General features: G+C 31.9%; 109 protein-coding genes, 1 tRNA gene and 1 other RNA gene (1 of these 111 running past the window's edge). 31 read left to right on the top strand and 80 right to left on the bottom strand.

Features of this window, described 5'->3' with window-relative positions; translation table 11 throughout:
• The 9 genes from recN to WNY78_RS15045 form a co-directional block, all read left to right on the top strand.
• Positions 1–55: the 3' end of a DNA repair protein RecN gene (gene recN, locus WNY78_RS15085; protein ID WP_342874048.1), read on the top strand. 1,598 nt of this gene lie to the left of the window's left edge; 55 of the gene's 1,653 nt are visible here — the last part of the coding sequence; the start codon falls outside the window, past its left edge; its stop codon occupies positions 53–55.
• A 165-nt stretch (positions 56–220) separates the two neighbouring features.
• On the top strand, positions 221–1,033 hold the full coding sequence (locus WNY78_RS15080; protein ID WP_342874047.1) for an SDR family oxidoreductase: 813 nt from the start codon (positions 221–223) through the stop codon (positions 1,031–1,033).
• Positions 1,034–1,420: 387 nt separating this feature from the next.
• Positions 1,421–4,138 (top strand): T9SS type A sorting domain-containing protein, encoded by a 2,718-nt coding sequence (locus WNY78_RS15075; RefSeq protein WP_342874046.1) that lies wholly within the window; start codon positions 1,421–1,423, stop codon positions 4,136–4,138.
• A 227-nt stretch (positions 4,139–4,365) separates the two neighbouring features.
• On the top strand, positions 4,366–6,555 hold the full coding sequence (locus tag WNY78_RS15070) for a T9SS type A sorting domain-containing protein (RefSeq protein WP_342874045.1): 2,190 nt from the start codon (positions 4,366–4,368) through the stop codon (positions 6,553–6,555).
• Between the two features lie 74 nt (positions 6,556–6,629).
• A complete protein-coding gene (locus WNY78_RS15065; RefSeq protein WP_342874044.1) occupies positions 6,630–7,643 on the top strand; it encodes a glycosyltransferase in 1,014 nt (337 codons plus the stop codon).
• Positions 7,633–8,598, top strand: a complete 966-nt coding sequence (locus tag WNY78_RS15060) for a CdaR family protein (RefSeq protein ID WP_342874043.1) — start codon at positions 7,633–7,635, stop codon at positions 8,596–8,598. The genes WNY78_RS15065 and WNY78_RS15060 overlap by 11 nt, the downstream gene beginning before the upstream one ends.
• Positions 8,595–9,194, top strand: a complete 600-nt coding sequence (gene coaE / locus WNY78_RS15055) for a dephospho-CoA kinase (protein ID WP_342874042.1) — start codon at positions 8,595–8,597, stop codon at positions 9,192–9,194. The genes WNY78_RS15060 and coaE overlap by 4 nt, the downstream gene beginning before the upstream one ends.
• Before the next feature lie 99 nt (positions 9,195–9,293).
• Positions 9,294–10,838, top strand: a complete 1,545-nt coding sequence (locus WNY78_RS15050; protein WP_342874041.1) for a HAMP domain-containing sensor histidine kinase — start codon at positions 9,294–9,296, stop codon at positions 10,836–10,838.
• Positions 10,839–10,841: 3 nt separating this feature from the next.
• Entirely contained in the window at positions 10,842–11,552 is a 711-nt protein-coding gene (locus tag WNY78_RS15045) for a response regulator transcription factor (RefSeq protein WP_342874040.1), read from the top strand.
• Positions 11,553–11,644: 92 nt separating this feature from the next.
• Here the strand turns inward: WNY78_RS15045 and WNY78_RS15040 are convergent, their stop codons facing one another.
• From WNY78_RS15040 to WNY78_RS14995, 10 genes are all read right to left on the bottom strand, one after another.
• The gene (locus WNY78_RS15040; RefSeq protein WP_342874039.1) at positions 11,645–11,836 is read right to left on the bottom strand and encodes a cold shock domain-containing protein; all 192 of its coding nucleotides are present in this window, start codon (positions 11,834–11,836) and stop codon (positions 11,645–11,647) included.
• A 91-nt stretch (positions 11,837–11,927) separates the two neighbouring features.
• Positions 11,928–12,839, bottom strand: coding sequence for a tRNA (adenosine(37)-N6)-dimethylallyltransferase MiaA (gene miaA, locus WNY78_RS15035; protein WP_342874038.1), 912 nt, complete (start codon positions 12,837–12,839; stop codon positions 11,928–11,930).
• A complete protein-coding gene (locus WNY78_RS15030; RefSeq protein ID WP_342874037.1) occupies positions 12,832–13,707 on the bottom strand; it encodes an ion transporter in 876 nt (291 codons plus the stop codon). The genes miaA and WNY78_RS15030 overlap by 8 nt, the downstream gene beginning before the upstream one ends.
• Before the next feature lie 21 nt (positions 13,708–13,728).
• A complete protein-coding gene (locus WNY78_RS15025) occupies positions 13,729–15,690 on the bottom strand; it encodes a DUF3857 domain-containing protein (RefSeq protein WP_342874036.1) in 1,962 nt (653 codons plus the stop codon).
• Between the two features lie 5 nt (positions 15,691–15,695).
• On the bottom strand, positions 15,696–17,057 hold the full coding sequence (locus WNY78_RS15020; protein WP_342874095.1) for an exonuclease domain-containing protein: 1,362 nt from the start codon (positions 17,055–17,057) through the stop codon (positions 15,696–15,698).
• Positions 17,058–17,113: 56 nt separating this feature from the next.
• Positions 17,114–17,785, bottom strand: a complete 672-nt coding sequence (locus WNY78_RS15015) for a YggS family pyridoxal phosphate-dependent enzyme (RefSeq protein ID WP_342874035.1) — start codon at positions 17,783–17,785, stop codon at positions 17,114–17,116.
• A 16-nt stretch (positions 17,786–17,801) separates the two neighbouring features.
• Complete coding sequence (locus WNY78_RS15010; RefSeq protein WP_342874034.1) at positions 17,802–18,320, bottom strand: hypothetical protein; 519 nt, start codon at positions 18,318–18,320, stop codon at positions 17,802–17,804.
• A gap of 54 nt (positions 18,321–18,374) precedes the next feature.
• Positions 18,375–19,613, bottom strand: coding sequence for a DUF1015 domain-containing protein (locus WNY78_RS15005; RefSeq protein WP_342874033.1), 1,239 nt, complete (start codon positions 19,611–19,613; stop codon positions 18,375–18,377).
• Between the two features lie 187 nt (positions 19,614–19,800).
• Positions 19,801–20,691 carry a 3-hydroxybutyryl-CoA dehydrogenase gene (locus tag WNY78_RS15000; RefSeq protein WP_342874032.1) on the bottom strand — a complete coding sequence of 297 codons (891 nt, stop codon included), beginning with the start codon at positions 20,689–20,691 and terminating at the stop codon, positions 19,801–19,803.
• Between the two features lie 87 nt (positions 20,692–20,778).
• Entirely contained in the window at positions 20,779–21,738 is a 960-nt protein-coding gene (locus WNY78_RS14995; protein ID WP_342874031.1) for a Gfo/Idh/MocA family oxidoreductase, read from the bottom strand.
• A gap of 161 nt (positions 21,739–21,899) precedes the next feature.
• Here WNY78_RS14995 and WNY78_RS14990 point away from each other — a divergent pair, with 161 nt between their 5' ends.
• Positions 21,900–22,541: a protein-L-isoaspartate(D-aspartate) O-methyltransferase gene (locus tag WNY78_RS14990; RefSeq protein ID WP_342874030.1), complete on the top strand. Its 642-nt coding sequence runs from the start codon at positions 21,900–21,902 to the stop codon at positions 22,539–22,541.
• 130 nt (positions 22,542–22,671) lie between these two features.
• On the opposite strand, the gene WNY78_RS14985 is transcribed toward WNY78_RS14990, so the two are convergent.
• The 3 genes from WNY78_RS14985 to smpB all read right to left on the bottom strand — a co-directional run bounded on the left by WNY78_RS14985 (position 22,672) and on the right by smpB (position 26,218).
• Positions 22,672–23,115, bottom strand: a complete 444-nt coding sequence (locus WNY78_RS14985; RefSeq protein ID WP_342874029.1) for a cytochrome c oxidase assembly factor Coa1 family protein — start codon at positions 23,113–23,115, stop codon at positions 22,672–22,674.
• 4 nt (positions 23,116–23,119) lie between these two features.
• Positions 23,120–25,579 carry a DUF5686 and carboxypeptidase regulatory-like domain-containing protein gene (locus WNY78_RS14980; RefSeq protein ID WP_342874028.1) on the bottom strand — a complete coding sequence of 820 codons (2,460 nt, stop codon included), beginning with the start codon at positions 25,577–25,579 and terminating at the stop codon, positions 23,120–23,122.
• Between the two features lie 180 nt (positions 25,580–25,759).
• Positions 25,760–26,218: an SsrA-binding protein SmpB gene (gene smpB / locus WNY78_RS14975; protein ID WP_342874027.1), complete on the bottom strand. Its 459-nt coding sequence runs from the start codon at positions 26,216–26,218 to the stop codon at positions 25,760–25,762.
• Positions 26,219–26,300: 82 nt separating this feature from the next.
• On the opposite strand from smpB, the gene WNY78_RS14970 reads away from it, so the two are divergent.
• Entirely contained in the window at positions 26,301–27,092 is a 792-nt protein-coding gene (locus WNY78_RS14970) for a DUF6503 family protein (RefSeq protein WP_342874026.1), read from the top strand.
• Here the strand turns inward: WNY78_RS14970 and WNY78_RS14965 are convergent.
• The 3 genes from WNY78_RS14965 to WNY78_RS14955 all read right to left on the bottom strand — a co-directional run bounded on the left by WNY78_RS14965 (position 27,085) and on the right by WNY78_RS14955 (position 29,425).
• Positions 27,085–27,609 carry a phosphoglycerate mutase family protein gene (locus WNY78_RS14965; RefSeq protein ID WP_342874025.1) on the bottom strand — a complete coding sequence of 175 codons (525 nt, stop codon included), beginning with the start codon at positions 27,607–27,609 and terminating at the stop codon, positions 27,085–27,087. The genes WNY78_RS14970 and WNY78_RS14965 overlap by 8 nt on opposite strands.
• A 68-nt stretch (positions 27,610–27,677) precedes the next feature.
• Positions 27,678–28,340: a deoxyribose-phosphate aldolase gene (gene deoC / locus WNY78_RS14960; RefSeq protein ID WP_342874024.1), complete on the bottom strand. Its 663-nt coding sequence runs from the start codon at positions 28,338–28,340 to the stop codon at positions 27,678–27,680.
• Between the two features lie 224 nt (positions 28,341–28,564).
• The gene (locus WNY78_RS14955) at positions 28,565–29,425 is read right to left on the bottom strand and encodes a TraB/GumN family protein (protein WP_342874023.1); all 861 of its coding nucleotides are present in this window, start codon (positions 29,423–29,425) and stop codon (positions 28,565–28,567) included.
• Between the two features lie 79 nt (positions 29,426–29,504).
• Between WNY78_RS14955 and mqo the strand changes: the two genes are divergently transcribed.
• Positions 29,505–30,995 carry a malate dehydrogenase (quinone) gene (mqo, locus tag WNY78_RS14950; protein WP_342874022.1) on the top strand — a complete coding sequence of 497 codons (1,491 nt, stop codon included), beginning with the start codon at positions 29,505–29,507 and terminating at the stop codon, positions 30,993–30,995.
• Between the two features lie 7 nt (positions 30,996–31,002).
• Here the strand turns inward: mqo and WNY78_RS14945 are convergent, their stop codons facing one another.
• Together WNY78_RS14945 and clpB are read right to left on the bottom strand one after the other, a co-directional pair.
• The gene (locus WNY78_RS14945; RefSeq protein ID WP_342874021.1) at positions 31,003–31,404 is read right to left on the bottom strand and encodes a hypothetical protein; all 402 of its coding nucleotides are present in this window, start codon (positions 31,402–31,404) and stop codon (positions 31,003–31,005) included.
• A 161-nt stretch (positions 31,405–31,565) separates the two neighbouring features.
• Positions 31,566–34,175: an ATP-dependent chaperone ClpB gene (gene clpB, locus WNY78_RS14940; RefSeq protein ID WP_342874020.1), complete on the bottom strand. Its 2,610-nt coding sequence runs from the start codon at positions 34,173–34,175 to the stop codon at positions 31,566–31,568.
• A 285-nt stretch (positions 34,176–34,460) separates the two neighbouring features.
• Here clpB and ytxJ point away from each other — a divergent pair, with 285 nt between their 5' ends.
• A complete protein-coding gene (gene ytxJ, locus WNY78_RS14935) occupies positions 34,461–34,844 on the top strand; it encodes a bacillithiol system redox-active protein YtxJ (RefSeq protein ID WP_342874019.1) in 384 nt (127 codons plus the stop codon).
• A gap of 88 nt (positions 34,845–34,932) precedes the next feature.
• Here ytxJ and WNY78_RS14930 read toward each other — a convergent pair whose 3' ends face one another.
• The 11 genes from WNY78_RS14930 to fahA form a co-directional block, all read right to left on the bottom strand.
• The gene (locus tag WNY78_RS14930) at positions 34,933–36,117 is read right to left on the bottom strand and encodes a hypothetical protein (RefSeq protein WP_342874018.1); all 1,185 of its coding nucleotides are present in this window, start codon (positions 36,115–36,117) and stop codon (positions 34,933–34,935) included.
• Between the two features lie 243 nt (positions 36,118–36,360).
• Positions 36,361–37,944 carry an ELWxxDGT repeat protein gene (locus WNY78_RS14925; RefSeq protein WP_342874017.1) on the bottom strand — a complete coding sequence of 528 codons (1,584 nt, stop codon included), beginning with the start codon at positions 37,942–37,944 and terminating at the stop codon, positions 36,361–36,363.
• A 111-nt stretch (positions 37,945–38,055) separates the two neighbouring features.
• Complete coding sequence (locus tag WNY78_RS14920; protein WP_342874016.1) at positions 38,056–38,544, bottom strand: hypothetical protein; 489 nt, start codon at positions 38,542–38,544, stop codon at positions 38,056–38,058.
• Positions 38,544–38,969, bottom strand: coding sequence for a hypothetical protein (locus WNY78_RS14915; RefSeq protein ID WP_342874015.1), 426 nt, complete (start codon positions 38,967–38,969; stop codon positions 38,544–38,546). Before WNY78_RS14915 ends, WNY78_RS14920 begins: the two co-directional genes overlap by 1 nt.
• A gap of 6 nt (positions 38,970–38,975) precedes the next feature.
• Positions 38,976–41,006, bottom strand: a complete 2,031-nt coding sequence (locus tag WNY78_RS14910; protein WP_342874014.1) for a hypothetical protein — start codon at positions 41,004–41,006, stop codon at positions 38,976–38,978.
• Between the two features lie 7 nt (positions 41,007–41,013).
• Positions 41,014–41,475 (bottom strand): hypothetical protein, encoded by a 462-nt coding sequence (locus tag WNY78_RS14905; protein WP_342874013.1) that lies wholly within the window; start codon positions 41,473–41,475, stop codon positions 41,014–41,016.
• Positions 41,476–41,605: 130 nt separating this feature from the next.
• Positions 41,606–41,947 carry a hypothetical protein gene (locus WNY78_RS14900; RefSeq protein WP_342874012.1) on the bottom strand — a complete coding sequence of 114 codons (342 nt, stop codon included), beginning with the start codon at positions 41,945–41,947 and terminating at the stop codon, positions 41,606–41,608.
• Between the two features lie 91 nt (positions 41,948–42,038).
• The gene (locus WNY78_RS14895) at positions 42,039–43,472 is read right to left on the bottom strand and encodes a hypothetical protein (protein ID WP_342874011.1); all 1,434 of its coding nucleotides are present in this window, start codon (positions 43,470–43,472) and stop codon (positions 42,039–42,041) included.
• Between the two features lie 132 nt (positions 43,473–43,604).
• Positions 43,605–44,228 carry a response regulator transcription factor gene (locus WNY78_RS14890; RefSeq protein WP_342874010.1) on the bottom strand — a complete coding sequence of 208 codons (624 nt, stop codon included), beginning with the start codon at positions 44,226–44,228 and terminating at the stop codon, positions 43,605–43,607.
• 4 nt (positions 44,229–44,232) lie between these two features.
• Positions 44,233–46,173 carry an ATP-binding protein gene (locus WNY78_RS14885; RefSeq protein WP_342874009.1) on the bottom strand — a complete coding sequence of 647 codons (1,941 nt, stop codon included), beginning with the start codon at positions 46,171–46,173 and terminating at the stop codon, positions 44,233–44,235.
• 98 nt (positions 46,174–46,271) lie between these two features.
• Positions 46,272–47,564 carry a fumarylacetoacetase gene (gene fahA, locus WNY78_RS14880; protein WP_342874008.1) on the bottom strand — a complete coding sequence of 431 codons (1,293 nt, stop codon included), beginning with the start codon at positions 47,562–47,564 and terminating at the stop codon, positions 46,272–46,274.
• Between the two features lie 363 nt (positions 47,565–47,927).
• Here fahA and glyA point away from each other — a divergent pair, with 363 nt between their 5' ends.
• A complete protein-coding gene (glyA, locus tag WNY78_RS14875) occupies positions 47,928–49,199 on the top strand; it encodes a serine hydroxymethyltransferase (protein WP_342874007.1) in 1,272 nt (423 codons plus the stop codon).
• A gap of 242 nt (positions 49,200–49,441) precedes the next feature.
• On the opposite strand, the gene WNY78_RS14870 is transcribed toward glyA, so the two are convergent.
• The 6 genes from WNY78_RS14870 to WNY78_RS14845 form a co-directional block, all read right to left on the bottom strand.
• On the bottom strand, positions 49,442–51,001 hold the full coding sequence (locus WNY78_RS14870; protein WP_342874006.1) for a hypothetical protein: 1,560 nt from the start codon (positions 50,999–51,001) through the stop codon (positions 49,442–49,444).
• Between the two features lie 109 nt (positions 51,002–51,110).
• Positions 51,111–51,848 carry a hypothetical protein gene (locus tag WNY78_RS14865; protein ID WP_342874005.1) on the bottom strand — a complete coding sequence of 246 codons (738 nt, stop codon included), beginning with the start codon at positions 51,846–51,848 and terminating at the stop codon, positions 51,111–51,113.
• Between the two features lie 92 nt (positions 51,849–51,940).
• Complete coding sequence (locus WNY78_RS14860; RefSeq protein WP_342874004.1) at positions 51,941–52,330, bottom strand: thioesterase family protein; 390 nt, start codon at positions 52,328–52,330, stop codon at positions 51,941–51,943.
• A gap of 37 nt (positions 52,331–52,367) precedes the next feature.
• Complete coding sequence (locus WNY78_RS14855; protein ID WP_342874003.1) at positions 52,368–53,180, bottom strand: carboxypeptidase-like regulatory domain-containing protein; 813 nt, start codon at positions 53,178–53,180, stop codon at positions 52,368–52,370.
• A 4-nt stretch (positions 53,181–53,184) separates the two neighbouring features.
• Complete coding sequence (locus WNY78_RS14850) at positions 53,185–54,012, bottom strand: carboxypeptidase-like regulatory domain-containing protein (protein ID WP_342874002.1); 828 nt, start codon at positions 54,010–54,012, stop codon at positions 53,185–53,187.
• A 277-nt stretch (positions 54,013–54,289) separates the two neighbouring features.
• Positions 54,290–55,321, bottom strand: coding sequence for a glutaminyl-peptide cyclotransferase (locus WNY78_RS14845; protein WP_342874001.1), 1,032 nt, complete (start codon positions 55,319–55,321; stop codon positions 54,290–54,292).
• 98 nt (positions 55,322–55,419) lie between these two features.
• Here WNY78_RS14845 and ffs point away from each other — a divergent pair.
• From ffs to fsa, 3 genes are all read left to right on the top strand, one after another.
• Positions 55,420–55,518: signal recognition particle sRNA small type (gene ffs / locus WNY78_RS14840), an RNA gene on the top strand.
• 175 nt (positions 55,519–55,693) lie between these two features.
• Entirely contained in the window at positions 55,694–56,497 is an 804-nt protein-coding gene (locus WNY78_RS14835) for an SDR family oxidoreductase (RefSeq protein ID WP_342874000.1), read from the top strand.
• 187 nt (positions 56,498–56,684) lie between these two features.
• Positions 56,685–57,338 carry a fructose-6-phosphate aldolase gene (gene fsa / locus WNY78_RS14830; protein WP_342873999.1) on the top strand — a complete coding sequence of 218 codons (654 nt, stop codon included), beginning with the start codon at positions 56,685–56,687 and terminating at the stop codon, positions 57,336–57,338.
• Positions 57,339–57,411: 73 nt separating this feature from the next.
• Here fsa and WNY78_RS14825 read toward each other — a convergent pair whose 3' ends face one another.
• Positions 57,412–58,830, bottom strand: a complete 1,419-nt coding sequence (locus WNY78_RS14825) for a hypothetical protein (protein ID WP_342873998.1) — start codon at positions 58,828–58,830, stop codon at positions 57,412–57,414.
• 243 nt (positions 58,831–59,073) lie between these two features.
• Between WNY78_RS14825 and WNY78_RS14820 the strand changes: the two genes are divergently transcribed.
• Positions 59,074–60,699 (top strand): ABC-F family ATP-binding cassette domain-containing protein, encoded by a 1,626-nt coding sequence (locus tag WNY78_RS14820; RefSeq protein ID WP_342873997.1) that lies wholly within the window; start codon positions 59,074–59,076, stop codon positions 60,697–60,699.
• 115 nt (positions 60,700–60,814) lie between these two features.
• On the opposite strand, the gene WNY78_RS14815 is transcribed toward WNY78_RS14820, so the two are convergent.
• Positions 60,815–61,051 carry a DUF2007 domain-containing protein gene (locus WNY78_RS14815; protein ID WP_342873996.1) on the bottom strand — a complete coding sequence of 79 codons (237 nt, stop codon included), beginning with the start codon at positions 61,049–61,051 and terminating at the stop codon, positions 60,815–60,817.
• A 387-nt stretch (positions 61,052–61,438) separates the two neighbouring features.
• On the opposite strand from WNY78_RS14815, the gene katG reads away from it, so the two are divergent.
• Both katG and WNY78_RS14805 read left to right on the top strand, forming a co-directional pair.
• Positions 61,439–63,667, top strand: a complete 2,229-nt coding sequence (gene katG, locus WNY78_RS14810; protein ID WP_342873995.1) for a catalase/peroxidase HPI — start codon at positions 61,439–61,441, stop codon at positions 63,665–63,667.
• Positions 63,668–63,734: 67 nt separating this feature from the next.
• The gene (locus WNY78_RS14805; RefSeq protein ID WP_342873994.1) at positions 63,735–64,205 is read left to right on the top strand and encodes an ankyrin repeat domain-containing protein; all 471 of its coding nucleotides are present in this window, start codon (positions 63,735–63,737) and stop codon (positions 64,203–64,205) included.
• Between the two features lie 140 nt (positions 64,206–64,345).
• Here the strand turns inward: WNY78_RS14805 and WNY78_RS14800 are convergent, their stop codons facing one another.
• The 17 genes from WNY78_RS14800 to WNY78_RS14720 all read right to left on the bottom strand — a co-directional run bounded on the left by WNY78_RS14800 (position 64,346) and on the right by WNY78_RS14720 (position 76,715).
• Entirely contained in the window at positions 64,346–64,705 is a 360-nt protein-coding gene (locus tag WNY78_RS14800) for a SnoaL-like domain-containing protein (protein WP_342873993.1), read from the bottom strand.
• A gap of 72 nt (positions 64,706–64,777) precedes the next feature.
• Positions 64,778–66,082 (bottom strand): deoxyribodipyrimidine photo-lyase, encoded by a 1,305-nt coding sequence (locus WNY78_RS14795; RefSeq protein ID WP_342873992.1) that lies wholly within the window; start codon positions 66,080–66,082, stop codon positions 64,778–64,780.
• Positions 66,083–66,084: 2 nt separating this feature from the next.
• Positions 66,085–66,552, bottom strand: coding sequence for an SRPBCC family protein (locus tag WNY78_RS14790; protein WP_342873991.1), 468 nt, complete (start codon positions 66,550–66,552; stop codon positions 66,085–66,087).
• 9 nt (positions 66,553–66,561) lie between these two features.
• Positions 66,562–67,023, bottom strand: a complete 462-nt coding sequence (locus WNY78_RS14785; RefSeq protein WP_342873990.1) for a TspO/MBR family protein — start codon at positions 67,021–67,023, stop codon at positions 66,562–66,564.
• Positions 67,024–67,025: 2 nt separating this feature from the next.
• Positions 67,026–67,196 (bottom strand): Lacal_2735 family protein, encoded by a 171-nt coding sequence (locus WNY78_RS14780; RefSeq protein ID WP_342873989.1) that lies wholly within the window; start codon positions 67,194–67,196, stop codon positions 67,026–67,028.
• Between the two features lie 6 nt (positions 67,197–67,202).
• Entirely contained in the window at positions 67,203–67,721 is a 519-nt protein-coding gene (locus WNY78_RS14775; RefSeq protein ID WP_342873988.1) for a glutathione peroxidase, read from the bottom strand.
• Positions 67,722–67,764: 43 nt separating this feature from the next.
• The gene (locus tag WNY78_RS14770) at positions 67,765–68,448 is read right to left on the bottom strand and encodes an SDR family oxidoreductase (RefSeq protein ID WP_342873987.1); all 684 of its coding nucleotides are present in this window, start codon (positions 68,446–68,448) and stop codon (positions 67,765–67,767) included.
• A gap of 87 nt (positions 68,449–68,535) precedes the next feature.
• The gene (locus WNY78_RS14765; RefSeq protein ID WP_342873986.1) at positions 68,536–68,760 is read right to left on the bottom strand and encodes a hypothetical protein; all 225 of its coding nucleotides are present in this window, start codon (positions 68,758–68,760) and stop codon (positions 68,536–68,538) included.
• 60 nt (positions 68,761–68,820) lie between these two features.
• Complete coding sequence (locus WNY78_RS14760) at positions 68,821–69,093, bottom strand: TIGR03643 family protein (protein ID WP_342873985.1); 273 nt, start codon at positions 69,091–69,093, stop codon at positions 68,821–68,823.
• A 4-nt stretch (positions 69,094–69,097) separates the two neighbouring features.
• A complete protein-coding gene (locus tag WNY78_RS14755) occupies positions 69,098–69,445 on the bottom strand; it encodes a hypothetical protein (protein ID WP_342873984.1) in 348 nt (115 codons plus the stop codon).
• Positions 69,446–69,735: 290 nt separating this feature from the next.
• The gene (locus tag WNY78_RS14750; RefSeq protein WP_342873983.1) at positions 69,736–71,268 is read right to left on the bottom strand and encodes a cryptochrome/photolyase family protein; all 1,533 of its coding nucleotides are present in this window, start codon (positions 71,266–71,268) and stop codon (positions 69,736–69,738) included.
• A complete protein-coding gene (locus WNY78_RS14745) occupies positions 71,269–72,579 on the bottom strand; it encodes a DASH family cryptochrome (protein WP_342873982.1) in 1,311 nt (436 codons plus the stop codon). It abuts the gene before it with no gap.
• The gene (locus tag WNY78_RS14740; RefSeq protein WP_342873981.1) at positions 72,555–72,698 is read right to left on the bottom strand and encodes a DUF2256 domain-containing protein; all 144 of its coding nucleotides are present in this window, start codon (positions 72,696–72,698) and stop codon (positions 72,555–72,557) included. Before WNY78_RS14740 ends, WNY78_RS14745 begins: the two co-directional genes overlap by 25 nt.
• Positions 72,691–74,115: an SDR family oxidoreductase gene (locus WNY78_RS14735; RefSeq protein ID WP_342873980.1), complete on the bottom strand. Its 1,425-nt coding sequence runs from the start codon at positions 74,113–74,115 to the stop codon at positions 72,691–72,693. The genes WNY78_RS14740 and WNY78_RS14735 overlap by 8 nt, the downstream gene beginning before the upstream one ends.
• Before the next feature lie 8 nt (positions 74,116–74,123).
• Positions 74,124–74,738 (bottom strand): flavin reductase, encoded by a 615-nt coding sequence (locus WNY78_RS14730; protein ID WP_342873979.1) that lies wholly within the window; start codon positions 74,736–74,738, stop codon positions 74,124–74,126.
• Positions 74,738–76,048: an AarF/UbiB family protein gene (locus tag WNY78_RS14725; protein WP_342873978.1), complete on the bottom strand. Its 1,311-nt coding sequence runs from the start codon at positions 76,046–76,048 to the stop codon at positions 74,738–74,740. Before WNY78_RS14725 ends, WNY78_RS14730 begins: the two co-directional genes overlap by 1 nt.
• 10 nt (positions 76,049–76,058) lie before the next feature.
• Entirely contained in the window at positions 76,059–76,715 is a 657-nt protein-coding gene (locus WNY78_RS14720) for a TetR family transcriptional regulator C-terminal domain-containing protein (RefSeq protein ID WP_342873977.1), read from the bottom strand.
• Positions 76,716–77,024: 309 nt separating this feature from the next.
• Here WNY78_RS14720 and WNY78_RS14715 point away from each other — a divergent pair, with 309 nt between their 5' ends.
• Complete coding sequence (locus tag WNY78_RS14715) at positions 77,025–77,873, top strand: DUF2911 domain-containing protein (RefSeq protein ID WP_342873976.1); 849 nt, start codon at positions 77,025–77,027, stop codon at positions 77,871–77,873.
• A gap of 82 nt (positions 77,874–77,955) precedes the next feature.
• Here WNY78_RS14715 and WNY78_RS14710 read toward each other — a convergent pair whose 3' ends face one another.
• The 10 genes from WNY78_RS14710 to WNY78_RS14665 all read right to left on the bottom strand — a co-directional run bounded on the left by WNY78_RS14710 (position 77,956) and on the right by WNY78_RS14665 (position 88,354).
• Entirely contained in the window at positions 77,956–78,942 is a 987-nt protein-coding gene (locus tag WNY78_RS14710) for a Gfo/Idh/MocA family oxidoreductase (RefSeq protein WP_342873975.1), read from the bottom strand.
• On the bottom strand, positions 78,923–80,626 hold the full coding sequence (locus WNY78_RS14705; RefSeq protein ID WP_342873974.1) for a sodium:solute symporter: 1,704 nt from the start codon (positions 80,624–80,626) through the stop codon (positions 78,923–78,925). The genes WNY78_RS14710 and WNY78_RS14705 overlap by 20 nt, the downstream gene beginning before the upstream one ends.
• Before the next feature lie 103 nt (positions 80,627–80,729).
• Complete coding sequence (locus WNY78_RS14700; RefSeq protein WP_342873973.1) at positions 80,730–83,252, bottom strand: PIG-L family deacetylase; 2,523 nt, start codon at positions 83,250–83,252, stop codon at positions 80,730–80,732.
• A gap of 95 nt (positions 83,253–83,347) precedes the next feature.
• Positions 83,348–83,695: a VOC family protein gene (locus tag WNY78_RS14695; RefSeq protein ID WP_342873972.1), complete on the bottom strand. Its 348-nt coding sequence runs from the start codon at positions 83,693–83,695 to the stop codon at positions 83,348–83,350.
• A 30-nt stretch (positions 83,696–83,725) separates the two neighbouring features.
• Positions 83,726–84,268 (bottom strand): mechanosensitive ion channel domain-containing protein, encoded by a 543-nt coding sequence (locus WNY78_RS14690; RefSeq protein ID WP_342873971.1) that lies wholly within the window; start codon positions 84,266–84,268, stop codon positions 83,726–83,728.
• 50 nt (positions 84,269–84,318) lie between these two features.
• Positions 84,319–85,257, bottom strand: a complete 939-nt coding sequence (locus tag WNY78_RS14685; protein WP_342873970.1) for a septum formation inhibitor Maf — start codon at positions 85,255–85,257, stop codon at positions 84,319–84,321.
• A gap of 35 nt (positions 85,258–85,292) precedes the next feature.
• A complete protein-coding gene (locus WNY78_RS14680) occupies positions 85,293–85,880 on the bottom strand; it encodes a Maf-like protein (protein ID WP_342873969.1) in 588 nt (195 codons plus the stop codon).
• 1 nt (position 85,881) lies between these two features.
• On the bottom strand, positions 85,882–86,799 hold the full coding sequence (locus tag WNY78_RS14675; protein WP_342873968.1) for a geranylgeranylglycerol-phosphate geranylgeranyltransferase: 918 nt from the start codon (positions 86,797–86,799) through the stop codon (positions 85,882–85,884).
• 155 nt (positions 86,800–86,954) lie between these two features.
• A complete protein-coding gene (locus tag WNY78_RS14670) occupies positions 86,955–87,485 on the bottom strand; it encodes an HAD hydrolase family protein (protein WP_342873967.1) in 531 nt (176 codons plus the stop codon).
• Positions 87,486–87,568: 83 nt separating this feature from the next.
• Positions 87,569–88,354 (bottom strand): DUF2520 domain-containing protein, encoded by a 786-nt coding sequence (locus WNY78_RS14665; RefSeq protein WP_342873966.1) that lies wholly within the window; start codon positions 88,352–88,354, stop codon positions 87,569–87,571.
• 76 nt (positions 88,355–88,430) lie between these two features.
• On the opposite strand from WNY78_RS14665, the gene WNY78_RS14660 reads away from it, so the two are divergent.
• Together WNY78_RS14660 and ccsA are read left to right on the top strand one after the other, a co-directional pair.
• Positions 88,431–88,835 (top strand): group III truncated hemoglobin, encoded by a 405-nt coding sequence (locus tag WNY78_RS14660; protein WP_342873965.1) that lies wholly within the window; start codon positions 88,431–88,433, stop codon positions 88,833–88,835.
• A gap of 486 nt (positions 88,836–89,321) precedes the next feature.
• Positions 89,322–92,669 (top strand): cytochrome c biogenesis protein CcsA, encoded by a 3,348-nt coding sequence (ccsA, locus tag WNY78_RS14655; protein WP_342873964.1) that lies wholly within the window; start codon positions 89,322–89,324, stop codon positions 92,667–92,669.
• A gap of 106 nt (positions 92,670–92,775) precedes the next feature.
• On the opposite strand, the gene WNY78_RS14650 is transcribed toward ccsA, so the two are convergent.
• Both WNY78_RS14650 and WNY78_RS14645 read right to left on the bottom strand, forming a co-directional pair.
• Complete coding sequence (locus WNY78_RS14650; protein ID WP_342873963.1) at positions 92,776–93,495, bottom strand: DUF3307 domain-containing protein; 720 nt, start codon at positions 93,493–93,495, stop codon at positions 92,776–92,778.
• Complete coding sequence (locus WNY78_RS14645; protein ID WP_342873962.1) at positions 93,489–94,091, bottom strand: SatD family protein; 603 nt, start codon at positions 94,089–94,091, stop codon at positions 93,489–93,491. Before WNY78_RS14645 ends, WNY78_RS14650 begins: the two co-directional genes overlap by 7 nt.
• 247 nt (positions 94,092–94,338) lie before the next feature.
• Here WNY78_RS14645 and mscL point away from each other — a divergent pair, with 247 nt between their 5' ends.
• Entirely contained in the window at positions 94,339–94,782 is a 444-nt protein-coding gene (mscL, locus tag WNY78_RS14640) for a large conductance mechanosensitive channel protein MscL (protein ID WP_342873961.1), read from the top strand.
• 117 nt (positions 94,783–94,899) lie between these two features.
• Here mscL and WNY78_RS14635 read toward each other — a convergent pair whose 3' ends face one another.
• Positions 94,900–95,331, bottom strand: coding sequence for a DUF2452 domain-containing protein (locus WNY78_RS14635; RefSeq protein ID WP_342873960.1), 432 nt, complete (start codon positions 95,329–95,331; stop codon positions 94,900–94,902).
• Between the two features lie 346 nt (positions 95,332–95,677).
• Between WNY78_RS14635 and WNY78_RS14630 the strand changes: the two genes are divergently transcribed.
• Together WNY78_RS14630 and WNY78_RS14625 are read left to right on the top strand one after the other, a co-directional pair.
• Complete coding sequence (locus tag WNY78_RS14630) at positions 95,678–95,863, top strand: hypothetical protein (RefSeq protein ID WP_342873959.1); 186 nt, start codon at positions 95,678–95,680, stop codon at positions 95,861–95,863.
• 157 nt (positions 95,864–96,020) lie between these two features.
• On the top strand, positions 96,021–96,545 hold the full coding sequence (locus WNY78_RS14625) for a Pvc16 family protein (protein ID WP_342873958.1): 525 nt from the start codon (positions 96,021–96,023) through the stop codon (positions 96,543–96,545).
• Positions 96,546–96,595: 50 nt separating this feature from the next.
• Here the strand turns inward: WNY78_RS14625 and WNY78_RS14620 are convergent, their stop codons facing one another.
• Positions 96,596–96,742, bottom strand: coding sequence for a hypothetical protein (locus WNY78_RS14620; RefSeq protein ID WP_342873957.1), 147 nt, complete (start codon positions 96,740–96,742; stop codon positions 96,596–96,598).
• 32 nt (positions 96,743–96,774) lie between these two features.
• Positions 96,775–97,440, bottom strand: coding sequence for an HAD family phosphatase (locus WNY78_RS14615; RefSeq protein WP_342873956.1), 666 nt, complete (start codon positions 97,438–97,440; stop codon positions 96,775–96,777).
• 261 nt (positions 97,441–97,701) lie between these two features.
• Between WNY78_RS14615 and WNY78_RS14610 the strand changes: the two genes are divergently transcribed.
• The 3 genes from WNY78_RS14610 to rlmF all read left to right on the top strand — a co-directional run bounded on the left by WNY78_RS14610 (position 97,702) and on the right by rlmF (position 100,645).
• The gene (locus tag WNY78_RS14610) at positions 97,702–98,520 is read left to right on the top strand and encodes a T9SS type A sorting domain-containing protein (RefSeq protein WP_342873955.1); all 819 of its coding nucleotides are present in this window, start codon (positions 97,702–97,704) and stop codon (positions 98,518–98,520) included.
• Positions 98,521–98,589: 69 nt separating this feature from the next.
• Complete coding sequence (locus WNY78_RS14605) at positions 98,590–99,756, top strand: PLP-dependent aspartate aminotransferase family protein (protein WP_342873954.1); 1,167 nt, start codon at positions 98,590–98,592, stop codon at positions 99,754–99,756.
• The gene (rlmF, locus tag WNY78_RS14600; RefSeq protein ID WP_342873953.1) at positions 99,749–100,645 is read left to right on the top strand and encodes a 23S rRNA (adenine(1618)-N(6))-methyltransferase RlmF; all 897 of its coding nucleotides are present in this window, start codon (positions 99,749–99,751) and stop codon (positions 100,643–100,645) included. Before WNY78_RS14605 ends, rlmF begins: the two co-directional genes overlap by 8 nt.
• Before the next feature lie 14 nt (positions 100,646–100,659).
• On the opposite strand, the gene WNY78_RS14595 is transcribed toward rlmF, so the two are convergent.
• The 3 genes from WNY78_RS14595 to WNY78_RS14585 form a co-directional block, all read right to left on the bottom strand.
• A complete protein-coding gene (locus WNY78_RS14595) occupies positions 100,660–101,334 on the bottom strand; it encodes a DUF2490 domain-containing protein (protein WP_342873952.1) in 675 nt (224 codons plus the stop codon).
• Positions 101,335–101,441: 107 nt separating this feature from the next.
• Complete coding sequence (gene pckA / locus WNY78_RS14590) at positions 101,442–103,073, bottom strand: phosphoenolpyruvate carboxykinase (ATP) (protein WP_342873951.1); 1,632 nt, start codon at positions 103,071–103,073, stop codon at positions 101,442–101,444.
• A 28-nt stretch (positions 103,074–103,101) separates the two neighbouring features.
• Positions 103,102–104,940: an SLC13 family permease gene (locus WNY78_RS14585; RefSeq protein WP_342873950.1), complete on the bottom strand. Its 1,839-nt coding sequence runs from the start codon at positions 104,938–104,940 to the stop codon at positions 103,102–103,104.
• A gap of 289 nt (positions 104,941–105,229) precedes the next feature.
• Between WNY78_RS14585 and bshB1 the strand changes: the two genes are divergently transcribed.
• Positions 105,230–105,946, top strand: coding sequence for a bacillithiol biosynthesis deacetylase BshB1 (gene bshB1 / locus WNY78_RS14580; RefSeq protein ID WP_342873949.1), 717 nt, complete (start codon positions 105,230–105,232; stop codon positions 105,944–105,946).
• Between the two features lie 178 nt (positions 105,947–106,124).
• Positions 106,125–106,200, top strand: a tRNA-His gene (locus tag WNY78_RS14575).
• A 176-nt stretch (positions 106,201–106,376) separates the two neighbouring features.
• Here the strand turns inward: WNY78_RS14575 and WNY78_RS14570 are convergent.
• The 8 genes from WNY78_RS14570 to WNY78_RS14535 all read right to left on the bottom strand — a co-directional run bounded on the left by WNY78_RS14570 (position 106,377) and on the right by WNY78_RS14535 (position 114,736).
• Entirely contained in the window at positions 106,377–107,099 is a 723-nt protein-coding gene (locus tag WNY78_RS14570) for a DUF6090 family protein (RefSeq protein WP_342873948.1), read from the bottom strand.
• Positions 107,100–107,354: 255 nt separating this feature from the next.
• On the bottom strand, positions 107,355–108,077 hold the full coding sequence (locus tag WNY78_RS14565; RefSeq protein ID WP_342873947.1) for a DUF6090 family protein: 723 nt from the start codon (positions 108,075–108,077) through the stop codon (positions 107,355–107,357).
• Positions 108,078–108,334: 257 nt separating this feature from the next.
• Positions 108,335–109,381 carry a DUF4932 domain-containing protein gene (locus WNY78_RS14560; protein ID WP_342873946.1) on the bottom strand — a complete coding sequence of 349 codons (1,047 nt, stop codon included), beginning with the start codon at positions 109,379–109,381 and terminating at the stop codon, positions 108,335–108,337.
• 137 nt (positions 109,382–109,518) lie between these two features.
• Complete coding sequence (locus WNY78_RS14555; protein ID WP_342873945.1) at positions 109,519–110,652, bottom strand: sterol desaturase family protein; 1,134 nt, start codon at positions 110,650–110,652, stop codon at positions 109,519–109,521.
• A gap of 184 nt (positions 110,653–110,836) precedes the next feature.
• Positions 110,837–112,399, bottom strand: coding sequence for a M28 family peptidase (locus WNY78_RS14550; RefSeq protein ID WP_342873944.1), 1,563 nt, complete (start codon positions 112,397–112,399; stop codon positions 110,837–110,839).
• A gap of 97 nt (positions 112,400–112,496) precedes the next feature.
• On the bottom strand, positions 112,497–113,531 hold the full coding sequence (locus tag WNY78_RS14545; protein WP_342873943.1) for a M28 family metallopeptidase: 1,035 nt from the start codon (positions 113,529–113,531) through the stop codon (positions 112,497–112,499).
• A gap of 79 nt (positions 113,532–113,610) precedes the next feature.
• Entirely contained in the window at positions 113,611–113,952 is a 342-nt protein-coding gene (locus tag WNY78_RS14540) for an FUSC family protein (RefSeq protein ID WP_342873942.1), read from the bottom strand.
• A 4-nt stretch (positions 113,953–113,956) separates the two neighbouring features.
• Positions 113,957–114,736 carry a DUF3108 domain-containing protein gene (locus WNY78_RS14535; RefSeq protein WP_342873941.1) on the bottom strand — a complete coding sequence of 260 codons (780 nt, stop codon included), beginning with the start codon at positions 114,734–114,736 and terminating at the stop codon, positions 113,957–113,959.
• Between the last annotated feature and the right edge of the window lie 607 nt (positions 114,737–115,343).

The raw sequence follows: 115,343 nt of genomic DNA, 5'->3' as shown, positions 1-115,343 counted from the left end.
AGGTGCTAATGTTTCTAATTCGGCATTAGAACATGCAAAGCAATTACTCAATTAAAATCTAAAAGATTAAAGTGTACAATTTAAAGTTTTAGTAACTTTGAAATTATAAATGTTAAAGAAGCATTCTTTTTCTACGGAAAATTAACCAACAAGAAAGTTAGAATTAGTATTAACGGTTAGCAACTAAACAACAAACAACCAAAAAACTAACATAAAAATTATGTCATACAATTTATTAAAAGGAAAACGAGGAATTATCTTTGGAGCACTAGACGAAAACTCAATTGCTTGGAAAACAGCAGTGCGTGTGCATGAAGAAGGTGGTACGTTTGTATTAACTAATGCGCCTGTTGCCATGAGAATGGGACAAATTAATGAGTTGGCAGAACAAACAGGTTCTCAAATTATTCCTGCTGATGCAACATCTGAAGAAGATTTGAAAAATCTCGTAGAACAATCAATGGAAATCCTTGGTGGTAAAATTGATTTTGTTTTACATTCTATTGGGATGTCTATAAATGTTAGAAAAGGTAAACATTATACAGATCAAAATTATGCATGGACGCAAAAAGGTACAGATGTATCTGCAATGTCTTTTCATAAAACAATGCAAACTTTATATAAAGCAGATGCAATGAATGAATGGGGAAGTATTGTAGCTTTAACTTATATGGCTGCACAACGTGTTTTTCCAGATTACAATGATATGGCAGATAATAAAGCATATTTAGAAAGTATTGCTCGTAGTTTTGGTTATTTCTTCGGAAGAGATAAAAAAGTACGTGTAAATACTATTTCACAATCTCCAACTCCAACAACAGCTGGTAGTGGAGTAAAAGGCTTTGATGGTTTTATATCTTATGCTGAAAAAATGTCTCCTTTAGGAAATGCTACAGCTTTAGATTGTGCAAATTATACGATAACATTATTTAGTGATTTAACAAAGCGCGTAACTTTACAAAACCTTTATAATGATGGAGGTTTTAGTAATATGGGAGTTAGTGACGCTGTGATGGATAAATTTGTTGAGTAGAAAAATAAAAGAATAAATTGAATTTAAAACCGATGCAATTGCATCGGTTTTTTTGTTTTTACAAGTTTTAGATTTATCGTTAAGAGGGTTTTTTAAATGAATTTAGGTAGTATTAAAAGGTCGATGAGTAGTTAAAATACATTTTTATCCGACGTATATAATGTGTGAAATTGATTTCGATTTAGTAGAATAGATAAAATATTATCATTTATCTATTTTTTTAACCAAGTTTTTGATAAATGATTAATACAATTAGTCTTTTTATCGATATTTATTGTGATTCATCGAATTGTTAACATCTTGTTAAGTCATTTTTAGTTATAAGGCTTTAATTATGAATAATTTACTAGCTGAAAATTAATTCATTAACTTAAAAACCAACAAAAAATGAAAAAAATTACAATTATTTTTATGGCTTTGTTAGCGTTCTGCTGGCAAAGTAATGCGCAAGACGATTGTGCAACAGCAACAGCTGTAACACCTGGTACAATTACTGGCACAGTAATTACTGAAGGAACTGCAAGTGGCGAAATGGGAGGCGGTATTGACTCAGCCTGGTTTGTTTATACAGCAACTGCAGATGGAACTATAACTGTTAGTTCATGTTTAGGTGGAGCTGATACAGACTTAAGTATTGGAACAGGTACATGTGGTGCTTTAACAGGTACTATTAACAATGATGATTTCTGTGATTTAGGGGATGGAGATGAATATGCTTCTGAAATTTCTGGTTACTCAGTAGTAGCTGGCACAGATTACTACATTGAGTGGTCAAATGAATGGAGTGTAGGACCTTTTGACTGGTCTCTAACATTTACACCAGCTCCAGAATGTACTACAGCAGAGTTAGATGTTCTAGAAGCACTAGCAGATTGCGATAATGATCAATACAGTATTCTTGTACCTTTTATTTCTGAAGGTGATGCTACAGGTGTTTTTGATGGAACAACTACTTATCCTATTATTGATGGTGGTGCTGTTGCAGGACCATTTGCTAGTGGAGAAACTGTTAATTTAGTCGTTGTACATTCTGATACTGCTTGTAATATTGATTTAGGTGCTTTAGTATATAATTGTCCTGCAAATCAAGATACATGTGCTACTGCAGATGCAATTGTTCCTGGTACATATACCACTACAATTAATGCAGGCAGTGGTAGTCCTGAAATGGGAACAGGAGCAGATTCTGCCTTTTTTGCATACACACCTACTATAGATGGAACAATCTATGTGAATTCATGTGAAGGTGGAGCAGATACATATTTAAACATTGGTTCTGGAGCATGTGGAGCTTTAGTTGTAGAAGGCTTTGATGATGATTCTTGTGCTTCAGGTTTAGGTAATAATTTTGCCTCAGAAGTTACAATTCCTGTAATAGCAGGAACAACATATTATATAGAATGGGATAATAGGTATGCTAGTGGAGCAAATGAATTTGTTTGGTCATTAGAGTTTATTGCACCACCAACATGTACTCCAGCAGTAATAGATAGTGCAGTAGAAGTTGAGACTTGTAATCCTGATGGAACAGGAACATTTACAGTAGATATCGTAGTATCTGATGCAGGAGACGCAGGAAGCGTTTTTGATGATGGTACAAATACATTTCCTGTAGTTGCAGGAACAGTATCAGCAGGACCATATAACAGTGGAGATTCAGTTACTATTGAATTAGTAGCTTTAGATGCAGATTGTAGTTCTACAGTTGGAACATATACTTTTACATGTCCTCAACCAGCTCCAGATAACGACTTATGTGCTGATGCTGAAGCAGTAGTTTGTGGTGATACTGTAAGCGGAACTAACGTATTAGCTACGGATGGCGACGGAGTTGCTGGTGATGGATGTGGTACATCAGCTACAGCAGTAGGTGTATGGTATGTATATGCTGGAACTGGAGACACTGTTACTGCCTCAACTTGTTCTCAAGCAGATTTTGACACTGAGATTACAGTGTATACAGGAGTATGTGGAGATTTTACTTGCTTAGCTAATAATGATGATAATAGCGCAGCAGGTTGTACAGGAAACACATCATTATTAGAGTTTGAGACTGTTATTGGTACAGATTATTATATTTATGTAAGTGGATTTGGTGCAGAAACAGGTAACTTTGACTTAAGCATAACTTGTGTGGCTCCACCAACATGTACTCCAGCAGTAATAGACAGTTCTTCAATTGTTGAAGCTTGTGATCCAGATGGAACAGGAACTTTTACAGTAGAACATGTAGTTTCTAATGCAGGAGATGAAGGTACCTTATTAAGTGATGGTACTAATACTTATGCTGTTGTTGATGGAACAGTAGTAACTGGACCTTATAATAGTGGAGATACTGTGACGATTGATGTTGTTGCTCTTGATTCAGACTGTAATTATTCTCTTGGTGATTTTGGATTTACATGTCCAGAACCAGCACCAGAAAATGATGATGTTGCAGGAGCTATTAATTTGACAGTTGGAGACACAGTATGTGAAACACCTGTGCTAGGCACAAATGCAGGAGCTACAGATTCAATAGAAAATGATAATACTGCAGATTGTACCTTTGCTGGAGGTGTTCCTCTTGGAGATGTTTGGTTTAAAGTTATTGTGCCAAGTACTGGAGAACTTACTATTGAAACTAGTGATTCTGGTGAAATTTCAGATACTGTAATGACAGTTTATCTTGGAACATCTGGAAGTTTAGTACAAGTAGGTTGTAGTGATGATGAAGGTGATGGAGCTTTTTCTTTAGTGGAGTTGACTGGTGCTGACGGAATTTCTCCAGGAGATGTACTTCTAGTAAGAGTTTGGGAATATGGTGATAACGTAAAAGGAACATTCAATATCTGTGCATGGTCACCATCCACTTTAGGTTTAGATGATAACACATTTAACGGGTTTACGTATTATCCTAACCCAGTTAAAGATGTATTAACTTTAGAATCTCCAAATACTATTGATAAGATAGAGGTATTTAATATTTTAGGACAACGTATTGTGGCTATTGATAGTCAAAATACAATCCAAAATATTGATATGTCTAATGTTCAAGCTGGAGCTTACTTTGTGAAAGTTTCAATTGGTAATCAAATAAAAACACTTAGAGTTATTAAAGACTAATTCTAAAACATATTTATAATATTAAAAGACCTTGTTTTTAACAAGGTCTTTTTTTTGATTAAATAACATAAATTCATTCAAATAAATAAAACTGATTAGAATCTTGATATTTATATGGTTACGTGTTTTTTATCGGTAATTATGACTTTTTGTCGATTATACAGTTATGATTGTAAAATATAGAAGATTTGTCATATTTTTAAGACTTAATTATAAAATCAACTAATATGAAAAAAATTACTTTATTACTTTCATTAGCTTTTTGTTTCAGCTTAAATGCTCAGGTACTAACAGAAGGATTTGAAGGAGGGATTCCAGCTACATGGACTCAAACCCAGATTACTGGAACGACAAACTGGATAGCAGATGTCGATAACCAAAACGGTACAGTTTTTCCCAGAACAGGAGCCCAAATGGCTTATTTTTATGTAGGTAACTATGTCAATAGAACTCGCTTAGAAACACCGGCTTTAGATTTAACAACATTAACAACACCTGTACTTACATTTTATTATACAAATGCAACTTGGGGTGGAGATACAGAAGAATTAAGAGTTTTTGTGAAAAGTTCTGCTGGAGGTACTTGGTCTCAAGTTGCTGAATATATTGCAAATGCTGAAGATTGGACTGAGGTAAATATTGTATTACCTGATCCTAGTAATGATTACTATATTGCTTTTGAGGCTAAAGCAAACTGGGGAAGAGGAGCAACACTTGATGACATCTTAGTTGATGAATTATCTGGTTGTTTACCTCCAGGAAGCTTAAGCGCTACTGCAACTTCAACAACTGATACAGATTTATCTTGGGTAGCTTCAGGTGGAGAAGGAGATTGGACTTACGAATATGGTCTTGCTGGATATGTACAAGGTGTAGGTCAAATTGGTGGAGGTTCTGTAACTTCTGAAACAGCATCAATATCAGGATTAACTTCTGGAACTGATTATGATTTTTATGTACAAGCAAATTGTGGAGGAACTGATGGAGATAGTACTTATACTGGTCCATTAACATGGACTCAACCTGATATAGGTCAATCTTGTGGTACTGCAATAGATGCTACTGTTGATCCAGATTGTACAACACCACTTAGTTTAGATTTTAGTACTGGTGTTAGTGGAGGAGCAAGTTGTGATACTTTTGATAATACTGTACTTTGGGTTAAAACTACAGCACCTGCAAGTGGAGGTATAGAAATTAGTATGTCTGCTGCTGGTGATGCGGCTATATTTGATGCCTGTAATGGTACAGAGATTGATTGTGGACCAATGCCTTTATCTATTGGTGGCCTAACAGTAGGTGCAGAATATTTTATTGCTGTATGGAAAGATGCTGCAAATTCTACTGCAGTAGATGATTTATGTATTGTATCATATACTCCTGCTATCGCTCCTGATTGTGCTGAAGCGCCAATTACTCCTACAGATGCTCAGTTAGGTGTATTAATTCCAAATGGAGAATTGACATTGAATTGGACGGCTCCTTCTGCAGGACCTGCTCCTACAGATTATGAGATTTTCTTTGGTGAAACTTCAGGAGCACTTGCTTCTTTAGGATTTTTGGGATCAACAGATACATCTATAGATTTAATTAATTTGGATTTTGGGACTACTTACTATTGGAGCGTTGTTCCTGTTAATGGTGGTACATCAGCTGTAGGACCATGTGCAGAGTGGAGTTTTACAACAGAAGATGCACCACCACCACCAGCAAATGATGATGCTTGTAATGCTATTATGTTAAATATTGGAGATATATCAACTACTGCAGCATACACTAATGCTCTAGCAACTCTTGAGACAGGTGAAGTACCTGGTGATTGTTATTTCCTTGCAGGTCCTGCTAGTGAATCAGTTTGGTTCTCTTTCATGGCTCCAGCTTCTGGAGAAGTGTTAATTGCAACAGAAGATACTGGTGCAGGCGCTACTTTAGATGATACTCAAATTACATTGTTCACAGTTGCAAACTGTGCAGATTTAACAACTGGAGTTGTTCAAATTGGATGTGATGAGGATGATGATGCTGACGTTGTTGGAGATGGTAGTGGACTTCAAGCTAATTTATTAGCTACAGGATTAACTCCTGGTGCTCTATACTATTTTGTAGTAGACGGCTATCAAACAGATACTGGTACTTTTGATGTGTCTTTAACAGATGCAACATTATCTGTAGATTCATTTGACAATGAAAATGCGTTTACGTATTTCCCTAACCCAGTGAAAAATGAGTTAACTTTAAGTGCTCAAAAAGATATTCAAAATGTATCTGTATATAACATGTTAGGTCAAGAAGTTCTTAGAACTGCTCCTAATTCTGTTGACAGTACTATTAGTATGAGTGAATTAAGCCAAGGTGCTTACTTTGTAAAAGTTACTATTGGTAATGTTACAGAAACTATAAGAATTATTAAGCAATAAACTTATTTTACATAGTTTTTCAAAAGCCACCTTTACGGTGGCTTTTGTATTTTCTTTACTTACCTTTGTATGGTATGAATCCACTATATTTTTCATTTATAATTCCTGTTTTTAACAGGCCAGATGAAGTAGAAGAGCTTTTAAATAGTTTTAAAAACTTAGAAGGTAATTTTACTTTCGAAATCGTTATTATAGAAGATGGATCAACTGTAGATTGTAAATCTGTAGTTGATAAATTCTCTACTAAATTAGATATTTCATACTATTTTAAAACAAATTCAGGACCTGGAGATTCTAGAAATTTTGGCATGTCTAAAGCCAAAGGGAATTACTTTATTATTTTAGATTCTGATTGTCTATTACCAACACAGTATATAACAATAGTTAATTCATACTTGTCTTCTAATTACGTAGACTGTTTTGGAGGACCAGATGCAGCTCATTATTCTTTTTCAGATCTTCAAAAGGCAATTAATTTTGCAATGACATCATTTATTACTACTGGTGGAATTAGAGGTGGAAAAATATCTGGTGATAAATTTCAACCTAGGAGTTTTAATATGGGCTTGTCTAAGAAAGGTTTTGAAGCCTCTGGAGGTTTTGGTTTAATTCATCCAGGTGAAGATCCAGATTTATCTATTAGATTAAATGATTTAGGGTTTGAGACCGTCTTAATCAAAGAGGCCTTTGTGTATCATAAGCGTCGTATTTCATGGCGAAAATTTTACCAACAAGTACATAAATTTGGAATGGTAAGACCAATATTAAATACATGGCATCCTAGGACAAAACGATTAACATATTGGTTTCCAACGGTTTTTTCTGTAGGTTTTATTATGTCAATTGTGCTGTTTCTATTTGGTTTTGAAATACCTTTATTTTTCTACGGAATTTATTTACTCTTGGCTTTCATTTTATCACTGGTTGCTAATAAGAGTGTTATTATTGCTATTCAATCTGTATTAGCTATTTTTATACAGTTTTTTGGATATGGCTATGGGTTTATTAAATCGACAGTTACTGTTGGTATTTTAAATAAAAATCCAGAAAAGCAGTATCCAAATTTATTCTTTAAAAATGTTAAATAGTTTACAAACTAAATTAGGTCAATCAGTAAAAAGCAAAAAGCTTAATGTTTTTGGGCTTTTCTTCTTATTGGCTTTTTTAATTTTAGTGATTACGAAACTATCAGACACTTATGTAGAAACCATCCCGTTTAAGATACAATACAAAAACCTTCCAGATAAAAACATTATAACATTAGACAGTATCCCAAGTGTAAATGTCACTGTATCTACTCACGGATTTAAACTACTGTCCTATTATTTTCAGAATAAAAACTATCAATTAGATTTTGAGAAAAATACATTTATTAAGGATAATAATTACGTGTGGATAGCAGACCAAGGAATTTATGATATAAAACAACATTTAGGTAACAATGTAGATGTAATTTCGGTGAAACCAGATACTCTAATTTTTCCTTTTGGAACATTGAGTGTTAAAAAGGTACCCATAATATTAAAATCAGAAATTAATTTTGCTTTAGGTTATGACACTTTGAATGGTTTTGAAATTACTCCCGATTCAGTAAATATCATTGGCGCGCAAAAAGAGATTGATACTATTAATTACGTAGAAACAAAACCTTTTAATTTAGAGAATGTTAAAACTAATATTAATTCAAATTTAGGTTTAGAGTTTTCAAATTCTTCGGATAAGTTAAAACTTTCAGAATCTAGTATACATATAATTGCTCAAGTAGAGAAGTTTACAGAAGGGACGTTTGATGTGCCAATTTCTATATTAAATTTGCCAAATACTATTGAGCTTAATTATTTTCCGAAGCAAATAAAAGTATCCTATTATGTAAGTCTCAATAACTATAAAGATGTAAAACCAACAGATTTTATAATAGAATGTGATTATAGTGATGTATTAAAATCTGGTCAATCATTTTTTAAACCTAAACTAATTGTAAATTCAACTCAAGTGAAATCGGCTAGGATGAAACAAAATAAAGTAGAATATATTATAAAATGATAGTTGTAGGACTCACAGGTGGAATTGGTAGTGGAAAAACTACAGTGGCTAACTTTTTTAAAGAACTTGGTGTTCCAGTTTATATTGCAGATGATGAAGCTAAGCAGTTAATGGTAAAATCTAAAGTTATTAGAAGGAAACTGATTGCATTATTTGGGGATGATGCATACATTGGAAAAGAGCTTAATAAACCAGTAATCGCTTCAAAGATTTTTAGTGATAAAGCGTATTTGCAGCAAATGAATGCTATTGTACATCCAAAAGTTGCGTCTCATTTTAAACGATGGCTCAAAAAACAAGACTCACCTTACGTTATCAAAGAAGCAGCAATTATTTTTGAGCATAATAATGAAGCTCTTTATGACGTTATAATTGCCGTAACTGCAAATTTAGATGAACGTATTAACCGAGTAATTAAAAGGGATAACTCTAGTAAATCTAAAATAAAAGCCATTATTAAAAATCAAATGAGTGATGAAGATAAAATTAAAAAATCTCATTTTGTAATCTATAATGATAACTTAGAGGATACTAAAAATCAAGTTAAAAAAACACATTTATCCATTCTAAAACACATCAAAAAACTCAAAATTTAACAGTTGTGTTAATGTAAGGTTAAACAGCAATCATTCTAAATGTTAAAATATTAAATTTGAATGATGGGCAAAAAGCTATTCGTTTTATTGGTAGTGCTAATGAGTTTATCACTCATTGGTATTATTTTCGTTCAAGCATTTTTTATTAATAATGCATTAGAAAATGAAGAAAAACAATTCACTTCAGATGTGTTTCGTTCTCTTAGTTTAGTTTCTAAAGCTATTGAGGATAAAGAGCTTCTTAGTTATGATAAGCTATACAAAGAAGTTACAAAAAATGGAAGAACACCAGATAGTAGTGAGATAAGAAGGTTATTGATTTATGAATCATTTAATGAAGAGACAAATCAATCAACATTATTTAAAAGTACTATAACAGAAGAAAGCTTTAAAGCACCATCATTGTTCTTTGACATTGGTATTGGTACAGACAGTATAGATTTTAAAAGGTTTACCAGACAAAATGAGACTAATATAATTGATCATAGTCTTATTGATGGTCAAAAAAACTTGCAACCTATCCAAACATTTAAAGATTATAGTTCGATGGATGAATTGGGACAACTTTTTTATAAAAAAGAGTATAGAGCTTTATATAAAAATTACCCAGTTTATAAACGAATTTCTAACGAAGAAGTTTTAGAGTTATTGCAATCACAGTTTTCTATAAGTGGTATTAAAACTACTTTTGAGTATGCTATTTATGATAAAGATTTATCAACAAAAATACGATCAGATAATTTTGAGCGTACTCCTGGAACTACTATAGGAGTTCCTATTTTTTTAGATAATGAGAGCAAAAGTAACTTTCGTTTATATGTTGATTTTCCTGAACGTAAAAAGTATTTGTTATCATCGGTTTTAAGTATGATTTTATTATCAATACTATTTACATCTATTATAATTTTAGCATATTCAAGCGCAATTTATCAATTGATAAAACAACGTCAAATCTCACAGATTAAGACAGATTTTATTAATAATATGACACATGAATTTAAAACGCCTATTGCAACTATTAATTTGGCTATAGATTCTATTAGAAACCCTAAAATAATAGGAGATCAAGAAAAGGTGATGCGTTATTTAAAAATGATCAAAGATGAGAATAAGCGTATGCATGCTCAGGTTGAAAATGTATTACGTATTTCTAAACTAGAAAAGAATGAGCTTAATATAAGTAAGGAAAGAGTAGAGCTTAACGACTTAATCGATGATGCTATAACTCATGTTGAATTATTAGTAGAAGATCGTAATGGTTATGTTAAAACACATTTAAAGGCAGATAAGTCTTCTGTACTAGCTAATGAAACCCACTTTACTAATGTAATTGTAAATATTTTAGATAATGCAATTAAGTATAGTGAAGGAGAACCTAAAATAGATGTTTACACAGAAAATGTGGGAAATAATATCTTGATAAAAATTTCAGATCAAGGTAACGGAATGTCTAAACAAGTTCAAAAACGAGTGTTCGAGAAATTTTATCGAGAACATACAGGAAATGTACACAATGTTAAAGGTCACGGTTTAGGTTTGGCTTATGTTAAACGAATTGTTGACGACCATCAAGGTCATATATCAGTAGAAAGTGAAAAAGGAAAAGGTAGTGTATTTACAATAAAACTGCCATTAATATCATAAATTATGGAAGAGCAAAATAAGAAAATACTTTTAGTTGAAGACGATCCAAATTTTGGAACCGTATTAAAAGACTATTTAAACATGAACGATTACGATGTTGTTCATGCAAAAAACGGAATGGAAGGTTTCGAAAAATTCAAAAAAGACGATTATGACCTATGTATTTTAGATGTCATGATGCCTTATAAGGATGGATTTACACTCGCTAAAGAAATTAGAGAGAAAAATACTGACGTTCCTATTATTTTCTTAACGGCTAAGGCTATGAAAGAGGATGTGCTTAAAGGCTATAAAGTTGGTGCAGATGATTATTTAAATAAACCATTTGATAGCGAAGTGCTTTTAATGAAAATTAAAGCAATTATCCAACGCAAAGCAACAGATACTATCGCAGATAGCAAACAATTTGAATTTAAAATTGGAAGATTTGACTTAAACTCAAAACTACGTTTTTTAAAGTGCGACGGTAAAGATCCTATCAAATTATCACCTAAGGAAAATGAATTGTTACGTATGCTAGCTCTTCATGAAAATGATTTAATGCCAAGAGAATTAGCATTGACAAAAATTTGGAGAGATGATAATTATTTTACATCTAGAAGTATGGATGTATATATTGCAAAACTGAGAAAATATCTAAAACTAGATCCTAAAGTTGAAATATTAAATATTCACGGAGAAGGATTTAGATTAGTTGTCAATCAAGAACATTAATCTAAATATAAACCTGAGTTCAAACTCAGAGTCTTAGACATAAAAAAAGCCAATCATTAAGATTGGCTTTTTTATTAAAAAATATCGAAATATTAGATAACTTTTACGTTTACTGCGTTCAATCCTTTTTTTCCTTCTGTTAAATCGAATTCTACTGCATCACCTTCTCTAATCTCATCGACTAAACCTGAAATGTGTACAAAGTGTTCTTTGTCATTTCCTTCTTCTGTAATAAATCCAAATCCTTTAGAATCGTTGAAGAATTTTACTGTACCTCTACTCATAATATAATAATTAATTTAATTAAGTTGCAAAGGTAGCTTAATTTATGAGATAACAATAGTATTTAAGTTTTATTTGAAAAAACTTTGAAAATCAAAGTGTATTAATTTTATTATTTATGGTATTGATAATCAATTCAATATCAGTTTCGTAATCAAACCAAATTGTTTCTTCATTCTTTTTAAACCAGGTCAATTGTCGCTTTGCAAAACGTCTAGAATTTTTCTTTATTTCTTGTATTGCAAACTCTAAATCCCATTGATTTTCCAGAACATTAAATAGCTCTTTATAGCCAACCGTTTTTAATGCGTTTAAACTTTTCTTCGGAAGTAATCCTTCAACTTCTTCCATTAATCCATCATCCATCATGAGGTCGACACGTCTATTAATTCGGTCGTAGATGATTGGTCTATCTGCTGTTAACCCTACAGTTATGGTTTTAAAATTTCTTTTTTTGTCTTCCGAAGTTAAAAAAGAAGTGTAAGGCTTTCCGCTGGATAAACAAACTTCTAATGCTCTTATCACTCGTTGCGGATTATCAATTGCAATCGTATTGTAAGCTTTTAGGTCTAATTCTTTTAGCTGAAATTGTAAAGCTTCAAGACCGTCTTTTTGTAACCTATCATTTAAAGTTTCTCTTATTTCATGATCCACTTTTGGAAGTTCATCCAGTCCTTTGGTTACAGCATTAACATATAATCCTGAACCACCAACCATAATTACGACATCATGTTTTTTATAAAGTTCTTGAAGTAAAGAGATCGCATCTTTTTCAAAATCACCAACATTATAGTAGTTATCAACCGAAATGTGTTTAATGAAATGGTGAGTCGCTGCAGCAAGTTCAGTTGGAGTAGGAGCCGCAGTACCTATTTGCATTTCTTGATAAAACTGTCTAGAATCTGCCGAAATAATTTCAGTATTAAAAAAATTTGCCAATTTAATGCTAAGTGCTGTTTTTCCTATAGCTGTAGGACCAACAATAGAGATGAGAATTTTAGTCATGATGTAATTCGAAACCGCATTTATAGCAATATTGTGCACCATCTTGATGCGATTCGGCAAGACAATTTGCACAGCTTTGCGTGTTGAGATTAAGATCTTTTATATGCTTATGCTCTTCGTCTGAAAATTTTTTGTCACCATCATCACTAGCTTTAGTGTATTCTGCAGATACAATACCTGTAGGAACAGCTATAATACCATAACCTAATATCATGATTATTGTAGCAATGAGTTGACCTAATGGCGTTTGAGGAGCAATATCACCAAATCCAACAGTTGTAAGTGTTACGATACACCAATACACACTTTTTGGGATATTAGTAAAACCGTTTGCTTCACCTTCCACTAAATACATTATGGTTCCAAAAATTACAGCAGCAATTAGTACAGCAAAGAGAAAAACAGCAATCTTAGCTCTACTAGCCTTTATAGCACTTGCGAGCTGATTTGAAGCTCCTAAATAACGTGCTAATTTTAAAATTCTGAACACACGTAATAAACGTAAAGCTCTTAAAGCAACAAGTGCATGAGAACCAGCTAGAATAAAAGAAAGATACATTGGGATTGTAGATAGGAAGTCAATTATTCCGTAAAAACTAAAAATATATTTCCAAGGTTTACGAACCGTAATAATTCTAGCAATATATTCTAGAGAGAATAAAATGGTGACAACCCATTCTCCATAATATAGGATATTATGATATCTAGCGTCAATTGTTTTGACACTTTCTAGCATTACTAATACAATACTAGCAATAATAAAAATAAGTAAAACAACATCAAACAATTTTCCAGCAGGAGTATCTGCTTCATAAATTATTTCATGAAGTTTATCTTTCCAATTACTAGTTGTGTTGTTGGTAGTCATTAAATCAAATGTACTAAAACTTTATTGTTTTTTCTCTAAGACAATTAGAGAGTTGTTTTGAGTATTAATAACTTGTTCAAGTAGTTTTTTTAATCCATCATAAAAAGCAGGCTCATATTTAGCCTCTTTAAATGAAAGTTTAAAATATAATATTACAGAATTTCCTTCCTGTTTAGCTGAGAAAATAAATGAGCCTTTGTTGTTTGGAAGTGCTAAGTTTGTTGACTCAGGTAAAGATTTTATGACGAAAGTATCATCAATATTAATTTTTATACCATAAGTATAGGTATCCTTATAACCAAAATCTATAGGATAACTACGCTCTTGTAGTTGAAACGGGTTTTTATCAAAATACTTTATTACAAAAGGATTAATATAAATAGTGTTACCTACTTCATCTGGTGAATGTTCAATTTGAAAACTTAAATTAAAGTCTGCACTCGTTTTTTTAGTGTCAATAATATCAAATTCTGAAATTTCTAAAGAATTGTATTTATTAATAAAATCATTTTTAAAAGTTTCAATATTTGTAAAATAACGTTCTCTATCATGAAGAGAGTGATAGCCTTTAGATAAATAATTAACTTCTCCTTTTAAGATTTTATTCTCATCAAAATCTAAATCATATCTAAATATCTTAGCACTATAATCTTTGATATGTATAGAATACCATTCACTTTTTGAATCAAAGTCTAACAAACGACCATAGGAGTTAAGACATCTAAATGGAATTTGACCAAAAGTTAAATAGTCACCTGTAGCATCAAGTAAATAGGTTTCACCATTGATATTGACTTTAATTATCAAATAGTTGAAATCAGATAAAACAGGATAAACTTGTGTTATAAATCCGTTATTTCGTGTAGACAAGAGTATGGGCTTTGCGTCAATATCATTTGTAATTAATAGATTGTAAAGTAGGGCATTGATTTCTCCAACATTTCCAGATTTTTCAGAGATAAGATCTTTTAAAGATACATTTTGAAGTACATTAAAACTTTCGTTCCAAACATATTCATTTTGAACATATTCTAAAATCTGTTTTGCCTTTGTGAGTTCATCAGTTTCTGTAGTAAAAGTTTCATCTAAAAGGTTTTTAACAATACTTGTTCTTCTTAGTTGCTTGCCTAAATCTGTATCTTTTTCAATTTCCTTATCGGTAGATTTCCAAGTTTTAGTGATGTTCTCAATAGTACCATCAAAACCTCTAAAGACTTTTAATTCATATTCAATACGAGATAAATAATTTAGTCTAGTTGTCATGAAGTCCTCATTAACAAAGGCAGGAACATCTTTCATCACATATTTATAAATACCACAACTAGAATTCGCTCCATTGGAGATTTGTAAACAGTTTTTTTCGATAGTAGAATATTTTGTGGTCAATTTATTGACTCCTACAAGTTTTATATTGTACTCCCAATTCCCAGGAATACTTGCATTGTACTCACTATGAAGTTTTGGAATGTCATCTTGAAAATACCAACTTCTATAGTTATGCATAAAAGGTGTTTCTACAGTATAGCTGTAAGTAATCACAGAACCGACTTGTATATTTGGTAATGCAAATTTGACAATATTATAATTCTCATTATAGTTTTCCTCAAATATGGAAGACTTCTCAAGTTTAGTATTAACTATTTTTCCGTTTTCTAGATTGTAAACAGTAGCATATATGTCTTCTACTTTTTCCTTTTTGCCTTTATTGTTATCATAAAGATAAATTGAAACCGTACCTTGATTAAAGCCATTACGATTCAGAATTTTTAATTTACGTTTTACAGTCGTTTTTAATCTATAACTATGTTTGTCAACATAACTATCACCAACTTCATATATTATTAACGCATTTGCTGTTGAGTCTTTTGCAAATTCGTTTATCTCAATATCTGGTTTGGTAACTTCAAAACCTTCAGAATAAAAATCATTTTGAGCATTTAGTGAACTAAAAGCTAAACATATAAATAGGGCAAAATATTTCATATAGATTATAAAGAGATTGTTTTAACTTTTTTATTACGTCTCAAATAACTTTGGATGATATGCTGTGTATCTCTGTTGTTTTCCATAGGCGTAATAATAGATTCTAAAACATCAATGTTATTAATTTGATGATTCAGTTCATAAAAGCCCAAACCTCTAAACACTCCATTTTCTATAAAAATCACACTTTTCTCATCGATGACTCTACCTTGGTCTAGTATAAGCATGTTCTTGTTGTCATAGCTGTTTTTAGTAATGAGTTCTTCAACACGTTTGTTATAATCTTCTGGAGACTCTTCATTAATACATGCACCATTGCAATTTTTAATGGTATAATTGAAGCAACTCGTTTTTGAAGGGTAGAGTCCTGTTAATTTTTGACAAAGCGAATATTGCTCAACAACTTTAAACATAAAACTTTTAGCACTTTGCATATTGCTAAAAGTAGTAATGTGTTTTTCATTGACATTTGTCTTGTCAATTTTTAAATTGATATAGCCATTATTATCTATAAAACTAAAAAGGGCATGAGTAAATGTAGTTCGTCTCAAAGCACGATTATAAATAGGCTTATTACGTTTTATTTCTTCGCTTTCTTTCAATAAGGCTACAAGTTCACTTCCCGTAGCTTCATATGTAACAGATTTTGCATGTAACTGAAGCTTCTTAGATTTTGAACTCGTATTTGTAAAATGTTGATTGATGCGTTGCTTTATATTTTTACTTTTTCCGATGTAAATAATATCACCATTTTCTGCATGAATGTAGTACACACCAGTTACAGATGGTAATTTATCTATAATAGTTTTATGTGTGTCTTTTATACGTTTAGAAATATCCTGTTTAACATTATCTTTTATAATGTTTTTCTCTACATCTTTGGCTAATAATAGTTTAAACAATTTTACAGTTGCCATTGCGTCTCCATTAGCACGATGTCTATCGCTAACAGGAATTCCTAAAGCACGAGTTAATTTCCCTAAACTATAAGAGGCTTGATCTGGTATTAATTGTTTTGAAAGTTCTACTGTACACAATGATCTTCGTTTAAAAACAAAACCTAATCTCTTAAACTCAGTACGTAAAATTCTGTAATCAAACTGAGAATTGTGTGCAACGATGATGCAGTCTTCTGTAATCTCAACAATGCGCTTAGCTACTTCATAAAACTTTGGAGCGCTTTTAAGCATATTGCTATTTATACCTGTTAAATTAACTACAAAAGGTTGAATTTCGCGCTCAGGATTTACAAGACTTATAAATTTATCGACCACTTCATGACCATCAAATTTATAAATGGCTATTTCTGTGATGCCTTCTTCATTATACTTTCCGCCTGTGGTTTCTATATCTAGTATTGCGTAAATAGCGTTTGATTTATTTTGATTAATGTTTTGATGTTTACTGAAACTGCGACTGAAAACTAATTTGTGTAATTTCGTACTCCAAATATACTACTTCCTACACGAATCATGTTACTTCCACATTCTATTGCTAATTTATAATCACCACTCATTCCCATAGAAATAATTTCCAGGTTACAGTTCTCAGACTTTAGCCATTTTAAATCATCAAAAGTAGTTTTAAGTCTTTTAAATTCTTGTTTAACTTGGGTGTCATCATCAGTAAATGTTGCCATTCCCATGAGTCCTGCTATAGTAACGTTTTTTAAATTTTTAAATTCTTCGGAAATCAACATTTCTTGAGCATCTTTAGCAGACATACCAAATTTACTATCCTCTTCAGCAATTTTAATCTGAATTAAGCAATTGATAATACGATCATATTTTAGAGCTTGTTTATTAATTTCTTTAAATAATTTAAAGCTATCCACACCGTGAATTAAGCTCACAAATTCAGCCATGTATTTAACTTTGTTGCGTTGTACATGACCTATCATATGCCATTCAATATCTTTTGGCATTTCTTCATACTTATCTGCCATTTCTTGGATTTTGTTTTCTCCAAAAATTCGCTGACCAGCATCATAAGCTTCCATTAAATCACTAATTGGTTTTGTTTTAGAAACTGCAACTAGTGTGACTTGGTTTGGGAGTTGCGATTTTATGTCGTTTAGGTTTTGTTTTATGCTCATTAATGATAGTCTTGAATTAGTTAATTAAATAGTACTTAACATCGAGAAGTTGTATAGAGTTCACAGCACCTAAGTCTAGTGAGTCTTCAGCTTCAAAAGTTAAAATACAGCTAGAATTAGCATCAATACCATAACAAGGTATGGATGCATTATTTGAGTAACTACCAGAAAATGATAAATCATCAGACATCATAGTTAATATAGGTACACCTTCTACAGAAAAATTATTATTGTTGTTCAGTTTAATCTCAAATTCCAATCTAGATGTATTATTACCAGTATCTGGAGTGTATGTGAAAAACAAAATTTCATAGGTGAAATTTTCTAATGCTGGAGGCTCAACTACAACAGAGTCTTCAGGTTCAGGAAAATCACAAGCTACTTCTTGAGTTATATCGTAAGAGTAAGATTGGTTGCCAACAAAATAAATTTGAGGGATTGTTATCGTTTTAGTGCAGTTTGAATCATCTGATGAGCCACAACTAAAAACAATAGTGATAACAATAATTATGATTAATCTAAATATGTTTTTCATAACATTATTTTAAAGGATAAGATTATTAAATAGGTTTCAAAAAAAGTGAATTAATTAAAACTCATAAATAGTTACACCACTTCTTAACTTAGGTTCAATAAACGTGCTCTTTGGAGGCATTTTAAGTCCGTCGTCTGCAATATGTTTCATTTCGTTAATGTCAACAGGAACCATGCCAAAACCAACCGCATATTCACCAGAATCAATAGCGCTTTTAACATTGATGACGTCTTTTTTTCCGTTGATATAACTAATTCTATTATCGTTACGTAAATCTTCAATACCAAGAATAGGCTGTAAAATAGTATTGTATAAAATTTGAGGATCTAAAGCATCAAGTGATGTTTTAAAATCATAACCTGTTTTCCGAAGATATAAAGAGTAGAACTCACCATCTAAATACATACTAAAATGATGTTTTTTTGATGGTTTATAAGGCATGATGCCTCTATTCTCAATTCTGAAAATGGTATCTAACTGAATCAAAAATTCCTCTTTAGTCAATCCGTTTAAATCTTTAACCAGTCTGTTAAACTCATGAATGCGTAGTTCCGATTCTGGAATTAAAAAGGTCATAAATTGATTATAAGATTCCTGTCCAGTATGATTAGGATTCTGAGATTTTTCATCTTTATAGAGTAAATAGGATGATGCAGAACGATGATGACCATCTGCAATATAAATGGTTGACATCTGTTCAAATTGGTTTTTGATGGTAGCGATTATATTGGAGTCTTCCAATTTCCAAAGGTAATGAGTATCACGATATGTAGTTGTAAATTCAAACTCTGCACGTTCTTTTTGTGTGTCTTTAATAATGTTTGAAATAATATCGTTGTCAGGATAGGTGAGGAGTACAGGCTCTGCATTAAAGCCAACGGTTTTTAAATAATCTTTAAAAATACGCTCGCGATACTCAATCGTGTTTTCATGTTTTTTTATAACGCCATTTTCATAATCTTCTGCACTTGCAGCTGCTACGATACCATTAAAAATTTGTTTGTCTCTGTCTACAATTTTATAAATATAATAGCTTGGCGATTCATCATGCACAAATACATTATCTTCTTTAAATTCTAAATAACGATTTCTCACTAATTGATAGCGCTCTTTACCAGTAATTTCTCTAGCGTATTTATAACCAGGATTTACAATGTGTAAAAACGAAAACGGATTATAATCTAATCGAGCCTCACGCTCAGCTTGAGTATAAGTTTGGTACGATCGAGAAGCCACCAAGCTTACTTTATCTCGTGTTGGTCGTACTGCTTTAAATGGAAGAATTTTTGCCAAAATTTTTGTGTTCAGTATTCAGTATTGAGTGTTCGGTGTTCAGAGTATTTAATTAATTAGAACCGAATTTCTTAGGGTTTAATATCATATAATTAATAAGTTTTCCAACTTCTAAACTCTCATTAGTGAGTTCATTGAATTGATTTTCAGAAATATAGTTGCAAGACCACAGACCACAAACCACTGCTTACTTAGCAAACTGTCCAAAAACCTTTTCAGCCTTTCTACTTTCAGAATAATCATAAAAACCTTCACCAGATTTTACACCTAGTTTTCCAGCTCTTACCATATTTACTAACAGTGGACAAGGTGCATATTTTGGGTTTTTGAATCCGTCGTACATTACATTTAGTATAGACAAACAAACATCAAGACCAATAAAATCTGCTAACTGTAAAGGTCCCATTGGATGTGCCATTCCTAATTTCATAACCGTGTCAATTTCTTCAACACCAGCAACACCATTGTATAGCGTTTCAATAGATTCGTTAAGCATAGGCATTAAAATGCGGTTAGCCACAAAACCTGGATAATCGTTAACCTCTGTTGGCACTTTGCCTAACGTTTTAGATAAGTCCATTATGGTTTTTGTCACGTCGTCACTTGTGTTATAACCACGAATAATCTCTACCAATTTCATAATTGGTACAGGATTCATAAAGTGCATCCCAATCACCATCTCTGGTCTAGAAGTTACAGCTCCAATTTGCGTAATTGAAATAGACGATGTATTTGATGCTAAAATGGTGTCTGCACCACATGCTTCATCTAATTGTTTAAATATCTTGAGCTTTAAATCAATGTTTTCTGTTGCAGCTTCAACAACTAAATTTGCGTTTTTAACACCAGCTGTAATATCTGTGTATGTTGTAATATTATCAAGAGTCGCTTTTTTATCATCTTCGGAAATTTTCTCTTTAGACACCATGCGATCTAAATTTTTAGCAATAGTATCCATGCCTCGTTTAAGAGACGCTTCACTAATATCTATTAATTGTACTTTAAATCCTGATTGAGCGAAAGTGTGGGCAATTCCGTTTCCCATGGTTCCTGCTCCTATAACTGCTATGTTTTTCATGAAATTGTTATTATAGATAGTGACTTTTAACTAAATCGTCACCTGTTTTATTTGAATTTTTACTTTACCGAAGAAAAAAATAGGGTATTAAAATTGATCAATAATCATTTTTGCTACACGTAAAGCTTCAGTTCCATCATGTAATGTTACAATTGGAGTTGTATTATTATTGATGGCATCTGCAAAGGTTTCTAATTCGTCTAGAATAGCATTATTATTGGCTACTTCTGGATTGTCAAAATAGATCTGTTTTTTGACACCTTCGGCATTTTGAAGAATCATATCAAAATCTCCAGGCGTTTTTGGTGCATCTTTCATTTTAACGACCTCACATTTTTTCTCTAGAAAATCTACAGAGATGTAAGCATCCTTTTGAAAGAAACGTGTTTTTCTCATGTTTTTTAGTGAAATACGACTCGCAGTAAGATTGGCAACACAACCGTTTTCAAATTCTATACGAGCATTCGCAATATCTGGAGTATCACTAATTACCGAAACTCCACTTGCATTCACCTTTTTTACTTTAGACTTCACGACACTTAAAATAATATCTATATCGTGAATCATTAAATCTAAAACCACAGGAACATCTGTTCCACGAGGATTAAATTCTGCCAAACGATGCGTTTCAATAAACATCGGGTTTTTGATCTGTTCTCTCACTGCTATAAAGGCAGGATTAAAACGTTCTACGTGTCCTACTTGTCCGCGAATATCATGTTCAGCCAATAATTGTCTAATATGTTCAGCTTCTTCAACTGTATTGGTAATAGGTTTTTCTATAAAAATATGCTTGCCAAAAGAAATGGCTTTTTTAGCACAATCGTAATGTGATAATGTAGGTGTTACAATATCAACCATGTCTACAGCTTCAATGAGCGCTTCCATGGTTTTGAAGTATTTGTATCCAAATTCTTCTTCCACTTTTTTACCATTAACTTCATCTGCATCATAGAAACCTATAAGCTCATATTTATCAGATTGATTAAGAAGTCTTAAATGAATTTTACCTAGATGACCAGCACCAAGTACTCCAGCTTTTAGCATTGTTTTTCGATTTTTATCAAAAATAAGATTTTTAGACGTTTATTTATGTGAATTTGATAATAAATCTATAGCTATTTCACGTCGTTGATAATTCGATTACATTTAACTTTCAGTATAAAAATGTTTCAGTTATTTTTACAAAGCAAACCTAACAAACGACTTTGAAAGACACATTTAAACATCAAGGCTTACGACAGAAATTAGTTGACATCTTAAAAACCAAAGGAATAACCAATGCGAAAGTACTTGACGCTATTGGTAAAATCCCGAGACATTTATTTATGGACTCTGGTTTTTTGGACCATGCATACCAAGATAAGGCCTTCCCAATAGGAGCAGATCAAACGATTTCACAACCTTATACAGTTGCTTTTCAAACCGAATTAATGCAAGTAAAACCAGGAGATACTGTTTTAGAAATTGGAACAGGAAGTGGTTACCAAACTGCTGTGTTATGTTTGTTAGGAGCCAAGGTATTTAGCATAGAACGTCAAAACGAACTCTATAAAAAAACGAGTAAGTTTTTACCTAAATTGGGTTATCGTGCAAAGAAACTCATTTTTGGTGATGGTTACATTGGATTAGAAGCCGAAGCGCCTTTTGACAGTATTATCGTTACTGCTGGAGCACCATTTGTGCCTAAACCTTTACTGAGCCAGTTAAAAATTGGAGGACGTCTAGTGATTCCTGTTGGAGATGAGGTGCAAGTAATGACTTTGTTCATTAGAAAAGGTCCAAAAGATTTTGAGCAGCATGAGTTTGGGGAATTTCGATTTGTGCCTTTGTTGGAGGATAAGAATTAGGTGATCTCGCAAAGTTGGTTGTGATTACTCTTATTTTAAATAAATTATGATTACGGTTTTAAAACAAATACATAATCGAGATTAGTCGGCTGAGTAAGTCTTTGCGACTCTATGCCTTTGCGAGAGAAAATCATTCCAATTTCAATACCACAATAGTCTGTCTTTGATCTTTAGGTTGCTTCACTCGAACTTTAATCAGTTTATACACCCAAACGTCATCTACCTTATCTGCAATAATATCTAATTTGCCACTTGCTTTTGATCCTACAATTCGAGTAGATGACTTAAATGTTTTGTTTTTATTGGAGTAATGTACAGAGCCTTCTAAAATAGCTAAGTTATCAATGGGTTGTAGCTCTCCTAAAACTTCAGAAGCTTTGTTGTTTGTTTTCACTTTTTTAAATGCATTGTTGTAGACATCCTTTTCTGCATACGCTTTAGAAATATCTGTGGCAGCACCACCTAGTCCATAAAAGAAGAATACAAATAATCCAAACATAATTACAGTACTTGGGATTATCCATTTCCAGTTGCGTTGCCACCAATTTTTATTTTGTATGATCGTATTGTCCATTACTTTAGAAAAACTTCAAACCAAATAAAATAGCATCGCTTTGAAATCCGCTTTGATACGAGCGCACATAATCTAATCTTAAGAATCTAAATTTTCCCCAACCAATGTTATCTAATCCAATGGTATATTCTTGATATGGTTTGTTGTCTGGAGTTGCTAGTGCATGTGCTCCAACTACCAAATTAAAGTTGAGCTTTTTTAATAATGGTACTTTTCCGAGGAGAAAACCATTAAAATCATGTTCGGCATGCATCTCTAAATAAGAATCGTTTGTACTCGCTGCATAATAAGGCAAATTATTAAATACATTGAGGTATGAGCCTGCACCAATTTGTGTTTGATTACCATTGAAATGTTGATAGTCTACAAAAGCAATATCGTCTCCATTAAAGAATTTACCTGCTTTTATGTTGTAATCAAAACGACCTTTATCTGCAATATTCAATCCTTGCGACACACGAATTTTTACTTGATCAAAATTATAATCATCAATAGTTGAAGCGAATCCTTTTTCATATCCAATATTAAGCGTTGGATATTTTCTACTTGGGATATTATATTTTCCATCAGGATAACTCAAATAATTTTGAGCAAAGTTAATACGTGCATCCACAGCGAATTTTACTATGTTATGCGTTGCAAAAGGCGCAATACCATAAGCAGTATCATCTATAGGATTGTTACTTGTGTATTCTCTATCATCTTGTGGATACCATGCTTGATCAGTGGTGTTAAATAATGCTTGTCTTTTTTGATACCCTAGACTTGTATTAATTCTAAAGCCATTAAAAAGTTCATTTGAGTAGGATACTTGTGCAAAACTGTTTTCATAGATTTTCATGAAGTTTTGTTCAGAAAACATAGAAAACGCAGTATTCATTAATTTTGAAATAGGCTGACTAGAATTAAATTGCTGTGTTGTCACACCTCCAGAAACCGTTAAATAAGGTCTGCTTTTATTGTTGAATTTATACGTTGCGTAAAGCGTTCCTCTTAAACGATCATCACTAAATCCGTAGTTGATATTTCCGCCTATAGATAAATAGCGCTCATAATCGTTAAAGCCTTTTGTGTAAAAAGCACCTATGTTACCATTCCAACCTTGTACAGTATTAAAGCTAATGGCTTCAATAGGAGAGGTGATTCCTGCTCTCCAGTTTTCGTGAGTATTATTAAAAGTGTATCCTCCAATAATATCACCTAACTTAAATTTATTTCTAACCGTATCTACAGAATCTTTATACACTTTAGAATCTTTTACGAGTTGAATACTGTCTTTTTTGATATAATCTGTAAATTCTTCTGTGGTTAATGGGACAGGTCTGGTCAAGTTCCAAAACGTAGAATCTTTTTTATTAGCCTCAGCTGCAAAAGAGACTATTTCTCTAGAAAAATCATTTCTAGTTAATCCTGGATTAAATTCGTAATTGCTAAATACAGCAGTAAAACGACCATCGCCTTTTATTCCGAAGAGACCATATTTAAAATCGATATTTTGAGAAATTTTAGCCCATATTTGATCGTTTTCTGAGAACGAATAATTTTGAGTAATAGTGATTTTGTCAACGCCTAGAAGTTTTGCTTTTGTTCCTGTGATGTCTAATTCTGCTGCATAAATCGTCCATTGATCTTCAACAATATATATGTAACCTTCAAAAACAGGATCGTTTTCTCGTTTTGGTGTTGCTTTAATTTTATTGATGAGGTTACCTCTGTCATCATAAAACACACCTTCTAATTTATAGCGATAATATCCAAATGCATTGTTGGCAATAGGTGAGATGATTTGATTACCAAGTTCAATAGTGTTTTCGTATAAATCAAATTCTACATCTATGGCATTATTAAAGCTAAAACCTTTGCTGTCTCCACTTACTTTTGAGGCTAAGATTTTTTCTTTTAGCTTATTTGGTCTTAGAAATTCTAATTTAGAAACCGTTTCTGATAGATAAATGACACCACTTCTTGTTGAATCTAGTCCGTCAATTTCTATCTCTTCACCTAAAATCTTTTTTGGTGCATCTTTGATTCTAATTAATCCTCGTGAGTAAAAATCGGCTTTGTAACTATTGATTTTCTCAAGGTTTTCTTTTCGTTTTGCGATTGCTGCACGAATAATTATGTTTGCTGGATTTTCTTCGGAATTAATCACAACCTCATTAAGTGATACTTGTTCTTCGGTAAGAACCGCATCTAATGTAAACGGAAACGATTGGATGTCTACAGCTTTTTTAACCGTTTTATAGCCTAAATACTGAAATACAACTGTATAACTTTTTTCTTCGGAAATATTAAGCTCGTAGTTTCCGTCTTCGTTACTGGTTGTGCCAGTATAGGTATTTTCTAGATAGATATTTACAAATGGTAAAGGTTGATTTTTGTCATCTGTAACGGTTCCTTTAATTTGTGCAAATGAAACGATTACGCATAAAAGTGTAAGCGTTGAGAGTAGTTTTGTTTTCATGTGTTAGAGTTGATTGATGGTTTTATTATATAGACGCACATTTTTGTAAAAAGGTTGCCTGATAATAATTTCAATGTCAAACTTAGACATTTAATTAAATGTCTTTTGTTAAACAATCATAAATAAAACGAATAGTTTTGTTAAATATTTTCTTACAAGATTAAGTATGTAAGAGGAAAGTTACTTGTAGATTTTTTTAATACGATCTAGATTTTTCTTGTTATCACGATCTTTGATGACCTCACGTTTATCATAGAGTTTCTTACCTTTGCCTAGAGCGATATCGAGTTTTGCTAACCCTTTTTCGTTGACAAATAAACGCAGTGGAATTATTGCATTTCCTTTAACATTTACTTCCTTTTCTAATTTTTTAAGTTCTCTTTTGTTGAGTAATAATTTACGTTCTGCCTTTGGTTTATGATTGTAGTAATTTCCAAAAACATATTCTTGGATGGTCATATTGATGACAAAAAGTTCTCCACGATCATTGAATTCACAAAAACCTTCAGCAATAGATGCTTTACTATCTCTAATAGATTTTATTTCGGTTCCAGTAAGCACAATGCCAGCTGTGTAAGTATCGAGAATCTCGTACTCAAACTTTGCTTTCTTGTTCTTTATGTTTACCGATTTTTGCATAGAAAACAAAGGTAAATAAATTTAATATTTTTGCATGTTATTAATCAACTTGTTTTACGACTTACATTAAAATATTCATTTCATGAAATACACAATACTCGTATTATTTTCTATTATTCTTTTCAATTGCAAAAATGTGAAGCAAGACATTTCCGTAGAAAAACAAATAGAAAAACAAACGGCACAATCTGTTATTGATACTTCGATTGAAGTTGCTGGAGTAAATAAGTTAAATAATTCTACAATTGAATTTGATTTTAGAGACAAACATTATTTAGCAACTAGAAATAATGGAAGTTATAATTTAGAACGTCAATTTATAGATCAAACAGTAATGTATTTTGATACCATTACTAACATTAGAGATGTTGTAAATAATAAAGGGTTTCAACGTTTTGTGAATGATTTTCCAATGGCAGTACAAGATTCTATTGCTGTGAAATATGCGGCTTCTTTGAATTCTGTGCACTATTTCTCGGTATTGCCTTTTGGACTAAATGATAAGGCAGTTAATAAGGTCTTATTGGAAGATGTTTCAGTAAAAAACAACATGTATAGAACTGTAAAAGTAACGTTTAGTCAAGATGGAGGAGGAGAAGATTTTGAAGATGAATTTATCTATTGGATAAACCAAGAGACTAAAAAAGTTGATTATTTAGCCTATTCTTATAATGAAGATGACGGTAAAGGAATTCGTTTTAGAGAGGCTTATAATGAACGTTATGTTGAAGGTGTTCGGTTTGTAGATTACAATAATTACAAACCAGAAGATGCTTCTATTGCATTAACAGACTTGCCTCAATTATTTGAAAGCGATAATTTAAACTTACTTTCTAAAATAGAGTTGGAGAATATTAAAGTAAAACTTAATTAATAGAAAGGGCTTCGTCTGTGATTTTTTCTCCGGAAATTTTTACAATAAACATTTGTCCGTTATCATTATCATCAATATCCTCGTGTTTCTTTTCACCCAAAACCATATTAACAAATGCTGGAGTTGTGTTGCTATGACCAACAACTAGAACTGTTTTTCCTTTGGTTGCTTTTGCAAAATCGTCAGTATATAAAGCACTTGGGTCATAATCCAAAATCTCTAAATTTTTATCTTTAGCAGTGGGTTGAGCAGTTTGTTGTGTACGGTTATAATTGGTAGAATATATAGCGTCTAGTTTGATGTTTTTGAAATAGTCAGCCCATCTATCTGCACGTTTTAGTCCTAATTCATTTAAATCTGGATTTCTATTTGTAGCATCTGTTCTATCCTTTTCAGCATGGCGAATAAAATAATAAGTCGTCGTGTCTGTTTCCTTGTTGTCTTTATTGTTTTTACCTTCATTACAAGAAAGTAAAGTAAATGAGATAACAAAAAGTAATGTGAATAGTGATTTCATGATTTGAAAATTAGATGTTTCTCAAATATAAAAACTCTTTACTAAAATACTATTAAATGATGCTAAAATTAGTAATCTGCACTAGATAGTTCTCCATTAGAAATCGCAACACCTTTTGAAGTGCCAATACGTTCTACACCAATATCGATGTACTTTTTAGCAGTTTCATAATCACCAATACCACCAGAAACTTTTATTTTACATTTGTCTCTAACGGTTTTTCTTATGATTTTTGCCGCAGTAAGAGTTGCACCACTTTTAGTAAATCCAGTAGATGTTTTAACAAAATCAACTTTAGCGTCAACACAAATTTCAGATGCTTTTACGATTCCGTTTTTTGAAAGTTCGCTAATTTCTATGATGACTTTTAAAGGTATTTTGCCAATGGCAGTTTTTACTTCTTTAATGTCTTTAAAAACTTCAACATAGTTTTTACTTTTAAACATACCAAGATTCATAACCATATCAATCTCATGTGCACCATCATTAATGGCTTGTTTGGCTTCGAAAACTTTAGCAGCAGTAGATGAAGCTCCAAGTGGAAACCCAACAACTGTGCATATTTTTATGTTAGAGTTTTTAAGTAATTGTTTTGCTAAAGGTACGTAGCAACTATTAATGCAGACCGAATAAAACCGATGCTTCTTTGCTTGATTGCAATGGTCAATAATATCACGTTCAGTGGCAGTTGCACTTAAAAGTGTATGGTCAATATATGAGTTTATGTTCATATTTTAAGTAGGTAAATTAATGCTAATTCTTGATTTGAAGAAGAATCAACAGTTTTTTGAAAAAATGTAAATTTGGGAATTAATAGCAGTTCAAAGTTAATAATTATATCTTATAATCATAACCTTAATGACTAAAGTTTTATTGTATGCTTAACGAGTTTTTAACATGTTTTCAACAAAAAAACCTCTTTATGAGAGGCTTATGTGCTTTTTTTGAGTGAATTTTAATTTGACGCTTTAACCGTATAACCAGCTTCTCTAAGGAGTTTTATGATACCATTATCTCCAGCAAGGTGTGCTGCACCAACACCAAAAAAGGTAGGTTGCTTATTGGCATGATCACTAATTTTAGAAATCCAGTTTTTATTTCTATTGTCTAACATTTTATCTTTATGCTTTGTTGTGCTAAGATTTTTATCTTCATCCATCATTAATATCATCCCTTCTATATCTTCATTATCATATAGTTCCATCAATTTTTGAAAAGATGCTTTATCAGTTGCTAAATTGTCTTTTGCAGAGCGTAATAAATCGGTAGCTTGATCTTCGTAAGGTATCTCGTCAAATACGTTAAGCTGCTCTTCAACAGTTTCTAAGCCTAAAACTTCCTCTTCTTGCTCATGAGCTATCTTCATTAGTTCTTCTTCAAACGATTGCACAGGACAACCTAATAATTTAGGATAAAACATGGCAGTTATAAAAAAGGGTTTGATGTTACCCATTGCATCAAGAGGCATTCCCATTTGTTCTTTCACAAACTTTGAAATTGTAAGATACTCCTCTTCAGTAACAAGGTCTTTAATGGTTTTACCTTCTTTCATATAAATCCCTTTCATCATACTCATTTGCATTGAAGGATCATCCATATCTATTTCTAAAACAAGCAGTTTAGTGTCATCTAAGGCCTTTAAAACATCTTCGTCTAAAGTCGCATCACAAGTCATGTGGATCGTACCATATACATAGGACGACTCTGTTAACCCGTTTCCAGAGATTTCCCAAAGGAGCGATTTTTCAAGTTCTTGAGCATTTAAATTGAATACGCTAATTATTGTAAATGCAAATAATAAAAGTTGTTTTGTCATGATATGAATTTTCAATATTTGTATAACTTCTTGACTAATTGTTACAAAAAACTTGATTAAATTCGTTCAAAATTTTTTTATGGCTAAAGATATTCACATAGATAAAGACTATGATTTAATTTGTGTTGGAGCAGGTATCATGAGTGCTACTTTGGCACTTATGGCTAAATTATTTGATCCAGATATGAGTATTCTTATTTTAGAGCGTTTAGATGATGTTGCTTTAGAGAGTTCTGCTGCTTGGAACAACGCAGGAACTGGTCACTCTGCATTATGTGAGTTAAATTATTGTCCGCAAGAAAATGGAGGAGTTTCAATTAAAAAAGCAATCGATATTTGTAATCAATTTGAAGTGTCAAAGCAATTCTGGTCTTATTTGGTCGAAAAAAGAATGCTCGAAAACCCTTCAGAATTTATAAAAAATGTACCACACCACAGTTGGGTTTATGGTGAAGATAACGTTAACTATTTAAAGAAACGTTATAAAGAAATGAAAGCACATTTCATGTTTGATACAATAGAATATACTGAGAGTATTGACAAAATGAAAGACTGGTTTCCGTTGATTGCTGAAGGTAGAACTTCCGAAGAAAAAATAGCAGCAAGCCGAATAAATCGTGGGACCGAAGTTAACTACGGAAACTTAACAAGACAGCTTTTTAAAATCTTAGAAACCGAATTTGATACCAAAGTCCAATGCCATCATGATGTATTGGATATTGATCCAGATGTTGATGTTGAGTGGTCTGTTGAGATTAAAGATTTAGATTCTGACCAAAAGAAGTACTATGATGCTAAGCATGTGTTTATTGGAGCAGGAGGAGGAAGTTTGTTGCTTTTACAAAAGGTAGAAATTGATGAAAAGGAAGGTTATGGCGGATTCCCGGTGAGTGGAGAATGGCTTGTTTGTAAAAATCCAGAGATTATCAAGCAGCACAATGCTAAGGTATATAGCAAAGCAGGACCACACGATCCTCCAATGTCTACACCTCATTTAGATACACGTTATATTGATGGTAAAAAGGAGTTATTATTTGGCCCATTTGCAGGATTTAGTCCTAAATTTCTAAAAGAAGGGTCTTATTTAGACTTATTTAAATCTATTAAATTAGATAATATCACTCCAATGTTGGGCGCTTTTTGGCAAAACCTTCCCTTAACCAAATATTTAATTGAACAATTAGCAATGTCTCATGAGGATCGCATGAATGATCTTCGGAAATTTTACAAAAACGCTAAAAGTGATGAATGGGAATTATTAGTCGCAGGACAACGCGTTCAGATTATTAAAAAGAATGAATTTGAAAAGGGAGAACTACAATTTGGTACTGAGGTCGTTAGTAGTAAAGACGGAAGCATCACTTGTTTACTTGGTGCTTCTCCTGGAGCTTCAACCGCAACTCACGTCATGTTACAAGTTTTAGATAAAGCATTTCCTGAGATTTTAAATTCTGAAAAAGGCAAGCGTTTAAAAGCAGATATAGTTCCGAGTTGGAATACAGAAGTCGATGAAACGCTATTTAAAACGCAACTTAAAATTTCCGAAGAACGTTTGAAACTTAAAACATAACATAATGTCAAGTTTCTATTGACTGTTCTTCATTTTCTTTTTCTATTATTTTATGAACCCAAGCAATAGCATCACTTAAATTATCAAAAATATCAAAAGGGCCTTCAAAAAATTGACTTTCATATATAGCACTTGCTCGAATTTTTTCTGATAAAGTTATGACTGCAATGGCAACCATATTGGGAATACTTTCTGCTTTTTTATAAATTAAAGGGTTTATAGAGAATGAGGTTACTCTATTAGAAATATAAGCCATGTTTTTACCATTAAAATGTTTTTTAACAATGGCTATAAACTCGTCAGCTTCTTTAATGTCTATAACTTCACCTTCTTTAACTTGTTTGATAAGAAAATCGTCAAATATAAATACTTCAGCATGACCAATATCGTAATAGCGAATCATTCCCATAAATTTATATTTAGGTTATACTACTAATGTACAAAATCTAACATCTATAAAAAAGAAAAGCAACGCTCATTTTATTTCTAAAATTCACATTGCTTTTCAACTAACCAACCACTTAAAAGACTGTAACAACAAGATTTTGTTACAGTGTTACTTAATTATTTTTAAATTTCTTCATCAACTAAACTCGCTTCATTTCTAAAAACCAATTTATCATCAAAAGCATCAAGTAAAATAATACTATCTGTAGTTACTTTTCCAGATAAAATTTCTTTACTCAACTCATTGAGCACTTCTTTTTGAATCACTCGCTTAACAGGTCTCGCACCATATTCTGGATTATAGCCTTTTTCAGCTAAATACGTGATAGCCTCTGGAGTTGCATCAAACGTAATCCCTTGTTTTGCAATCATTTTTTGAACACTTTTTAATTGTAAGCCAACAATTTCTTTGATGTTGTCTTTACTTAAAGGTGTAAACATAATGGTGTCATCAATTCTGTTTAAAAATTCTGGACGAACACTTTGTTTTAATAAGGCTAAAACATCAATTTTTGCAGCTTCCATAGCAGAGTCTATATCTTTTGTAGCTGCGAAACGCTCTTGTATAATATGACTTCCAATATTTGAGGTCATAATAATTATAGTGTTTCTGAAATCTGCCACACGTCCTTTATTGTCTGTTAATCGACCTTCGTCTAACACTTGTAATAAGATATTAAACGTATCAGGATGCGCTTTTTCAATTTCATCTAGTAACACTACTGAATAAGGTTTACGTCTAACCGCTTCAGTTAATTGTCCGCCTTCATCATAACCAACATACCCTGGAGGTGCTCCTACCAATCTGCTCACACTGTGGCTTTCTTGATATTCACTCATATCTATTCTTGTCATAGCATTTTCATCATCAAATAGATATTCTGCCAATGCTTTAGCAAGTTCGGTTTTACCAACACCTGTAGTTCCTAAGAACAAAAATGTTCCTACTGGTTTTGATGGATTTTGTAAACCTGCTCTAGAACGTCTTACAGCATCACTTACTGCTGTAATAGCTTCTTCTTGACCAACCACACGTTTGTGTAATTCGTTTTCTAATTTTAGAAGTTTCTCACGATCACTTTGTAGCATTTTGGACAAAGGGATTCCAGTCCATTTTGCGACAACCTCTGCAATATCTTCATACGTAACTTCTTCTTTGATAAGAGAACTTTCGCTTTGATTTTCTTTTAGTTCATCTTGGAATTTCTCTAAAGCTTCTTGTGCTTCTTTAATTTTTCCGTAGCGAATTTCAGCAACCTTTCCGTAGTCACCATCACGTTCAGCACGTTCAGCTTCTAATTTGTACTCTTCGATATTAGATTTAGTTGTTTGAATGTTATCAACTACTTCTTTTTCGCTTTTCCATTTTGCATTAATCTCGTTACGCTCTTCTTTAAGGTTAGCTAAATCGGCACGTAAAGATTTTAACTTTGTTTCATCTTTTTCACGTTTAATTGCTTCAATCTCAATTTCGAGTTGCATGACTTTACGATCCAATACATCTAATTCTTCTGGTTTAGAATTAATTTCCATACGTAATTTTGAAGCTGCTTCATCCATTAGGTCAATGGCTTTATCTGGAAGAAAACGGTTTGTAATATATCTTTCAGATAATTCTACAGCACCAATAATTGCTTCATCTTTAATACGAACTTTGTGGTGCGTTTCATACTTTTCTTTAATGCCACGAAGGATAGAAATCGCACTTTCAGTATCTGGTTCATTAACCATTACTTTTTGGAAACGACGCTCTAAGGCTTTGTCTTTTTCAAAATATTTTTGGTATTCGTCTAAAGTTGTTGCACCAATTGCACGCAATTCTCCACGAGCTAATGCTGGCTTTAAAATATTTGCTGCATCCATGGCTCCTTGTCCACCACCTGCACCAACAAGTGTATGGATTTCATCAATAAATAAAACGATGTCTCCATCACTATCTGTGACTTCTTTGATAACTGCTTTGAGTCGCTCTTCAAATTCTCCCTTAAATTTTGCACCAGCAATTAATGCTCCCATATCGAGTGCATAGATTTGTTTATCGATTAGATTTTCTGGAATATCTCCATCAACAATTCTATGTGCTAAACCTTCAGCAATTGCAGTTTTACCAGTTCCTGGTTCACCAACTAAAATTGGGTTGTTTTTGGTACGACGAGATAAAATTTGAAGTATTCTTCTAATCTCTTCATCACGACCAATCACAGGATCTAACTTTCCGTCTTTTGCTAATTGATTTAAATTTTTCGCATATTTATTGAGCGAATTGTATGTTTCTTCTTGGCTTTGAGACGTTACTCTGTCTCCTTTTCGTAGTTCGTCAATGGCTGCGTTTAGGCCTTTTTCAGTAACACCTTGATCTTTTAGCATTTGAGCAATCTTACTCTTCGACTTAAAAATCGCCAATATTAAATGTTCTACAGAGACATAATCATCATTCATTTTTTTAGCAATGATAGATGCTTCGTTAAGTGTTTTACTTGCGTCTCTAGAAATTGATAATTCGCCTCCTGTAACCTTTGAAAAACTTTCTAACTGCTTATCTAAAGCTAATTTTAAAATGTCTATGTTGACATTCAGTTTTTTAAGAATGAATGGCAATACATTATCATCAACTTCAAAAATGGCTTTTATGATGTGCTCATTTTCTATTTGTTGATGACCCAAACTTTGTGCAAGCTGTTGCGCTTGCTGAATCGCTTCTTGGGATTTAATGGTATAATTGTTAAAGTTCATGTTGTATATTGTATTTAATGATTGTCATTTCTAATGAATTTAAGTATCTAAAATAAGACTCTTGTGAATCATTCGTAATGATATAAATCAGTTGTTTAACCTATTTTCAAAATCTATTAGTCAATAACCTTACCAATAAGAATAAGTAAGAATTAAACGACAAAATGACCGATTTGTTTTGTGTTAGCGTGACTTTTCGTCAGTTTGTAAGTTTTAAATAATGATTCGACTTATAACTTTCAATGTATAAGTTTCCTATTTTTATAGGATCTAAAAAAAACAGAAATGGGATTATTTAATAATATATTTGGTTCATCAGAACCTAAAGAAGAAAAGGTTTTGCCTTGGCAAGCTTTGACAGATGTGTCACAATTAAGTGCCATTGAAAAACGCTCTAAAAGCAAAACGCAAGTGATATTTAAACATTCTACACGTTGCGGAATAAGTAGTATGGTTATGAAACAATTTGTGAGTATGTATGATTTAGAAGCAAATTTAGACTTATACTATTTAGATTTATTGAGTTATAGAGATGTGTCTAATGAAGTAGGTTATAAATTTCAAGTAATGCATCAATCGCCTCAACTACTCATTATTAAAAATGGGATAACGGTTGATCATGCAAGTCATAGTGGTATCAATGAATTGGATTTGGAGAGGTTTGTTTAATTTATATGTAAATTTTTAATATAAAAAACTCCCACATTTAGGCAAGTTTAATGTCCATGTGGGAGTTTTTAAAATGTTAAGTAATAATTTAACTTCTTCTCATTCTATATGAGCTAATAATATCTTTCAATTTTAACTTTAAATCTTCTCCAGTATCATACACCATTTGTGCATCGGTAGGGAAGTGGAGTCTTCTATTTCTAGTCAACTCATATTCTTGTCTGTTTAAAGCTCTTTGGTCGCCTCTAACTGTTGCGTAGAAATGTTCAAATACAAACTCGCTATCTATAGCAAAAGCATCTAAGGTTTGGTTTGTTCTTAAATCTGTATACACAACATCAGCAATAACTTGGGTAGATTTAAACTGATTTGTTTCAAAGTAACGTGCTTTCACATTGACTATTTTATCAATCTTAATTTTGTTACCTAAACTATCAACCATCACATTACCATTGCTATCGGTTTGATATTCCCAACCTTCTATAATATTTTTTTGTTTCAATTCTTGTTTAGAGTTGACTTGCTCTGGCGAAATATTAATTTGTTTTAATTGCAATTGCATCGCGTAATCATAGTTGACTTCGGAAATTGGATTTGCATGATAAACCGTCCAAAATTGGTTTAATCCATACGTGTCAAAGTTTAATAAATCGGCTTCTAATTGTTGTGGAATGATTTGTCTAGTCTGGTTTTCAATAGTAACCATTACATAATCTGTTCCTTTATTATGAGCTTCAGTCATAAGACTTCTAGTCTCTTCAAAATTTGGATTGATGCTTTCTATATAACTAAAGATATCATAAGCTTCTCGAGCGTTATACTTATCTTCAGAGTCTAAAAGTGTAATACCTTGATCAATTAAATAATCAGACGTTTTGTATCTATAGTCGACGATTTCCGAAGAATAATCATTGAATTTTAAATTGAGATTTTTACCATTTATCTGCAAAGGCATAACTCGTTTAATTGCGTTTTGTCTTGCGTCAAGATCTAAATAGATTTCGTAGATCGCTCTATATTGCTCAGAATTTCCATCCTTTTTTAAATGTTCAACATCTTGTAAATCTTCCTCCAAAACTTTGTAGTAAGCATCTTCAAGCATCACAATATAATCTTGCTTACGCTTTTTGTCTTTGTTGTTTTCGAGTTTTTGTAATGCGTCATTGATAGCTTGGTCATAATTTCCATGACTAATTGCTTTTTCAATTTGTTTTCTTCCGCTACATGATGTTAGTACCAGAAGAAGTACTGTTGTGAGTAGTAATTGCTTCATAATTCTGGATTTTAGTGAAACGCTGTTTTATTAATTTTTTAGAGTAAAACAGAAGTTTCATGATTATTTTCTATTGTAAATCCAAATAGCGTGCCATACTAGAAAAAGCACTCTTTTTAGGAGTGCCTTTTTCTATTTAAATAATTAGTATTTAATTAAAAACTAACCAAATTATAAGTGATATACTAGAGTAGAAGCTAATTAGAAATAACTCTAATTTGTGTTGTTCTATTTTTTTCATAGTTACTTTTTTATCAGTTTTTTTGAAATAGTACTATTACTAGTCTGAATATTTACAAAATATAGACCAGCTTCTATATCATTAATAGAATAGTTGTCCTGCTGATTAACAAAAGTTTTTACAAATTGTCCTTGTATATCATAAATGGTTACCTCTTTAATTTGATGATTTGTTTCTATTGAGAAATTGTTTGTTGTTGGATTTGGATATAGTAAAATGGATTTTTTTAATTCTAAATTATCAACAGATAAACTAGGATCTATATACTTAAATAACTCTTTTCCAGTAGAAGGTGTCGTAGCAGAAAAGTATAAATTGTCTCCAGCAACAGTTAAGGCTTCTGGATTACTATCTCCAGATAAATTGATATCGCTTACTAAGACAGTTCCAGCAGTTGTACCATCAGTTTTCCATAATTCTCTTCCATTAGTATCATTATTTGCACTAAAGAAAAGTTCGCCATAATATGGTGTAAAACCATTAGGGTTACTATCTGGAGTTGCGGGTGAAGTGTTTATATCTTTGAGCATGCTTGTTGTTGATGGAAACCCTGTAGAAGTCCATATCTCACGTCCATTAATTAGGTCGTCTGCTGAAAAATAAAGTTTATTATTGAACACAAATAAATCTGATGGAGAGCTACTAGCTCCTCCATTGGCTATATTATTAAGAAGTGTAATGTTTTCAGTTGTATTCATTTTGAATATTTCTGTACCTAAAGTTGGGTGTGTTGCTGTAAAATATAAAGCGTTGTTATATACCGTTAAATTTTCTGGATTACTTCCTGTAGCTCCAGTATTTAGGTCTAAAATCATTTGTGTACCAGCAATTGTTCTATCTGAAACCCAAAGCTCTCTTCCATTTGTACCATTATCTGCTGAGAAATAGACCTTGTTATTAAATGTTACAAAATCTTTCGGGTTACTATCTCCTGTTGGATTAATAGTGATTTCTGTATTTGAGTTATTGACACTTAAATGCATAAATAATTCTCTACCACTAGTAGAATTAGCAATTGCAGAATAAAATAATCTACTATCATTAACTATAGACGTAAGTTCTTCGGGTGAACTACTACCAATATTATTCAAATTATAAACTGCTCCTGGTGTACTAGCATCTGTATAATGTAACTCATATCCAAAGCTTGTATTACCTTGATAATAGACTTTGTTTTGATATTCTGTTATATATTTTATTTCTTTTATTGATGTAGAAGGTACTTCAAATGTTGAACCTGTGATGCCAATATACTGCCATAAAGATGACTTACCTGCAGTATCACTCTGCCCAGTAAAATAAACTCTATTATTTGACATTGAATATGTAAAATATTGTGGTGTAATAGTAGAGTCAGTGAAATTCTCCAGTAAAACTGGTAATGTTGATGAGCCATTAATAATCCACACACCATGATTTATACCATTATAGGTAGCAAAAATTAGATTCCCATTAAAGCTAAGCCTGTTAGAATCAAAAGTTGGCATACCATCACCAACTCCTAGATTGAAATCTTGTACCAAACTCACTTGAGCTTGCGTAAATGTAATAGCCATAACAGCTATAATAAGTAATAATTTTTTCATAATAAATAGGTTTATAGTTAAGTTGTAAATGTAGATTCTAGAATAGGAGACTGTACTACCCAAAAGGGTAGAATCAACATATATTGTTTTAATACTTATGAAAGGTATGAGCTATTCGAGTTCTCTAAGTAATCGTCCTTCTTCAGGTTTATCTTTAAAATAGACAAGGGTTACAATTTCGCCATGATGAAGGTTTTCATAACTGGTGCCATTAATATATTTTAATTTTATAGGAGTGTTGAGGGGTTCTGTTTTAATTCGAACTTTATTTTTAAAAGATTTTGAAAGGATCTCATTACTCATTTTTTCAGCATAATTCATACCAATAGTGTCTTTTGATTTGTAATAAGGAATGGTGTCTATCACTTTAAACCAATCTACAGTAAGGTAATAGTGTTCATTTGAATATTTACCGTTGCTACCAGATTGATGTTTTTGAACTACCATTACTTTTTCTCTAATACCATTTTTAAGCAAATCATCTTCTTGGTAGTTGAGAATGTTATTGAATACAGCAAATACAATTAGTAATACAGCAAATGAGAAATATGTTATTCTGTTGATACGTTTTATTTTTTCTATTGAAAATTGTTTTACCATTATCGCCTAAAACCTAGTATAAAACCATCTGAATTTCCTGAAGTCTCTCCATTTTGATCAATAATTAATTCATTATTTTGTATGAAGTAGGATCCAAAACTATCGTTATTTATCTCAAGAAGTAAAATGTCATCAAACTCGACTATACTAAAATTGTACTCGCCAGTTTCTAATCCATCAGAGGCTATATCTTCTAAGTTATTATTAACTACATTAAGTAAATTAGTTTCAAGATTAAAATTCCATGTTATTTCGCCAACGTCAAATTGATAATTTACATCAGCAAATCCACCTTCAATAGATGTTAGGTTCCATAAGCCATTTAAGGTCTGTGAAGATGTAGTTGCGTTTAAATCATCATTTCCACATGAAAGATTTACTGCTAAAGCTAAAACAGCTATAAGTGTTATAAATATTTTATTCATAATTATTTAATTTATATTGTCACATGAGATATAGACGTTTTGTCCTGCTCCAGCAAACTCTAGATTGTTATTGTATTTACCATCTCCTTGTGCTTGTTGCTTAAAGTTTAGATATTGGTACATGCACTTTCCGTCGTGTTCTTTTGAAACTAATGCAATAATTAAAGAGCGAGATACTATTGCATCATTCCAGTTTTTGTCATAATTCCAGTTAGGAGAAGTGATAATGGCTTTTGAATATGTTTTTGAGCTTCCACTTTTTTTACGCATGATACTTAGTGCTTGACTTTCTAAATTAGAATTAGACATTTCTGCATTTGGTAATTTTGCATCTTTTAATCGGTCATTTTCTTCACGAGATACAATGTCTATTAAATGGTTTGTGCCACCAGATTGATCTATCGTAAAACTTCCTTTTATGTTAGAATTTGTACCTCTAAAAATAACTCTAACTTCTACTGTAACATTAGAGTACGCTCCAGCTTTTAGCAATTGTTCTGCAATAGCTTCGTGAGTTCTTAACTTATTTTCTACGTAAAAATTACCATGTTTTTGTTTCCAAGCTATACTTGGTAATATTGCAAATTGCAAGTAATTTTTTTCTTGCATAGGTGTAGTTATCCAAATAGCTGTATGGGATGATTCGGCAACTGGCATACCGTTTATTTTTACTTCCATATTATTGGCAGCATATGAATCTGTAAGCTGTCTTAGTGTTGAAGGTAAATAAAGCGTTGCATAAATATAATCTCCAGATTTAAATGTTTTTGAGAAATCGCTTTCGGTTTCGTTACCAATAGAAATTTCTTTAGTTGAAAACAGCATTTTATTTAAATGCGTTTTGTGCATTTGGCTGGCAAAAATAATGCCTGAACTTTTTTTGCTAATTTCGGCTTCAACTTGATTTAACCATTGTGTTGCTTTAGGATTGTTGGGAGCAAATTTCAGTAACAGTTCGCAGAATATTTTTGTTGCTTCTAATTCTTCAAGTTCTTTTGTGGGATCACCTTTTATGCCAATCACATTCAAATTATCAAGATATCCATGAAAAGAACTACTACTTTTATTTATAAAATTTGAATAATCATTTAAGGCTTCAACTACTTTTTCAATATAAAATTGTGCGCTTGTAAAAGTGCCATTAGACTTTGCATCTTCTACAGCCTGTAGATAATCAGTTTTGCTAAAATCTTTGAACAATTCTTGTGCTTTTAGCAATTTTTTATGTGATGGTGTAAACTGAAGTCCTTGCTTTGCATCTGCTCCATGACTAGTTTCGCTATAAACATAATTTAGATTCATATGTATATCTCTAAAGTAATTAGCTGTATTTTCTTTGCTTAATTTAGATGAGATTTCTGCACCAGATTCTGAATTTAAAAGAACTTCTAGTCGGCTCATTTCAGAATTTATTAAAGAAAAATCTAAATCATTATGATTTGATGCTATAGTTGTAAATTGATCCTTTGCATCTTTGAGTCTTTTAAAACTTTCCGCAGGTTTGTTGTGTCTATAATATTCAAAAGCTTTAATTAGAAAATTAGATTTTGCCTTAGAAAAGTCGTTATATGCAGGATGTAAATCTGTTACTAAATTATCAATAGCTTTATCATAATAGCCTTTTCTTATATTGGCTTCTCTTGCTTCATCTGAACCACCAACCTCATTTAAATCTAACTTAAAATTGTTTAGTTGGCTCTCCTCTGCGGACATATCTAAATCTGGACATTTAGATTTAATACTTTCCAAATTGCGTTCTGCGGAACCTATATAAGTTTTAAAAGAGCCACTAAAAACTTCATTGGCTGCTTTTTTATCATCTAATTTTTTTAAATATTTGGTTAACGATTTATAAGCTGATTCGCAAGCACCTTTTGACATATCCTTAGTTTGATTAAACGTCTCGTTTTTAGTATTGTTTGTAGATATAATTTCTTTTTCAATTTTAGTCTTCGCTTTTTTTAATTTTTTCAAGTTAATTTGAGAATAGCCAAAGCAACCTATAATTAGAAATATGAATAGTATTGTTTTCTTCATGAGAGATTTAGTTTATTATAATATCAACAGTGAGTGTTTGTGTTTCTAAAAGTTTTGGCATTAAGACATGATATGCTAAATTTGGAGCTACATCAGTTTCATTTTGAATAAATGTGATGGTTAGTTCTAAATTTGAAGTTTTACAGTCCAGTATCAGATCATAACTAATAGTTTCATTTCCATTAGTTAGTTGTTGCTTACCAACAACTAGATCATAAGTTGTAAAATCTATCATAGGTTGGCAATCTCCTGAAACTATGCTTACAAATTCCTCTTGAGAGGTTATAAGCTCAAAATTATCTACTAAATCTATGTTGAGTTGATATCTTGTGTCGAGACAATCATATTCACTTTCTAAACTTGTTATACTGATATTTAAATCTTCACAATCATTTGTTTGATTATCTTCACTACATAATTGAAGTAGAAGTAGTGGTAATAATATTAAAAATGTTTTTAATTGTATCATAACTTTTTTGTTTAAAATTACTTGCGAAAACATTATTATGTACTACCCAAAAGGGTAGATTATTAAAAACAAAAGTGTTGAGTTTTATACTCAACACTTTCTCTATTAATTAAAATCAACCTACTAAAACTTATTCTTCTTCCTCTAAATCTATAATGATGAAATTTCCTTGAGTTACACCATCTGAATTAGTTACTGTATATGATATTGAAACTCTTTTTTCATTATAGTTTCCACATAAACCTTCAACTTTACCATGACGTCGTGATAGTTCGCCTGTGTCAGGATTTACTTCCAATATAGAACAAGGTTCTTGTCTATTAATTTGAAAATGAATGGGTTCATCGCAGTTTGTAGGTAGATAACCTACGCTCTCATTATTTAAATTATTTGAAGTTGTATTAGGTGTCGTAAAAGCAAGACATAAGGCTCCAAAAAGTAACAAAACAGGTAGTAAAACTAATTTTCTCATAATATTTATTTTGATTATTATGAAATAAAATTAGGAACTATATCAAAGTGTGGTTACACCCATAAGGGTAGTTTTAGCTTAAATTTTTAGATTATTTTATTTTGTAATTCATTCCATTTTCTAAATAAGTAATATTAAATAACACTTTGTAAGCGTCATTTAATTTAGCTAAATCATCTATGTTTATTATTATCAAAGTACTACTCGTTTTTTCATCTTTTAAAATATCAATAGAATTTAAAGGCGTTTGTATTTTAAGATGAGGGAAATGCTCTTGTAAACCTTTAACCGTATTAGCGTTGTCTAAATCAATGACAAATAACTTGGTTGTTTCCTTTTTGTCGAATTTTTTTTTAGAATTATCAGATAGGATAGGTGTTGAAAGCCACATAGACCGAATATTGAAATAATTGTAAATAGTATCTAATATATCATCTATTTCAGTTTCTTTTTCAGAATTTGCGTAAATCACCAAGCTATTCATTAAAATGGCTGTTTCTACAGTGGCTTTTGGGAATTTCTTTTCAAATAACTCAATAGATGTGTTTACAAAATATTGGTCTATGTTTTTTCCACTATTTACATATTGTTCCACAATTGGGTATAGGGCATGTGCAAAGCCGTCAATATGCTTATTGTTATACCATTCTTTTGGATCTAAACTCTTGTGAATTTGCTTATAAGCCCATCCATTTCCTAATGCAGAAGCTAAAGCTTCATCAAAGAAAGTATAGGCAAGTGGAGCATATGGTGAGGTGGAGTTTGTGAACCATTGCTCTATTTTATGTTGAAATTCAGCGCTTTGTTCTCTATACAAAAGATGGCACATTTCATGAATGATAATTCCAAGTTGCGCTTTATATTCATTTTCATTATGAGACATAAAACCACATATAAGTGCATTTCCTTTTTGGTATGCTGTAGTGTTGCCTGCTGTTAGTGGGATTGGATAAAGCATTATCTTAAATGGAATATCAGTATTCCATGGAGTGTTATAGAATTTACTTATTTTGAGATACGTTTCACTAATTTGTTCCTTATAATTACTTAATTGATTTTGTATTCTAGCAATATTATCCTGTTCTTTTTTCCATATCAGATCATTATAGTAAGGTTCTGCAACTTTTAATGCTTTTACAAGTTGAATATGTGTTTTATGTGGTAATGTTCCTATTATTCGCTGACTAAAATCATCAATGCTATTTGCATTTGAAGCAGCAATCCATAGTAAATTTTTAATCGGAATTGAAGCTGTTCTTTTATCAGGAAATTCTTGTTGTTCAATAGAATAATGTAATCTAAGTTTAGAATAAGAATCAATAAGCATATTAAACTCTTTATCATGTGAAAGTGAATCAGAGATATACTTTTGAAATGATTTAGATGTTCCCACGTGTCCAGAGCTAGTTTCTAAAAAATTAAATAAGTCTAGAGTTTTGTTGCTTTCTATTTGTATAAAACTGTTTTGTCCATAGCTTTGAAAAGTAATTACAAAAGCTACAACTGTTGTGAGTATTAATTTCATAAAATGATTATTTATATTAAAGACGGGTAAAATTATTTAATGTTACGTTTTTCTCAATTACATCATAACTGAGGTTGCAAGAAATAAAAATAGTGATAGAATTGAGTATTTGTAATACCCAAAAGGGTAGTTTTAAAGTAAGTTTTCCTTGTTTGCTTTTTGTACCGCTTCAATGTTAGAATTAACCTGTAGTTTAATGTAGATGTTTTTTAAATGGAATTTTATGGTGTTTTTGCTAATGAATAAATTATCGGCAATACTATCGTAGCTATTACCTTCAGAGAGTTGCATCAAAACATCTTTTTCTCGGTTTGACAGTTCTATTTTACTTGGTTTTTTCTGAAATGAGCCAACTACCATTTTTGCGATTTTAATACTCATTGGTGCTCCACCAGAAACACATTCTTTTAATGCATCTATCAACTCTTCGGATTTCAGATTCTTTGTTAAATATCCAGAAGCACCAGCACATAATGCATCAAAAACAACATCTGAATTTTCAAAAACCGTAACCATTATTATATTGGCATTTGGGAACACTTTTTTGATTTGTTTGGTGCCTTCAACACCATTAATACCAGGAAGATCAATGTCCATTAAGAAGGTTTTAGCACCATCTTTTCTTAGATTTTTTATGGCATCTTCACAATTGTCGTAAATGGCAACAACTTCAAAATCGCTAGTTTGATTTATAATTTCAGCAAAACCCTCACTTAAAGGGATATTATCTTCTACTATGACGACTTTATGTTTCATTTTTTTAATTTATTTTTCCTATAAAAGTTATAGTTGTGCCTTTATTTAATACAGAATCAATTGTCAATTGACCACCTATCTTTTGTGCTCGATTTTTCATATTTGATAATCCGTTTGAGGATTTTAAATCAGTTTCTGAAATGCCTATTCCATCATCAATACAGGATATCTTGAGTGTGTTATTTTTTAAGACAAATGATAATTTAATTTCTTGGCATTTAGAATGTTTTAATGCGTTGGTTAAAGCTTCTTTAAAAATAAACACAAGTTGCTTGTTCCAATAATGTGGTAGTTTTTTATTTGAATCAATATTCTTTTCAACAATGAATTTAACTTTAGTTTTTCCGAAGAAATCCTCACCAAAATCTGAAAGGTAAGTAGCAACTACTTCTATATAATCGCTATTTGATTTTAAAGAAAACACAAAATCCCTTGTCCCTTTATAAAGACCATTGGCATCTTCAGTAATTTGTTTGAGTTTAGATTTTACTTTTGGGTCATCTATAGAAGCTTCACCACTTACTAAGTTAGATAATAATGAAATTCTAGCTAATTTATTTCCGAGATCATCATGGAAATCCTGTGCAATCTCATCCCTAACATCAGAGAGTTCTTTTTCAAGTTGTATTTGTCTTTCAAGAGCTATTTTAAGCTCTTTGTTTCTTTGACGTGTTTTTTTTAGTTGAATCATTTTTGTAATAAAAAGTAGTAATATTAATAACAAGGCTATAAGCACAAACCAAAATGTAAGCCTCTTGATTTTGGCTTTTTTGTTGGTGAGTTCAAGGTCGGCTATAATTTGTTGTTGGCTAAGGCTTTTAATTTCTGAATCTTTAAGTTCCGTTTTGTACTTAGTCTCTAACTCGTTTACAATTTCTATTCGTTTTTGTTTTAGTAAGCTATCTTTTAACTTGTTATAATTTTTGTAAGTTGATAAGGCTTTCTTAGTTTCTCCAATACCTTCATAAATTTCAGAAGCAGAAATTTGCATAGCCATACGTCCTCCAATATCAGTTTTAAGATCATATTTTTTATCATAATAAATAGCAGTATCTGTCCATTTTTCTGCAGCTTTCAATTGCCCTAAATCCCAATGGTCATATGCTTTTGCTATGTAGTAAGGACCTATGCTTTTAATGCCTTTTATTTTTTTTGCATAATAAATTCCAGAATCAATATATTTTAGACCGTTTATAATATCTCCTCTGTGATATGATATAGCTTCTTGAGCACGATAGAGTAAAGCTAATTCATAATTTATGTTATGTTTTAATGCTTCTTTCTTAGAAATATTGATAAATAATTCAGTTGAATCTAATAGAGTTTTACGTTCTGTTCTAGTATATTCATGTTCATAAACGAGTGCTAGCCATCTGTAATTTTTTATTAAATTTATTGAATCAACTTGTTGTAAAATTAAGTCTTGTGCACGTTTTATATAAGACCAATTTTTTTCGCTCTCTTGCATTCTAGTAAATAAATGCACGATATGGTTAAGAGCTTCAATTTGTTTTTGAGAATCCTTGAGCTTTTCTGCTTCACTTAAAGCTAAAAAAGAAAACTCCGACATCTTTTCAAGATGGCTTGTTTTACGATAAAAAAGGGCTTTGCTTGCATATAAATCATAAGTGAATTGGTTTTTACAGTCATTCGTTTTTTTATATGCACGTTCAATTTCTGCTAATAAATCTGCTGCTTTATCTATTTTTTTTTCTGAACAATAGAACTCAAATTCTAGGATAAGACTTTTAAAAAAACAACCTTCATTTTGAGCGTTTTTATATTCATTAATAGTTTTAAATACACTTATAGAGTCTCTATTACTGTAGTTTAAATTGTCTTCAGTAGTGTTAGTATTATGACACTTACAATCATTTTGTCCATACATGAAAAATGTAGAAAAAATAATGCAATAAGAAAAAATTGATTTGTTTAGTAAATACATTTTCAGGTTTAGATTATAAAACTTAAAAGTACGAAAACCTATAAATGAAAAAACCTACCCAAAAGGGTAGGTTTTTTTAAAAATATATATACTTTTTTCTATTTCTTCTTTTTAGGATTAAAAACAGGCAACAACTGTGTTTTTACAGCTCCAAACCCAATACGAGTTCCATCATTTTCACAATAGCCTCTCATGATTACAGTATCATAATCATTTATGAATTTACGCTCAGTACCATCTTTCATTTTTAATGGTTTTGTGCCTTTCCATGATAATTCTAACATAGATCCATAAGAATCTGGAGTTGGACCAGATATGGTTCCACTTCCCATCATATCTCCAGAGTTTACTGGACAACCATTTACTGTGTGATGTGCCAATTGCTGAGACATATTCCAGTACATGTATTTAAAGTTTGATTTTGCAACTGTTGTTTCTTTAGCACCTTTTGGCTGAATACCAACTTCTAAATTGATATCAAAACTCTTTTTACCTTTTGTTTGTAGATACTCTAATGGCTTAGGGTTTTGTTTAGGGCTTTCTACTCTAAATGGTTCTAAAGCATCAAGTGTAACAATCCAAGGTGACATTGACGATGCAAAGTTTTTACCTAAGAATGGTCCTAATGGAACATATTCCCATTTTTGAATATCACGAGCAGACCAATCGTTAAATAGTACTAATCCAAAGATGTATTCTTCAGCTTCAGCAATCGGAATTGGTTCACCTAAATCATTAGCATCTGTAGTAATGAAGGCCATTTCTAATTCGAAATCTACTAATTTAGATGGGCCAAAAACTGGTGCTTTGGCATCGGCTGGCATCGTTTGACCTTGGGGACGATGAACAGGAATTCCCGAAGGAATAATAGAAGAACTACGACCATGATAACCAACTGGCATATGAACCCAATTTGGTAATAATGCATTATCAGGATCTCTAAACATTGTGCCTACATTAGTTGCATGTTCTTTACTTGCATAAAAATCTGTATAATCACCAACCTGAATTGGTAATTGCATTTCAATTTCATCCAAACGGAATAAAATGGCTTCTTTATGCGGATTGTTGTTTTTTAATTTATCGTTATCTGCATCAAAAATTTGTGCAATACGATTACGTACTAATCGCCAAGTTTTTCTACCATCTGCAATAAAATCATTTAAGGTATCCTGAAGAAAAATATCATCAGTCAAAGGAATCCCTTCAAAATATCCTAATTGATGCAAAGCACCAAGGTCAATGGCAGTATCACCAATTCGAGTTCCAATAGTAATAATGTCATCTCGAGTTAAGAACACTCCAAATGGAATGTTTTGAATTGGGAAATCAGAATTTTTCCCAACGTGTAGCCACGATGAGCGATCAGGATTATTTGCAGATAAAGGCATAATGAAGCGTATTTTGTTGTTTAGAATTCATCTTGATTATTTCTATTACCTACAAAATTTTCATTTTGAACTCTAATTTTGTTTTTATTTATAAACGTAGCGATGCTATGTTGATAAAAAAACATCTTCATTACAGTACAAAAGCTAAACTTTTCGGTTGAAAACAAATAGTTAAGATGAACTCATTATTTTCTATTCAAACCTACATAATTTTTTTATTCTAAACCTATAAAAGGAGAAAAAAATACCGATAATTTAACTGTTAATAACATGCTCATAAAAGTTTGTTATAAACCTATATTTTTGAATCCTATTAAGGAGATGATTCTTATTTTTGATAAAATTTAATTCAAACTTTTAGATATGCAACGCGATTCACAGATTTTTGAGCTTATTGAAGCTGAAAAAAACAGACAAATTAACGGATTAGAACTTATTGCTTCAGAAAACTTTGTAAGTGACCAGGTTATGGAAGCTGCAGGTTCTGTATTAACAAATAAATATGCCGAAGGATATCCAGGAAAACGTTATTATGGTGGTTGTGAGATCGTTGATGAGGTAGAGCAATTAGCTATTGATAGAGCAAAAACCTTATTTGGTGCTGCTTATGCTAATGTGCAACCTCACTCTGGAAGTCAAGCAAACACTGCAGTTTTTGCTGCGTGTTTAAATCCAGGTGATAAAATATTAGGTTTTGATTTGTCTCATGGAGGACATTTAACACATGGTTCTCCTGTGAATTTTTCTGGTAAATTATATAATCCAGTGTTTTATGGAGTTGATGAAGAAACAGGTCGTATAAATTACGATAAAATGGAAGCTATTGCAAAAGCCGAAAAGCCTAAATTAATCATCGCTGGAGCTTCTGCTTATTCTAGAGATATGGATTTTAAGCGATTTAGAGCGATTGCAGATAGTGTTGGTGCTATATTAATGGCAGACATTTCTCATCCTTCAGGTTTAATTGCAAAAGGAATTTTGAATGATCCAATTCCGCATTGTCACGTTGTAACAACGACAACACATAAAACGTTACGTGGACCAAGAGGTGGTTTGATTTTGATGGGTGAAGATTTTGATAACCCATTTGGATTAAAGCTAAAAAATGGAAATCTTAAAAAAATGTCTTCGTTATTTAATTCGGCAGTATTTCCAGGTAATCAAGGTGGACCATTAGAGCATATCATTGCAGCTAAAGCAATAGCTTTTGGTGAAGCATTAACAGATGATTTCATGCATTATATGCTGCAAGTAAAAGCTAATGCAGCTGCAATGGCAAAAGCACTTATAGATAGAGGTTACCATATTATTTCTGGTGGTACAGATAATCATATGATGCTTATTGACTTAAGAAATAAAGATATTACAGGTAAAGCTGCAGAAGAGGCTTTAGGTAAAGCAGATATCACAGTAAATAAAAATATGGTACCATTTGATGATAAGAGTCCGTTTGTGACTTCTGGAATTAGAGTAGGTACAGCAGCAATTACGACCAGAGGTTTAAAAGAAAACGATATGGAAACGATTGTTAACTTTATAGATCAATCTATTATTAATCATGAAGATGATGCGAAATTAGAAGCGATTGCAAAGCAAGTGAATCATATGATGAGTGGAAAGCCATTGTTTTCTTAATTAAATAAAATTTATATTATAAAAAGACCTTTCTATTTGAAAGGTCTTTTTTTTTATTAATGCTTCGGAAAAGTTAGATTATTTGAATATGATAGAATTGACAGCTTTTGTTAATATAAAAAACAACAAAGGACATTTCTATCGTCATTCTGAACTTGTTTCAGAATCTCATATTTATATAAAAATGATATTCAACAATCCTTCAGAATAACAAATGGCTTGTTTTTTTTCTTCGGAAAAATTTAATCCTCAACAAAAATAGTACTCTTGTAAGCACCTAAATCTGCTGGAGACGTTCTTGTTTCTCCTAAAATATCTGTGGGAATAATAAAATCATCACTAGCTTCACCATTTGCTGCAGAATCTGCACCTATCATCAACATATTTTCAAAAGGTAATTTAAAATCTGGATCTCCATTAAAAATGCAATCCTCATATAAATCTGTATCACTAATCAGGTAATTGGCATCATTAGAAAAGTTGCCACTTGTATCTTGAAAACGAATCAAACAATTCGTAAACTTAAAATCAAAAAGGTTACTGGTAATATTATCAAAACCAATTTCTGGATTATCATTACCAAATATGATGCAATTGTTAAATCTAGCGAATAAATCATTTCCATTATTCATGTTATTTTGGTCAGTCACATAATTATTTAAAAACACAGATGGAAACTGTCTGAAACTATTATTCCAATAATTAGCTAATGTACAATGTGTAAAATTATACCTTCCGCCAAGAGTACCAGCAAAAGAAGATTGTCCGCTTGCATTAATAACCACGTTTTCTGCGGAAATTGAACTCGCACGACCTAATATTCCGAAGTTACTAGAATTATAAATCTGAGAGTTTGTAATCGTTAATTTATCATCTGAATCATTTTGATTGCCTTCGCTTAAAATACCAACGGTTCCATTTTTAATCGTTGCATAATTGATGTCATTATCAACACTACCATTGTACAACCAAATTGTTCCCCATTGTCCAGGAACATCTGCAAAAAGAGGCTCTAAACGGTCACCTTCAAAAATGACTTCATTCTCTAAAAGGTCTTGATCTGGACTCAAAGCACCATTAACTTTTAATGACGCATTGTTGGTAACAAGCAAACCAGAATTAGCATGAAAATGTACACGTGCTCCAGCTTCAATCGTTAAGACATCACCTTCATCTACTGCTGCATAACCATAAATAACATACGGTTTTTCATTAGTAAAAGTTAGTTCACTATCTTCTAGAAAACGACCTTGTAGTGTGGTTTCATCATCAACACCATCACCATCAACATCAAATGTTAGGGTTTCTATAATACCAGTAGTATTATCTCGATCTGGATAAATAAACACGGCATCTTTGATAAGGGTAACCAATTCTACTTTTTGAAGTTGGGTTCCACTATCAAACTCAATAGCATCAGTATATAAAAACTCTAAACTATTTTGAGCGAGTGCTTGAATATCTGCTGTGGTTTCTACAAAAATGAATAAACTATCATTTGCTAAAAGCTCTACATTTTGAAATTCTTTACCTGGAAGTCCGTCAACATTTAATCGATAATTAGAACTTTCTCCTTGACTTAAACGAACTGTTGGAATTGATATATCGTCATCACTACGATTGTAGACTTTTAAATTATAAGTACTAGATCCTATATTTGAAAAAATGGTGTCTAAGTAAATCGTGTCTTTAGAAAATCCAAGATTTCCTGAGCTTGGTGCAAAATCGAAATCTTTTCGACATGAGCTCCAAAACATTAAAATGCATATTGTAAATAAAAAGTATATAATTCGCTTCATCATATTTATAAAGTCTTTAGCGCATGAGTAAAATACCAAATGTGCCTTAGGCACCTCAAATATAACTTTTGTAGTTAACTTTTATTATGGAAGTCAATAAAATATTTTAAAGCTAGTTTTTGGTATGCTCTTCTAGAATTTTTTTGAAGGCGTTACTATGTATTAAAAGTGCATCTACAAGTTCAAACTCATTTTCTTTTTTGAGGATGGTTACATTTAATTGTTGAGCGCTTAAATAGTCGAAAAATAATTGCTGATACGGTTTAGGGATTTCCAACTGTGTAGTCAAATATTTTTGATTAAAATAGGTATTGGTTTCAAAAAGAGTGATTAAATCTTCTGGAGTAACATAGACCACATCTGGCACTTTATTTTTGTTTTTAAAAAGGTTGCCTATTAATTTTGCGACAGCAATTAGGTCTAAAGTTGGCTGGAGGTTTTCTCCACTTCCAAAGGTTCGTTTTTTAAAAGCAATTTGTCCTTGTTTTGCTGTAGTGTTGCTAAAATTTAGAGAATCAAATAGTTTTTCTCTCACTTCAGTAACTTCAACTTCATCTAGCTCATTGGTGATTTTTTTTAGTTCTATTACGATGTCATTATCAAAATGAGATTGCGCAAGACTTACAAATTGTTGCTCATGAAAATAAGAGTTAATGACCAAAACATCATTGACTTTAGCTTCTATTTGAAAAACACCATCATCATTGGTATAGGTTAAAATATTTTGGGTTCTATTTATGATTTTTGCGCCTTTTACAGCAGCTTCATTGTCATAAACAACACCTTTAATAATTTGTGCGTTAGTTAATAAAGGGACGAGCAAAAAAACGAGAAGTTTAAGAGATTTCAATAGTATGGTTATTGGTTTTGATTTTAAATTTAAGATATTTCCGAAGAAAAAAATTTACATTAAGAGAGTTTAACAACTAATTTAATGTTGTTTTAACTAAAAAGCTGAACGATATCATCAGGAATTCTAGTTGGTTTATTTGTCTCATAAGACATGAAACACCATTTGGTTTCTGACGTGGTCAACATTTTATTAGTGCTTTTATTATAGATGTCTACTGTACGTGTGGATCTTACTCCTCCAGATTTTAAAACGTAAGTTTTTAATAGTAATACATCGCCTAGAAGTGCTTCTGCTTTATATTGAATGTGGTGACTAAGCAATACCCAATAATAGGTGTCTCTTACGGTTTTAGACGTTTTTGATTCCCAATGTGCTGCTGCAATATCTTGAACCCAACGTACATATTCTATATTATTGACATGGTTTAAATGATCTAAATGGTCTTTAGTAACGGTAAGTTCTTGCTCGTAGGTTTGCATTTTTTTAAATTCTGAAATTAAAATTTAAAAGTATGTATTATTCTTTTCTTCGGAAAACATTAGTGATGTTATATAGGAAGTTTCCAATTTGAGTACGTTCTAGTTCTCCTTTTTTGATTTTTTGGAGTTTTTCTTTTCTTGCTCTAAGTCTATTGGATTTATTGATTTTTTTCTGGTAGTATTTATTAGAAATGTAGCTTGGATATCCGCTTATGACTATTGTTTCAAGTTTAGATAAATCTTCAGTCATTTTAATGTTGTAAATTTTTTCTTCACTAATCTTGAGTTTCATGGATTTCATGCCTACAAACTCAAATCTTAATTTATCGCCTTTAAAAACTTTAATTGAGAAATTTCCATCAAAATCTGTTTGTGTTTCAACGTTAGAACGTAGGTTGAGTATTCTAACTCCTGGTAGAGGTAATCCATCAGTTTTAGATGCAATAAAGCCATTTATGATACGTGCTTTTAAAATAGAAGTTCCCATTTTTCCATTAACCATTTGTTTCTGTAAAGAATCTAAGTTTACAATTTTAGGTTTTATTTGCGCTTCAACATCCTGTGTTCCAAAACTCAAAAACGCAAATAGGGTTGAAGCGACATAACTTAAATAGTTGTTTTTCTCTTTTCGGTTTAAAACCAATGCTCTGTTAAGTTGGGTAGATTTGAAGCGACCACAGACTTTCCCTTCATCTAAAAAGGTTTTGACAATTTGTTCATCTGTTTTTGTGGTGAAATCAAAAACTGTTTTCTCGCAAGATTTGCAATATCTGCCTTTTTGTTGAAGTGTCATTTTGTTCCAATCTTCATGACATGGTTCTGGAATGTTAATGTTCAGGCTGGTTCTCATGATTTTAATTTTTCCTATTGAACATTTGGCGCATACTGTATAAAAAGGAAGCTGAAGAGGATCGATCTAAATTTCCGTTTACAATAGGCAACGGATTTTCTGTTTTAGGATTAGTAGTTATCTCTATCATACCAGCAATGCCTCCTAAAAGTAAATGAACGGTTTTAGCTTCTGTTTCTTTTGTTTCACAAACAGGAATAACGCTAGTAACTTTTTCTCTAGTTTGTGCTTTTAAATAAATTTGACGATTTCCAAAATCTCTGATAGTAATTTCTGCAATATCATAACCTGCTGCTTTTACGACTAGTATATTCTGTAATTCCCCTTTAATTAAGAAACTTCCATCACTATTTGAAATTGTTGAATTAGTACTCCCTTTAATTGTAATTTCAACATTAGGTATTGGAGATTTATCAGAATTATAAATAGTTCCTTTTATAAGTTTTGTGTTTAAAATAGAAGTACCAAGTTTTCCATTTACAGTTGATATTTGTGAAGAATCTACCTTTACAATTTTAGGTTTTCCTTGTGCTTCAGCATTTTGAGTGCCAAAACTCAAAAACGCAAATAGAGTAGAAGCGACATAACTTAAATAGTTGTTTTTCTCTTTTCGGTTTAAAACTAATTCTCTGTTAAGTTGGGTAGATTTGAAGCGACCACAAACTTTTCCTTCATTTAAAAAGGTTTTAACGATTTGCTCATCGGTTTTGCACGTGAAATCAAAAACAGTTTTCTCGCAAGATTTACAATATCTGCCTTTTTGCTGAAGTGTCATTTTGCTCCAATCTTCATGACAAGGTGTTGGAATGTTTATGTTTAATGTCGTTCTCATGAATCAAAGAACCAAAAGAAAGAGACATTTTAAAAGTAAGAATGAGTGAATAGTACTTTTGAGTGAGTGAAAAGACTAACTATTGTTTTTTGCGCAATATAAATTTTAACCAGAAGATTGTAGATATTATAAAAACTATAAAGCAACCATAAACGAATATTGGTATTTCATTTCCAATAGGATGTGTATATGAAAATCTTAGAATACCATAAATTACAAGCATAAAAAATGATAGTAATGATGTAATCATAGAAAAGACTTTCAAAAACAATTTCATCTATTTCTCAAAAACTTCAACCTCAAACAACTTATCCCAACGCTTACCAGTAACGAAAAGTGTTTTAGTTTCAGGATTGTAAGCTATACCATTTAAGACATCTAATCCTGCATGTTGTGTTACTAAATTATGTAAAGGAGAAAAATCAATAACACCTTCTATAGCTCCATTTTTGGGATTAATGATGGCAACTCCGTTTTTTTGATAACGATTAGCATATATTTTTCCGTTGACGTATTCTAACTCATTCATTCCAATAATTTTTCCTTTATTGGTGTAGACTTGAAGTTTAGAATCTTCAACCAAAGTTTCTGGGTTTAGCAACCAAATTTGTTCGGTACCATCACTTTTAAAGATGTTTGTACCATCGTTACAAATTCCCCAACCTTCTTTACTTTTTCCGTAGGTAAAACTACTTTTCTTTTCAAACGTATTCATATCATATACAAAGCCAATGTTTTCTTGCCATGTCAATTGGTAAATATTATCATTCATAATGGTTAGACCTTCACCAAAATATTGATTTCCAATAGTGATGTTTTTAAGAATTTCACCAGTTTTATAATCTACTTTTCTCAATTTAGATTCGCCATATTGACCTGTGCTTTCGTATAATTCTCCGTTATGAAATTCTAAACCTTGAGTATAAGAGGTGATGTCGTGTGGATACTCATTAATAATTTTATAGCCATACACCTTAGGCGATTGATTGTTTAGAATGGTGATGTTTTTTTTTATTTCTTCGGAAGCATCGCCAGTTTTAACAGTAGCAATAATGGTTTGTACACCTAAAAGTTCATCATCCAATTTAAAAGAAGCATCAACAGGTTCTCCATTTAAAGTGTAATTAACAGAAGAAATGTCAATCCCTTTTGGGTTTTTAATTGTAAGCTTCACGGTTTCACCAAGCGTAGCTACATTGTTTTTAGCGTCTGTGGTAATTGACAGATTAGATTTTTGAGAATTAGAATTTCCGCAGGAAATAATAGTAACACTTAAAATAGTGATTATGAAAGCTTTAATTGAATGCATTTTTGTTAAGATTTGAGTGCAAGTTATTTAATAAAATTCAGTTTAAAAAATCAATTATATTTTTGGATTATAGTTTTAAAAGATTGTATCTTTGCAGCTGGCAAGTCCTACACAACCAGCTCCTGTTGAATCCTCCAGGTCGGGAACGAAGCAAAGGTAAATGGTCGTAGCGGTGTGATGTAGGTAGCTTGCCTTTTTTTGTGCCCAATTTTGACGTCTTTTTATAAGATTGATAACTATAAATAGAAGAGATTTGTTAGATAAAACTGGCAAATCTTTTTTCATTTTTGCCATACTTGTAAAATTCATTAGTAATTTTACACGTATTAATAAAGGCAAAAGGCTTATCACTAATCGCTAAAACCCGTTTAAATGTCTAAAGTTGTTTTAATCACAGGTGGATCTTCAGGAATTGGAAAATCTATTGGTGAGTTTTTATCCCAAAAAGGATTTACGGTTTATGGAACAAGTAGATCACCAGAACGTTATCCAGATTCTAAAATTAAACTGGTAGCATTGGATGTAGCAGATGTACTTTCCGTAGAAAAAGCAATAGCAACTGTAGCTCAAGAAGCTGGACGTATTGATGTGGTCATTAACAACGCAGGAGCTGGAATTACAGGTCCTATTGAAGAAATCCTAAACGAAGAAATCAAGCGAAATTTTGAAACGAATCTTTTTGGTCCAATCAATGTCATCAAAGCTGTTTTGCCTCAAATGCGTAAACAAAACTCCGGACTCATAATAAACATCACTTCAATTGCTGGCTATATGGGATTGCCATATCGCGGAATTTACAGTGCAAGTAAAGGTGCATTAGAATTAATTACTGAAGCTTTTAGAATGGAGATTAAAGATTTTAATATTCATATGACAAATGTTGCACCAGGAGATTTTGCGACTAATATTGCAGCTGGTCGTTTTCATGCTCCAGTAGTAAAAGGGTCACCTTATGAAGCAACGTATGGTAAAGTTTTAAAAGCCATTGATGAAGATGTTGATAGTGGTGATGACCCAATTATGGTGTCTAATATGATTTATAAAATTATTAATACTCCTAACCCTAAAATACATTATAAGGTTGGTGCATTTATGCAGAAATTCTCAATTGTTTTAAAGAGAATTTTACCAGATAAAGTGTATGAGAAAATGCTATTGAATCATTATAAACTTTAAGAGCTAATACATATAATTGCTAGACTAAACATTTGTAAATTTAAATGTTAATATCATTTTATATTATTTTCTTCGGAAGGTTTTATAAAATCGTAAATTCGTGCTCATAAAACATAACACAACTATAAGTTTTCCTTTTTTACTGAAATAAATTCAGCAAAAACCAGGAAGTAAAAAACAATATTTTATGAAATTTTTTATTGATACAGCCAACCTTGACCAAATTAAAGAAGCTCAAGATCTTGGTATTTTAGATGGTGTAACTACCAACCCATCACTAATGGCTAAAGAAGGCATTACAGGTCATGATAACATTATGAAACATTATGTCAACATCTGTAATATTGTAGATGGAGACGTATCTGCAGAAGTTATTGCTACAGATTTTGAAGGTATGGTAAGAGAAGGTGAATTGCTTGCCGATTTACATCCTCAAATCGTAGTGAAATTACCAATGATAAAAGATGGTATCAAAGCATGTAAATATTTTACAGATAAAGGAATAAAAACAAATGTAACTTTAGTATTCTCACCAGGTCAAGCATTGTTAGCAGCTAAAGCAGGAGCAACGTATGTTTCTCCTTTTATTGGTCGTTTAGATGATATTTCTACAGATGGTTTAAACCTTATTGCAGAGATTAGAATGATTTATGATAACTATGGTTTTGAAACAGAAATCCTTGCAGCTTCTGTACGTCACACAATGCACGTTATTGATTGTGCTAAGCTTGGAGCAGATGTAATGACAGGTCCTTTGAGTTCTATTGTAGGATTATTAAAACACCCTTTGACAGATATAGGTTTAGAGAAATTCTTAGCAGATTATAAAAAAGGAAACTAGATAAAAGTTAGATACTTTAAAACAAAAAAAACGCTTGAATATATTCAAGCGTTTTTTTTTGTTTATGATTAGACTAATTAGAAGCCAAAGTGGTCTCAATTAGTGTATCAATATCATTACTAAACAAATCTGTATTAGACTCGACAATGAGTCCATTTTGATCTACAATTAAAACCTTTTGAGAATTAGCAATTGCAAATTTTTGCACAGCTTCATTAGGGTTTTTAAACATGTATTCATTTTCTGTTGGATACTTTAATATATTTAAAGTCTTTTTCCAAGCATACGTATTCATATCATTAATGTTGATAGCTATAAAATCCATGTCTGGATATTTGACTTTTAAACTCTTCATCATATAATGATTATTTCTGTAGCTATATTTAAAATTAGACGACCAGCAGTAAATAACTGTTGGAGCTTTAATCACGTCTTGAAGATTTAGAACATTACTATTAAAATCTAAAATTTCTATACTAGGTAATTTATTACCTGGATATAAACTTAATATCGATTTTGATAAATTATTTATGTAATTTTTATCATATTCATTAGAGCTCTTTTCTAAGTAAGAGTCTAGCATACTTTGGGATTGCTCAGCGCTTGTGCTGTTGTAAACGAATACTTTAGTAGCATGCATAAGCACATAATCTTTTATGGTTTTGTTTTCAATCACACTATCAATTAATCGTAATTTTTCAAGGTTGTAATCTAGCGCTTGTCTATTAAATTTATGATGATTACCGTCTTGGTAATACTCTTTTAAAGCGGTATTATGAAAATACCAATCCATGAATTTATTATAGGAATACACACCACTTAGTGAGACATCATTAAAATCTACATCTTTTCTATAGTCATAAAATCCATCAGGAAGATCTTTGTAGTGTATTAATTTATTATTTCCGAAGTAACCAAAAGGATACTTTTCTTTATGGGTATAATAGTTATAATTTATGCTAGCCTCAGCAATTTTCTTAAATAAAGGAGAGGATTCCTGCTCAACCACAAATCGATCTAAATAGTCTAACTTTTGTTGCTTTGCAGTATAGATATGTTTTTCAAAAGCTTCTGGTTCTAAATGTTGAAGTTTGGAGAATTGCTTATTGGCAACTTCATCATTTAAAAAAGCTTTTATAAAGTAATTGTTTTTTTTAGATCCACTACCTGTATATACTAAGGACTCATCAAAATCATTGGTGTTCAATCTTATCAAAATACTATCATTAGGTTCAATAAGTAGCGTTTGATATTCGCCACCATGAGTAAAATGATATAAGCCAGCTTTTAAGTTTTCAATTTTGTATATAAATCTGTTTTGAGCATCAAGAAGTATGGTATCTCGCTCACTTTCTTTACTATATATTGTGACATAATTATTGTTAGGGTTAACAATTTCACCACCAAAATAGGCAGTATCGCCAGCTTTAGTTTTAGAATCGCAACTTATAAAAAGGAAACTTGTTAATATGCTAACTAATAGTAGTTTCATAAATAATTTTGTCGTAGATATTAAATTGATAACAAAAATAAAGATTGCGATGTCCAACTGTTGTTAATACGTTGTTAAATGTTGATTTTACTCACATTGAACAAGAAAATAGAACTAAAAAATAAGCCAGTTTAGTTTCATACAATCGTTAGAATTTTTTACTTTTGCAACCTGAAACTTTGAGCATCTAAATATCTTCGGAAATTTTAAAAAGCAAAAAGTTGTAACTTAAACAAATACAGTATGTTATCAGTATCAAATCTTTCGGTACAATTCGGAAAAAGAATCCTTTTTGATGAAGTAAATACCTCATTTAATAATGGAAATATTTACGGAATCATTGGTGCCAATGGTGCAGGGAAATCTACATTTCTAAATATCATTGCAGGAAAGCAAGATCCTACTTCTGGACATGTGCATTTAGAACCAGGTAAACGTATGTCGGTTTTAGAGCAAAATCATAATTTATATGATGAGCACACGGTTTTAGAAACGATCATAATGGGTAACAAACCCTTGTTTAAGTTAAAGTCTGAAATTGATGCACTTTATGCAGATTACACAGATGAAAATGCTGAAAAAATAGGAGAACTTCAAGTGCAATTTGAAGAAATGAATGGTTGGAACGCAGATAGTGATGCTGCTGCAATGCTTTCAAATCTTGGTATCAAAGAAGAACACCATTACACCTTAATGAAAGATTTAGATGGTAAGCAAAAAGTACGAGTGTTATTAGCACAAGCGCTTTTTGGTAATCCTGATCTCTTAATTATGGATGAGCCTACCAATGATTTAGATTATGAAACTATTTCATGGTTAGAAAATTTCTTAGCCAATTATGATAACTGTGTAATTGTTGTATCTCACGATAGACACTTCCTAGATGCGGTATGTACGCATATTTCAGATATAGATTTTAATAAAATTACTCATTTCTCTGGTAACTATACATTTTGGTATGAGTCTTCTCAATTAGCTGCAAGACAACATGCGCAACAAAACAAAAAAGCAGAAGACAAGAAAAAAGAATTAGAAGAATTTATTAGACGTTTCTCTGCCAATGTTGCAAAATCAAAGCAAGCAACAAGTAGAAAGAAAATGATTGATAAATTAAATATATCAGAGATTAGACGTTCTAGTCGTCGTTATCCTGCTATTATTTTTGAACGTGATCGCGAAGCAGGTGATCAAATTTTAAATATTGAAGGTTTATCAAAATCTTTAGAGGGAGACGTTTTATTTAGTAATATAGATATCAATCTAAATAAAGGAGAAAAAGTAGTTTTCTTTTCTAAAGATTCTAGAGCAACTACAGCTTTCTATCAAATTATCAATGGGAATGAAAAACAAGATGCTGGTAAGTTTTCTTGGGGAGTTACAACAACTCAGTCGTATTTACCACTAGATAATAGTGAGTATTTTGAAAATGACCTCACGCTTGTAGATTGGTTGCGTCAATGGGCAACAACCGAAGAAGAGCGTGAAGAAGTTCATATTCGTGGATTTTTAGGTAAGATGATTTTTAGTGGAGAAGAAGCTTTAAAAACATCTAATGTACTCTCTGGAGGAGAAAAAGTACGTTGTATGTTAAGTCGTATGATGATGGTAAGAGCAAATGTTTTAATGCTTGATGAACCAACAAATCACTTAGATTTAGAAAGTATAACAGCTTTTAATAATTCACTTAAAAATTTCAAAGGGACAGTCTTATTTACAACACATGATCATGAATTTGCACAAACAGTTGCAAATAGAGTTATTGAGTTAACACCAAGTGGAGTTATAGATCGTTACATGACTTTTGATGAGTACATGAGTGATAAGAAGATAAAAGAAATGCGAGAAAAAATGTATGCTGTAACAGTGTAGATTTCAATAGATAAATGTAGAAAATTCCTTTAAGTCTCTGTGATAGTCACAGTTCACTTAAAGGAATTTTTTTATTCAATTTTTTCTTCGGAAATTTTAAAACTTCAAGTAAGTTCTAAGATCCAAGTTCTTCTTTAATACTTGAGATGATTCGTTCTGCTTGAGATAATTCTTCATCATTAACATATAATTCTTGATAGCCTTGTATTGAGGCTCCAAAACCTGCAAGTCTTCCAGATTCAGATTCGTCTTTAATGATGGCATTAATTCCAGCGCTTATAAGTCTGTCTAAAGCTAATTGAACGATAATAAAACTTCCTGAGAATATTTTGGTGTATGAGGTGTCTGACATAATTAAAAGATTTTAGGTTAATAAACTATAAGTCGTATACTGATTATTAAGTTACAAAAAATATACCATATTTAATAGTTTACTTATTAGTTTAAAAGATAATTATTCTTATATAATGTCCTTACTAATAATACGTCTTTATTTTTTTAAGAAAAATGAACAACAATTCTTAATGTTGGGTTATTTGTTTGTTAAACCGAGTATATCAAATTGCTACTACATGGCTAATAGTGTATTTATGGGATAACGATAATTTATTAGTTATTGATATATAGTTTTTATCAATTTAATAATAAAATTTAATAATCTAAATCTATTACGTTTTAAAATCAAAATACCCTAAATTTATAGAATTGAAAATACAATAACCGATAGAAAATTAATATTATGGAAAACAATCCGCATTCTAGTGCTCCTCAAGGTAAAAATTTTGATATTAACGAAAGCTCTGCAAAATGTCCTTTTTTAAGTGGAACAGTTAAACATACTTCTGGTAGTGGTGTGAAAAATCGAGATTGGTGGCCAAACGAATTAAAACTAAATATTTTACGTCAAAATGCAGCAAAATCTAATCCAATGGGAGATGATTTTGATTATGCTAAAGCATTTAAGAGTTTAGATTATGATGCTTTAAAGAAAGAGTTAACCGATTTTATGACAGATTCACAAGATTGGTGGCCAGCAGATTATGGACATTATGGAGGTTTGATGATAAGAATGGCTTGGCATAGTGCAGGAACTTATAGAGTTGGTGATGGTCGTGGTGGTGCAGGCACAGGAAACCAGCGTTTTGCACCTATTAATAGTTGGCCTGACAATGGAAATTTAGATAAAGCAAGGTTATTGTTATGGCCAATTAAACAAAAATATGGTAATAAAATTTCATGGGCAGATTTAATGATTCTTGCAGGAAACTGTGCTTTAGAATCTATGGGCTTTCCAACATTTGGATTTGCAGGTGGACGAGCAGATGTTTGGGAACCAGAACAAGATATATATTGGGGAAGTGAAACTGAATGGGGAGAAAACAAAGATAGATACGAAAATGGAGATTTAGAAGATCCTTTAGCAGCAGTGATGATGGGTTGGATTTATGTAAATCCTGAAGGTCCAAACGGAAATCCAGATCCAATGGGTTCTGCACATGATGTGAGAGAAACGTTTGGTAGAATGGCTATGGATGATGAAGAAACAGTTGCTTTAGTTGCAGGTGGTCACACCTTTGGAAAAGCGCATGGAGCAGCAGATCCAGCACAATATGTTGGTAAAGAACCGCATGGAGCATCAATTGAAGAAATGAGTACTGGTTGGAAAAATAGCTACGGAACAGGAGTTCTAGATGATACCATTACGAGTGGAATTGAAGGTGCATGGACACCAAACCCTACACGTTGGGATGCAGATTATTTTGATGTGTTATTAAATTACGAATGGGAATTAACAAAAAGTCCAGCAGGAGCACACCAATGGAAGCCTACTGCAGCTTCACATGCAAAACAAGCTCCTAAAGCTGGTGATCCTAATGGTAGACAAGATTTAATGATGACCACTGCAGATATCGCTTTAAAAGTAGATCCTAAGTATTTAGAGATTTCTAAGCGTTTTCATGCAGATCATAAAGCGTTTGAAGATGCTTTTGCTCGTGCTTGGTACAAATTAACACATCGTGATTTAGGTCCAACATCACGTTATTTAGGACCTGAAGTTCCTAAAGAAGAATTATTATGGCAAGATCCAATTCCTACAGTAAATTATACATTAAGTGATGCAGATATTGCAAACTTAAAAGTGATGATTATTGATACAGGTTTGACAGTATCTCAATTAGTAACTACAGCTTGGGCTTCAGCATCTACTTTTAGAGGTTCAGACAATAGAGGTGGAGCAAATGGTTCTCGTATTAGATTAGAGCCACAACGTAGTTGGGAAGTCAACAATCCAACTGAATTAAATAAGGTATTAACCGTCTTAGAGGATGTTCAAAATAAGTTTAGTGGAGACGTTTCTATGGCAGATTTAATTGTATTAGCCGGAAATGTTGGTGTTGAAAAAGGATTAAAAAATGCAGGTCATAATCTTACTGTAGACTTTACACAAGGTAGAGGAGATGCCACACAAGAGCAAACAGATATCGAACAGTTTGGTTATTTGGAACCTTTAGCAGATGGTTTTAGAAACTATATTAAAGTAAATCTTAAAATAGCTGCTGAAGATTTATTAGTAGATAAAGCCAACTTACTAACTTTATCTGTGCCAGAATTAACTGTTTTAGTTGGTGGATTGCGTGTATTAGGTGCTAATTATGATGGTTCAGATTATGGTGTATTTACAGAAAACGTAGGTAGCTTAACTAATGATTTCTTTAAAAACGTATTAGATTTTACTTACACTTGGAAAGCAACTTCAGAAGATGATAGATTTTTTGTAGGTCGTAACCGAAACACTGGAGAAGTTAAGTTTAAAGGTACTCGTGCAGATTTAATTTTTGGATCTAATACAGAACTAAGAGCTATTGCTGAAGTTTATGGAGCAAATGACGGACAAGAAAAATTCGTCAATGATTTTGTGAAAGCTTGGACTAAAGTGATGAATTTAGATCGTTTCGATTTAAAATAATCTTGATTTATAGAAAATAAGAAGGAGTGAGTTGTTTTAACTCATTCCTTTTTTAATTTAAAAACTGATGAAAAACATAGAACTATTCTTTGAAGCCATTCGTATTAAAGACCATAACAAGCTTCAAACGCTTATTAGTGCAAATCCAGAATTAGTAAATACGAAAGATTCTCGTGGTTTCACACCCTTAATTTTTGCAACCTATTTTGATAATGAAACTGCGACCAAAATTTTAATAGAACACCAAGCAGATATTGATGCTAAAGACCATACTGGTAATACAGCATTAATTGGTGTTTGTTTTAAAGGCAACCCAATTTTAGCAACTCTATTGATTGAGAATGGAGCTAACATTAACGCTCAAAATAATTTGGGAACTACACCTTTGATTTTTTCTACAATGTATAATCAAGAGAAAAGTGTGAGGCTACTGTTAGAAAAAGGTGCCGATAAAACGATTAAAGATAATGAGGGGAAAACAGCTTTATATTATGCTTCGGAAAAAGGCTTTGATACAATTATTGATCTTTTGAAGTAAATTTTTTTAAAAGGCTAATCTCGATTGTAATCTATTTATACATTATAAATGCAAAAAGCTCCACCCTTTTATATTTCTGAAGAAAACAATAAGAGCAGAGCTTATATAATTTAAAGGATTATTTTGAAATGTATTAGCAATTATTCCATACTATAGAAATATTGCTCACTCGCAATTTTACCATCTTTGACTTCGTAAACGCAAACTTCTTCCATTTTTTGTCTACCACGTTCTTTAAATGTGCAGTCAAATTCCATTTTTGCAGTAAAGAAGTTTCCTGCAACTACAGGTTCACTAATAGAACTCGCATGAAAATCTTCAACGCTCTCTAACCAGTTTTTACTTTTGTTCCAAACGTTTTGTCTTCCTACAACATCATCACCCATTCCTGGCATTTCTTTGCTGACTACGTTTTCGGCATATAATTCATTAATACAGTCTAAGTTTTTGCCTTCTCTGCATAGTTGAGCCCATTTTTGAGCAACGTCTTTAGTATCCATTTTAATTGATTTTATGTTTATCCCTTAAAATTAATAAAATAAAAGCCAAAGTTACTATTGTAGATTATAATTTCAGCTAACGGCTTCTTTGTAAACCTTTAAGCAACGTTCTCGAGCTTCTTTATGGTCAACCATTTGTTCCACATAATTGTCTGTATCGAACTCAGGAACATATTTTTTAATATATTTTCTATCCTTATCAAACTTTTCTATTTGAGTCGTAGGATTAAAAATTCTAAAATAAGGTGAGGCATCAACACCAGAACCAGCAACCCATTGCCAATTGCCAACATTGCTAGACATGTCGTAATCATGCAATTTTTCAGCAAAGTAAGCTTCTCCCCAACGCCAATCAATAAGTAAATGTTTGCAGAGAAAACTTCCAACAAGCATACGAACACGATTGTGCATAAATCCAGTTTTATTGAGCTGTCGCATTCCTGCATCTACAAGTGGGTAACCTGTTTGACCATCACACCATAATTTAAATTCTTCTTCGTTGTTTCGCCATTCTATTCTGTCGTATTTGGGTTTGAATGAATCTTTAGCAGTATGAGGAAAATGCCATAGAATCTGCATAAAAAATTCTCTCCATATCAATTCTTGCCAAAAGATTTCATTCTCTTCTGCAATTGCTTTTTTGACCATTTTGCGAACACTAGCGGTTCCAAATCTTAAATGTGGTCCCAATCTAGAGGTAGAATCTTTTGCTGGAAAATTTCTCGTTTTTTCGTAATCTTGAATTAGAGTAGGAGTAACTGTATAATCTTTAATCTCCTGATGTGACTTTTTAAAGCCAATGTCGGCTAAACTCAAATTGGGTAAACGTGAATTCTTAACCAGATTATCTAGATAATCGTTGGTGTAATAGATTTTAAAATCATGATCCTTAAAAGTTGCTTTCCAAAGCTTCATGTAAGGCGTATAAACTTTGTATGGTGTGCCATCACTTTTAACTATATCGTCTTTTTCAAAAATAACTTGATCTTTAAAGGTTTTGAATTCAATGCCTTGTTTTTTAAGAAACTCTTTTATCTCTTCATCGCGTTCTTTTGCATAAGGCTCATAATCATGATTGGTATATACTTCCTTAATATCATATTCATTAACCAATTGCTTATAAATCTCAAGAGGTTTTCCATGATACATGGCAATGCTACTATCGTGTTCGTCTTGAAGCGTAGAACGCATCTTTTGAAGTGTATTGTAGATGAAAGTGACTCTTGTATCATCTTCTGGTAATTTTTCTAATATTTCAGAATCAAAAATAAAAATGGGTAAAACATGTTGATCGCTTTTTAATGCTTCGTAAAATCCAACGTTATCATCTAAACGCAAATCGCGTCTAAACCAGAAAATATTTAGTGGCTGCTTCATAATTAAAAGTAATATTTACCAAAAAGTTCTTCCAATTTTACTGTGCGATAATTGAAAATTTCTTCCAATTTAGGTTTTACAAGTATTGGATGAACGAGTTGTCCTAATATACCGAAGGGAACTTTATAATCTATAATATCTTCCATCTCAACACCTCCATCAATCTCCTTAATAAAATGCTTGTGGTGCCATAGTGCATAAGGTCCAAAACGTTGTTCATCTACAAAATAGTGTTTGTCTACACTATGCGTTATTTCTGTAACCCATTTTGTTTTTATACCTAAAACAGGTGTAACAATGTATTGAATTATTTGTCCAGCAAACATTGGTCTATCTGCTCCTGATAGAATATTGAATCCCATATAATCAGGTGTAATGGTTTTTAAATTGTTTGGGTTAGATAAAAAATCCCAAGCTGTATCCATTGAAATTGGCAAATTCTGTTTTTTGTGGAGTCTGTAAATCTTCATGTGCTGAAATTAATTATGTATTAAAATGTAAAGATTAAGAGATGTGGCAATACACAGCCAAATAAAATAGGGAAGGATGAGTAACGATTTTGCTTTTAAGTCTTTAAAGTAAGTGATGAGAAATGCGAAAATTAGTATGGTTAGGAGTATAATATTTACTAGTGCAACAACTATTAATTTTTGATTGAAAAATAAAAAATTCCAATTGACATTTAAAATAAATTGAATGACGAATAGTGTAATCACTTTTCGAGTTGGTCTTTTTAGATATAAAAAGGTCATGTAAATAGAAAAGCAGATCATTATACTCGTCCAAGTCGCTCCAAAAACCCAATCATCTGGTGTCCATGGTGCTTGGTTGAGTTGTACATACCAATCGCTTTTGGGACCATCAGCCATTAATAAAATTCCAAAACCTAAGGCTGCAAAGTTTATGATTAAGAACAGTATGAAATGCTTAATAAACTTCATGTTTACTTATTTAGAAGTTGTTCAATTTGCTCTTGTATATTTTGAGCTTCAGCATATTTTTTATCACTTTCGCTTCTGTTTGTAGTAGAAAGTTTATGCCACTCTTTCATAAGCTTCTCGTATTGTTTTTGAAGCTTATCAATCTCACTTGACTTTTTAAAGATATTGAACATAGTTTTTTATTTAAGGTGTTTTGTTATTTTAGAACTCGTAGGTGATGTGATAGAATAGTAATAATCAATTAACTCTCCTTTTGGGCTAACAAGGTATTTTTGGAAATTCCATTTTACTTTAGAATTTGAAACAGCATTCTTGTTTTTTTGTGTGAGCCATTCATATAATGGATGTTTATTGGAACCTTTAACATCAACTTTTTCTGTTATAGGAAATGTAACACCATAGTTCATTTCGCAAAATGATTCAATTTCTTTTGACGTTCCTGGTTCTTGAGCACCAAATTGATTACATGGTACACCAATCACTACTAGCTTGTCTTTATAAGTATCGGAAAGTTCTTGAAGACCTTTATATTGAGGTGTAAACCCACATTTGGAAGCTACATTTACAAATAATATATATCTTCCTTTAAATTCTGAAAGTGATAATGGTTTTCCATTTAGACCATTAATGTCTATATTGTAAATAGATGAGTAGTTTGCTGTTTCCGAAGAATTAGATTTGGAAAATAGTGTTGCCATAAAAATTTTAAATGGTTTCATTTTAGTATTGAATTTTACTGACTTAAATTTTAAAACTTACGATGCCACAATCCATTTCAAAGACTTGACCAGAAATTGAACTTGCTTTTTCAGACAACAGGAATTCTGCCATTCCAGCTACATCTTTAGGTTCTAAAAATTTTTTCATGGGATGACGTTCTGTAATGTTTTCAATCATCTTTTCATTCCGAAGTAATTTAGAAGCTAATTCTGTATTGGTAACTGTTGGAGCAATTGCATTTATTCTTAACGTTGTTGCTAATTCTGCACCTAATGATTTTACTAAACCTTCAACTCCAGATTTTGCTGCTGCGATACTTGCGTGAAAAGGCATTCCTAATTTTGCCGCAACAGTACTAAATAATACAATAGATGGGTCGTTACCGTTTTTAATAATGCTCAAATATTGCTGTATCGCTTTAACAGCTCCAATGACATTGATTTCATAATCTTCTCTAAAATCATCTAAACTAAAACGTTTTATCGGTTTTAAATTGATACTTCCAGGACAATATACTAAACCATCTGCATGTTCAATATTTGGAAGTTCGTCACTTAAAATATCACAAGTATGGTGCGTTAAATTAGCATGAGTTTGTTCTGGTATGGTTCTACTTAAATTTATAACCTTATTGTTTTCTAATAAGGTTTGTACAATAGCATTTCCAATACCTTTACTGCCACCTATAACGATATACGTTTTCATTTACGATAGATTTATTTACAATTAGAGCGTAATAGTATAGCTATACTAGCTTGCTATTACGCTCTAATCTTAAAAATTATTTAGTTGTTAAGCGGTTAATGGTGCACCTTTTAGGCGTTTTTCAACTTTACGCTTTATTGCAGTGATACGTTTCATAGTATCCATGATTTTTTCATCTTTCTTTTCCTTATATACTTTATTCAATTCTAGTATTAAGGCTTTAGCTTCGCGAGAAATTTTTACGCGATCGCTAGTTGAGAGCGATTTCATTTTTCGCTTTTCAAATTCTGAGGCTTTTTTTATTAAGTCCATATCTTCGTTATTAATATAGTTGTGTTATTTCTAAAATTTAATTTCTTGACTTTCAAAAAATCATCGTTTAGAAATAGAGTTATGTGTAATTTGTTTTTGTCTAGAACATTTAAATCGTCCTTCTTGAAATACTCTTAGTTTTTCGTGTTTTGTCTTCCTACCTTGTACACGTTTGCGCCACATTTTAAAACTATTAGGTTTCATTTCTTTGCGCATTAATTGAATAACATCTTGTTCTTTTAGACCAAATTGAAACTTTATAGCTTCAAATGTGGTTCTATCTTCCCATGCCATCTCTATAATTCTATCTGTCGTAATTATGTCTAATTCCATACATTTAAAATTGAAAACTATAACGTTCATCAAATTTCACCTTAGCATTCATTAATTTAGACATAAATGTTTTATTTTCTTTAAACAATTTATTGTTTTTAAAATTAATGAATTTTCCCTGAGCATGAATACTTATACCATTGCTTTTATAAATGACTAAATGGTAAAAAGGAATAATCCAAGTGTAATTTTTAAGACCTTTATTAATATAAATTAAAATTCCACTAGGTCTCATTTCTATATTGGCATAATTAATATCTGAGACCTTGTTTAAATGTTGCTGTAAATTAGGACTCACATTTTCAATAATCATACGCTTTGATCCAATACCACCCATTTTTAATGATTCCATAAATGAGAACGGTTTACCAATCAAATCTGAAATGATAGTTTTATACTCTTTACTGTTATGTGTAGTATCTAGAATCAAAATTACTGTTATAATTAATTCAAAGTTACAAAATGTTTAACATTAAAAGCATATGTTTAAACAAAACATTAACATAGTTTTTATGATTTAAGCTAAATAATAAACTTTTTTAATATGTAATTTGATTTTTAGGTAAGTGATTTTTAAAAATTGCTTCGTTATTTTCTAAGCAAAGATTGCGTATTAACAAAACTATATGGAACAAAGGTGTATTAGTATTCATCTTGATGCTCAATAATATGTTGAGCTTTCTTTTTAATATTTTGAAGATCTTGACTATCCATTTTATCAAGTAAACTATACATCATTCCCATCCTAAAATTTTTACCAAGATGTTCGCGCTTATCATCTAGAAAATTCCAGTACAAACTATTAAACGGACAAGCATCATCTTCAACTTTTTTAGATTTATTGTAATGACAATTTCCGCAGTAATTACTCATTTTATTAATGTAAGACCCTGAAGATACGTAAGGTTTTGTAGCAATTTTTCCACCATCTGCAAATTGACTCATTCCTCTCGTATTTGTGATTTGAACCCATTCAATTGCATCTACATAAATGCCTAAATACCAATCATCAACGTCGTTAGGATGAGTTTGAGTTAATAACGCATAATTACCAGTAATCATTAGACGTTGAATGTGATGCGCATAACCGTTATCTAAAGAATTGTTTATGGCATGTTTTAGACAATTCATTTTTGTGTCACCAGTCCAGAAAAAATCTGGGAGTTTATTATGATTGTCTAGCTCATTTTTTGATTTATATTCTGGCATAAAAGCCCAATACATTCCTCTCATATATTCTCGCCAACCTATCACTTGTCTAACAAAACCTTCAACTTGAGGGATATTGATGTCTTCACCATATTTTCTATAATAATTCATCACTGAGGTAACAATATCTTTTGGGGAAATAAGCTTCAAATTCATGGCAAAAGACAATCTGGAATGAAATAAATACGCGTCATCTGTATGCATCGCATCTTGATAATCTCCAAAATGAATGAGAAGTTCTTCACAAAAATATTTAAGCTGTTCAATAGCTTGAACACGAGAAATAGGGTAGGAGAACGTTTTGGTTTCAAGTCTTCCAATGGTTTTAATACCTGAAATATCAATATCGTGTTTTACTTCGGAAATGTCATTTTTAAACCATTTATATTTTGGGATAGGAATATCTCCTTTCCATTTATTTCTATTGCTTTTATCATAGTTCCATTTGCCACCTTCAGGTTGGCCAGCAACTATTAAGATATCATGTTTTTTTCGCATATCTCTGTAGAAGTTTTCCATGAGATATTGTTTTTTGCCTTTAAAGAATTCTGATAAATCATTTCGTTTTGTGTAGAAATGTTCTGCAGAAATAGTCTCAGACTCAATTTCAATTTGCTTACAGAAATCTCTTAGTTGCTGATCTAATCTGTATTCATCAGGAAAAATATATTCAAAACGTTTTATTTTATAGTCTTTGATTAAAAGTTGGAGATTATCGGTTAAGATTTGCGTATTATTTTTGTCATTTAATTTATAGTAGACGACGTTATGACCTTTAGATTTCAAATCATCAGCAAATTGTCGCATAGCAGCAAAAAAACCAATTACTTTTTGAATATGGTGTTTCACATAATCTGTTTCTTGGCGCATTTCAAAAAGACAATACACAATATCATCATTAGTTTCTTTAAACCATGAATGTTTTATATTGAGTTGATCTCCTAAAATAAGTCTGAGTGTTTTCATTTAAAAAAGTGTTTCTTGTAACCACATTTGTTGAAATTTCCCCTTATTATCATAACGTTCTGCCTGCAAGTCTACATTAAATTTTCTGTCTCTTGGATCATTTCCAACACCTGCAACGTACATCCAATTTCCGTAGTTAGAATGTACATCATAATCAATTAGCATCGACTCAAAATAAGCAGCTCCAATGCGCCAATCTAGTAATAATTCTTTGGCAAAAAATGATGCGACATTCTGTCGACCACGATTACTCATCCTTCCTGTTTTTTTAAGTTCAATCATGTTGGCATTTACAAAATTTGATCTCGTTTCTCCATTTATCCACTTTTGAACTTCACGTTGGTTAGATTTCCAATCGTAATTTTTTTGTGAAATACCACCAATTTTAAAAATGTTGTTTTGGTGTTTTAGAGACACGTATTTGAAATAATCTCTCCAAATCAATTCAAAAATGAGCCAGTAAGTAGATTCGTTTTTTAAATAATTCTCCTCAAATTTTATAACATTCCAATAAATTGTTCTTGCTGAAATACTTCCATTTGCTAACCAAGCCGAAAATTTGGAACTAAAATCTGTTCCAATCAATCCATTTCTAGTTTTCTTATAAACGCCTAATTTTTTTGTATTAAAGAAGTAATCGTTTAGTCGTGTTAATGCTGAATCTTCTCCGCCTTTAAAAGGGAAGGCAGAATTTAGATGGACTTCAAATGATGTAAAACCTAATACTTCAAGACTCGGTATTTGAGTGTCATTGTTTAAACTTTCAATTTTTTCTACGGAATGAATATTCTCGGAAATTTTAACGCATACATGTTTTTCAACTTTTTTTCTAAAGACAGTAAATACATTCGGAATCTCATCAAATCTCATTTTAATATCCTCTGGATGAAATAAAAATTGATCGTAATACTCTTTGAATTTTATATCGTTGGGAAGAGAAGATTTGACATGTTCTAAAACTTGAGTTTCTTCATTTGTCCATTCTTTCAGCCGATAGATGGATTTGATATCATAGTTTTCTACTAATAACGGAATTACAACTTCGGGAGCTTTATTAAAAACAAATAGCTCAATATTTATTGTTTTGAGGTTTACTTTTAAATTTTCAATGGTTTCAATTAAAAATTGAGCTCTGTATTTTTCTGTTTTTTTTAATCCGAATTTTGTGATTTCATAATGTCTTGGATCAAAACAATAACAAGCAATCACAGATTTATGATTTTTAATGGCTTCTGCTAAAACAAAATTATCTTGGACTCTTAAATCATTTCTAAACCATACTAATCCTATGTCGTTTTGTGTCGTCTGCATCTTTCACTACAATATTTAACGTTTTCCCAATTTTTCTCCCATTTTTTTCTCCAGCTAAATGGTAATTTACAAACTGGACAAGTTTTTGTTGGAAGTTGTTGTTTTTTGTGTTTAGACATCAACAAGCTTGTTAATCATACCTCTAAAAATAAACCCATGAAATGGTAAAACACTGTACCAATAGAGTCGTCCCCAGAGTCCACGTGGTCTAAACGTAGCTGTTTGTTTAAGTAGGCCATCTTCAATTTTAAATTCTAACCAAGCCTCACCAGGAAGGCGCATTTCAGCATACAATAAAAGTTTTTGTTGTTCTTTATCAGCAAAGATGACTCGCCAAAAATCTAGAGCATCTCCAACGTCTAAATTGGTTGGACTAGTTCTGCCTCGACGTAATCCTATGCCACCAAAAAGTTTATCAATGTAACCTCTAATTTTCCATAAGTATGTACCATAATACCATCCATTTTTTCCACCAATGCTCCAAATTTTATCAATGGTCTTTTTAGAGTCTGTAACTGGTCGTTCTTTATAATCTGTAAAACAACCATATTTGGGTACGTTGATATATTTATGAAGTTGGTTTTTTAATCGTCCACTACTAACCATAGAGTCTTTCCAGCTGGATACGATACTATTTTGCTCAATTTTCTCAAATGCCAGAGAGACTGCTTCTTTGTAAGACAAAGGGTCAACGTTGAGTAGATTATTAATAGGACTAGGTTTGCCAATAATTTGAATTCCCATACTATCAACCAATGACGTTGCTAGCTTGTATGATGTTGATGTGACAAAATACAACCAGTATGATGATAATTTTGGTGTCATTAAAGGCACTGTAAGGATATATCGTTTTAATCCTCTTACTTCAGCAAACTGCAATAACATTTGTTTGTAGGTTAAAATTTCGGGACCAAAAACATCAAAAGATTTGTTGTATAAATCTTCTTTACCAACACTGCGATGTAAAAAAGATAAGACATCTCTAACGGCTAGTGGCTGCGTTTTTGTATTCAACCATTTGGGAGCAATCATAAATGGTAATTTCTCTACAAGATCTCTTATGATTTCAAAAGAAGAACTCCCAGAACCTACAATTATTCCTGCTTTGAAAATTGTTGTAGCGAATGTATCAGATTTTAATAAATCTTCAACATTTTTTCTAGATTGTAAGTGTTTAGAGAGGTTTTCTTCATTTGTAATTCCGCTGAGATATATGACTTGTTTGACATTGGTTTTTTCAAGTTGATTTTTGAAATTAACAGCACAGCGTTCTTCAAGTGACTCAAAATCTTTTGAAGAATTAGACATGGAGTGAATTAAATAAAATGCAACATCAATATCATTTGGAATGTCATGAAGTGTTTCTGGTTTTAAAAAATCAGCTTCAACAACATCAATGGTATCATCTTCTGCGTAACTTTTATCAGCACGTAATTTATCTCGTACTGCACAAACAACTTGGTGGTCACTGTTTGCTAATAACGGAATTAACCGTTTACCGATATATCCTGTTGCACCTGTTACGAGAATCTTCATTTGTGATTTTATTTAGGTCGTTGATATTTTAATCTAGTATTTGATTTTGGTACAGCATAACCATCTAAACCATTAATTGCTGCGACATTAGCTTTTGATAGATTTATAAACCCATCGTTTTCAAGTAGCTCATTATCTATATATAAACCTACGATTTTTCCAATGACTAATATCGTATCGTTTGCTTTAATATGATACTCTTCAACAAATTCCATTGCCAATTGAAGAGGTGCAGTTTTTACAAAAGGAGCTTTGAATTCTTTTTTATATTCTGAAATGAGCTGTGTTTTATCAAATTCTGAAATGTGAGCATCATATTTGGCAGATGTGTGATGTGCATCTTCTAAAATAGATTCATGAATGTGATTAATGGTATAAAATCCAGTACTTTTTATATTGTCATAAGTATTTCGAGTCATAGAAGTTGGCCTGCAGAAAAAACCTAGCATTGCAGGATTTGATCCTATATGAGTTACAGAACTAAATACTGCAACATTTTCAATACCACTTGCAGATTTGGTGCCTAATAAATTAGCTGACTTATATCCAGAACAACTGTTTATTAAGTTGATTCTGTATAAATGATCAAATGTGTCCAATTCTTCATTATCAATATAAGTCATTATAATGTTTTGAAATTATTGATTTTAATACCTTTAGCTTTCAAATCAAACATTAAATTATATAGTCCGAAAAATGTACGGTTGATGTAAATAAAGTGCTTTGATCCTCGATTTGCATTCATTTTACGCAATTCTGTGTTTTTTGAATAACGTTCTCCAAGTTCTGCTATTTTTCCGAAGAAATCTCCATTAGAAAAATCAAATGTTTCTGCATGTAAAGGTTGCGTGAATAGACTTAGCATTTCATGAAACATCTCTGTAAAGAATGCAACTTCCTTAGCATTGTCATCTTCTCTTAATATTTCGAGTTGGTACAATTTCTCTACAAATTTCTCACGGTTATTGATGTTTTCTTTTTCAGCTAATTCAAAATATGGTACATAAAATTCATTAGGTATGGTTTTCATACAACCAAAATCTAAGGCAATTAATTTGGCTTCGTCAGATACTAAAAAGTTTCCAGGATGCGGATCTGCATGAACTTTTCTCAAGTTGTGAATCTGGAACATATAGAAATCCCAAAGTGCTTGTCCTAATTGATTTGAATAGTCTTGGTTTGTATTATAAGATGTGAATTCTGAAAGGTGTTCACCTTCCATATAATCCATGGTAATGATACGTTCTGAGGATAATTCTTCGTAATACTCAGGAATTAATAAATTAGGAATATGAGCACATTTGCGTGCAATTTCTTTGCTTTGCTCAACTTCTAAAATGTAATTCGTTTCTTCAATGAGTTTGCCTTCAACTTCTTTGAAATATTTATCAGAATCTTTTCCTTTAATATTAAACATACTCATTGCAATAGGTTTAACCATTGCAAGGTCTGATGAGATACTCTCTGCAACTCCAGGATATTGGATTTTCACAGCAAGTTTCTTCCCGTTTTTTTCTGCAATATGGACTTGTCCAATACTTGCAGCATTTACAGAAGTTGCATTGAAAGTATCAAAAATTTCGTTTGGCGATTTTCCGAAGTATTTTTTAAATGTTTTTAAAACCAAAGGTGGAGATAGAGGAGGAACAGAGAATTGTGCCAATGAGAATTTCTCTACATAAGCTTGTGGCAAGATGCTTTTCTCCATACTCAACATCTGTGCGACTTTAAGTGCACTTCCTTTGAGTTGTTTTAGTCCGTCGTAAATATCTTCTGCGTTATTCTGATTTAAACGTTCTTTGGCTTCAATTTCGGTTTTTGTTAATTTGTCTCCATAATATTTGAGATAATTAACGCCAACTTTTGCACCTGTAGATACAAGTTTGGTTGCGCGTTGAATTTTGGATGTAGGTATTTTATCTATAGTTTTCATAATGGAGCGTTTAGTTCATTTGAATTTTTTCTTTGAAAATAAATTTTCCAAAGTCTATTAGTTGTCTTACTGGAGCAACATCTAAAAGGTCAAAACTAGTATTGACAGATTTCTCGATGAAAATATCTGTCTTTTCAAAACTAGGTGAAGTATCATCCATCCAAAACTTCATGGTTAATAAAAGTTGCAACCAAGCAGTTTCTTTAAGTCCTCTTTGTTGAATTCTATCAATCTGTTCTTGTTTGATATCTATAAGGTCGATTTCTAAATGTTCTATATAACTCGTAAAAACATGTTTTAAAACTTTGAGTAAACTCAAAGTTTTAAGACTGTTTTTATGGTGCTCTAAGGCGTATTTCACATAACTACGATTTGCTGTTAAGTTTTCGAAAAAAGTAAAATAAAAACTTAATAGTTTGTTGCGAGGATCAAAAGTTTGGTAATCTTCACTTTTATTTAGTACTGTAATAGTGTTATTAAAAAACTCTGTAAATACAAATTTTTCAACAGAATCTAATGATCCAAAATGCTCATAAAACTTTTGCTCTTCAAAATTATTTGCTTTTGCAAATGCATAAACTGTTTTTGGTTGCTCATTATGCTCTAATACATAATCCATGTAAAATGATATGATATCTATACTTGTAATGTTTTTCTTTTTTGCCATAACTTTTAAATTGTTTAACAAAAATACAAAATGTTTAATCTTTTTTATTAATAGTTAAACAAAATTAACAAGACATTATATATTCAGAAACATTTACAATAATTCTAATACATAAGTGAGCAAATTTTATGTGCAATAAACCTGTGCTTACTACTAATTAGTATTCATAGAAAATTCTATATATAGGTTTGCTTTATTACGTGCAAATGAATTTATGAAGTTCTTTAATTTAAGTTTTCCTTAACAAACTTAGAAAGAGCTAGTTTGTAAATTTACAGGAATTAAAAACTAATCATTAAAATAACAACTATGAAAAAATTATTACTAGTATTTGCTGTTTTTGCGATGTCTTTCGCAGCATACGCGCAAATTGAAACACCAGCACCAAGTCCGTTTTCTAAACTAGAACAAAAGGTTGGATTAACAGATATTACTATTGAGTACTCAAGACCAAGTGTAAAAGGAAGAACAATCTTTGGAGATTTAGAGCCTTATGGAGGCATTTGGAGAACAGGAGCAAACAAAAACTCAATCATCACTTTTAGTGATGATGTAACAGTTGCAGGTCAAGAATTAAAAGCTGGATCTTATGCAATTTTTACAAAATTAAATTCTGCTACACAATGGGATGTTATGTTTTACACAGATACAAACAATTCTGGAGTTCCTAAAGAATGGGATGATAGCAAAGTAGCTGCAACTGCTAAAGTTAAAGTGATGCAAATTCCATTTAGTGTTGAAACAATGACAATGGATATTAACAATATCACTTCAACAGGAGGAACTATTGATATCATCTGGGAAAAGTCTTATGTAGGGATTCCTTTTACTGTACCAACAGATAAAACAGTAACAACTACAATTGATAAAATAATGGCTGGACCAAGTGCAAATGATTATTATGCTGCTGCTGTCTATTACTTGACATCTGGTAAAGATATTAAGAAAGCTAAAGAATGGATTGACAAAGCAATGTCAATGATTGAAAAGCCAGGTTATTGGCAAGTGAGAAAGCAATCATTAATTTATGCTGCTGCTGGAGATAAGAAAGGAGCAATTGAATTAGCAAAAAAGTCTATGGCTGCTGCTAAAGAAGCTGGAAACGATAATTACGTAAAGCAAAATATGGCTTCTCTTAAAGAATGGGGAGCAATGTAATTTTTCCCTGCCTGCTGACAGACAGGTTCGGAAATAATAAAACTTAATAATTAGACCTTTTGAATTTTCAAAGGGTCTTTTTTTATTTATAATTAAGACCAATTTGATGCCTCACAGTATCTAAAAGTTGAATTAGTGTTCTACTGAAATCAAACGTCATCACATCACTTTCTTTTTTATCATCTCTTAGGAGTTGATTAAAATGAAGAATCTCGTAGTAATACCCATTAGTTGAATAATCAAAGTCTATGGTTTCTTCTTTTTCTTCGGAAATGAGCGTCACATTTGATGGTCCATGAAATCTAGAATTTATTTTAATGGTACCAAGTTCACAATAGAACTTAGCTTCAGTTGGTGTTTTTTCAAGAAATGTGCTTTTTAAATGTGCTTCAACATCATTGTCGTAACTAAATAACATTAAGCATGACGAATCAACATCGTTTTCAAAAAAAGTTGCTTTAGATTCTATATGAATAGGTTGTCCTAAAGTAGATAATGCAGCAAAAATAGGATAGATGCCTATGTCCAATAAACTTCCACCTCCTAAAGATTTATTAAATACACGTGAGGTCATATCAAGCTCTGGTTTAAAACCAAAATCTGCTTCAATCTTCACAATCTTCCCAAAGGTTTCATCTTTAATATGTTGTAAAGCAAATTGATAATGCGGAAGAAAATACGTCCACATCGCCTCCATCAACAAAGTGTTGTTCGCTTTAGCAGTGGCAATCATTTCATCAACTTCGCTTAAGTTCATAGCAAAGGGTTTCTCACACAACACTGCTTTTTTATGATTTAGGCATAAAATGGTATTCTCGTTGTGAAATGCGTGAGGTGTTGCAATGTAAACAGCATCTATATTTGGGTCGTTAACTAATGCTTCGTAAGTTCCGTAAGCATGATTTACATTATAGGTTTTAGCAAACTCACTAGCTTTGTTTAGATTTCGAGACGCAACAGCATAGAGCGTTGCATTCTCAACTTTAAGTAAATCTTGAGCAAATTTATTTGCTATATGTCCAAGACCTATAATTCCCCATTTTATATTTTTATGCTGTTGTGAATTCATCTTTGGATTGTATTGATTGCAAAAGACAAGCTATAGCAATAACAATTGCACATCCTACAAAATTTAACCATAAAAACGGTAAGTTAATGTATTCATACTTGTCTAATAAGAATAACGCAATTACTAATACCTGAGTGATTAATCCTGCTACAAATACTGCGTTTCCTTTAACGAATTTGAAAAAGAAGCCTAGCAGGAAAATACCTAGCACATTTCCGTAGAAAATAGAACCAATGATATTGACAAGTTGAATTAAATTCTCAGCAAGATTGGCAACACAAGCAACTCCAATGGCGATAATTCCCCAAGCTAATGTAAAATATCGAGACGCTTTAACCATCTGTTTTTCTGATTTCTCTCTTGTATTTCTCTTGTACAAATCCATTGCTGTAGTACTTGCTAAAGCGTTTAATTCACTTGCAGTACTAGACATTGCTGCGCTTAAAATTACAGCGAGCAATAAGCCAATGAGTCCTCGAGGTAAGTTGTTTAAAATGAAATTTAAAAAAACATAATCTTTATCGTTACTCTCTACTTTTATATTTTGAGAATCGCCAGCCTTTTCTATTAAAATTCTAGCTTCTGCTCTTAAGTCATCACTTTGTGTATTGTATTTTGCTATAATTTCTGGATTCACTTTTTCACTCGTATTAGAAAACTCAGTGATTGTTGCTTTCTTCATGACGAAGATATCATGTTGTTTTTCTTGTATAGCTTTATATTCATCAGCATACTGCGAGTTTGAAACGATTTTAGTTGCATTAGGATTAAAATTTACTGGTGCTTCATTAAATTGATAAAACACAAACACCATAACACCTACCAACAAAATAAAGAATTGCATTGGTACTTTTAGGAGTCCGTTAAACATCATTCCAATTTGCATCTCTTTTAATGATTTACCAGAAAGATAACGTTGTACCTGACTTTGATCTGTTCCAAAATAGGAGAGCATTAAAAATGTACCACCAATAAGTCCACTCCAAACTGTATATCGATTATCTAAACTAAACGAAAAATCTAAGACTTCCATTTTTCCACTTGCACCAGCAATATCCAGAGCTTTTGTAAATGTGATGCCTTCAGGAAGTTTATCAATAATTAAAAAGAATGCGATTATCATTCCTGTGAAAATCACAATCATTTGATGTTTTTGAGTCACGTTTACTGCTTTTGTTCCTCCAGAAACGGTATAGATAATAACGAGAACTCCAATGATGATATTTAGTAGTAAAAGATTCCATCCTAAAACAGCAGACAAAATAATTGCAGGTGCAAAAATGGTGATTCCTGCAGCCAATCCACGTTGGATTAAAAACAAAATAGCAGTAAGTGTTCTAGTTTTTAAATCGAATCTATTTTCTAGAAATTCGTAGGCTGTATATACTTTAAGTCGATGATATAATGGAATAAATACCATGCAAATTATAACCATAGCAATTGGTAAACCTATATAGAATTGCACAAATCCCATTCCGTCGTTAAAAGCCTGTCCTGGAGTTGATAAAAACGTAATAGCACTGGCTTGAGTAGCCATAACGGATAAACCAATAGTGTACCATTTTGAAGTATTACCACCTTTTAAATAATCTTGAACATTCTTGCTGCCACGTGATTGATATGTTCCGTAGATAACAATAAGTAATAAGGTTCCAATAAGTATAATCCAATCTAATTCTTGCATCTTAAAAGGCTTTTGTGATGAAGTAAAAAGCTATAATATATATGATATTGGCTGCGAGTACTAAAGTGTACATCTTGTTCCATTTATATTTTTCCATGATTGATTAATTTTTGATTTGTTCAGGTTGGTTTAAATCATTTTTTCCAAGCGATAACATATTGGCAAATAGTCGATATGCTCCCGAAACTCCTGCAGGAAATTCTCTAAAAAAGCTTAATCCTGTATAGACGTAATATCCTTTTCCGTGTTTTGCAACGAGTAAACTTCCTGTTTTTGGTGTTTCACCTTTATCATTCATTGATAAAATAGAGGTGAACTCACTCGACCATTGATCAGGAAAATACAAACCACGTTCTTGTGTCCAGCCTTCAAAATCTTTTGATGTAATTCTATTCGGAAAGTTTAATACTTCATGGTTTGTCGCTAATAATCTAACTTCTGCAAATTCATCTGTAACTCTATCTCTCGATAATTTTAAATCGTAAGGTGCAATGTCATCTACTTTAATGCCACGACTCGTATTGTATTGTACAATCATATTTCCGCCTTGAGCGACATAATCAAACAATAATTGTTGTTTAAATTTAAGTTCTTCAACAGTATTGTAAGCTCTAATTCCAACCACGATTGCATCAAAACGTTTGAGGTTTTCTGCGGAAATATCTTCGGGTTTTAAAATTGCAACGTTATATCCTATTTGTCTTAAACTCTCAGGTACAACATCTCCAGCTCCTTCAATATAACCGATGTTTTGACCTTGTTTTTTAATATCTAAACGCACAATTTTACTTTCACTTGGTAGTAAAACGGTTTGAAACGGAATGTGATCATAGTCAATTTCAATGAGCTCTCTAGTGTAAATATTTTCTCCAATATGAACCATTGGTGTCAATAAACCTTCACTTTGCTCTTTTGGAGGCACAACAGTGAAAATTAATCGTTCTTCTTGACCTTTATTAGCAATAGTTACTTTTTGCTTTTCAGGATAAACACTCCAGTTTTTTGGATGAGCAATTTGAACAAAACCTTCAATATTAGCTCGTCCTGCCTTGACGATAACTTCAATATCATGCTGTTTATCTGAATCTAGGATAATCACTTTTTCTGAAATTTTAGCAGAAGCTTCTGGTATGATTTCAAAAGGCTTGTAGAGTTCGCCTTTATCTGGTTTAGAATAACGATACACTACAGGTTTAGTAAATGTTATTGGAATTTTGTTGATTAACACATTGAAATCTACATTGAAAACGCGAGGTGTTTCAGGTTTTCCAATAAACTCTGGATCTGCTTTGTACATTCCTAAAGTTCCTTTTTCTGCTAACCAATAAGGCGTTGTTGGTTTTTGATTTGAAGGAATGGTAATTGGTTCTTTAAAATCGAACTTCGTATTTTCTTCAAGATTGATATTTTTAGAAATCTCTAAATCACGAGATGTATTTAAGCTAACTAGCGTAATATTTTGCTGACTACGATTAAGTACCTCAATATTTAAATTGATAGTTTCGTTTTGAGTTGCCCAGTTCGTTTCCGCAGAAACTTCTAAATACAATCCAGCGCAAGCTTCTATAATAGATTTTATTTCCTTGGTTTTAATAGTTTTCCAGTGCTTATCTTCAATTTTAGAAACTAATTGATAAGCCTCTAATAATTTTGGTAGATGCTCAGATGGATTTATAAAATTGAAACTATTTTCAACTTCTAATAGAATGTTTCCTATGGCTTGTCCGCCTTTAATACGATTCCAAGTGGTATCAATCCCATCAAATACATTTGCGTTGTTATTGATTGCGTCTCCCTTTAAAAACTCGATATATTCTTCTTGAGCTCCACGTTGTGTTAATCTTCCAAAACCTTGACATAAATGCTGACTACTAGCAATGGAAGCTAATTCGTTATTAGACAAGCCTTTTAGCGGATAGTATACACCAACATCTAACATGACCATGTTGCTTTTGTCAACTTTATCAAATTCTTCTTTGCTGCCATATCTCCACCAAGACGTATTGTAAAATAAACGTTTTGGTTGCCATAACTCTGTGTTTGATAATTGCTCTGGATAAGAAGAAGGATTGTTGACCAAATCAAAAGCTTCCATACTTAATAATGCCGAACTTGTGTGATGACCATGCGTTTGTCCTGCACGTCTGTGATCAAACCTATTAATAATAACATCTGGTTTAAATTGTCTAATAGCTAAAACAACATCACTTAATACTTTATCCTTATCCCAAATATCTAATGTTTCATCAGGATGTTTAGAATAGCCAAAATCATTGGCACGTGTAAATAATTGTTCGCCTCCATCAACTCGTCTAGCTGCTAACAACTCTTGTGTTCGCATAACGCCTAGAAGTTCTCTAATTTCTGTGCCAATTAAGTTTTGTCCTCCATCACCTCTGGTTAAAGATAGGTAAGCAGTTCTAGCTTTAACTTCATTAGACATATACGAAATAAGCCGTGTATTTTCATCATCAGGATGTGCAGCAACATATAATACAGAACCTAAAAAATTCAACTTTTTTATAGATTCAAAAATCTCAGATGAGGTAGGTTTTTTAGGCTGTTGTGCTGTAATTAAAGTTGTTGAAAAAAGTAATAAAAGGAGCAGATGTAATCGTGTCTTCATTATTTGATAGTTAGTTGAAATCAAATATAACGAATGATGATATGTGAGTGCTTGTTTTTAGATTTCTTTAACGTTAAATCAGTAGACAAATAGAATTATTCATGACACCAAACCGCAAGTTCATTACCAGTTGGATCAATAAACTGAAATCGTCTACCACCAGGAAATGAAAAAATATCTACCGAAATCTTACAACCATAATCCAATATTTTTAATCGAATATTCTCTAAATTATTATGATATATAACGACTAAAGCACCATTTGTTATGGGTTTGTCTGTTTTTTCAAAACCACCTGATAATCCGCTGTTTTCAAAAGCGGTATAAGTTGGACCATAATCTGTAAACGTCCATTCAAATACATTGGTGTAAAATGTTTTTACACTATCTAGATCGTTAGCATAAAGCTCTATATAATTGATGTGGTTGTTAGTAGGTGACATTATGCTAATTGTATTTAGTAGTTATAAAAATTAAACTGAATCACTACCATCATCATGAAATCCATCAATTGCATCTTTTTCTATAAGTGTCACGCCTTTTTGAAGAATTAAATTATTAGGATATGTTACCAAATCACCATTGTCTTGACGTAGATGTAATTGAAACGCTCTAATGTCTTCAATGATAGCTTCTATAGGAAAATCCTTATCATGAATTCTGACTTTATCACCCACTTTATATGGAAACGAAAAGAACATGATAATCCCAGATGTAATGTTGCTTAAAATAGACCAAATTGCAAAAAGGGCAATACCAATAATTGCAAAAACTGAAGAAAAGACAAGAGCCATGTCTTTAAATTCTGCACCAAAAACAAATGCTTCTATAATTAATGCAATAATAAAGAATGTGACAGACACATATCTGTTAATCAGTTTTATACGTGCTTCGTTAATATCGCTTTTTCTTCCAATTTTTCTTATAATTTTATGACTAAATAAGCGCACAAAAAATAATACAATAAGTACTATTGCAGTAATAATAAGTTCAGATTTGTATGTTTCAAAAATCATGAAAACGTGTTTAATTTATTGGTTAAAGATACATTACAAATTTGAAAATCTTAACGATTTAATTTGAGTGTTTCTCGTAAGTTTTCATCAGCATTTGATTTCTTATTCCAATATGCAGATGTAATGGTTTTGAGCTTTGTAGCTTTTGTAGTTAGTGTTTTTGTATTTGCACCAGAGCCTTCCTTGAAAGTTTCCTCCCAACTAGTTATTTCATAAGGAAAACTTGGATTGTAATTAATGGTTAATTTACGATCAAGCTCATGATAATAGATAATGTATTGACCTTCATTGTTAATTGCTTTTGCAGAATAAGGTTTCATTTCTATATGTTTGAGTCTAATAAATTCCATTGAAGGGATCATATCGAAATGTCCAACAGGTAAACTTTTAGGATCTAATCGTAATTGCGTCCATAATTCATTTTCTAAAATTGCTTTATCTAATGTGAACTCTTGGTCTGCATCGCTTTCAAAATAACTGTGCGATGTGATTTCAAACTGATCACGATTATTAAGTTGAGTGTACACATGACCACACCATTCTTGAACAGAGCAACTCACTTTAAGCGCATGTTGATTATTACTCACAGGATAAAATGTGGATTGCATTATAGAATATGGATAAATACCAGTATTAAAATTTTTAGTAGCATTTAATTTTAAAACAGGAGCATTGGCTTTGTCATAACGATCTGCTTTGACTTGTTTTTTAGGTAAAAAATCTTCTGTAACAAATACTAAAACAGCACTACCATCTCTCATTTCACCATAGCGTGCTTGCTCTAATTTGTATGAAGTTATTTCTGCTTCTCCAGCATACCAATAGTCTTTAAATTCTTGAGATTGTTCATATGATTGTTCTTTCGGAAGTGTTTTTGATACTTCGGAAATTGGCTCGCTTTTCAAAGCTTGGTCTTTTTGTGACGTTGTGTCTTTACATGATGCAAATATTCCGAAGAAAAAAAGCATTATAATCTGAAGGTTTTTCATGTCTGTAAATTTTATACAAAATTACAAACCAAACCCTACAGAACCATACTGTTTAACGTTTTGTAAAGTAGGTGAGTTGGTAATCCTACAACATTAGAGTAAGAACCTTCAATATTTGTAATCCCAATTTGACCAATCCATTCTTGAATCCCATAAGCACCAGCTTTATCAAAGGGTTTAAAATTGTTGATGTAGTAATTTATTTCGTCTTCGGTAAGTGCTTTAAAAGTTACTTTTGTAACAGCATAGACTGTTTTTTGAGACGTTTTAGTCGTGAAGCATATTGACGTAATAACATCATGTGTAGCATCACTCATAGATGATAACATGTTAAAAGCATCATCATGATTTATAGGTTTACCTAAAGCTTCATTGTTATGCCAAACAATAGTATCACTAGTAACTAGAATATCTTTATCATTCAATTCATCTTTAAAAGGGAGCGATTTTAATTGTGCTAAATAATCACTGATTTCAAAATGTGTCAACCGATTAGGGAATTCTTCTTTCACAGGTTTTAATCTAATCTCAAACTTCAAACCTAAATCTTTGAAAAATTGCTGACGACGAGGTGAGCCAGAAGCTAGGATAAGATTATAATTTTTCAGTTTGTCTTGGATCATCTTAAGTTGTTTTAATTATAAATGGATACAGTAATAAAGATAAGATTCCAAAAAGCATCACCAATTTATAAACTAGGCTAATGTGCTTGTAATGAAAGTTGTTACTAGCTCCAAATATCTTTATTGAGCTATAGATTAAAGGCGCAATAATAAACAAGAGAAAATATCCAATGGCAATGGGCTGTTTATATAAATAAGTTACTATAAAATATATAACAGCTCCAATTGGTATCATGCTCACTACAAACGCAATTTTATTTGCGCGCTCGCGACCAATAACTATAGGTAAAGTGTTCATGCCAGCTTTATAATCGCCATCAACATCTTGAATATCTTTTACTAATTCTCGTACCAAATTAATTAAGAATGCGAAAATAGCATAATCAAAAATAATGTCTAAAAAAGTGAGTTGTGTTTCTCTGTTTTGCGGAATCATTGAAGGTAGCAAATCAAAAATCCCAACGATAATTATGCTCATCGCAGTTAAGAATGAGATGAGAATGTTTCCAAATAAAACGGTTCCTTTTAAATAAGACGCATAGACGTATAATGCAATAGAAATAATAACAAATATGGCAAAAAATGAACTTTTACCAACACTATGCGATAAGTAGAATCCTAAAATAACACCAATAATATTTAAGGCAAAAAACAGATTATAAGCAGTGTTTTCTGAAACATGTTTGCCAATAATGACTTTGTTAGGTTTGTTGATGCTGTCGGTTTCAACATCGTAAATATCATTGATAATATTACCTGCTGCTGCAATACATAAAGTGGTTATTACTAAAAGAGAAAACCCTAAAGTATTTAATGTTGTTAAAACATTAAAAGGTTCTAAAAGTGCATATTTGACAAGTACTTGCGCAATGATGATGAGTGCGAGATTTTTCCAACGAATGAGATTTAAAATGTGCAATTTATTGTTAGTTGTTTGGTTGTTAGTACTGAAACAAGTTCAGCATAAATAGTTGAGTTTTTTTATTCTGAATGCGATTATGGCTATGTTTTAACATTTAGTTTTCCGTCCATTTTTTTACCCTCAAACAAACACGCTAAAAGCCAATAGCTAAATTAATCATATTTAGCATCAAAATTTCCGTCCCATTTGCCTTGAACTTTCAAAATTTGTTCAATGATATCTCTTGCTGCACCTTGTCCGCCACCTTTATGAGAAATGTAATGACTTATCGCTTTGACTTCTATTGCTGCGTCTTGCGGACAAACAGCCAATCCAACCAATTTCATCACAGGAATATCTGGAATATCATCACCCATATACAACACATTTTTTGCGTCAATATTGTTGTTAGTCAAATACTCGTTGAATTGATTGACCTTTTGATGAGCACCCAAATAAATATCTGTAATGCCTAGACCTTCCAAACGTTTTTGAACACCAAGATTACTTCCGCCAGAAATAATACAAATATTAAAACCAGCATTTTTAGCTGTTTTAAGCGCATAACCATCTTTTATGTTCATGCGACGTAACATGTCTCCATTGGTCATTACGGTTACGGTTCCATCTGTAAGTACACCATCTACATCAAAAATGAATGTTGTAATGTGTTCTAGGTATTCTTTATAGCTTTTATCGTCCATTTAATTATCTTCTTTGGTCACTAAACTTGCCTGCACTAAGCGCAGTCGATTTGTCGAAGTGCCATTATTTGAATTTTATTTTTTTAATTCTTGTTTTCGGTCACTGAGCCTGTCGAAGCATGTGTTTTCTTAATAGAAGCAGTCATCAACTTATATATATCTTTATGATGCTCATTATCGAGCATTTTTAAATGCCTTTTTATTGTTTTTTTATCGTTGCGTTTTGCAGGACCAGTTTGCGCTTTAAAAGGCGAGAGGTCTTGTACTTTATTTGCAGTTTCTAGAATGAGTGGTTTTAGTAAATCAAATTCAGCACCTTGAGATTCTGTGATTTCATGTGCTACTCGATATAATTGATTCGTAAAATTATTTACAAATACAGCAGCCAAATGAAGTACTGCTCGCTGGTCACTATTTATTTTTTTTGTGTTATTTGATATTGATTGGGCCAATTCTTTTAAAATAGGATAATCTTTTCTCATCAACGCTTCATAACAAATTGGTACTGTAGAAAAATCAATGTCGGCACCTTGAGAAAATGTCTGCAACGGATAAAATATACCACGTCTGTTTTTTTGATCAATATCATAACCACTAACGCTTCCAGAGGTATGAACGACCAATCGGTTTTCAAAGGGTAATTGTTTTGATAAATCGGAAATAGCATCATCGCTTATTGCAATAATATATATATCTGCTTCAACGAGTTGAGAAATGTCATCAGTTAATTGCACCTCATTGTTATAAGGTCGCATGCTTGATATATTTCGGTTATACCATTGGGTTACTTTGACATTTTCCGAAGAAAAAAAAGCTTTGTATAAATGATGAGCAACATTGCCTGCTCCTAAAATTACGACTGAAATCATATCACAAAAGTACAATAGAAATAAGAAATGATAATAATCATGCTATAATTTAAATTCAGTAATTACTTTTGTGACTATGAACCAAGATATTAGTAATCGCGAAGACGTGTTTTTATTGGTAGATACTTTTTATAAAAAAGTGCGTAAAGACAGTACGTTAGGTCCTTTTTTTAATGACACTATTAAAGATTGGGATGCACATTTAGATCGCTTGACGACCTTTTGGGAAACGAGTTTATTTATGACTAAAAAGTTGGAGAAAAAGTACTACGGAAATCCGCTAGAAGCACACGTTAAGGTAGATAAAGCAAATAATAATAGCATTACAGAGCTTCACTTCGGAATTTGGCTTAACCTATGGTTTGAAACTCTTGAAGAGCTTTTTGCTGGTGAAGTCACCGAAAACGCTAAACGTCGTGCTAGAAAAATGGGGAGTTTTATGTATTTAAATATTTTTAAGGCTAGACAGGAGGAGAGTTGAGATTCTAGAATTAAGAGATAAAAGACAAAAGAAAATAGAGAATAGAAAATAGACTGAAGACCTTTTACGGGAAATTTGGGTTTGGTAAATTTGTTCTAAAATTGAAGAATTCAATACCTGAGTAATCACATAAGAGTAAGTCTCATGAGTGGAAACATTCTAAGAAATAGTGAGCTTCAAAATAATCTTGATTTGATTTCACTAGGGAATCATTCCTTAAACATCAAAAATTTTCCGAAGAATTCTAAAAAGAAAAGCGAACGTCACTTATGATTTCCTAGGAATGGTTTTGAATTTTTGATTCGTTTTGTTTCAAGACAAAATGAATGTTAGAGAAAATTAAACATGCAAATAGTTATATGAAATCAAAATCATAAAAAGCAACCCAACACCAAAACATATTTAACACTTTTTTGATTGCATAACAGGACAACCAAAAGAGAATAATTAGTTACCTTTGCACAACAAAATTTAAGCCTTCTTGCTATGCAAAAGAAACTTGCTAACATTCTCTTTTCTACACGTCTTACTGGTATATTATTTATTGTCTTTTTTGTATCCATGATTATTGGTACGTTTATGGACGCTGGTCAAGATACATCTCCAACACCTTACTCTAGACATTACATATATAATGCTTGGTGGTTTGAAGCTATTCAGATCATTTTTGTTATTAATTTTATAGGTAATATATTTAGATATAGATTATTTAGAAAAGAAAAATGGGCAACCTTGTCGCTCCATTTAGCATTTATTTTTATTCTAATTGGTGCAGGAATTACAAGATATATTGGTTTTGAAGGTTGGATGCCAATTAGAGAAGGTGAAACCGAAAATACATACCTTACTAGAGATGTGTTTTTAACCACATTTATTGATGGTGATTTAGTTGTTAATGGGCAACAACAAAGAAAAGTAGTGCAAGAGCGTGTTGATTTTTCTGAACGTTTAGATAATGACTTAACTTTACACTCAGAATACAATGGAACACCTGTAACCATCCAAGTCAAGAAATTTATAAAAGATGCTGAGCTAGATATTATTCCTGGTGATGTTGGAGATTCATACCTTAAATTGGTTGAAGCTGGTGATGAAGGATCACATAGTCATTACATAAAAGAAGGAGATGAAGATGGTGAGCTCATTCATAATGTGGTCTTTACATTAAATAATCCAAAACCTGGAGCAATTAATATCACGTCTGAAGGCAATAAAATGTTTATAGAATCGCCTTTTGAAGGTGATTATATGGTTATGGCAACCCAAGAAACGGGAGCGTTATTAAAAGATACCATCCAGCCTTTTAAATTGAGAGCGCGTTATCAAATGGCAAATATGGCGATTGTATTTCCAAAACCTATTACCCAAGGACAATTTGGAGTCGTTAAAAAATCACAGATGCTGCAAAGTCGAGAAGATGGAGTTGTAGTCGATGTGACAGCTAATGGAGAAACTAAAACGGTAAATTTATTAGGCGGACAATACATCAATGGACGCTTTGAACAAGTTAACGTAGGAGGACTTGATATCGCTGTAAAATACGGTTCACTTGTTAAAGAATTACCGTTTAGTATCAAGCTTAACGATTTTGTCGCAGAACGTTATCCTGGAACCGAAAATAACTTCTCAGCTTTCTCAAGTGACGTAACAGTTATAAAACCAAATCAAACTCCATACGATTATAAGATTTTTATGAATAATGTATTAGATGAAGAAGGGTTCCGCTTTTTTCAATCTAGTTACTATCCAGATGAAAAAGGAACAAAACTCTCTGTTAACCATGATAAATGGGGAACTTGGGTGACTTATTTTGGATACATGTTATTGTATTTTGGGTTGATGGCAATTCTATTTGCAAAAGGTTCACGTTTTGGAGATCTCAAGCGTATGCTTAAAAAAGTAAAAGCGAAAAAAGAAAAGTCACTTACTGTGCTTGTATTTTTCTTCGGAATGCTTGGTTTCTCACAAGAACATAGTGCAGATGATGGACATAATCATCAAGCAGATACAACACAAACAGTACAACAGCATTTTGAAGGTGATGGTCATGATCATAGTACTCAAGCACAACCAACTGTTAAAATTGAGCGACCTACAAAAGCAGAAATAGATTCTGTAATTCGTTCGAATATCACACCTAAAGAACACGCAGATAAATTTGGTGCTTTAGTGATTCAAGATTATAGCGGACGAATGATGCCAATGAATACATTTGCTTCCGAAGTCCTCAGGAAATTAAGCAAACGTGACCACTACGAAGAGTTTGATGCCAATCAAGTATTACTCTCCATGCAGGAAAGTCCGTTGTTTTGGTACAACGTTCCAATCATTTATTTAGCAAAACGAAAAGGAGATTCTATAAGACATATAATTGGTGTTGATAAAAGCGTAGATTATGTATCTATCACAGATTTTTTAACTGATGATGGTAGAAACAAAATAGGACCATACCTTAAAGATGCCTATGCTGCCGAAACACCAAATGCTTATCAAAATCAACTTAAAGAAGCTTACGATCGTATGAGTTTGTTGTTTAATACACTTGATGGTCGTTCTATAAAGATTTTCCCAGTACCAAATGATGAAGGTAATACATGGATTTCTTCAATGGATTATAAAGAAGAATATCGTGAACAAATTAAAGATACACTCTACGGAAAGTTTATAGAAAACAGTTTTGGTTTCTATTTAGGTGAATTATATAAAGCAAAAAAATCGGGAGATTATACACTTTCAAACCGTTTGTTAGCTGGATTTAAAAATAGTCAAGCAGAAGTTGGGAGTGAGGTCATGCTTTCCGAAGAAAAAATTAAAGCAGAAATTCTATACAATAAGTATGATATTTTCAAGACGCTCTATTGGTATTACCTATTTGTTGGTTTAATGCTTTTTATACTATTGATTATCCAAATATTTAAGGAAGAAAGCAAAGTATTAAACACCATTATTAAAGGTCTATCCATTGCAGTAGTCGTATTGTTTTTATTGCAAACAGCAGGTTTAATTGTACGTTGGTACATTTCTGGTCATGCACCATGGAGTAACGGTTACGAGTCTATGATCTATATTGCTTGGGCTACGATGCTTTTCGGGTTATTACTTTCTAAAGAGTCTAGTGCAGATGCTCCTAAAGGTTTCAAAGCATTTATTTACAGTATAATTGGAGGAAAAAACAAATCGTATTTAACCATTGCTGCTGGTGCTTTTGTAACTGCTATGCTTTTGGCAGTTGCGCACATGAATTGGGCAGATCCTGCTATTGGTAATCTACAACCCGTTTTAGATAGTTATTGGCTTATGATTCACGTGGCAGTTATCGTTGCTAGTTATGGACCTTTTGCACTTGGGATGATCTTAGGTTTAACCGTTTTACTTTTAATGATTTTTACTACGGAAAAGAACAAATCCAAAATGTTGCTTAATATTAGAGAACTCACCATAATTAACGAAATGGCACTAACTGTTGGTTTAGTGATGTTAACCATAGGAAACTTCCTTGGAGGTATGTGGGCTAACGAAAGTTGGGGACGATATTGGGGTTGGGATCCAAAAGAAACTTGGGCACTTATTAGTATTATTGTTTATGCATTTGTAATTCACATGCGTTTAATGCCAGGACTTCGTGGTCGCTATGGTTTTAATTTATTTTCTGTAATTGCATTTGCTAGTATTCTTTTTACCTATTTTGGTGTTAATTTCTATTTGGCAGGTTTACACTCATACCAATCTGGACAACAGATTTTGAGTTACCAATACATTGCATTGACATTGCTAGTTTTAGCTATTATTGGTGCATTGGCTTATAGAAAGTATGTTAAGTATTATAAGAAGTAGTATTTATCTGTTATCTGTTTTGCCTTTTTGCGATGAGGTCATGTATTTAATATTTCCTAAGAAAAAAATACTTGTAATACTTTAGTATTTGGTGTCATCAAGATTATTAAATCAAACCAATCACATTACTGTACAGTAATCCAATTACCATTGCTAACCCAAAACTAAGAAGCGTACCAATTAACACATATTCAGTTAATTTTCGGTCTTTAGCTCTAGAAAGGTCTCCAAATCTAAAAATTGATTTTGCAGCCAGTAAAAAGCCAACGCCTTCCCAAAACCCGAGAATAATAAATAGGAACACGAATACACGTTCTAGCATACCAATATAAGCTCCAGCATCTTCAAGTGAATCTTCTTTGTCGTCTTTGTCTTCAATTTTCCATTTTGAAATTATAGTTTTCATTACAATAGATGCCATTGTTGTGACAGCAATTAAACAAGCTAATAATAGGAGTATTTTGTTGAAATTGTAATCAAGAAGCTTTGAAAAATAAGGCTCATAAATATTAACTACTAATGCAATTACTATAAGGTGTGCTAATTGATCAACAGCAAAAAGCCATCGGTTATTTTTCTTTGTTCTGAGGTGGAGTTTTAAAAGATCAATTAAATAATGACTTATGATAATAATAAGAAAACCAAGCCAATACCTCGTGTCAAATAATAAAACGACCATTAAGGCGACCACATGTACAAGGATATGTAAATACAAGTATTTGGATGTATGCTTGTGTTTGTTTTTGTGTTTGACCCATTTTTCTGGCTGAAACAGGAAATCTCCAATGAGATGTGCCAATATGAGTTTAATAAAAAGGATTAGCATATGGTTTTGATTTGAGATTCATAATAGGAGAGTAGTTTAGATAGTTCATCATAACCTCCACGTTTAAGACCTTCACTAATATTACTTTGCGATTTTTGGAGATGTTTTGCTATTACCTCTTGATTTTGATTTGGATTTTCTAGTGTATATTTTAAAATTTTTGAAGTTGTAGGTTTCCAATAATCCATAACAAGCAAAGCCAATTCTAGCATAAGGTTCATTTGAGTGTCAAAATCTGCTATTGGTGATTTTATAGCTAAAGTTTTTTTCTTTAGATGCTCAAAGCACTGTCCCGAATTCACAAAAGCACTACCATTAGATTCTGTTATTTTATCAGATTCATAACTTTTATCTCCAATACCTATCGCTAGCCTAACATCTACATGTTTAAATTGTTTTAGAGATGATTTAATTAAAAGAGCTGCTTTTAAAGCCTCATTAGGTTTTACTTCTAGTTGAAAACTATCACCTCTATATATTTCCCAATGTTTTGGCTCTTTTCCATATTGGTTAAGTACTTTCTTCAATGCGTTTAACCACACGTTTGGTGAGGTTTCTGTTGAATTGATGATGTCTCCAGTAATGACTGCTACCATGATTCTAAATTAAATAGAATATCAAATATATCACTTTTTTAGCAGATAACACAAAATATCTGCTTTTTTACAGATAAATGCATATATCTGCTTTTTTACAGATAATACCAAATATCTGTTTTTTTAATACATATTAAAAAGCAATTTCAGTGAGCAACAAAAAGAATAGGCATTATGTTTAAATTATTGCATGTTTTAAGCGATTAAAATACCTTTGGCACGTTTCAGAATAAAAAAATAAAAAGGTATGAAGTTTTTAAAAGAATTTAAAGAGTTTGCAGTTAAAGGGAATATGATGGATATGGCAATTGGTATCATCATAGGAGCAGCTTTTAATAAAGTGATTGATGTGATGGTTAAAAAAGTGTTTATGCCACCATTATCATTAATGACAGATGGTTTAGAATTTCAGGATAAAAGATACATACTAAGAGAAGCTGTTTATAATGCAGATGGTGATTCTGAAATTAAAGAAGTTGCTATAGAATATGGGATGTTATTTGAAACCTTCCTAGATTTCTTAATTGTAGGTATGACGGTTTTTATAGTCGTGAAAGCTATGAATAGATTAAAAGATAAGGCGCAAGATCCTAAAAACGAAATAGTAAAAACACCAAAGGATATAGAATTATTATCTCAACTTACTGAGCTAATGGAGGAGCAGAATGCATTATTGAAGGATAAGCGATAATAGGGTTTAGAATTATTATTGCAGTAAGGTAAGAAGGCACAATATCATGAAGAATAGAGATTAAAAACAAACAGATTGTGTCGGTAAGCTCTCAATAATGTGTTATCTAAAAGTGCTCTAATGAGATGTTAGTCTGTTGTCATGATCAGACACTTTTTTCCAAACAAACTCGCTATTAAGTTTAAAGCTTCCAATAAAATCAAAGTTACAATCGGAAGGCGCAATGATAGATAAAAAAGGTTTTTCTTTTTTGTCACGATAAAGATGATAAGTGTCTCCAACGATAGGTTCAAAATTATAGCGTGCGTTATAAACGAGGTTATTGTATTCTAATTCCTCCATCATTTTATCGTAAGCAGCTTTGAGCTCTAGATATTTAGCTTGAATTTGGGTATTAGCTTTAAGGATGTTTCTGTTTTTCCAGGTAGAATTATCGGTCACTTTTATAGCAGGAGCCCCAACATTAGTGGCATACGGTTTTAAAGAAGCATCATAACGTTGTGTGTCTTCATTAAATACAACTTGGTCTGGTTTTTTGTTTTTAGACATAAAAAGTACTTTTATTTTGTAAAGATAGAGCACACAATTTATTCATACAGATTAATAACACTTTAATTTTATTGTGATTTTTGTATTGTAAAATTAAATACATATAATTTAAAACAAGAATCATGGACGCTAATACTATTATGTTACTCTTGACTTTTATATTCTCTGCTATTACTATAGCTTGGGGAATTCATATTGTTAATTCTAAACGATAATAGAATAATATTGATAATGGACTCTTTTAAGTCCTTTATTATAAGTTTGTTGGTGGTATTTAAAATTAAATAAGATTGAATTACTAATTAAGTATAATTTTATTTAACTTAGAATGAATAATTCTAAAATTATGAATTTCATTAAAAAAATAGGTCTCGCTAATTTTTTATTATTAGTATTATGTGTCTTAATAATTGGTGTTGCAGAATATTTATTTCTGAGAGGAGATCAACTACATGCTATATTTATTGGGCTTTGGGCACCCACTTTACTTTTAGTAGTCATCTTTATAAAACAAATTAAAAATGGACGCTAACGATATAATAATCTATTTTTCGGCATTTGTGTCTGGGTGCATAGTAGTATGGGCTATTTGGGTGATACGGCTATATGATAAAGTTGATAAGGGAAATTAAGCAATTATTTATTATCTTTAGTTCCTTTACAATATTCATTTTCAACACCTTAATCTTATGGTTGATACAGCATTAGATTTTATTTCTAAAGTACTTAATACTGGTTTGCAAAACGCTTATCATAGTGATGAACAACAAGTCACTATTGGTCATTTATGCAGTGAAAGCATCACAACACCTTTAGTACTTTCATTACTTTCTATTGAAGAGGAGATTGCTACTCGAAATGTGACCTTTAAAAGAGAAAGTCATCTTACAAGACCAACTACGCTAGACGATCATTTTAATTTGTACTTGGTGTTGGCTCCTACTAAATTTTTAGATTATAAGTCGGGATTAGATTTGTTGTCTACATCCAGACGTTTTATAAAAAATAACCCTGTTTATGATGCGAGTGCACATGCCATGTTTCCTGAAAATATATTACACTTAACACTTGAGATATATAATTTATCTTTAGATACACAAAGTCGAGTATGGCAAAGTTTAGGTGTATCATATGTGCCTAGTATTGTCATTAAAATACGTGTGATTTCAAATCCTGAAGCTGTAATTACGACTCCCGCACCACCAATATCTTAAAAAAATACTGATTTTAGTTTAGCAAATAACTTCCTGTATTACAGACAAGTTTATTCCTCTTTTGCTTTATTAACAATAGCTCTCAAACGCTCTTTGCGTAAATCTGCTTCTTTTTTAAGCTTGTTCTTTTTTTGAGCTATGAGCTTAGAATGTTTGGCTTTGTTATTTCCGTTTTTTTGTCCTTTTGGTTTTGGCATTGGTTTAAATTTTCTTCTAAGATTATTAGAAACTAAGCCGTAGTAAATTTTTGTGTAAGCTGATGATAAGAAATATCACCAAAACTAGACACTACCAAATCAGCCTTACTGTAATCCTGATCCTTACTATGTAAACTATTATAGCCTATGCAAAAAATATTTGCAGCTTTTGCAGCAGCTATTCCGTTGGTAGAATCTTCAATGACGAAGCAATCTTTTAGTGCATTTCCAGATAATTCCGCAGCCTTAATAAAAATTTCAGGATGAGGCTTAGAGGCTTTTAAATCTGCACCACTAATTTTTGCAGTGAAGTATTGGTCCAAATCAAAACGCTTAAAGATACGTTTGATATTTTTCATAGATGCCGAAGACGCTAGAACCAAAGTCATACCATTAGAATGATAATCCTTGATGAGGTCTAAAACACCATCTAATAATTGGAGTGAGGTATCACGTTTAAAAAGAGTTTTGAAATGCTTACGTTTAATATCAGTTAACGTTTGCGCACCCAAGGGTAAATTAAAATGTGAAATGAGTTGTTTGGAAATTTCCATTGTGGATTGACCAGTAAAAGAAGCATATAGTGCGTCTGAAACATCAATGTTAATATCGTTAAACATTTGGTAGTAGGCTTTATGATGTAAAGGCTCAGTGTCCACAACAACACCGTCCATATCAAATAATACAGCTTTAAACATTTATTAGGTTGAATTAATTAGCGTTACGAATATATGTAATTACATATTGATTGTCAATAGGTTTGATGTAGAATTTTAGGTGTTAGGGGATTATTTACATATATGTTCGATAAAGTGTGGTATTTCGTATTATGGATTTTAAATGTAGTCCATTTTATTTAAATATGTATTTCATCGAATATATATGCATTTCGTGGGAAATAACTCTTTTTTGTACTACATTAGCACCACCTAAACTTTATTTCATTAAACCCAAATCTAATGAAACACTTATACTACTTATGCTTCGCTATGTTTTTTTTAATGCCAATTCAAGGCATTTGTTCGTCGTTTGAGGACGAAGATATTACCACAACAGATAATCAAGTGCAAAGAGTTCGTATTGATGTCACAACCTCTATGGGTTTTCAACGTCATTTATTATTAGCATTTACACCTGATGATGCAGCTTCAGATGCTTATGATTATGGTTATGATGCCGTTAATATTGATAATTATGCAAACGACAGTAGCTGGATGATTGGCGAGCAACGATGTGTTATACAAGGTGTTGGTGCATTTCATCATACTAAAGCTTATCCATTAGGATTATTTTTGTCTAATGCTGGTAATGTAGAGTTTAAACTAACAGCACTTGAACATTTTGATGAAGCCATTGAGGTATATATTTATGATTCACTTAATGATGTTTCTACATCAATTTCTAATAGTAGTTTTGTAGAAGCCATGCCAGAAGGTGATAGTACCAATCGTTTCTATATCACATTTACCAATAATATTGGTGCGATGGTGTTTTCAGATAGTACGCTCTCAACTCAGGACAGCAATCTTACAACACCTCAAATTAGTTATATTAGTTCAACAAAAGAGTTACAGATAACCGTACCACAAGGTTTGAGTTTTCAAGAAATTCATCTTTATAATATTCTAGGACAAAAAGTTAAACAATGGTCTAATTTGACTTCTAGTTCGTCTGGAAACTATAATATATCTTTATCTAATATTTCTAAAGGAACTTATTTAGTGAGTCTCAAAACCAAAACTGGTAAATTCAATAAACGATTGATTATATCTAAATAAGAAAAGGCAATAGCGTATTCAATTTGATGCCATTCTTTTTTGTAATTTTAGGGTTACAAATAAGAATACATGTCAAATAAAAAATTAGGCTTAAATACCATTTGTACTCACGTAGGCGAAATCAAAGATGAGCAGTTTAAAGGTGCAATTTCACCAATTTACTTATCTACTTCCTATGAGTTTGATGATGTTGATGTTAAGCGTTATCCACGATATTTTAATACACCAAATCAAGAGTTTTTAGCTAAAAAAATAACTGCACTAGAACATACTGAAGCCGCTTTAATCTTTGGTAGTGGTATGGCAGCAATTAGCCATATGTTTCTTGCTTTTTTACAAAAAGGAGATCATTTAGTCGTTCAAAACACACTTTATGGAGGTACGAGTAATTTTATTCGTGAAGAATTCCATAAATATGGTATTGAATATACATTTACTAATGGTTACGAAGTTTCAGATTTTGAAGCTGCTATTAAACCTAACACGAAGTTAATTCATATCGAGACACCTTCAAATCCATTATTAACCATTACAGATATCAAAGGTGTTGCTAATTTAGCAAAATCAAAAGGTATTGTTACTACAATCGATAATACGTTTGCAAGTCCTGTAAATCAAAACCCAATAGATTTTGGGATTGATATCGTTATGCATTCTGCTACTAAATATTTAGGTGGTCATAGTGATATTCTTGCAGGTACTGTTGCAAGTTCAAAAGAACATATAGAACGCATTTGGAATGTATCTAAAAACTTAGGAGGAAGCTTAAGCGATATGACTGTTTGGATGTTAGAACGTAGTATGAAAACATTGGCGCTTAGAGTAAAAGCACAAAACAAAAATGCTCGTAAATTAGCTAAGTTTTTGGACCAACATGAAGACGTTTCTAAAGTCTATTATCCAGGTTTAAAAAGTCATCCGCAACACCAATTAGCAAAATCACAAATGCACGATTTTGGAGCCATGATGTCCTTTGAACTCTTAGAAAGTATTGATGCAATGACATTCATGAAACAGCTCAATTTAATTAAACCATCCATGAGTTTGGCTGGTGTTGAAAGTACGATGTTGCTACCATCTCAAACGTCTCACGCCTTACTAACGCAAGAGCAACGAGATGCTGTTGGGATTAGTAATCAATTGATACGATTTTCCGTAGGTATAGAAACATTTAGAGATTTAAAAGCCGATATTGCGCAAGCAATTAATAATACTAAAACCACCTCTTTTGCATAAAAATAATAAACATTCTAACGGTTACGATTTTGAACTTTTAGTAAAAAGTACTCCAAAATTAGAGGAATTTGTTTTTACTAACAACTTCGGAAATGTAACTATTGACTTCGCTAATCCGCAAGCAGTAAAATTGTTAAATACAGCCTTATTAAAACAGCATTATGGCATTGATTATTGGGAGTTTCCTGATGCAAATCTAGTACCTCCAATTCCAGGACGCGTTGAGTATATTCATGCCATTCATAACTTGCTCAAAAAATCAGGTGTTAAAGAAAAAATAACAGTATTAGATATAGGAACAGGAGCATCTTGTATTTATCCGCTTTTAGGACATGCAGAATATGGTTGGCATTTTATAGCTTCGGAAATAGATAAACAAGCCATTAAGTCTGCTCAAACAATACTAATTAAAAATAAACTCAGCAAATCCATAGAATTGCGTCATCAAGACAATGAGCAAAACATCCTAACCGGAATTTTAAAACCTTCAGAGAAAGTAAGTGCAGCCATGTGTAATCCACCATTTTATAAAGATGAAGAACACGCTAATGAAAGTACCTTACTTAAACAAAAAGGGTTAGGTAAGCAGAGTAGTAAAGTGGTTCGTAATTTTAGTGGTACAGCTAAAGAGTTGTGGTATCCAGGTGGAGAGAAGGCTTTTGTACATAATTATCTGTATCAAAGTTCACTTCTAAAAACAAACTGTTTTTGGTATACCTGTTTGGTTTCAAGAACACAACATGTGTTAAGTATGGAAACCTCATTAAAAAAATTGGGAGCAACAGATTTTAAGATTTTACAAATCTCTTTAGGTAATAAAATAAGTAGAGTAGTAGCTTGGACGTTTTTAACAGAAAAGGAGCAACTAGAGTGGAACTCTAAAGCATAAATCTGTGTATGGGATTATAGCGTTTTCCTTAGATCTGTATTGAAGTATATGCCAATCTGTAAACGGTCTAAGTTTAAATTATTAATATGTTGTTTCATGAAACCTAATTGTAATTTTATGGTTTTATGAAGCCTAATTCCTAAGGCTGCATAAGTTCTGTTTTCTCTGAAAACATCCTCAGTGAAATTTACAAAGATTTCATTGCTTGCTGTGATGTACAATGTTTCGTTTAATTTTATTTTTGTGCCCAATCGGTAGCGTAATCGGTTTTGTATAGTATTATCATTCATAGTATGTAAAAAACGCTGTTCTACACGAAGTCTATGATTTATAGGAAGATTCCCCAAATTATGTTTGTTGCTAACTTGTTCGTATAACCGATGTTCAATCGTGTTACTTATTTCGGTATAAGCAATACTACGATCAATATCCAAATAGCTATAATTAATTGTTAGTGCTGTTTTTGGGTTTATATGATAGCTTATTCCAGCTCCAAATAAATCGAGATTGTAATTAGTAATAAGTTCATAATATCTTAATTCTATACCTGTATTTATACTTATTTTGTCTGACACGCGATGTGTTCCATAGATCATGTACCAACTTCCTAGTTCTTTTTCAGGATTTACTTGTGAATGACCCAATACAATAGCAGTACAAAACACTAAGAGTGTAAAATAGTACTTCATTTAAAATTTTTTAAACTTGGGAAATAATAGATAAAAATGAGGTTAACAGTTTATTATTCATTAACCTTTTAGTTTAAATTTTGCTAACCTCATTTTTTTCTCAATAATTAAACGTGATCATTTAAATGATGATGCTCATCAATTAATGGTCCACCTTCAATGATTTGAGTTGATGCCTGACTTGCAAATTTTTCAAAATTTAAATGAAACGAATGCGCCAATTGTATAGATTTACTAATATATGCACCTTTATCCACCCAAGTATTCATTGGATCTAATAATTCAGTTGGAACACCATCACATTCTTTAGGCATAAATAATCCAAAAATGGGATGTTGAATAAATTCCGCTTTATCGAGCTTTCCTTCTAAAATAGCTGTAATCATTGCTCTGGTGTATTTCAGTTTAATACGAGAACCAACACCATAAGGTCCACCACTCCAACCTGTGTTTATTAGCCATACATTAACACCTGCATCTTGCATTTTTTTGCTCAACATTTCAGCATATACTGTTGGATGTAATGGCATAAACGGTTCTCCAAAACAAGCAGAAAACGATGGTACAGGTTCTGTAATTCCAGCTTCTGTTCCAGCTACTTTTGCTGTGTATCCAGAAATAAAGTGGTAAGCAGCTTGACCAGGAGTTAATTTAGAGACTGGAGGTAATACGCCAAATGCATCACATGTTAAGAAAAAGATATTAGTAGGATTTACAGCATATGATGGTTTCTGGATATTATCAATATGATAAATAGGGTAGCTAACACGTGTGTTTTGTGTAATACTACTATCCATATAATCGACTTCTCCATTGTCTTTAAAAACGACATTTTCTAAAATAGCACCTGGTTTAATTGCTCTATAAATGTCTGGTTCTTTTTCTTCGGAAAGATCTATTGCTTTTGCATAACAGCCACCTTCAAAATTGAAAATAGTGTTATCGTCTGTCCAACCATGTTCATCATCACCAATAAGTTTACGATCTGGATCTGCTGATAAGGTTGTTTTTCCAGTTCCTGATAGTCCGAAGAAAATAGCAGTATCTCCTTCTTTTCCTACATTTGCAGAACAGTGCATTGGAAGCACATCTTTTTCAACAGGTAAGATGAAGTTTAGAGATGAAAAAATGCCTTTTTTGATTTCTCCTGTATATGCAGAGCCACCAATAAGAGCTATTTTTTTAGAGAAATTTAAAACTGAGAAGTTGCCTTGTCGTAAGCCATGTTTTTTAGGATCTTTTGCTTCAAAACCAGGAGCACATAGTACAAGCCATTCTTCTTGAAAGTTTTCAAGTTCTTTAGTGTCTGGTCTTAAGAACATATTGTAAACAAACATGTTAGACCAAGGATATTCGGTCACTGTTCTTACGTTTGTTTTATATCTTGGATCTGCACAAACATATGCATCACGAACATAAATCTCTTTACCGCTGAGGTAATTTTCTATTTCAGATTGTAAATAATCGAAATTTTCTTGAGATATCGCTTTATTAGTTTTTCCCCACCATACCTTATCTGCTGTATAATCATCTTTTACTATAAAACGGTCTTGAGGCGATCTACCTGTATATTTTCCTGTGTTTACGGCAAGTGTTCCATTATTTGTTTCTTTTCCCATGCCTTTTTCAAGGGTAATACGTTGAAGTTCTTCTGGAGAAAGATTCCAATGCGCTGTCACGTTGTTGAGGTTGTAGACGCTCAAATCGGAATTTGTTGGAGTTACTGTTTGTTGTTTCATAATATATGTAATTTAAAAGGTTAACAATTTAAAATGGCCAAATTAGTGGCACTAGTAATGCTGTGGTTGCTAGAAATAATAGTAATAATGGAAATCCAACTTTAAAATAATCGGAAAACTTATAACCTCCTGCAACTAAAACCATGGCATTGGTTGTTGTGCCAATTGGTGTTAAAAATGCTGTAGAAGCACTTATTGCAACGGTAATCATTAATGGTTCTGGTCTTATTTGTAATGCATTTGCTGCCAAAACAACAATTGGTGCCATGAGGACTGCTGTTGCCGAATTATTAATGAATTGACTAAAAGTTGTCGTCAATAGAAAAATACCTATGATCAAGTATATTGGACTAGCATCACCTAAAAAACTAATGATTCCATTTGCAATACTTTGGGCAGTCCCTGTTTTTTGGAGTGCAATTCCCATAGGTATCATTGCAGCAATCATAATTACACTCATCCAACTGATACCTTTATAAGCTTTATGTATTGGAACGCATCCAGTTAGCAAAACAACACCTGCTGATATTAATGCAGCAATAGCACCAGGAACGATATCAATAACTAATAAAACAATCATCAATATCAAAGCAGATAATGCGATATAAGATTTTGGAGTGATGTTGTCTATTGTTTTAGCCATACCTTCTGGACTACCGCAAATCACAATATTCTCATGTTGGTTTTTGAGCTGTTCTATGTCTTGCCATTGCCCTCTAATAATAAAACCGTCACCAGCTTCGACACGCATAGTTTCTTCAATAAATGGTTTTCTATGTCTAGAGGTTGCTAGTAATTGAATCCCATAGCGATTAAAATATTGGTTGAGTTTAATGTTTTTGCCTACTAGTGATGAGTTTTGTGTGACTAAAACTTCAGACATGCCAACCTCTTGATTGATTAAGTTATTTCTCAGTTCATCTTTTACAGGCTCTGCTGGTAATAAGCCTAATCGAAATTTGATCATGAGTTTGTTTATAGCTTCTGTATCACCTTTAACTGTTATAATATCGTGATAGCGCATTTCAGTTTCAGGACTAGGAAATTCTATAAATTGATATGTACCTTTCAAAAGATTAGGATGTCTTCGTTTTAAGCGTATAATATTAACTTGATAATCATTTTCAAAGTTCCATTCACTAATTTTTGTGTTGAGTAAAGGAGAGACAGAACGTATTCTTAATCTGTAATAATCATTTTCAATTTTATAGGCCTCAATCCATTTGTGAAGTGTTGTATTAATATCTACTGGTTTATTATTTGTTTTACGATTTGGTAATAATTTAAATCCAATAAACTTGAAATAGAGAATAGCAATGATTAATAAAGGGATACCAATTAATGAAAACTCAAAAAATGAAAACCCATCGTAACCAGAATCAATAAGTGTATTATTTACGATAATATTTGGAGGCGTGCCAGTTAAGGTTAATAAACCACCTGTATTAGAGCCAAATGCCATTGGCATTAATATTTTTGAAGGCATGGTACCAATACTCCAAGCCGATGATACTGTAACAGGTAATAAGGTAGCAACTGTACCTGTATTACTAACAAAACCAGAAAGAATTCCTGCTCCAAAAGTGACAATAACCAATAACTTGGGGACACTTTTTCCTGCCCATTCAATGAGTTTTTTACCAGCTAAAGCTGTCCATCCTGTTTGTGAGAGTCCTTCACCAATGATAAATAATGAAGCAATCATAATTACTGTAGGGTTGCTAAAGCCACTCAAGGTTTCACTAAGATCTAATATTCCAAATAAAAATAAACTTAACATAGATACTAAGGCTACAATATCTGGTGTGAACTTTCCCCAAACGAAAAATAGAATTGTTAGCGTTAATATGATAAGCATGAGTGTCATGTAGTGATTTTTGGTGGTTAATTTATTGGATAAAGTTATGTACAACAACAAGCAATAAATATGACATATATCATGGTATTGGTATGCTCGTTACTTTTGTCATATTATCTATATTTGCTATATATTTATGCATATAACATTTACGAAAACGAGTGAGAAATATTGAGTTATAAATATTAGCTTTGTTTTATTAATTAATAGCAACTTAACTTCGTTGAGTGTTTTGGTGTAGAAGCTTTTTTTTAATTAAAAGGCGTCAAATATTACTTTCGACAATAAAAAATTAAAGATGAAATTAGACATACTCGCATTTGGTGCACATCCAGATGATATAGAATTAGGATGTGGAGGCACAGTAGCAAAAGAGGTTGCGAATGGTAAAAAAGTAGGCCTTGTTGATTTAACAGGTGGTGAGTTAGGGACTCGAGGTACAGAACAAACAAGAAGTCAAGAAGCTAATGATGCTGCAAAAATATTAGGGGTAGAAGTAAGGGAGAATCTAGGTTTTGCAGATGGTTTTTTTGTCAATGATAAAGAACACCAATTAGAAATCATTAAAATGATTCGTAAATACAAACCAGAGATTGTATTGTGTAATGCTATTGAAGATCGACATATAGATCATGGGAAAGGAAGCAAATTAGTGAGTGATGCATGTTTTTTAAGCGGACTTCTGAAAATTGAAACGACGTTAGATGGTAAAGTACAAGATAAATGGAGACCAAAACACGTGTACCATTATATCCAATGGAAACATATAGAACCAGACTTTGTAGTAGATATTTCAGAATATATAGATTCTAAAACAGCTTCTGTTTTTGCTTATAAAACGCAGTTCTATGATCCTAAGAGTACTGAGCCTCAAACACCTATAACGAGTAAAAATTTTACAGATAGTATTAAATATAGAGCTAGCGATTTAGGTCGATTAATAGGAGTAGATTATGCCGAAGGTTTTACAGTAGAACGTTATGTTGCTGTAGATAGCTTATTTGATTTAAAATAGAAATAACATTTTCTTTTGATTTAATTTTAACTAATAAAATTAAAAAAAAGTCTTTGTAGTAACTATGAAATATTTTACATTTGCACACGCATTGAAAAATGCGCACAATTGGTGGCTCAACTACAGCGGTTAGAGTTTCCTTTTATAAAGTTTTTTTAAACTTATAATAAATCTAAATGGTGGTTGTAGCTCAGCTGGTTAGAGCGTCGGTTTGTGGTACCGAAAGTCGCCGGTTCGAACCCGGTCTTCCACCCAGAAAGCAAAAGTCTTCAATGAAAATTGAGGACTTTTTTTGTATGACAAATTTAACTAGTAAGAAATAGGGTGAGAAGTTTATACAGAGCGAAGTCGAAGTAAACCCAGTCTTCCACCCAGAATAACAAAGCTTCTCAGTCCCATAACTATTGGGAGAGGAGTTTTTTTTATTCAACTATTGTTCTAATTCTTTGTTAATTTGAGAAATAATATCCTTAAGGCTTTCCTGGTTTATTACAAATGTTCTCCAATAATAAAAATTCTTTGATTGAAAATAAATATTAAGATCAGCAATTAAATACTCATCCGTTAAATCACTAATGTTTTTATATGGCTTATAAGCTATTACATGAGCATATTTATAATTTAAATTAGATGATTCCTGCCTCAAGATTTCAAATAGATTTTCATTGGTAGGTGCATTAAAAGTATAAAACCTTTGAATATTTGAATATAAGGTGTCATTTATTATAAGGTCAGAATTGCCATCAGCAATCATTGCATCGTAGGCACTTTTGCTTGATCGAAAGGGCATATCATATCCAAATAACTCCGAATAAGATACTTTGCTAATAGTGTCAAAGCCTTTAAAGGAAGTTATTTCTTTTCGAGGATTAAATGAAGGTAAAACCTTTTTAAAGTACATAATCTCTCTTCCCCAATATGGTTTTAATTCTTCGATTAACTCTAAATCTTTAAACATATCCGAACGAATTTCTTTCAAAATAGTGGTAGCTTTCATTTTACCCTTTTGAATTTCATTCCAATTATTAATCTGCAATGCAATCAAAATTCCAATTACTACTAGTACAATTTCTCCAACAGCATATTTAAAATACTGTCCTGTTTTACCTCTTAAAAGTAAATCTTGTCTTATTTTTCTAAAGAATTTTATCATTGGTCAGTTATTTCTATAAAGTTAGGATAATTATTTAATTCCGTTCGAGTGAGAAATAATGAAGCACAACGTGTTATGCAACAACATGCAGCATAAAAAAATAATTTATTAGGACTAGATCTTGGAATACGTGTATGGTTTGTTGCGTTGGCAAGACTAAGTTATTAAACAAAAACGACCCAGAGAAAATTTCGTAGGAATTTTCTAAATAAGCAACGACCAAATTCATTAATTATACACGGTGTTGTGCTTACGTTATTTCATTTTCTTATTTATTTTTTCTATTAATTCTTCAGCATTTTTCTTGTAATTTCTTAGATGCCCTAAGTAAGTTTTGATGTATAAAACATAATAGGAATTAACCCTATTCATATAATCGTCTGAAGTTAGTAGATAGTTTATTAATTCATCATTTTTTACGAAATTAATATAATCTTTGAACCAAGTTTTATTATTCTTAAAGTAGTAAAAATTATCGAAATAATCTCTAACTACTTCATCAAGAGCGACGCTAATTACAGTACTAGAATTAGTGTAAAAATCACTAATCTCTATAGAAAGACTATCTTGATGTGAATTGAAAACAGCGCTATTTTCTTCTAATAGTTTTACGCCACGAGTGTTCAATGTTATATCTGGGAACCCAAGTGTAATAAAACTGCAGTGCTTACAATTGTGATAATCTTCTATGGTCATATCATTATTAATAATTTTTTTAAGAATACTATCTCTTGTTACATTTCTGGTTAATACCAAATCAATATTTTCAATATCAGTTGCAAGGTCTGTTTTTATGACAGAATAAACGCTATTCTTGGTGTCTTGAAGTTTTCTCGATTCATTCCAATTATTAATTTGCAACGCAATCAAAATTCCGATTACTACAAGCACTATTTCGCCAATTGCATAGAGCATATATTTACTGAACTTATTTTCAGTGAACATTTTTTGTCTAATTTTTCTAAAGAATTTTATCATTGGTCAGTTATTTCTCTAAAGTTAGGATAATTATTTAATTCCGTTCGCGTGAGAAATAATGAAGCACAACATGTTATGCAACAACATGCAGCATAAAAAAATAATTTATCAGGATTAGATCTTGGAATACGTGTATGGTTTGTTGCGTTGGCAAGACTAAGTTATTAAACAAAAACGACCCATTAGGGGAATTTGTAGGATTTTCCGAGTACAAACATACCAAGCAATTAATTATACACGTTGTTGCCAGTAGTTTTTTATTTCATTCGTTCAATTAAAATTGGGTAGAACTCATCAAAGGTAACATACTTATGTCTGTTCAGTTCATATTCTTTTAAAATTTCAACAATATTTTCGACTAATTCAAATCCAACTGATTTTTCAAAATTCAGCAATTTTTCTGCTTTTTCATTTCCGAATTTTTGCCTAGTTATTTGAATAGTCGTAGCTCTTAAAAGAAGTTCATTAAAGATATATTTCCATTCACTATATCCTTGATTTGTTCCATTTTTTTCGAGTTCTTTAGTGAAATATTTAGAACTCAAAGATTCAACGTGATTTTCGTATTTTACCATTAATGGGTTAACAAATGAGTGCCCGAATTCGTGTAAAATCAAATCAGTTTCTATAAAATCTTTATCAAAATAAGGAACAAAATCAATTTCTCCATTGGGACCTAGTAAAGCATATACTTCTTTTTCTCCATTTTCATTAATTATTTCTGAATTAAAACCTCCAGCGTGAAGAAGTGGTGAAAGAATAAGGTTGTAAGAATTCAACTTTTTTCCATAATACTCCTCTAAGTATGAAGGTAATTCATCAATTGTCGTAGAATTTTGAACTTGAGAAATAATTTTCGCATTTAAAGGTTTGACAGCCTTTAAATATTTTTGAAAAAGAGTGTCTTGATTAAATTTAATTAGTTCATCCTTAAATTCCTCTAATAAAAATTGTTTATTTTCGGATACGGTTGAATAATCATCTGCTTTATTTTTTGTTTTATTAAATTCTGGAAAATTTGAATATTGCAATATCCATTCTACAGTTCGATAATAGGAAAAATTGTATTTAGTTGATAAGCTATCAAAAAGCTGAACAGCCTTATGATTTTTTAATATGTTTAATTTGTTTTTTAAAGTGTTCTTGTATAAGTTTTCATGATTATTTATGAGAAAATAATCATTAAAGAATGCTACAGAATAAAGAGTTTCAATTCTTTCATCAATTGTAATTTTTAATTTAGATTGTTGTCCTATACTTTTTAATGAAAATAAAAGTAATATTAGTAAAGTAGTTTTTTTCATTAATTGTGTTTTTAATAAGGATAAGTTTTTCTTGTAATTGTTACAGTTTACAAATTACTGGCAACACATAAATATAATCAATTTGTAATAGTATTTAAAAGCCTCTCAAAACTAAACAAATCCCTTTTTCTATAGTCTCACCTTTCACTCTCATTTTCCAAATCTTCCTGCGGATTTTTAAGAAAAGGATACACAAATTGTTTTCCGTAACCTTTAGGGTAATGTACATCGCCTAAACCTGTGCTTTTTGGCCATGCTTTGCCTTCATCATAATAAGTGCCAAAAATCATATCGATAAACGGAAAATGAATCGCAAAGTTTTTATCATATGCTTTTGGATCATCTGAGTGATGCCAATGATGAAATTGAGGTGTCACAAACACATACTTTAAGAATCCAAAGTTAATTCTTGTATTGGCATGCGCTAAAACTGCTTGAATTGACACAATAACAATGTATGTGAAAAATACAGAACTACTAAAACCACACACATAAATTGGTATAAAAGACATTGCTCTTACAACAACCAAATCAAAAAAATGTGTACGAGAGCCAGCCAGCCAGTCTAGATTTTTTGTAGAATGGTGTACTGCGTGAAAACGCCATAAATACGGAATTTTATGAAAAAAGTAATGCGCAGTATATTGAAACAAATCTGATACTAACAACGCTACAAATAATTGTGGTAAAAACGGAATGGATTGAATCGTGTTTTGAAACCCGTCTAATCCAATGTTTGCAAACATCGTTGTGGCTGGATATTGAACAATAACTCCAATGATTTGAATGAATAAATGACTAACTATAAAATAGACTAAGTCTGTGCGCCACTCTTCATGAAATTTGGTTTGGTCAAGGCGTTTTGGTAGAAACAATTCTATAGGTATAAATACAATGGCAGAAACTAACACATCAATTAATAACCAATCTAGGCCAATAGTAAACGTTTTATCTTGAATTCCCGAACCTTCTGGTAATGCAGTGCCTATTAAAATGGTTGTTGCAATAATTAGTGTAGAGGTAAAGCCATACCGTTTTTTCTTACTTATAATGAAACTTGTAAATGCAAAAATAAATGACAGAATCAAAACGCCTAAAATAGACCACTTTACAATTTGCGGATTATAAATTTCTCTAAAATCTTTGGTTGTAAACGTATCTGGGAAATAAGCACAAATGACAAATCCTAAAGATACAATGGCTAAAAATATAGATAAATAACCACTTATTTTACCTTCACCTATTTTGAGTCTTGGAGATTGGTTTGTCATATAGTTTAGATTTAATTAAAAAAATAAAGGTTCAAGATATTAAAAATTGTCTTGAACCTTTACTATTAATGTTTGCGTTAGTGATAGTAGCGACATCCTTTTATTTTGTTCACTGAGCGAAGTCGGAGTGATTAAAATAAAAGATATAGCGTATAGCACGACCCTTTTGGGTAACGCCCAAATATTACTTAGTTTCTGCCTTATCTGCGATAATTCTCGCGTCACGATTTGCAACTTCCCATGCGGTATAAAATACCAAACGAGTTCTGTTTTCTAATAGATCATATTCGATTTTATCTGGAGTATCAGTGTGTTTATGATAATCATCATGCGTACCATTGAAATAGAAAATCACAGGAATATTGTTCTTTGCGAAGTTATAATGATCACTTCTGTAATAAAAACGGTTTGGATCATTTTCATCATTAAAGGTGTAATCTAAAACGATGTTGGTGTATTTATTGTTCATCTCTTCGGAAATGTTATGCAACTCAGTACTCAACTTATCACTACCAATGAGGTAAACATAATTTCTGTCGCCTTCACGTTTTGGATCTGTACGACCAATCATGTCAATATTTAAATCGGCAACCGTATTTTCTAATGGAAAAATTGGATCATTATCGGTATAATGTCTCGATCCTAAAAGTCCTTTTTCTTCTCCTGTAACGTGTAAGAAAAGGATAGAGCGTTTTGGGCCATCGCCTTTATCTGCAGCAGCTTTGAATGCTTGTGCAATTTCTAAAATAGCAACTGTTCCTGATCCGTCATCATCTGCTCCATTATAAACCTTACCTTCTTTAATACCTTCGTGATCTAAATGCGCAGAGATTACAACGATTTCATCTGGCTTTTCTGTTCCCTTTAAGAATGCGACTACGTTTTCTGAACTTACTTTTTCAGATTGACTTATAATCTCACCTGTAATATTTGATGTGATTGTCTTTTTAGCGTCAGATTCTAGTAGTGCTGGATGGATCGCAGTTGCTATTTTTTCATTAGCCATCATGAATAACATAGCTGGCTTATTACTTTTTAATGAGATTCTGCCAGCAGTTCCTGAAGCAGCCATTCTTTGATAATAGGGACCATATTGTTTAATCATGTCTTCATTTACAAAGATTGCAGCTTTGGCACCATTATCTTGTGCTGCATTTCTTTTTGATGAAAGTGACGATCTACCAGAACTCCATTTTGTTTCTTCGGTAGTTCCAGAAGTGATGTAATTACCTTGAGCATCTTTAGGTTCACCAGCTTTAAATATCACAGTTTTTCCTTTTACATCTTGGTCTCTATAATCTGAATAGTTTTCTGTATCAATTCCGTAACCCACATAAACGACTTCATTAATGTCTATTTGTTGTGTGTCTGCACTACCTAGAACAAGGAAATCTGTGTAGTTTTCTAGTGCTGATCCATTGACAGACAGTTCAACTTCTGGAGTTTTTTGTTTTTCTAATGGTACATCTTGAAAATAATCATCACCAGGAAGTGGTGAAGGAATCCCCATTTTTACATATTGATCCTTTAAATATTCTACAGCTTTCTTTTGACCAGGTTCTCCAGTTTCACGTCCTTCAAAATCATCTGAAGCGTAGATGTAGAGCATGTCTTTTAATTCGGCAGATGTAATGGTACTACCATAGACTGTTGGATCTGCAGGTGCTTTATTTACTGTTTTTTGGTTAGAGCTACCACAGCCTACTATAAGTAAGGCAGTAGCAAAAAGACGTAATGCTGTTTTCATTAGTTATATGTTACATAAGTTAGTTACACGATATTACAAAAAATCTACTTGTATTTTAGTCAAGTTAGTATGTCTTTAAGCAAATTTTAACAACTTGTTAAAAGTCTTGGTCTACAATAATTCTTTTTTCAGAATTTGCCAAATACCAAGCCGTTGCAAAAATCAGTTTTGTGCGTTTCTCTAGTAAGGCGTAGTTAATTTTTTCTGGAGTATCTGTAGGTTCATGATAATCTTCATGTTCTCCATTAAAATAGAAAATTACTGGGACTCCTTTTTGAGCAAAATTATAATGGTCTGATCTGTAATAATAACGGTTAGGGTCATTATCACTATTGAGTTTGTAATCTAATTCTAGATGTGTGAACTCTGAGTTTGCAGCTTCTGAGATATAATGTAATTGCGTACTCAAACGATCTGCACCAATTAAATAAATATAATCTGGATTGTTTTCATGAGCGTCATCAACACGACCAATCATATCAATATTAAGATTTACGACAGTGTTATGCATAGAAAACACTGGGTGTTGTGTGTAAAATCTAGATCCTGTAAGGTTAACTTCTTCTCCTGTAAGGTGTAAAAAAACCACACTTCGTTTAGGTCTATGACCTTCTAGAGCCGCTTTTTTAAATGCTTGAGCCATTTCCATAACAGCTGCTGTGCCTGAACCATTGTCGTCTGCACCATTAAAGATTTCGGTATCTGTAAACCCTTCATGGTCTGAATGTGCAGATATGATGATAACTTCCTCCGGAAATTCGCTACCTTCAATATAGGCAATCACATTTTGAGAATTTTTTATGCCATCGGAAAAGTAAGACTCCGGAACATGTTGATAATATTTTGAGCCTAAAGGTGAAGGAATTTCTTCTTTGATATAATAATCCTTAATGAATTTTGTAGCTCTATGATGTCCTGGTTCTCCAGCTCTGCGTCCTTGAAAATCATCTGAAGAGAACGTGTAAACGTGCTCTTTGAGTTCTTCTTTAGAAATCGTATTCAGATAGGTGTTAATAGTTTTTGAATCTTCAAAAACAATACTCTCTTTAAGCAGATCAATTTTTTCAGAATGTCGTAATGTAGCACATGAGCCAACTAAAGTGAGGGATAAAGCAATGAGGTGAAATTTCATTAAGGAATGGAATAATTGGCTGATTTTGATTCAAATAAAACAAAAAAAAAGGTAAAACCGAAGTGTTACCTTAAAATATTTATTCTATCTCCAATTCATCAATTTCTAAATCTTCAAGTTCTTGTATTGATTCTTCTTCTAGTTGTTCTTCTTTTTGCTCCATTTGCTCTGTGTTTCCAACTTCAGATTCGGTGTACACCGTTTTATAAGTTGTAAGTACTAGTGCTATAATTGTCATTAAAAAAACTAACTGAATCGGTTTCTTATATTGCTGTTTGTCTTTAGAAACGAATAAGGTAAGTAGTCCAAACAATAATGCAGCAATCGCTGGTATAAATGCAATTTTAAATAATGGTGTTACAGCTAATATAAGTGCTAAAATTGCAGCGATAAATCCTAAAATTAAAAATAACTTCTTCATATAATTAGTATTTTAAACCTGTTGCTGATTTGATTTTTAATTCTCCACTACCAACAGCAATTTTAAATTTAGCATAAACAGGAATTTTATTTTCATCTGCTGTAAGCCATATTACATTATCGTTACTGCCTTTTAGGACATTACTATTATTTAGTGAAATGGCTAATTTGTAGCATTCTTTTCTGCCTAGTGCTGTATTTAAAGTTTCTTTACCTAATAATTTTATTCTTACAACGGTTTCTTTATTATCAAAAAGTACAGTGAAATTTTGGCTATCACCAACATTGGCTTTATGAATGTCTAAGTTTCTAATATGATAAAGTGTAGTAACTAAATCACGAGTTGAACCTCCTATTTTGACAGATTTTTTAACTTCCCAAATAGAACCATCAGCTCTTGGTTTACGCATTATACTAGAAACAGTTTTAGTTTTATGACTAAATGTGTACTTCATGAATTTTTCATAGCCACCTTCATTAATATCTCTATTATATAAATACGGTGTTAATGTTTTTGGACTTACATAGCTTTCATATAAATCTCTAATTTTAAAAAAATTGTCCCATTTACTATAAGTTGTAGCAGTACATTTTAATTTTAATAAAGTAGATTTTGAAGTTTTCACTTCGCTAGTTTCCATGGTTACTTGAGCTAAATCATTAAGCAAACCAGACATGTTGTAAGATGCTGTATAAGTTAGCTTTTCTCCTGCAACAATTGTGTTATTTTGAGCATTAGAAATATATGAACTACATAAGATTAGTAAGGGTAGAATGAATTTCATTTAGATAGGTTTAATGTTATAACGGTTACATTACCATTTATTGTGCCAAATGTAGTACGATTAATTTAAATGAGAAAACGGAAGTATAGTTGAAGTTTTTCTATTTTTTTTAGTTTAGGATTATTCGCTTTGCTCGTGATCCCAGAAGGGTAATCCTGAACAAGCATGGAAACCGCAAGCCACTTCGTGTGTTTGGTTTTTATTTTTATAAAGATTTAGGATTATTCGCTTTGCTCGTGATCCCAGATGGGTAATCCTGAGCAAGCTTGGAAACCGCAACCCACTTCGTGTGTTTGGTTTTTATTTTTATAAAGATTTAGGATTATTCGCTTTGCTCGTGATCCCATAAGGGTAATCCTGAGCAAGCATGGAAACCGCAAGCCACTTCGTGTGTTTGGTTTTTTGTTTTCATAAAGTTTTTTGATTACTCGCTTTGCTCGTGATCCCATAAGGGTAATTCTGAGCAAACATAGAAACCACAACCCACTTCGTGTGTTTGGTTTTTTGTTTTCATAAAGTTTTTTGATTACTCGCTTTGCTCGTGATCCCAGACGGGTAATCCTGAGCAAACATAGAAACCGCAACCCACTTCGTGTGTTTGGTTTTT

Source organism: Psychroserpens sp. AS72 (assembly GCF_038900375.1).
Lineage (GTDB): Bacteria > Bacteroidota > Bacteroidia > Flavobacteriales > Flavobacteriaceae > Psychroserpens.
The sequence above is the reverse complement of the archived record's forward strand: the minus strand, read 5'-3'. Positions and strand labels throughout refer to the sequence as shown.

Coding starts and splice junctions, on each gene's coding strand:
- WNY78_RS15040 (WP_342874039.1), bottom strand. CDS start 11,836: ATGAGTAGAGGTACAGTAAAATTCTTCAACGATTCTAAAGGATTTGGA.
- WNY78_RS14930 (WP_342874018.1), bottom strand. CDS start 36,117: ATGAAGCAATTACTACTCACAACAGTACTTCTTCTGGTACTAACATCA.
- WNY78_RS14715 (WP_342873976.1), top strand. CDS start 77,025: ATGAAAAAATTATTACTAGTATTTGCTGTTTTTGCGATGTCTTTCGCA.
- fsa (WP_342873999.1), top strand. CDS start 56,685: ATGAAATTTTTTATTGATACAGCCAACCTTGACCAAATTAAAGAAGCT.
- WNY78_RS14695 (WP_342873972.1), bottom strand. CDS start 83,695: ATGTCACCTACTAACAACCACATCAATTATATAGAGCTTTATGCTAAC.
- WNY78_RS14800 (WP_342873993.1), bottom strand. CDS start 64,705: ATGGATACTAAAGACGTTGCTCAAAAATGGGCTCAACTATGCAGAGAA.
- WNY78_RS15030 (WP_342874037.1), bottom strand. CDS start 13,707: ATGACTACCAACAACACAACTAGTAATTGGAAAGATAAACTTCATGAA.
- mscL (WP_342873961.1), top strand. CDS start 94,339: ATGAAGTTTTTAAAAGAATTTAAAGAGTTTGCAGTTAAAGGGAATATG.
- WNY78_RS14995 (WP_342874031.1), bottom strand. CDS start 21,738: ATGCTAAAAGCTGGAGTACTTGGTGCTGGTCATCTAGGTAAAATTCAT.
- WNY78_RS14955 (WP_342874023.1), bottom strand. CDS start 29,425: ATGACAAAACAACTTTTATTATTTGCATTTACAATAATTAGCGTATTC.
- WNY78_RS14860 (WP_342874004.1), bottom strand. CDS start 52,330: ATGCAAACCTACGAGCAAGAACTTACCGTTACTAAAGACCATTTAGAT.
- WNY78_RS14595 (WP_342873952.1), bottom strand. CDS start 101,334: ATGAAGTACTATTTTACACTCTTAGTGTTTTGTACTGCTATTGTATTG.
- WNY78_RS14555 (WP_342873945.1), bottom strand. CDS start 110,652: ATGACAAACCAATCTCCAAGACTCAAAATAGGTGAAGGTAAAATAAGT.
- WNY78_RS14915 (WP_342874015.1), bottom strand. CDS start 38,969: ATGAATAAAATATTTATAACACTTATAGCTGTTTTAGCTTTAGCAGTA.
- WNY78_RS14550 (WP_342873944.1), bottom strand. CDS start 112,399: ATGAAAACAGCATTACGTCTTTTTGCTACTGCCTTACTTATAGTAGGC.
- fahA (WP_342874008.1), bottom strand. CDS start 47,564: ATGCCTTTATCTGCAAATAATCCTGATCGCTCATCGTGGCTACACGTT.
- WNY78_RS14545 (WP_342873943.1), bottom strand. CDS start 113,531: ATGAAATTTCACCTCATTGCTTTATCCCTCACTTTAGTTGGCTCATGT.
- WNY78_RS14610 (WP_342873955.1), top strand. CDS start 97,702: ATGAAACACTTATACTACTTATGCTTCGCTATGTTTTTTTTAATGCCA.
- WNY78_RS14755 (WP_342873984.1), bottom strand. CDS start 69,445: ATGGAATCATTAAAAATGGGTGGTATTGGATCAAAGCGTATGATTATT.
- WNY78_RS14780 (WP_342873989.1), bottom strand. CDS start 67,196: ATGTTCAATATCTTTAAAAAGTCAAGTGAGATTGATAAGCTTCAAAAA.
- pckA (WP_342873951.1), bottom strand. CDS start 103,073: ATGAAACAACAAACAGTAACTCCAACAAATTCCGATTTGAGCGTCTAC.
- WNY78_RS14785 (WP_342873990.1), bottom strand. CDS start 67,023: ATGAAGTTTATTAAGCATTTCATACTGTTCTTAATCATAAACTTTGCA.
- WNY78_RS14910 (WP_342874014.1), bottom strand. CDS start 41,006: ATGAAGAAAACAATACTATTCATATTTCTAATTATAGGTTGCTTTGGC.
- coaE (WP_342874042.1), top strand. CDS start 8,595: ATGATAGTTGTAGGACTCACAGGTGGAATTGGTAGTGGAAAAACTACA.
- WNY78_RS14665 (WP_342873966.1), bottom strand. CDS start 88,354: ATGATTTCAGTCGTAATTTTAGGAGCAGGCAATGTTGCTCATCATTTA.
- WNY78_RS14890 (WP_342874010.1), bottom strand. CDS start 44,228: ATGAAACATAAAGTCGTCATAGTAGAAGATAATATCCCTTTAAGTGAG.
- WNY78_RS15060 (WP_342874043.1), top strand. CDS start 7,633: ATGTTAAATAGTTTACAAACTAAATTAGGTCAATCAGTAAAAAGCAAA.
- mqo (WP_342874022.1), top strand. CDS start 29,505: ATGGCTAAAGATATTCACATAGATAAAGACTATGATTTAATTTGTGTT.
- WNY78_RS14770 (WP_342873987.1), bottom strand. CDS start 68,448: ATGAAAACGTATATCGTTATAGGTGGCAGTAAAGGTATTGGAAATGCT.
- WNY78_RS14680 (WP_342873969.1), bottom strand. CDS start 85,880: ATGATCCAAGACAAACTGAAAAATTATAATCTTATCCTAGCTTCTGGC.
- WNY78_RS15050 (WP_342874041.1), top strand. CDS start 9,294: ATGAGTTTATCACTCATTGGTATTATTTTCGTTCAAGCATTTTTTATT.
- WNY78_RS15065 (WP_342874044.1), top strand. CDS start 6,630: ATGAATCCACTATATTTTTCATTTATAATTCCTGTTTTTAACAGGCCA.
- bshB1 (WP_342873949.1), top strand. CDS start 105,230: ATGAAATTAGACATACTCGCATTTGGTGCACATCCAGATGATATAGAA.
- WNY78_RS14730 (WP_342873979.1), bottom strand. CDS start 74,738: ATGACTTATATTGATAATGAAGAATTGGACACATTTGATCATTTATAC.
- WNY78_RS14775 (WP_342873988.1), bottom strand. CDS start 67,721: ATGGCAACACTATTTTCCAAATCTAATTCTTCGGAAACAGCAAACTAC.
- WNY78_RS14565 (WP_342873947.1), bottom strand. CDS start 108,077: ATGATAAAATTCTTTAGAAAAATTAGACAAAAAATGTTCACTGAAAAT.
- WNY78_RS14660 (WP_342873965.1), top strand. CDS start 88,431: ATGAACCAAGATATTAGTAATCGCGAAGACGTGTTTTTATTGGTAGAT.
- WNY78_RS14670 (WP_342873967.1), bottom strand. CDS start 87,485: ATGGACGATAAAAGCTATAAAGAATACCTAGAACACATTACAACATTC.
- WNY78_RS14870 (WP_342874006.1), bottom strand. CDS start 51,001: ATGATGAAGCGAATTATATACTTTTTATTTACAATATGCATTTTAATG.
- WNY78_RS14765 (WP_342873986.1), bottom strand. CDS start 68,760: ATGGACTTAATAAAAAAAGCCTCAGAATTTGAAAAGCGAAAAATGAAA.
- WNY78_RS14585 (WP_342873950.1), bottom strand. CDS start 104,940: ATGACACTCATGCTTATCATATTAACGCTAACAATTCTATTTTTCGTT.
- WNY78_RS14720 (WP_342873977.1), bottom strand. CDS start 76,715: ATGGCAAAAAAGAAAAACATTACAAGTATAGATATCATATCATTTTAC.
- WNY78_RS14540 (WP_342873942.1), bottom strand. CDS start 113,952: ATGAAGAAGTTATTTTTAATTTTAGGATTTATCGCTGCAATTTTAGCA.
- WNY78_RS14805 (WP_342873994.1), top strand. CDS start 63,735: ATGAAAAACATAGAACTATTCTTTGAAGCCATTCGTATTAAAGACCAT.
- WNY78_RS14965 (WP_342874025.1), bottom strand. CDS start 27,609: ATGAAATCACTATTCACATTACTTTTTGTTATCTCATTTACTTTACTT.
- WNY78_RS14835 (WP_342874000.1), top strand. CDS start 55,694: ATGTCTAAAGTTGTTTTAATCACAGGTGGATCTTCAGGAATTGGAAAA.
- WNY78_RS14925 (WP_342874017.1), bottom strand. CDS start 37,944: ATGAAAAAATTATTACTTATTATAGCTGTTATGGCTATTACATTTACG.
- deoC (WP_342874024.1), bottom strand. CDS start 28,340: ATGAACATAAACTCATATATTGACCATACACTTTTAAGTGCAACTGCC.
- WNY78_RS15015 (WP_342874035.1), bottom strand. CDS start 17,785: ATGAGCATAAAACAAAACCTAAACGACATAAAATCGCAACTCCCAAAC.
- WNY78_RS14615 (WP_342873956.1), bottom strand. CDS start 97,440: ATGTTTAAAGCTGTATTATTTGATATGGACGGTGTTGTTGTGGACACT.
- WNY78_RS14980 (WP_342874028.1), bottom strand. CDS start 25,579: ATGAAAACAAAACTACTCTCAACGCTTACACTTTTATGCGTAATCGTT.
- WNY78_RS14795 (WP_342873992.1), bottom strand. CDS start 66,082: ATGAAGCAGCCACTAAATATTTTCTGGTTTAGACGCGATTTGCGTTTA.
- WNY78_RS14645 (WP_342873962.1), bottom strand. CDS start 94,091: ATGGTAGCAGTCATTACTGGAGACATCATCAATTCAACAGAAACCTCA.
- WNY78_RS14705 (WP_342873974.1), bottom strand. CDS start 80,626: ATGCAAGAATTAGATTGGATTATACTTATTGGAACCTTATTACTTATT.
- glyA (WP_342874007.1), top strand. CDS start 47,928: ATGCAACGCGATTCACAGATTTTTGAGCTTATTGAAGCTGAAAAAAAC.
- WNY78_RS14895 (WP_342874011.1), bottom strand. CDS start 43,472: ATGAAATTAATACTCACAACAGTTGTAGCTTTTGTAATTACTTTTCAA.
- WNY78_RS14850 (WP_342874002.1), bottom strand. CDS start 54,012: ATGAGAACGACATTAAACATAAACATTCCAACACCTTGTCATGAAGAT.
- WNY78_RS14900 (WP_342874012.1), bottom strand. CDS start 41,947: ATGAGAAAATTAGTTTTACTACCTGTTTTGTTACTTTTTGGAGCCTTA.
- WNY78_RS14605 (WP_342873954.1), top strand. CDS start 98,590: ATGTCAAATAAAAAATTAGGCTTAAATACCATTTGTACTCACGTAGGC.
- WNY78_RS14685 (WP_342873970.1), bottom strand. CDS start 85,257: ATGAAAAACCTTCAGATTATAATGCTTTTTTTCTTCGGAATATTTGCA.
- WNY78_RS15045 (WP_342874040.1), top strand. CDS start 10,842: ATGGAAGAGCAAAATAAGAAAATACTTTTAGTTGAAGACGATCCAAAT.
- WNY78_RS15025 (WP_342874036.1), bottom strand. CDS start 15,690: ATGAAATATTTTGCCCTATTTATATGTTTAGCTTTTAGTTCACTAAAT.
- WNY78_RS14760 (WP_342873985.1), bottom strand. CDS start 69,093: ATGGAATTAGACATAATTACGACAGATAGAATTATAGAGATGGCATGG.
- WNY78_RS14745 (WP_342873982.1), bottom strand. CDS start 72,579: ATGCAGACGACACAAAACGACATAGGATTAGTATGGTTTAGAAATGAT.
- WNY78_RS14970 (WP_342874026.1), top strand. CDS start 26,301: ATGAAATACACAATACTCGTATTATTTTCTATTATTCTTTTCAATTGC.
- katG (WP_342873995.1), top strand. CDS start 61,439: ATGGAAAACAATCCGCATTCTAGTGCTCCTCAAGGTAAAAATTTTGAT.
- WNY78_RS14905 (WP_342874013.1), bottom strand. CDS start 41,475: ATGATACAATTAAAAACATTTTTAATATTATTACCACTACTTCTACTT.
- WNY78_RS14845 (WP_342874001.1), bottom strand. CDS start 55,321: ATGCATTCAATTAAAGCTTTCATAATCACTATTTTAAGTGTTACTATT.
- WNY78_RS14635 (WP_342873960.1), bottom strand. CDS start 95,331: ATGTCTAAAAACAAAAAACCAGACCAAGTTGTATTTAATGAAGACACA.
- WNY78_RS14535 (WP_342873941.1), bottom strand. CDS start 114,736: ATGAAATTCATTCTACCCTTACTAATCTTATGTAGTTCATATATTTCT.
- WNY78_RS15010 (WP_342874034.1), bottom strand. CDS start 18,320: ATGAAAAACATATTTAGATTAATCATAATTATTGTTATCACTATTGTT.
- WNY78_RS14560 (WP_342873946.1), bottom strand. CDS start 109,381: ATGAAAAAAACTACTTTACTAATATTACTTTTATTTTCATTAAAAAGT.
- WNY78_RS14750 (WP_342873983.1), bottom strand. CDS start 71,268: ATGAAAACACTCAGACTTATTTTAGGAGATCAACTCAATATAAAACAT.
- ytxJ (WP_342874019.1), top strand. CDS start 34,461: ATGGGATTATTTAATAATATATTTGGTTCATCAGAACCTAAAGAAGAA.
- WNY78_RS15070 (WP_342874045.1), top strand. CDS start 4,366: ATGAAAAAAATTACTTTATTACTTTCATTAGCTTTTTGTTTCAGCTTA.
- WNY78_RS14820 (WP_342873997.1), top strand. CDS start 59,074: ATGTTATCAGTATCAAATCTTTCGGTACAATTCGGAAAAAGAATCCTT.
- WNY78_RS14985 (WP_342874029.1), bottom strand. CDS start 23,115: ATGGACAATACGATCATACAAAATAAAAATTGGTGGCAACGCAACTGG.
- WNY78_RS14920 (WP_342874016.1), bottom strand. CDS start 38,544: ATGGTAAAACAATTTTCAATAGAAAAAATAAAACGTATCAACAGAATA.
- WNY78_RS14945 (WP_342874021.1), bottom strand. CDS start 31,404: ATGGGAATGATTCGCTATTACGATATTGGTCATGCTGAAGTATTTATA.
- WNY78_RS14855 (WP_342874003.1), bottom strand. CDS start 53,180: ATGAGAACCAGCCTGAACATTAACATTCCAGAACCATGTCATGAAGAT.
- clpB (WP_342874020.1), bottom strand. CDS start 34,175: ATGAACTTTAACAATTATACCATTAAATCCCAAGAAGCGATTCAGCAA.
- WNY78_RS14885 (WP_342874009.1), bottom strand. CDS start 46,173: ATGTATTTACTAAACAAATCAATTTTTTCTTATTGCATTATTTTTTCT.
- WNY78_RS14625 (WP_342873958.1), top strand. CDS start 96,021: ATGGTTGATACAGCATTAGATTTTATTTCTAAAGTACTTAATACTGGT.
- WNY78_RS15075 (WP_342874046.1), top strand. CDS start 1,421: ATGAAAAAAATTACAATTATTTTTATGGCTTTGTTAGCGTTCTGCTGG.
- WNY78_RS14725 (WP_342873978.1), bottom strand. CDS start 76,048: ATGAAAACTATAGATAAAATACCTACATCCAAAATTCAACGCGCAACC.
- smpB (WP_342874027.1), bottom strand. CDS start 26,218: ATGCAAAAATCGGTAAACATAAAGAACAAGAAAGCAAAGTTTGAGTAC.
- WNY78_RS15000 (WP_342874032.1), bottom strand. CDS start 20,691: ATGAAAAACATAGCAGTTATAGGAGCAGGAACCATGGGAAACGGAATT.
- WNY78_RS14630 (WP_342873959.1), top strand. CDS start 95,678: ATGAATTTCATTAAAAAAATAGGTCTCGCTAATTTTTTATTATTAGTA.
- WNY78_RS14825 (WP_342873998.1), bottom strand. CDS start 58,830: ATGAAACTACTATTAGTTAGCATATTAACAAGTTTCCTTTTTATAAGT.
- WNY78_RS14815 (WP_342873996.1), bottom strand. CDS start 61,051: ATGTCAGACACCTCATACACCAAAATATTCTCAGGAAGTTTTATTATC.
- WNY78_RS14620 (WP_342873957.1), bottom strand. CDS start 96,742: ATGCCAAAACCAAAAGGACAAAAAAACGGAAATAACAAAGCCAAACAT.
- WNY78_RS14735 (WP_342873980.1), bottom strand. CDS start 74,115: ATGAAGATTCTCGTAACAGGTGCAACAGGATATATCGGTAAACGGTTA.
- WNY78_RS15080 (WP_342874047.1), top strand. CDS start 221: ATGTCATACAATTTATTAAAAGGAAAACGAGGAATTATCTTTGGAGCA.
- ccsA (WP_342873964.1), top strand. CDS start 89,322: ATGCAAAAGAAACTTGCTAACATTCTCTTTTCTACACGTCTTACTGGT.
- WNY78_RS14570 (WP_342873948.1), bottom strand. CDS start 107,099: ATGATAAAATTCTTTAGAAAAATAAGACAAGATTTACTTTTAAGAGGT.
- WNY78_RS14690 (WP_342873971.1), bottom strand. CDS start 84,268: ATGATTTTTGAAACATACAAATCTGAACTTATTATTACTGCAATAGTA.
- miaA (WP_342874038.1), bottom strand. CDS start 12,839: ATGACTAAAATTCTCATCTCTATTGTTGGTCCTACAGCTATAGGAAAA.
- WNY78_RS14740 (WP_342873981.1), bottom strand. CDS start 72,698: ATGTCTAAACACAAAAAACAACAACTTCCAACAAAAACTTGTCCAGTT.
- WNY78_RS14650 (WP_342873963.1), bottom strand. CDS start 93,495: ATGCTAATCCTTTTTATTAAACTCATATTGGCACATCTCATTGGAGAT.
- WNY78_RS14710 (WP_342873975.1), bottom strand. CDS start 78,942: ATGAATTCACAACAGCATAAAAATATAAAATGGGGAATTATAGGTCTT.
- WNY78_RS14700 (WP_342873973.1), bottom strand. CDS start 83,252: ATGAAGACACGATTACATCTGCTCCTTTTATTACTTTTTTCAACAACT.
- WNY78_RS14790 (WP_342873991.1), bottom strand. CDS start 66,552: ATGAAGATTTACAGACTCCACAAAAAACAGAATTTGCCAATTTCAATG.